General features: G+C 65.3%; 106 protein-coding genes, 1 tRNA gene and 1 pseudogene. 70 read left to right on the forward strand and 38 right to left on the reverse strand.

The window, feature by feature from the left end:
* From KYN89_RS14680 to KYN89_RS14720, 9 genes are all read right to left on the reverse strand, one after another.
* A partial coding sequence (locus tag KYN89_RS14680) for a cation transporter (RefSeq protein ID WP_222825789.1) occupies nt 1-772 on the reverse strand: 772 nt, incomplete at its 3' end.
* Nucleotides 769-1,212 (reverse strand): FixH family protein, encoded by a 444-nt coding sequence (locus KYN89_RS14685; RefSeq protein WP_429699581.1) that lies wholly within the window; start codon nt 1,210-1,212, stop codon nt 769-771. The genes KYN89_RS14680 and KYN89_RS14685, both read right to left, overlap by 4 nt.
* Nucleotides 1,212-2,792: a cytochrome c oxidase accessory protein CcoG gene (gene ccoG, locus KYN89_RS14690; RefSeq protein WP_222825791.1), complete on the reverse strand. Its 1,581-nt coding sequence runs from the start codon at nt 2,790-2,792 to the stop codon at nt 1,212-1,214. The genes KYN89_RS14685 and ccoG overlap by 1 nt, the downstream gene beginning before the upstream one ends.
* Entirely contained in the window at nt 2,779-3,690 is a 912-nt protein-coding gene (gene ccoP / locus KYN89_RS14695) for a cytochrome-c oxidase, cbb3-type subunit III (protein ID WP_222825792.1), read from the reverse strand. The genes ccoG and ccoP overlap by 14 nt, the downstream gene beginning before the upstream one ends.
* Entirely contained in the window at nt 3,680-3,844 is a 165-nt protein-coding gene (locus tag KYN89_RS14700; RefSeq protein WP_197635548.1) for a cbb3-type cytochrome c oxidase subunit 3, read from the reverse strand. Before KYN89_RS14700 ends, ccoP begins: the two co-directional genes overlap by 11 nt.
* Entirely contained in the window at nt 3,841-4,587 is a 747-nt protein-coding gene (gene ccoO / locus KYN89_RS14705; RefSeq protein WP_222825793.1) for a cytochrome-c oxidase, cbb3-type subunit II, read from the reverse strand. The genes KYN89_RS14700 and ccoO overlap by 4 nt, the downstream gene beginning before the upstream one ends.
* A 9-nt stretch (nt 4,588-4,596) precedes the next feature.
* The gene (ccoN, locus tag KYN89_RS14710; protein WP_248285334.1) at nt 4,597-6,285 is read right to left on the reverse strand and encodes a cytochrome-c oxidase, cbb3-type subunit I; all 1,689 of its coding nucleotides are present in this window, start codon (nt 6,283-6,285) and stop codon (nt 4,597-4,599) included.
* Between the two features lie 76 nt (nt 6,286-6,361).
* Nucleotides 6,362-7,060 (reverse strand): Crp/Fnr family transcriptional regulator, encoded by a 699-nt coding sequence (locus tag KYN89_RS14715; RefSeq protein WP_222825794.1) that lies wholly within the window; start codon nt 7,058-7,060, stop codon nt 6,362-6,364.
* Between the two features lie 92 nt (nt 7,061-7,152).
* Nucleotides 7,153-7,773 (reverse strand): TetR/AcrR family transcriptional regulator, encoded by a 621-nt coding sequence (locus KYN89_RS14720; RefSeq protein ID WP_222825795.1) that lies wholly within the window; start codon nt 7,771-7,773, stop codon nt 7,153-7,155.
* A gap of 121 nt (nt 7,774-7,894) precedes the next feature.
* On the opposite strand from KYN89_RS14720, the gene KYN89_RS14725 reads away from it, so the two are divergent.
* From KYN89_RS14725 to KYN89_RS14735, 3 genes are read left to right on the forward strand one after another with little or no spacing between them, the layout of a single operon-like run.
* Nucleotides 7,895-9,091: an efflux RND transporter periplasmic adaptor subunit gene (locus tag KYN89_RS14725; RefSeq protein ID WP_222825796.1), complete on the forward strand. Its 1,197-nt coding sequence runs from the start codon at nt 7,895-7,897 to the stop codon at nt 9,089-9,091.
* A 3-nt stretch (nt 9,092-9,094) separates the two neighbouring features.
* Nucleotides 9,095-12,340, forward strand: coding sequence for an efflux RND transporter permease subunit (locus KYN89_RS14730; protein ID WP_222825797.1), 3,246 nt, complete (start codon nt 9,095-9,097; stop codon nt 12,338-12,340).
* Nucleotides 12,340-13,764: an efflux transporter outer membrane subunit gene (locus KYN89_RS14735; RefSeq protein ID WP_222825798.1), complete on the forward strand. Its 1,425-nt coding sequence runs from the start codon at nt 12,340-12,342 to the stop codon at nt 13,762-13,764. Before KYN89_RS14730 ends, KYN89_RS14735 begins: the two co-directional genes overlap by 1 nt.
* Nucleotides 13,765-13,798: 34 nt before the next feature.
* On the opposite strand, the gene KYN89_RS14740 is transcribed toward KYN89_RS14735, so the two are convergent.
* The 7 genes from KYN89_RS14740 to KYN89_RS14770 are packed head-to-tail and all read right to left on the reverse strand — an operon-like array spanning nt 13,799 to nt 19,061.
* Nucleotides 13,799-14,575: a tetratricopeptide repeat protein gene (locus KYN89_RS14740; RefSeq protein WP_222825799.1), complete on the reverse strand. Its 777-nt coding sequence runs from the start codon at nt 14,573-14,575 to the stop codon at nt 13,799-13,801.
* Between the two features lie 32 nt (nt 14,576-14,607).
* On the reverse strand, nt 14,608-15,447 hold the full coding sequence (locus tag KYN89_RS14745; RefSeq protein WP_248285335.1) for a hypothetical protein: 840 nt from the start codon (nt 15,445-15,447) through the stop codon (nt 14,608-14,610).
* Nucleotides 15,444-16,070, reverse strand: a complete 627-nt coding sequence (locus KYN89_RS14750; protein ID WP_222825800.1) for an SEL1-like repeat protein — start codon at nt 16,068-16,070, stop codon at nt 15,444-15,446. Before KYN89_RS14750 ends, KYN89_RS14745 begins: the two co-directional genes overlap by 4 nt.
* A complete protein-coding gene (locus tag KYN89_RS14755; RefSeq protein WP_222825801.1) occupies nt 16,061-16,681 on the reverse strand; it encodes a hypothetical protein in 621 nt (206 codons plus the stop codon). The genes KYN89_RS14750 and KYN89_RS14755 overlap by 10 nt, the downstream gene beginning before the upstream one ends.
* On the reverse strand, nt 16,681-17,556 hold the full coding sequence (locus KYN89_RS14760) for a tetratricopeptide repeat protein (RefSeq protein ID WP_222825802.1): 876 nt from the start codon (nt 17,554-17,556) through the stop codon (nt 16,681-16,683). Before KYN89_RS14760 ends, KYN89_RS14755 begins: the two co-directional genes overlap by 1 nt.
* A gap of 15 nt (nt 17,557-17,571) precedes the next feature.
* Nucleotides 17,572-18,711, reverse strand: coding sequence for an SEL1-like repeat protein (locus KYN89_RS14765; RefSeq protein ID WP_222825803.1), 1,140 nt, complete (start codon nt 18,709-18,711; stop codon nt 17,572-17,574).
* Entirely contained in the window at nt 18,711-19,061 is a 351-nt protein-coding gene (locus KYN89_RS14770) for a hypothetical protein (protein WP_156313754.1), read from the reverse strand. The genes KYN89_RS14765 and KYN89_RS14770 overlap by 1 nt, the downstream gene beginning before the upstream one ends.
* 290 nt (nt 19,062-19,351) lie before the next feature.
* Here KYN89_RS14770 and KYN89_RS14775 point away from each other — a divergent pair, with 290 nt between their 5' ends.
* The 4 genes from KYN89_RS14775 (at nt 19,352) to KYN89_RS14790 (ending at nt 24,948) form a co-directional block, all read left to right on the forward strand.
* Nucleotides 19,352-20,035: a response regulator transcription factor gene (locus tag KYN89_RS14775; RefSeq protein WP_222825804.1), complete on the forward strand. Its 684-nt coding sequence runs from the start codon at nt 19,352-19,354 to the stop codon at nt 20,033-20,035.
* 29 nt (nt 20,036-20,064) lie between these two features.
* Entirely contained in the window at nt 20,065-21,384 is a 1,320-nt protein-coding gene (locus tag KYN89_RS14780; protein WP_222825805.1) for a sensor histidine kinase, read from the forward strand.
* A gap of 134 nt (nt 21,385-21,518) precedes the next feature.
* Nucleotides 21,519-21,998: a hypothetical protein gene (locus KYN89_RS14785; RefSeq protein WP_222825806.1), complete on the forward strand. Its 480-nt coding sequence runs from the start codon at nt 21,519-21,521 to the stop codon at nt 21,996-21,998.
* 7 nt (nt 21,999-22,005) lie between these two features.
* Nucleotides 22,006-24,948, forward strand: coding sequence for a CHAT domain-containing tetratricopeptide repeat protein (locus KYN89_RS14790; protein ID WP_222825807.1), 2,943 nt, complete (start codon nt 22,006-22,008; stop codon nt 24,946-24,948).
* A 10-nt stretch (nt 24,949-24,958) separates the two neighbouring features.
* Here KYN89_RS14790 and KYN89_RS14795 read toward each other — a convergent pair whose 3' ends face one another.
* Nucleotides 24,959-26,041 (reverse strand): fatty acid desaturase family protein, encoded by a 1,083-nt coding sequence (locus tag KYN89_RS14795; protein ID WP_222825808.1) that lies wholly within the window; start codon nt 26,039-26,041, stop codon nt 24,959-24,961.
* A gap of 2 nt (nt 26,042-26,043) precedes the next feature.
* On the reverse strand, nt 26,044-27,216 hold the full coding sequence (gene ubiM, locus KYN89_RS14800) for a 5-demethoxyubiquinol-8 5-hydroxylase UbiM (protein ID WP_222825809.1): 1,173 nt from the start codon (nt 27,214-27,216) through the stop codon (nt 26,044-26,046).
* A 121-nt stretch (nt 27,217-27,337) separates the two neighbouring features.
* Between ubiM and recQ the strand changes: the two genes are divergently transcribed.
* Together recQ and KYN89_RS14810 are read left to right on the forward strand one after the other, a co-directional pair.
* Nucleotides 27,338-29,170, forward strand: a complete 1,833-nt coding sequence (gene recQ / locus KYN89_RS14805) for a DNA helicase RecQ (RefSeq protein WP_222825810.1) — start codon at nt 27,338-27,340, stop codon at nt 29,168-29,170.
* Nucleotides 29,171-29,241: 71 nt separating this feature from the next.
* A complete protein-coding gene (locus tag KYN89_RS14810) occupies nt 29,242-31,113 on the forward strand; it encodes an ABC-F family ATP-binding cassette domain-containing protein (protein WP_222825811.1) in 1,872 nt (623 codons plus the stop codon).
* A gap of 38 nt (nt 31,114-31,151) precedes the next feature.
* On the opposite strand, the gene KYN89_RS14815 is transcribed toward KYN89_RS14810, so the two are convergent.
* Nucleotides 31,152-31,226 (reverse strand) — tRNA-Gln (locus KYN89_RS14815).
* An 84-nt stretch (nt 31,227-31,310) separates the two neighbouring features.
* On the opposite strand from KYN89_RS14815, the gene argE reads away from it, so the two are divergent.
* A complete protein-coding gene (gene argE, locus KYN89_RS14820; RefSeq protein ID WP_222825812.1) occupies nt 31,311-32,462 on the forward strand; it encodes an acetylornithine deacetylase in 1,152 nt (383 codons plus the stop codon).
* Between the two features lie 102 nt (nt 32,463-32,564).
* Here argE and yghU read toward each other — a convergent pair whose 3' ends face one another.
* Complete coding sequence (gene yghU / locus KYN89_RS14825; protein ID WP_222825813.1) at nt 32,565-33,425, reverse strand: glutathione-dependent disulfide-bond oxidoreductase; 861 nt, start codon at nt 33,423-33,425, stop codon at nt 32,565-32,567.
* A 225-nt stretch (nt 33,426-33,650) separates the two neighbouring features.
* Here yghU and KYN89_RS14830 point away from each other — a divergent pair, with 225 nt between their 5' ends.
* The 6 genes from KYN89_RS14830 (at nt 33,651) to KYN89_RS14855 (ending at nt 40,731) form a co-directional block, all read left to right on the forward strand.
* Nucleotides 33,651-34,655 carry a DNA topoisomerase IB gene (locus KYN89_RS14830; RefSeq protein ID WP_222825814.1) on the forward strand — a complete coding sequence of 335 codons (1,005 nt, stop codon included), beginning with the start codon at nt 33,651-33,653 and terminating at the stop codon, nt 34,653-34,655.
* Nucleotides 34,656-34,770: 115 nt separating this feature from the next.
* On the forward strand, nt 34,771-35,793 hold the full coding sequence (locus KYN89_RS14835) for a sensor histidine kinase (RefSeq protein WP_222825815.1): 1,023 nt from the start codon (nt 34,771-34,773) through the stop codon (nt 35,791-35,793).
* 96 nt (nt 35,794-35,889) lie between these two features.
* Nucleotides 35,890-37,962: an NAD(+) synthase gene (locus KYN89_RS14840; RefSeq protein WP_222825816.1), complete on the forward strand. Its 2,073-nt coding sequence runs from the start codon at nt 35,890-35,892 to the stop codon at nt 37,960-37,962.
* A gap of 58 nt (nt 37,963-38,020) precedes the next feature.
* The gene (locus tag KYN89_RS14845; RefSeq protein WP_222825817.1) at nt 38,021-38,416 is read left to right on the forward strand and encodes a hypothetical protein; all 396 of its coding nucleotides are present in this window, start codon (nt 38,021-38,023) and stop codon (nt 38,414-38,416) included.
* Nucleotides 38,417-38,509: 93 nt separating this feature from the next.
* Nucleotides 38,510-39,397, forward strand: a complete 888-nt coding sequence (locus KYN89_RS14850) for a DMT family transporter (protein ID WP_222825818.1) — start codon at nt 38,510-38,512, stop codon at nt 39,395-39,397.
* A gap of 59 nt (nt 39,398-39,456) precedes the next feature.
* The gene (locus tag KYN89_RS14855) at nt 39,457-40,731 is read left to right on the forward strand and encodes a GGDEF domain-containing protein (RefSeq protein ID WP_346727247.1); all 1,275 of its coding nucleotides are present in this window, start codon (nt 39,457-39,459) and stop codon (nt 40,729-40,731) included.
* A 69-nt stretch (nt 40,732-40,800) separates the two neighbouring features.
* Here the strand turns inward: KYN89_RS14855 and KYN89_RS14860 are convergent, their stop codons facing one another.
* The 3 genes from KYN89_RS14860 to KYN89_RS14870 all read right to left on the reverse strand — a co-directional run bounded on the left by KYN89_RS14860 (nt 40,801) and on the right by KYN89_RS14870 (nt 43,580).
* Nucleotides 40,801-41,916: a branched-chain amino acid aminotransferase gene (locus KYN89_RS14860; protein WP_222825819.1), complete on the reverse strand. Its 1,116-nt coding sequence runs from the start codon at nt 41,914-41,916 to the stop codon at nt 40,801-40,803.
* A gap of 162 nt (nt 41,917-42,078) precedes the next feature.
* The gene (locus KYN89_RS14865; protein ID WP_222825820.1) at nt 42,079-42,555 is read right to left on the reverse strand and encodes a hypothetical protein; all 477 of its coding nucleotides are present in this window, start codon (nt 42,553-42,555) and stop codon (nt 42,079-42,081) included.
* 470 nt (nt 42,556-43,025) lie between these two features.
* Nucleotides 43,026-43,580, reverse strand: coding sequence for a hypothetical protein (locus KYN89_RS14870; protein WP_222825821.1), 555 nt, complete (start codon nt 43,578-43,580; stop codon nt 43,026-43,028).
* A 35-nt stretch (nt 43,581-43,615) separates the two neighbouring features.
* On the opposite strand from KYN89_RS14870, the gene KYN89_RS14875 reads away from it, so the two are divergent.
* The 3 genes from KYN89_RS14875 (at nt 43,616) to KYN89_RS14885 (ending at nt 45,336) form a co-directional block, all read left to right on the forward strand.
* Complete coding sequence (locus tag KYN89_RS14875) at nt 43,616-44,371, forward strand: TlyA family RNA methyltransferase (protein ID WP_248285336.1); 756 nt, start codon at nt 43,616-43,618, stop codon at nt 44,369-44,371.
* 108 nt (nt 44,372-44,479) lie between these two features.
* On the forward strand, nt 44,480-45,034 hold the full coding sequence (locus KYN89_RS14880; protein WP_222825822.1) for a TspO/MBR family protein: 555 nt from the start codon (nt 44,480-44,482) through the stop codon (nt 45,032-45,034).
* Between the two features lie 56 nt (nt 45,035-45,090).
* Complete coding sequence (locus tag KYN89_RS14885; RefSeq protein WP_010234617.1) at nt 45,091-45,336, forward strand: accessory factor UbiK family protein; 246 nt, start codon at nt 45,091-45,093, stop codon at nt 45,334-45,336.
* A gap of 131 nt (nt 45,337-45,467) precedes the next feature.
* Here KYN89_RS14885 and KYN89_RS14890 read toward each other — a convergent pair whose 3' ends face one another.
* The 7 genes from KYN89_RS14890 to KYN89_RS14920 all read right to left on the reverse strand — a co-directional run bounded on the left by KYN89_RS14890 (nt 45,468) and on the right by KYN89_RS14920 (nt 52,216).
* On the reverse strand, nt 45,468-46,703 hold the full coding sequence (locus KYN89_RS14890; RefSeq protein WP_222825823.1) for an MFS transporter: 1,236 nt from the start codon (nt 46,701-46,703) through the stop codon (nt 45,468-45,470).
* On the reverse strand, nt 46,696-47,751 hold the full coding sequence (locus tag KYN89_RS14895) for a CapA family protein (protein WP_222825824.1): 1,056 nt from the start codon (nt 47,749-47,751) through the stop codon (nt 46,696-46,698). The genes KYN89_RS14890 and KYN89_RS14895 overlap by 8 nt, the downstream gene beginning before the upstream one ends.
* 125 nt (nt 47,752-47,876) lie before the next feature.
* Entirely contained in the window at nt 47,877-49,052 is a 1,176-nt protein-coding gene (locus tag KYN89_RS14900) for a phytanoyl-CoA dioxygenase family protein (protein ID WP_222825825.1), read from the reverse strand.
* Nucleotides 49,049-50,053, reverse strand: a complete 1,005-nt coding sequence (locus KYN89_RS14905) for a fatty acid desaturase family protein (protein WP_222825826.1) — start codon at nt 50,051-50,053, stop codon at nt 49,049-49,051. Before KYN89_RS14905 ends, KYN89_RS14900 begins: the two co-directional genes overlap by 4 nt.
* Nucleotides 50,054-50,101: 48 nt before the next feature.
* Entirely contained in the window at nt 50,102-50,788 is a 687-nt protein-coding gene (locus KYN89_RS14910) for a hypothetical protein (protein WP_222825827.1), read from the reverse strand.
* A 40-nt stretch (nt 50,789-50,828) separates the two neighbouring features.
* Nucleotides 50,829-51,488, reverse strand: a complete 660-nt coding sequence (locus KYN89_RS14915) for a GNAT family N-acetyltransferase (RefSeq protein ID WP_222825828.1) — start codon at nt 51,486-51,488, stop codon at nt 50,829-50,831.
* A gap of 11 nt (nt 51,489-51,499) precedes the next feature.
* Nucleotides 51,500-52,216: an iron-containing redox enzyme family protein gene (locus KYN89_RS14920; protein WP_222825829.1), complete on the reverse strand. Its 717-nt coding sequence runs from the start codon at nt 52,214-52,216 to the stop codon at nt 51,500-51,502.
* Between the two features lie 122 nt (nt 52,217-52,338).
* On the opposite strand from KYN89_RS14920, the gene KYN89_RS14925 reads away from it, so the two are divergent.
* From KYN89_RS14925 to KYN89_RS14945, 5 genes are all read left to right on the forward strand, one after another.
* Nucleotides 52,339-53,193, forward strand: a complete 855-nt coding sequence (locus tag KYN89_RS14925) for a sterol desaturase family protein (protein ID WP_222825830.1) — start codon at nt 52,339-52,341, stop codon at nt 53,191-53,193.
* Nucleotides 53,160-53,582 carry a GFA family protein gene (locus KYN89_RS14930; RefSeq protein ID WP_222825831.1) on the forward strand — a complete coding sequence of 141 codons (423 nt, stop codon included), beginning with the start codon at nt 53,160-53,162 and terminating at the stop codon, nt 53,580-53,582. The genes KYN89_RS14925 and KYN89_RS14930 overlap by 34 nt, the downstream gene beginning before the upstream one ends.
* A 152-nt stretch (nt 53,583-53,734) precedes the next feature.
* Entirely contained in the window at nt 53,735-53,971 is a 237-nt protein-coding gene (locus KYN89_RS14935; protein WP_222825832.1) for a hypothetical protein, read from the forward strand.
* A 161-nt stretch (nt 53,972-54,132) separates the two neighbouring features.
* Nucleotides 54,133-54,729, forward strand: a complete 597-nt coding sequence (recO, locus tag KYN89_RS14940; protein WP_222825833.1) for a DNA repair protein RecO — start codon at nt 54,133-54,135, stop codon at nt 54,727-54,729.
* A 29-nt stretch (nt 54,730-54,758) separates the two neighbouring features.
* On the forward strand, nt 54,759-55,847 hold the full coding sequence (locus tag KYN89_RS14945) for a glycosyltransferase (RefSeq protein ID WP_222825834.1): 1,089 nt from the start codon (nt 54,759-54,761) through the stop codon (nt 55,845-55,847).
* A gap of 182 nt (nt 55,848-56,029) precedes the next feature.
* Here KYN89_RS14945 and KYN89_RS14950 read toward each other — a convergent pair whose 3' ends face one another.
* Complete coding sequence (locus KYN89_RS14950) at nt 56,030-57,325, reverse strand: phospholipid carrier-dependent glycosyltransferase (RefSeq protein ID WP_222825835.1); 1,296 nt, start codon at nt 57,323-57,325, stop codon at nt 56,030-56,032.
* 155 nt (nt 57,326-57,480) lie between these two features.
* Between KYN89_RS14950 and KYN89_RS14955 the strand changes: the two genes are divergently transcribed.
* Complete coding sequence (locus KYN89_RS14955) at nt 57,481-58,686, forward strand: trans-sulfuration enzyme family protein (protein WP_222825836.1); 1,206 nt, start codon at nt 57,481-57,483, stop codon at nt 58,684-58,686.
* Between the two features lie 40 nt (nt 58,687-58,726).
* Here KYN89_RS14955 and KYN89_RS14960 read toward each other — a convergent pair whose 3' ends face one another.
* Complete coding sequence (locus KYN89_RS14960) at nt 58,727-59,035, reverse strand: excalibur calcium-binding domain-containing protein (protein ID WP_222825837.1); 309 nt, start codon at nt 59,033-59,035, stop codon at nt 58,727-58,729.
* A 216-nt stretch (nt 59,036-59,251) separates the two neighbouring features.
* Here KYN89_RS14960 and KYN89_RS14965 point away from each other — a divergent pair, with 216 nt between their 5' ends.
* The 3 genes from KYN89_RS14965 (at nt 59,252) to KYN89_RS14975 (ending at nt 61,866) form a co-directional block, all read left to right on the forward strand.
* Nucleotides 59,252-60,523, forward strand: coding sequence for a Glu/Leu/Phe/Val family dehydrogenase (locus KYN89_RS14965; RefSeq protein ID WP_222825838.1), 1,272 nt, complete (start codon nt 59,252-59,254; stop codon nt 60,521-60,523).
* A gap of 95 nt (nt 60,524-60,618) precedes the next feature.
* Nucleotides 60,619-61,017: a Co2+/Mg2+ efflux protein ApaG gene (gene apaG, locus KYN89_RS14970; RefSeq protein ID WP_010234635.1), complete on the forward strand. Its 399-nt coding sequence runs from the start codon at nt 60,619-60,621 to the stop codon at nt 61,015-61,017.
* A 45-nt stretch (nt 61,018-61,062) separates the two neighbouring features.
* Nucleotides 61,063-61,866: a LysR family transcriptional regulator gene (locus KYN89_RS14975; RefSeq protein ID WP_222825839.1), complete on the forward strand. Its 804-nt coding sequence runs from the start codon at nt 61,063-61,065 to the stop codon at nt 61,864-61,866.
* Here KYN89_RS14975 and KYN89_RS14980 read toward each other — a convergent pair whose 3' ends face one another.
* Nucleotides 61,867-63,525, reverse strand: a complete 1,659-nt coding sequence (locus tag KYN89_RS14980; protein WP_222825840.1) for a hypothetical protein — start codon at nt 63,523-63,525, stop codon at nt 61,867-61,869.
* 522 nt (nt 63,526-64,047) lie between these two features.
* Between KYN89_RS14980 and KYN89_RS14985 the strand changes: the two genes are divergently transcribed.
* From KYN89_RS14985 to KYN89_RS14995, 3 genes are all read left to right on the forward strand, one after another.
* On the forward strand, nt 64,048-64,797 hold the full coding sequence (locus tag KYN89_RS14985) for a PilZ domain-containing protein (protein WP_222825841.1): 750 nt from the start codon (nt 64,048-64,050) through the stop codon (nt 64,795-64,797).
* Nucleotides 64,798-65,018: 221 nt separating this feature from the next.
* Nucleotides 65,019-67,352, forward strand: a complete 2,334-nt coding sequence (locus KYN89_RS14990; RefSeq protein ID WP_222825842.1) for a TonB-dependent receptor — start codon at nt 65,019-65,021, stop codon at nt 67,350-67,352.
* Between the two features lie 23 nt (nt 67,353-67,375).
* A complete protein-coding gene (locus tag KYN89_RS14995; protein WP_222825864.1) occupies nt 67,376-68,059 on the forward strand; it encodes a Fe2+-dependent dioxygenase in 684 nt (227 codons plus the stop codon).
* A 43-nt stretch (nt 68,060-68,102) separates the two neighbouring features.
* Here KYN89_RS14995 and KYN89_RS15000 read toward each other — a convergent pair whose 3' ends face one another.
* Nucleotides 68,103-68,264, reverse strand: coding sequence for a hypothetical protein (locus tag KYN89_RS15000; RefSeq protein ID WP_222825843.1), 162 nt, complete (start codon nt 68,262-68,264; stop codon nt 68,103-68,105).
* 145 nt (nt 68,265-68,409) lie between these two features.
* Nucleotides 68,410-68,814, reverse strand: coding sequence for a hypothetical protein (locus KYN89_RS15005; RefSeq protein ID WP_248285337.1), 405 nt, complete (start codon nt 68,812-68,814; stop codon nt 68,410-68,412).
* Between the two features lie 407 nt (nt 68,815-69,221).
* On the opposite strand from KYN89_RS15005, the gene KYN89_RS15010 reads away from it, so the two are divergent.
* From KYN89_RS15010 to KYN89_RS15200, 39 genes are all read left to right on the forward strand, one after another.
* Nucleotides 69,222-70,847, forward strand: a complete 1,626-nt coding sequence (locus KYN89_RS15010) for an RNA-directed DNA polymerase (RefSeq protein ID WP_222825844.1) — start codon at nt 69,222-69,224, stop codon at nt 70,845-70,847.
* A 527-nt stretch (nt 70,848-71,374) separates the two neighbouring features.
* Nucleotides 71,375-71,746 carry a 30S ribosomal protein S12 gene (gene rpsL / locus KYN89_RS15015; RefSeq protein ID WP_010234651.1) on the forward strand — a complete coding sequence of 124 codons (372 nt, stop codon included), beginning with the start codon at nt 71,375-71,377 and terminating at the stop codon, nt 71,744-71,746.
* 142 nt (nt 71,747-71,888) lie between these two features.
* Complete coding sequence (rpsG, locus tag KYN89_RS15020; RefSeq protein WP_222825845.1) at nt 71,889-72,359, forward strand: 30S ribosomal protein S7; 471 nt, start codon at nt 71,889-71,891, stop codon at nt 72,357-72,359.
* Nucleotides 72,360-72,479: 120 nt separating this feature from the next.
* A complete protein-coding gene (gene fusA / locus KYN89_RS15025; RefSeq protein ID WP_054526095.1) occupies nt 72,480-74,612 on the forward strand; it encodes an elongation factor G in 2,133 nt (710 codons plus the stop codon).
* 95 nt (nt 74,613-74,707) lie between these two features.
* Nucleotides 74,708-75,898, forward strand: a complete 1,191-nt coding sequence (gene tuf / locus KYN89_RS15030) for an elongation factor Tu (RefSeq protein ID WP_222825846.1) — start codon at nt 74,708-74,710, stop codon at nt 75,896-75,898.
* 163 nt (nt 75,899-76,061) lie between these two features.
* Entirely contained in the window at nt 76,062-76,373 is a 312-nt protein-coding gene (gene rpsJ / locus KYN89_RS15035) for a 30S ribosomal protein S10 (protein WP_010234663.1), read from the forward strand.
* Between the two features lie 322 nt (nt 76,374-76,695).
* Nucleotides 76,696-77,535, forward strand: coding sequence for a 50S ribosomal protein L3 (rplC, locus tag KYN89_RS15040; protein ID WP_222825847.1), 840 nt, complete (start codon nt 76,696-76,698; stop codon nt 77,533-77,535).
* Nucleotides 77,536-77,537: 2 nt separating this feature from the next.
* Nucleotides 77,538-78,161: a 50S ribosomal protein L4 gene (gene rplD / locus KYN89_RS15045; protein WP_197635651.1), complete on the forward strand. Its 624-nt coding sequence runs from the start codon at nt 77,538-77,540 to the stop codon at nt 78,159-78,161.
* A complete protein-coding gene (locus tag KYN89_RS15050; RefSeq protein ID WP_197635652.1) occupies nt 78,154-78,462 on the forward strand; it encodes a 50S ribosomal protein L23 in 309 nt (102 codons plus the stop codon). Before rplD ends, KYN89_RS15050 begins: the two co-directional genes overlap by 8 nt.
* 17 nt (nt 78,463-78,479) lie before the next feature.
* On the forward strand, nt 78,480-79,316 hold the full coding sequence (rplB, locus tag KYN89_RS15055) for a 50S ribosomal protein L2 (protein ID WP_010234673.1): 837 nt from the start codon (nt 78,480-78,482) through the stop codon (nt 79,314-79,316).
* A gap of 8 nt (nt 79,317-79,324) precedes the next feature.
* Nucleotides 79,325-79,600: a 30S ribosomal protein S19 gene (gene rpsS / locus KYN89_RS15060; protein ID WP_010234676.1), complete on the forward strand. Its 276-nt coding sequence runs from the start codon at nt 79,325-79,327 to the stop codon at nt 79,598-79,600.
* Nucleotides 79,600-79,977, forward strand: coding sequence for a 50S ribosomal protein L22 (gene rplV / locus KYN89_RS15065; protein ID WP_010234680.1), 378 nt, complete (start codon nt 79,600-79,602; stop codon nt 79,975-79,977). Before rpsS ends, rplV begins: the two co-directional genes overlap by 1 nt.
* A gap of 1 nt (nt 79,978) precedes the next feature.
* Entirely contained in the window at nt 79,979-80,674 is a 696-nt protein-coding gene (rpsC, locus tag KYN89_RS15070; protein WP_010234682.1) for a 30S ribosomal protein S3, read from the forward strand.
* Between the two features lie 21 nt (nt 80,675-80,695).
* Complete coding sequence (gene rplP / locus KYN89_RS15075; protein ID WP_010234684.1) at nt 80,696-81,130, forward strand: 50S ribosomal protein L16; 435 nt, start codon at nt 80,696-80,698, stop codon at nt 81,128-81,130.
* On the forward strand, nt 81,130-81,345 hold the full coding sequence (gene rpmC, locus KYN89_RS15080) for a 50S ribosomal protein L29 (protein WP_010234686.1): 216 nt from the start codon (nt 81,130-81,132) through the stop codon (nt 81,343-81,345). Before rplP ends, rpmC begins: the two co-directional genes overlap by 1 nt.
* Before the next feature lie 10 nt (nt 81,346-81,355).
* Entirely contained in the window at nt 81,356-81,649 is a 294-nt protein-coding gene (gene rpsQ / locus KYN89_RS15085) for a 30S ribosomal protein S17 (RefSeq protein WP_010234688.1), read from the forward strand.
* Between the two features lie 61 nt (nt 81,650-81,710).
* Entirely contained in the window at nt 81,711-82,079 is a 369-nt protein-coding gene (rplN, locus tag KYN89_RS15090) for a 50S ribosomal protein L14 (RefSeq protein ID WP_010234690.1), read from the forward strand.
* Nucleotides 82,079-82,399, forward strand: a complete 321-nt coding sequence (gene rplX / locus KYN89_RS15095; RefSeq protein ID WP_029140268.1) for a 50S ribosomal protein L24 — start codon at nt 82,079-82,081, stop codon at nt 82,397-82,399. Before rplN ends, rplX begins: the two co-directional genes overlap by 1 nt.
* On the forward strand, nt 82,392-82,976 hold the full coding sequence (gene rplE / locus KYN89_RS15100; RefSeq protein ID WP_029140269.1) for a 50S ribosomal protein L5: 585 nt from the start codon (nt 82,392-82,394) through the stop codon (nt 82,974-82,976). The genes rplX and rplE overlap by 8 nt, the downstream gene beginning before the upstream one ends.
* 43 nt (nt 82,977-83,019) lie before the next feature.
* Nucleotides 83,020-83,325 (forward strand): 30S ribosomal protein S14, encoded by a 306-nt coding sequence (rpsN, locus tag KYN89_RS15105; RefSeq protein WP_010234696.1) that lies wholly within the window; start codon nt 83,020-83,022, stop codon nt 83,323-83,325.
* An 11-nt stretch (nt 83,326-83,336) separates the two neighbouring features.
* On the forward strand, nt 83,337-83,732 hold the full coding sequence (rpsH, locus tag KYN89_RS15110) for a 30S ribosomal protein S8 (RefSeq protein WP_029140270.1): 396 nt from the start codon (nt 83,337-83,339) through the stop codon (nt 83,730-83,732).
* Nucleotides 83,732-84,265, forward strand: coding sequence for a 50S ribosomal protein L6 (rplF, locus tag KYN89_RS15115; RefSeq protein ID WP_222825848.1), 534 nt, complete (start codon nt 83,732-83,734; stop codon nt 84,263-84,265). The genes rpsH and rplF overlap by 1 nt, the downstream gene beginning before the upstream one ends.
* Nucleotide 84,266: 1 nt before the next feature.
* Nucleotides 84,267-84,611: a 50S ribosomal protein L18 gene (rplR, locus tag KYN89_RS15120; protein ID WP_010234703.1), complete on the forward strand. Its 345-nt coding sequence runs from the start codon at nt 84,267-84,269 to the stop codon at nt 84,609-84,611.
* On the forward strand, nt 84,611-85,465 hold the full coding sequence (rpsE, locus tag KYN89_RS15415) for a 30S ribosomal protein S5 (RefSeq protein ID WP_248285338.1): 855 nt from the start codon (nt 84,611-84,613) through the stop codon (nt 85,463-85,465). Before rplR ends, rpsE begins: the two co-directional genes overlap by 1 nt.
* Nucleotides 85,466-85,471: 6 nt before the next feature.
* Nucleotides 85,472-85,651 carry a 50S ribosomal protein L30 gene (gene rpmD, locus KYN89_RS15130; RefSeq protein ID WP_010234707.1) on the forward strand — a complete coding sequence of 60 codons (180 nt, stop codon included), beginning with the start codon at nt 85,472-85,474 and terminating at the stop codon, nt 85,649-85,651.
* Nucleotides 85,652-85,747: 96 nt separating this feature from the next.
* The gene (gene rplO / locus KYN89_RS15135) at nt 85,748-86,281 is read left to right on the forward strand and encodes a 50S ribosomal protein L15 (RefSeq protein ID WP_010234709.1); all 534 of its coding nucleotides are present in this window, start codon (nt 85,748-85,750) and stop codon (nt 86,279-86,281) included.
* 106 nt (nt 86,282-86,387) lie between these two features.
* Nucleotides 86,388-87,752, forward strand: a complete 1,365-nt coding sequence (gene secY, locus KYN89_RS15140) for a preprotein translocase subunit SecY (RefSeq protein ID WP_222825849.1) — start codon at nt 86,388-86,390, stop codon at nt 87,750-87,752.
* A gap of 60 nt (nt 87,753-87,812) precedes the next feature.
* Nucleotides 87,813-88,460, forward strand: coding sequence for an adenylate kinase (locus tag KYN89_RS15145; protein ID WP_222825850.1), 648 nt, complete (start codon nt 87,813-87,815; stop codon nt 88,458-88,460).
* Between the two features lie 69 nt (nt 88,461-88,529).
* Nucleotides 88,530-89,213 carry an SRPBCC family protein gene (locus KYN89_RS15150; RefSeq protein ID WP_222825851.1) on the forward strand — a complete coding sequence of 228 codons (684 nt, stop codon included), beginning with the start codon at nt 88,530-88,532 and terminating at the stop codon, nt 89,211-89,213.
* A gap of 372 nt (nt 89,214-89,585) precedes the next feature.
* Complete coding sequence (gene rpsM / locus KYN89_RS15155; protein ID WP_029140271.1) at nt 89,586-89,954, forward strand: 30S ribosomal protein S13; 369 nt, start codon at nt 89,586-89,588, stop codon at nt 89,952-89,954.
* Nucleotides 89,955-90,012: 58 nt separating this feature from the next.
* Nucleotides 90,013-90,402: a 30S ribosomal protein S11 gene (rpsK, locus tag KYN89_RS15160; protein WP_010234721.1), complete on the forward strand. Its 390-nt coding sequence runs from the start codon at nt 90,013-90,015 to the stop codon at nt 90,400-90,402.
* 121 nt (nt 90,403-90,523) lie between these two features.
* Nucleotides 90,524-91,582, forward strand: a complete 1,059-nt coding sequence (locus KYN89_RS15165; protein ID WP_222825852.1) for a DNA-directed RNA polymerase subunit alpha — start codon at nt 90,524-90,526, stop codon at nt 91,580-91,582.
* 87 nt (nt 91,583-91,669) lie between these two features.
* On the forward strand, nt 91,670-92,092 hold the full coding sequence (gene rplQ / locus KYN89_RS15170; protein WP_197635661.1) for a 50S ribosomal protein L17: 423 nt from the start codon (nt 91,670-91,672) through the stop codon (nt 92,090-92,092).
* A 127-nt stretch (nt 92,093-92,219) separates the two neighbouring features.
* The gene (locus KYN89_RS15175; RefSeq protein WP_222825853.1) at nt 92,220-93,209 is read left to right on the forward strand and encodes a hypothetical protein; all 990 of its coding nucleotides are present in this window, start codon (nt 92,220-92,222) and stop codon (nt 93,207-93,209) included.
* Between the two features lie 5 nt (nt 93,210-93,214).
* Nucleotides 93,215-93,772, forward strand: a complete 558-nt coding sequence (locus tag KYN89_RS15180; protein ID WP_222825854.1) for a fasciclin domain-containing protein — start codon at nt 93,215-93,217, stop codon at nt 93,770-93,772.
* 100 nt (nt 93,773-93,872) lie between these two features.
* Nucleotides 93,873-95,309: a serine hydrolase domain-containing protein gene (locus KYN89_RS15185; RefSeq protein ID WP_222825855.1), complete on the forward strand. Its 1,437-nt coding sequence runs from the start codon at nt 93,873-93,875 to the stop codon at nt 95,307-95,309.
* 83 nt (nt 95,310-95,392) lie between these two features.
* A complete protein-coding gene (locus tag KYN89_RS15190) occupies nt 95,393-97,537 on the forward strand; it encodes a prolyl oligopeptidase family serine peptidase (protein ID WP_222825856.1) in 2,145 nt (714 codons plus the stop codon).
* Between the two features lie 324 nt (nt 97,538-97,861).
* Nucleotides 97,862-98,395, forward strand: a complete 534-nt coding sequence (locus KYN89_RS15195; RefSeq protein ID WP_222825857.1) for a hypothetical protein — start codon at nt 97,862-97,864, stop codon at nt 98,393-98,395.
* Between the two features lie 57 nt (nt 98,396-98,452).
* Nucleotides 98,453-99,253 carry a hypothetical protein gene (locus KYN89_RS15200; RefSeq protein WP_248285339.1) on the forward strand — a complete coding sequence of 267 codons (801 nt, stop codon included), beginning with the start codon at nt 98,453-98,455 and terminating at the stop codon, nt 99,251-99,253.
* 53 nt (nt 99,254-99,306) lie between these two features.
* Here the strand turns inward: KYN89_RS15200 and KYN89_RS15205 are convergent, their stop codons facing one another.
* The 3 genes and pseudogenes from KYN89_RS15205 to KYN89_RS15215 all read right to left on the reverse strand — a co-directional run.
* Nucleotides 99,307-100,074 (reverse strand): trimeric intracellular cation channel family protein, encoded by a 768-nt coding sequence (locus KYN89_RS15205; RefSeq protein WP_222825858.1) that lies wholly within the window; start codon nt 100,072-100,074, stop codon nt 99,307-99,309.
* 47 nt (nt 100,075-100,121) lie between these two features.
* The gene (locus KYN89_RS15210) at nt 100,122-100,556 is read right to left on the reverse strand and encodes a VOC family protein (protein WP_222825859.1); all 435 of its coding nucleotides are present in this window, start codon (nt 100,554-100,556) and stop codon (nt 100,122-100,124) included.
* A pseudogene (locus KYN89_RS15215) lies at nt 100,553-100,814 on the reverse strand (hypothetical protein); the annotation flags it as partial. The pseudogene KYN89_RS15215 and the gene KYN89_RS15210, both read right to left, overlap by 4 nt.

The raw sequence follows: 100,814 nt of genomic DNA on the forward strand, positions 1-100,814 counted from the left end.
GGGGGTCCGGGCACGGCGCCGGGCGGGTGGGGCCGTCGGGCAGCGGCGCCGTGGCGTGGGGGCCCCGCCGGCTCGGCAGCGGGGGGGTGCGGGGGCGCGGGCGGCTGCGCAGCGCGGCAGCCAGCGCGCGCCGTGCGAGCAGGAAGAACAGCAGCATGGTCGCGCCGTCGAAAAAGGCGTTCTCGCCCCCGGTCGCGGTCTCGTAGAGGCTGAGTCCGGTGGCCAGCAGCACGCCGATCGAGATGGGCACGTCCATATTGGTCCGCCCGTGGCGCAGCGCGGTGAGCGCGGAGCCGAAGAAGGGCCGCCCGGCATAGGCGATTACCGGCAGCGCGATCAGTGCGGAGAGCCAGTGGAACAGCTCGCGCGTGGCGCCGTCGGCGCCCGACCACACGCTGACCGACAGCAGCATGATATTCATCATGCCGAAGCCTGCCACCGCTAGCGCCTTGGTCAGTTCGCGATCGGGCGGGGCGGGCGGGGCGGTGGGGCTTTCGATCGCCTGCGCTTCGAACCCGATCCGCTCGAGCGCCTCGACCAGCGCCAGATCGTCGAGCGCTTCCGCATGATCGACCGTCACCCGCTTGGCCGAGAGGTTGACCCGCGCTGCGGATACACCGTCGAGCGCCAGCAGCCCGCGCTCCACCTTGGAGATGCACCCTGCGCAGCGCATCCCCGGCACGGTCAGCCGCGTCGTCTGGAGGCTTGCCGGGGCATTCGCCGCGCTGGGCGCGGTCGGTGCGATTGGCGGCGCATCGACGGAGGTGTTCACGGCAGCGGTGCCTCGACCACCCGTTTGCGATCCCCGTCGGAGAGAGTCATCCGCAGTGTCCAGCGACCTGCGTCGAGCGGCTGGTCCGCGACGAAGCGGCCATCATCCTGCCGGGTGAAGGCGAGCGTGCGGGTGGTCTTGTGCCCCAGCGGGTGACGCGCGATGGCGGTAAGGGTCGCGGTTTCGGGCGCGTTCTGCGTCTCTACCACCACCAACCCGTCCGCCGTGCGGCTCGCGTCGAGCTGCCACCCGGTCGCTTCCTGCCGTTCGGCCTCCGCCAGCCAGCCGTTATATTTCTGGCTGGCGACGTAGGAATTTTCGACCACCACGCCGCCGAAGCCGTTGGTGGCGAGCGAGGCCATGTAGAAATTGACCGCGACCACGATGCCGAAGCCGGCGACCATCACGCCCGCCATGTGCTTGCCGGTAAATTCGCGCATCATGATCCTCCTGCCGGTGCGTCGAAGCGGGTTTCGACGGTGTCGGTTTCGCGCTGTTCGTCCTGCGAGGTCAGCCGGAAGGTGAACTCGCGTGAGGTCGCGTCCCTGGGTGCGACGACATAGGCCCGCACGGTGCGGATCTGGTCGGCGGGTACGTTGAAGCTCTGCGTGGCGGCGGCTTCATCGGCGCCGATGGTGTCGGTCCACATCTTCCCGCCCGGCAGGCCTTCGATCGCGACCACCATTTCGCGCGGGCGGCTTTCCATGTTGCGCAGCTTGAGCGTGTAGGAATTGCGGATCGATCCGTCGCTCATCAGCATGTACGGCGGATTGCGATCCGGCGAGACGGTCAGGTCGGTGTGGGTGCGCGTGCCCAGCGCGAACAGCAGGGCGGCACCGATTGCGCCCCACACACCGAAGTAGATCAGGGTGCGCGGACGCAGCAGCGTCTTCCAGACGGGCTTTGCGGGGTGGCCCAGCGCTTCCTCGCGGCAGTCCTCCAGCGTGGCGTAGTCGATCAGCCCGCGCGGTCGACCAATATCCTTCATAACCCGGTCGCACGCATCGATGCACAGCGCGCAGGTGATGCAGCCGATCTGCGGCCCCTCGCGGATGTCGATCCCCGTGGGGCACACCGCGACGCACTGGTTGCAGTCGATGCAGTCGCCGAAATGCTCGGGGTCTTTCTTCGCTTTCTTCAGGCTGCCACGCGGTTCACCGCGCCAGTCCTTATAGGTGACGATCAGCGATTTCTCGTCGAGCATCGCGCTCTGGATGCGCGGCCAGGGGCACATGTAGATGCACACCTGTTCGCGCATGAAGCCGCCCAGCGTGAAGGTGGTCAGCGTCAGAATGCCCACGGTCGCGTAAGCGACCATCGGGGCCTGGAGCGTGAAGAAGTCGTGAAACAGCGTCGGCGCATCGGCAAAGTAGAGAATCCACGCGCCGCCCGTCGCCAAGCTGATGAGGAGGTAGATCGACCATTTGAACCCACGCCGCGCGATCTTCTTGGGCCCCCAGGGAGCCTTGTCGAGCCGGGCACGCGCGTTGCGGTCGCCATCGACGAAGCGGTCGATATGCTGGAACAGGTCGGTCCAGACGGTCTGCGGGCAGGCATAGCCGCACCACGCGCGGCCGACCGCGCTGGTGACCAGGAACAACCCGATCCCGGCCATGATCAGCAGGCCCGCGACGAAGTAGAATTCGTGCGGCCAGATCTCGATCCCGAACATGTAGAAGCGGCGATGGGCCAGATCGACCAGCACCGCCTGATCGGGCGCGAAGGGCCCGCGGTCCCATCGGATCCACGGAGTGACGTAATAGATCGCCAGGGTGACGAACATCACGAACCATTTGAAGCGGCGGAAAGGCCCGTCGATCCGCTTGTTATGAACCGCCTTGCGCTTCTCGTAGAGCTTTTCGGGCATCTGCGTGCGCGGCGGCTCGTGCGGCTCGTGCCGCTGGGTGGGCGCTCCGGTAGAGGCGGTGGCGCTGGAGACGGGCTCGTTGGTCTTGGCGACCCCGTCTTCCAGCACGACCGACCAGTCGCGATCCTTGTTGGGGTTGTCAGGGTTGCTCATCGACCTTCACCTCGGGATCTTCCGCGACCTCAACGAAGTCTTCGCCTCCCCCGAGCGAATGGACATAGGCGGCAAGCATCTTGATCGTCACCGGATCGAGCCGCTCACCCCAGGAGGGCATCACACCCATGCGCGGACCCAGGATCTGACGGCGCAGCGCGTCGCGCTCGCTGCCGCGCAACCAGATCGCATCGCTCAGGTTGGGCGCGCCCACATCGCGTCCGCCCTTGCCCTGCGGGCCGTGGCAGGCGGCGCAGTTATCGCCGAAGATCTGCGCCCCGGCGGCGTTGGGCTGGGCCTTGCCGCTGAGCGAGAGGACGTGGTCGATCACTGCATTGATCTGGGCATCGTCCAGCGCGCCTTCGAACGGCGGCATCTGGCTGAAGCGGGTCTCGTCGTCGTCGGGCCAGCGCACGCCATGGGTGATCGTGTATTCGATCGCCTTCAGGTCGCCGCCCCACAGCCAGGCATCGTCGTTGAGGTTGGGATAGCCCAGCTTCTGGTCGCCCGCGCCGCCCGATCCGTGGCACTGGGTGCAGTGGACCTTGAAGGCCGCCTGTCCGCCGGCGACGGCCCGCGCCATCAGCGCGCTGTCGTCCGGCAGGCGTTCGATGGGGATATTCGCCAGCTGATCGCGGAAGCCCTGCTGGGCCTGCTCGGCAGCGCTCATCTTCTCGGCCAGCTGGCCGCGGCTCGACCAGCCGAGCACGCCCTCGGTCGCCTTGTCGACCATCGGCCATGCCGGATAGAGGATGACGTAGACGATCGCGAAGATGATCGTGAGATAGAAGGTCCACAGCCACCAGCGGGGCAGGGGCGTGTTCAGCTCCTCGATACCGTCCCACTCATGGCCGACGGTTTCGGTGCCAGTCGGCTCGTCGATGCGCTTATTTGCCATCGGTCTGATCCTCGAAAATCGAATGGGCTGCCTTGTTGATGCGCCGCTTGGCGCCGGGCCGGAACGGCCACAGGCACAGGAGAAAATAGAACAGCAGCATGGCCGCCAGGCCGAAGCTGTCCGCGAAGTGACGCAGCTCTTCGTAGAAGGTCATCGGCCTTTCTCCTGCGCGAGTTCCTCAAGCGGCGCTGCCTTCTCGAAATCGACCAGCGTGCCGAGCATCTGGAGATAGGCGATCAGCGCATCCATCTCGGTCACCCGGTCGGGGTTGCCGTCGAAGTCGCGGATCTGCGCCTTGGGATAGCGGGCGGCGAGATCGCCTGCGTCCTTGTCCGGATCGGCCTGCGCGTAGAGATCGGCCTCGGCCTGCTCCAGATCGCGGTCGCTATAGGGCACGCCCACGGTCTTGAGCGCCTTGAGCATCGCCTTCGCATCGGCGATCTTCAGGTCACGCTCTTTCAGGAAGCCGTATTTGGGCATGATGCTCTCGGGCACCACGCTCTGCGGGTTCTCCAGGTGCTGGATGTGCCATTCGTCCGAATAGCGGCCGCCCACGCGGGCGAGATCCGGCCCGGTCCGCTTCGACCCCCACTGGAAGGGGTGGTCGTACATGCTTTCCGCCGCGAGGCTGTAGTGGCCGTAGCGCTCCACCTCGTCGCGGAAGGGGCGGATCATCTGGCTGTGGCACGAATAGCACCCTTCGCGGATGTAGATGTCGCGCCCCGCCTGTTCGAGCGGGCTGTAGGGACGCACGCCGTCCACTTCCTCGATCGTGTTGTCAATCCAGAAGAGCGGTGCGATCTCCACCACCCCGCCGATCGCCACCGTCACGAAGGTGGCCACGGCGAGCAGCGTGATGTTGCGTTCCAGCTTCTTGTGTTTTTCGGTCAGGCTCATCGCAGGTTCCTATTCGGCCGGCACGCTGTCGGGATGGGCGGCGGGCCGCGATCCGACGATCGGCTTGTCTTTGGCGGGGTCGTAGCTGGGGCTGGTCATCGGCGCTTCGTCGCGCAGCTTGCCTGCCAGCGTCATCCAGACGTTGAAGGTCATCACCAGTGCGCCCGAGAGGTACAGCAGCCCGCCGGTCATCCGCATGATGAACATCGGATGGAGCGCGGCGACCGTATCGGCGAAGCTGTTCACCAGGTAGCCGTCGGGCCCGTACTCGCGCCACATCAGGCCCTGGGTGATGCCCGCCACCCACATGCTGGCGGCGTAGAAGACGATCCCCAGCGTCGCGAGCCAGAAGTGCCAGTTGATCATCCGCAGGCTGTACATCCGCTCACGACCCCAGAGCCGCGGGAACAGGTAGTACAGGCAGGCGAAGGTGATCATCCCGTTCCACCCGAGCGCGCCTGAGTGGACATGGCCGATGGTCCAGTCGGTGTAGTGCGACAGGCTGTTGACGCTCTTGATCGACAGCATCGGGCCTTCGAAGGTGCTCATCCCGTAGAAGGCGAGCGCCATCACCATCATCCGGATGATCGGATCGGTGCGGACCTTGTCCCATGCCCCGTTAAGGGTCATCAGGCCGTTGATCATGCCGCCCCAGCTGGGCATCCACAGCATCACCGAGAACACCATGCCCAGCGTCTGCGCCCAGTCGGGCAGTGCGGTGTAGTGCAGGTGGTGCGGACCCGCCCAGATGTAGAGGAAGATCAGCGACCAGAAGTGGATGATCGACAGACGATAGCTGTAGATCGGACGTTCGGCCTGCTTGGGCACGAAGTAGTACATCATCGCGAGGAAGCCCGCGGTGAGGAAGAAGCCGACCGCGTTATGGCCGTACCACCACTGGGTCAGCGCATCCTGCACGCCCGAGAAGGCGCTGTAGCTGCGCGAACCCAGGAAGCTGATCGGCACCGCCAGGTTGTTGACCACGTGCAGCATCGCGATCGTCACGATGAAGGCGAGGTAGAACCAGTTGGCGACGTAAATGTGCGGTTCGTTGCGCTTGAGCAGCGTGGCGACGAACACCGCGAGATAGGCGACCCACACGATCGTCAGCCACAGGTCGACGTACCATTCCGGCTCGGCATATTCCTTCGACTGGGTGACACCCAGCAGGTAGCCGGTCGCGGCGAGCACGATGAACAGCTGGTAGCCCCAGAATACGAAGCGGGCGAGGCTGGGCAGGGCCAGCTGCGTGCGGCAGGTGCGCTGGACGACGTAGAAGCTGGTCGCCAGCAGCGCGTTGCCGCCGAAGGCGAAGATCACCGCCGAGGTATGCAGCGGCCGCAGCCGTCCGAAATTGAGGTAGGGTTCGACGTTGAGCCAGGGGAACGCCATCTGCGAGGCGATGAATACGCCCGCAAGCAGGCCGACAACGCCCCAGAACATCGTCGCGATCGCACCCCAGCGCACGATCTCGTCGTCATATTGCGACGGCGAGTCGGGCATCTTGAAGAACGTGCGACCGCCGCCGACCGGATCGAACCGGCCCGCAGTTATCCAGATCATCGCGAAGGAGACGATCCCGATGATCACCGCGTGCGCGGCAAAGCCGGCGTCCTTGGCGGTGACGGCCACGGCCAATGACAGGAGAAGAAGGACGAACCACAGTCCGGCCCTCGCGAGTGCTGCCTCAATTTGCATTAATTGCCCCTTCCGTTTGCGGGCCGGTTAGGACCGCCCGGATTTGAACGCATTGATCGAGATCAATTTCGTGAAATTATGCCGCCACCGGCAGTTGCCCGGCGCAGCGTGACAGGCCGGGCAGGTCGATAACCCGCAGGGCGGATCGCCCTTCGGTCTCGATCAGGCCGAGATCGCGCAGCTCGCTGAACTGGCGACTGACGGTTTCGATGGTCAGGCCCAGGCTGTCCGCGATCTCGCCGCGCGACATCGGCAGATCGATCCACCCGTCGTCTTGCGAGCCCGCACCCAGCCGGTCCCAGATGGCGAGGATGAAGGACGCCACCCGCTCCTGTGCGGAGCGTCGGCCGAGAATGATCGAGGTTTCCCGGCTGCGCGCCAGCGCATTCTCCGTCTCGCGTGAGGCGAGCCGCAGCATGCCGCAGCTATCCGGGCCGGAGCGGCTCAGGCTGTCCGCAGGGATCACCAGCAGCTGCGCGTCGGTCAGCGCGCTCAGCGTGTAGCCGTAGCGCCCCTGCGCGGGCACGTGGACGACGTCGCCGGCAAAATGGAAGCTGACGATCTGCTCGCGTGCGCTGGATACGAAGGCTGCCAGCTTGCACGCACCTACGCCGAGAAAGGCGAAGAATGCCCGCCCGGGATCGAGATCGAGCTGCTCGCCTGCCGCCAGCTCCCTTGCGACAGTATCATGGCGCAGCCGCAGCACCGCCGCGTCGGGCAGCCCGGGGGGCAGCACGGCGGCGTCGAATGCGTCGAACAGGTCGGGGAAGTTCATCGGTAGTCCTTTCCTCTTGGGAATCGGACTAGCCGCAGGCCCACCGCGCTGCCTTGATCTGGATCAATGCCCTGGTGCGGGCCGGGGAGAGGTCAGTGATCCGCCAGCTTCGTTCCGGCGAGGAAGAACTCGGTTCGCGCACGGACCCGCTCGGGCGAATGGGTCCGCCCGCCGGAATGCAGGATCGCCTCGACGTGGAGGTCGCTCACGATCATGTCGAGGAAGATTTCGGCGAGCATTTCCGGGTCGCCGACCATTTCCACCCCGTCGCTCTGCCACTGGGCGAACATTTTGGCGAGCGCGCGGTCGGTGCGCGTGGCGGTGCGTTCGTAGAACATCTGCGCAAAGTCCCGGTCATTGATGCTCCGGGCGATGACGATGCGGACCAGCGCGACCATTTCGGGGTTGAGGAAGTGCTCGCGCAGGTCCTCTGCCAGCCGATGCAGGATATCTGCAGGCGAGCCTCCCTGCGACATGGCGGAGTTGATGATCGCCTCGCCCGAGCCGGCCTGTTCGAACACCACCGCTTCCAGCAGCCCGTCCTTGCTGCCGAAGACCTTGTAGACGGTCGAGAGCGAGCCACCCGCCTTCTCGACGATGTCGCCCACGGTCGTCCGCTCGTAACCTTGCTCGATGAAAAGCGTGCGCGCGGCCTCGACGATCGCCCGTTTGCGACGGTCGAGACGGCAGAAATCGCTAACACAGGTCGTCATTTCAAGCTTTTGGCCTCCGCGCTCAAAACTCTAGCAAGGCGGGTTGCGTTGCAAGGGTGTAATCACTATTACACCTTCGCACCTGCACAAAAGCTGACTAAATCAAGAAGGCGTTCCCCCCATGAAGCCGATCCTCGCGGGCCTCGCGGCCTGCCTCATGCTCACCGCATGCTCCTCGAACGAAGAAGCGCCCGCACCCCAGGCGGTCCCGGTCCAGACGATTACGGTGAAGCGCCAGAGCATCCCCAACGTCATCGAACTGCCCGGCCGGGTCGAACCGGTCCGCACGGCGGAGGTGCGCGCGCGGGTGACGGGGATCGTGCAGCAGCGCTTGTATGAGGAAGGCACGGACGTGCGCGCCGGCCAGCCGCTGTTCCGCATCGATCCGCGCGAACTGCGCGCGAACTATGCGCAAACCCAGGCTGCGCTCACCCGTGCACGGGCGACCGCAGCCAATGCGCGCGCGGTGGTCGAACGCTATCGTCCGCTGGTGGAAGAGAACGCGATCAGCGGGCAGGAATACGACGCCGCGCTGGCCGCCGCGCGCGAAGCCGATGCCAATGTCGCGCAGATCCGTGCCCAGCTCGAAGCATCCTCGCTCCAGCTCGGCTACACCACCGTGCGCGCGCCGATTTCCGGCCGGGCGGGCCGGGCGGAGGTCACCGAAGGCGCGCTGGTCAGCCAGGGCGAGGGCACGCTGATGACGCGGATCGAGCAGAGCTCGCCGGTCTATGTCAGCTTCGCCCAGGCCGCGAGCCAGGTGCTCAAGCTGCGCCGGGCGATCTCCGCGGGGCAGGTCAATCTCGGCGATGACGACCGGATCGAGGTGCGGCTGACCTATTCCGACGGGACCGAATACCCGATTCCCGGCTATATCGACTTCCTCGCCTTCTCGGTCGACCAGGAGACCGGCACGGTCGAGCTGCGCGCCGAATTCCCCAACCCGGACCGGCTGCTGCTGCCCGGCGAGTTCGTGCGCGCGCAGATCTATGCCGGCCAGGTGCCCGACGGGCTGGTGGTGCCGCAGCGCGCGGTGTCGCTGACCGAGGATGGCGGGACCGTGTTCGTGGTCAGTGGCGAGGGTCAGGCGACCGTGCGCCCGGTGCAGCTGGGTGCGATGGTCGACGGCAACTGGATCATCGAAAGCGGGCTCAAGCCCGGCGACAAGGTGATCGTCAGCAACCTGCAGAAGATCCGCCCCGGCGCGCCGGTGAAGATCGCCAACAAGGCCGCAGGCGGCAAGCCCGCATCGAACAAGCCGGCAGCCAAGAAGCCGGCGGCCAAGCAGCAGCCTGCCCGTACCAGCGGAGCCGAGTAACCAATGTCACGCTTCTTCATCGACCGGCCCATCTTCGCATGGGTCGTCTCGCTCGGCATCCTGCTGGCAGGCTTCCTCGCGCTGCGCGCGCTCCCGATCGAGCAGTATCCCGAGGTCGCGCCGCCTTCGCTGACCATCAGCGTGGTCTATCCCGGCGCCGATGCCGAGACTCTGGAAGAAAACGTCACCCAGGTGATCGAGCAGCAGCTCAACGGGGTCGAGGGCTTCCTCTACATGTCCTCGTCGAGCATCTCGAACGGCACCGCGACCATCACCGTGACCTTCGAGGCCGGGACCGACATCGATATCGCGCAGACCGAGGTGCAGAACCGGCTGAGTACGGTCGAGGCGCGGCTGCCCGAAGAGGTTCGCCGACAGGGCATCACCGTGCGGCAGGCCAATTCCGGCTTCCTGATGATCGTCGCGCTCACCTCCAAGGGGGGGCAGTACGACACCAATGATCTGGGCAACATAGCCTCCACCCAAGTGGTGGACGAACTGCGCCGCGTGAACGGCGTGGGCGATGTGCAGCTGTTCGGTTCGGAATATGCAATGCGCATCTGGCTCGATCCGGACGCGCTCGCTTCCTACAAGCTTTCGCCCTCTGCCGTTCTCGCCGCGATCCGCGAGCAGAACGCTCAGACTGCAGGCGGCTCAATCGGCGCGCAGCCGCTGGCCGACGGGCAGCAGATCACCGCCACCATCTCTACCGATGGCCGCTTCACCACGGCGGAGGAGTTCGAGAACATCATCCTGCGCGCCAGCAACGGCGCAGCGGTGGTGCGGCTGGGAGAGGTCGCGCGGGTCGAGATCGGCGCGCAAAGCTACGCCAGCTCGACCACGCTCAACGGCAAGCCGATGGCGGGTATGGCGGTCCAGCTGGCGACCGGCGCCAACGCGCTCGCCGCGGCGGAAGGCGTGAAGGAGCGACTGGAAGAGATTGCGCCGGGCCTGCCGGGCGATGTCACCTGGTCGGTCCCCTACGACACCACGCCCTTCGTCGAAGCTTCGGTCGAGGAAGTGGTCAAGACGCTGGTCGAGGCAATGTTCCTCGTCTTCCTCGTCATGTTCCTGTTCCTGCAGAACTGGCGCGCGACGCTGATCCCGACGCTGGTCGTGCCGATCGCGCTGGCAGGTGCGTGTCTGGGCCTGTGGATCTTCGGATTTTCGATCAATGTGCTCTCGCTGTTCGGCATGGTGCTGGCGATCGGCATCCTCGTCGACGATGCGATCGTGGTGATCGAGAATGTCGAGCGGATCATGCGCGAGGAAGGTCTGCCGCCGGCGCAGGCGACGCGCAAGGCGATGGGCCAGATCAGCGGCGCGATCATCGGGATCACGCTGGTGCTGGTCGCGGTGTTCCTGCCGATGGCGTTCTTCCCCGGATCGACGGGCGGAATCTATCGCCAGTTCTCCGTCACGCTGGCGATCGCGATCTTCTTCTCCGCCTTCCTCGCCCTGTCGCTGACCCCGGCGCTGTGCGCGACCTTCCTCAAGCCGATCGAGAAGGGACACGATCACGCGACCGAAATCGAGGTCGATGAAGAGGCCGAGGCGCAGCCCGGCTGGCGTGGCCGGCTGGCGCGTGCGCGGGGGAAGTCCGTCCGCTTCTTTGCCGGTTTCAACCGCTGGTTCGCGCGGATGCAGGAGAAGTACGGCCGGGCCAACGACAGCATCCTGTCGCGCCCATTCCGCGCGCTCGCGGTATTCATCGCGCTGGCGCTGGTCACCGTGCTGCTGTTCATGCGCCTGCCGACCGCGTTCCTGCCGACCGAAGACCAGGGCTACCTGATCACTGCGGTCCAAGCCCCGACGGGGGCGACGCAGGCGCGGACCGACGAAGCGCTCAAGCCGATCACCGATTACTGGATGCAGCGCGAAGAGGTGGACAACCTCGTCGTGGTGCGCGGCTTCAGCTTCTTCGGTCAGGGCCAGAACAATGCGATCATGTTCGCATCCTTCAAGCCGTGGAGCGAACGCACCGGCAAGGGCAGCAGCGCATCGGAGATGCTGGAGGATGCGACCGGCGTGTTCAGCCAGGTCGAAGGCGCGCTGGCCTTCGTGATCCAGCCGCCTGCGATCCAGTCGCTGGGCGAGGCGAGCGGTTTCACGCTCAAGCTGCAGGACCGTGGCGGGGTCGGGCGCGAAGCGCTGACAGCGGCGCGCGACCAGTTGCTGGGGATGGCTTCGCAAAGCGATGTGATCGCCAACCTGCGGCCCGAGGATCAGGGGCCCAGCCCCGAGGTCGAGATCGACATCGACCGGGTCCAGGCCCGCGCGCTCGGCCTGTCGCTGACCGATGTGAACGCCGCGCTCTCGATCACCTTCGGGTCCGCCTATGCGAACGACTTCAACCGGCAGGGCCGCGTGCTTCAGGTGCTGGTGCAGGCGGATGCGCGCTATCGCATGACGCCCGAAGACGTGCTCGCGCTGCGCATTCCGAACGATCAGGGCGAACTGGTGCCGTTCAGCGCCTTCGCCAGTGCCAAGTGGTCCGCCTCGCCGCAGAGCCTGTCGCGCTATAACGGCTATCCGGCGATGACCCTGTCGGGGATGGCCGCTCCGGGCAAATCCTCGGGCGCCGCGCTGACCGCGATGGAGCAGATGGCCGAACAGCTGCCGCAGGGCATCGGTTACGAATGGACCGGCATTTCCTACGAGGAAAAGCAGGCGGGCGGCCAGATCGGCCTGCTGCTGGGCCTGTCGGTGGTGATCGTGTTCCTGGTGCTTGCCGCGCTGTACGAAAGCTGGGCGGTGCCGCTGGCGGTGCTGCTGATCGTGCCGATGGGTGTGCTGGGCGCGGTGCTGTTCTCGATGCTTCGAGGGCTGTCGGCAGACGTCTATTTCAACGTCGGGCTGATCACCATCATCGGCCTTGCCGCGAAGAACGCGATCCTGATCGTCGAATTCGCGATCGAGGAGGAACAGCGCGGCCTGAGGCGGATCGACGCGGTCAAGGCCGCTGCCAAACTGCGTCTGCGGCCGATCATCATGACCTCGCTCGCCTTCACCATGGGCATGGTCCCGCTGGTGCTTGCCAGCGGGGCGGGCGCGGCCAGCCGTATCGCGGTCGGCACCGGGGTGATGGGCGGCATGATCGCGGCGACGGTGCTGGGCATCTTCCTGATCCCGATGCTCTACCTGCTGGTCCGGCGCAAAATCAGCCGCAAGCAGCCGCACGCCGCCGGACATCTGGACGATCCCGAAGACAGCAAACCCGGCCCTGAGGCCCAAGGGGAGAAAGCCTGATGAAACGCTTTATGGCTCTCGCACTGGTATCCACCGCGCTGGCCGGGTGTGCCAGCATGGCGCCCGAGCATGTCCGGCCCGAAGCCGCGACCGCGCCTGCCTTCGATCCGGACTACCGGCCCGATGGCAGCGTGGTCGCATCGCAGCTGAGCTACCGCGAGTGGTTCAACGACCCGCGGCTGGTCCAGCTGATCGGTACCGCGCTGGAGAACAACCGCGACCTGCTGGCCGCGACCGCGCGCATCGAGCAGGCGCGGGCGCGCTACCGCATCCAGGACAGCCGCCAGCTGCCCACCGTGGTTGCCAATGCCAGCGGTACGCGCACCCGGCAGCAGCTGGGCGTGAATCCTTCGCTCGATACGGGCGACGTCGAAGGCGCACCGGACTCGGTCACCTTCAACCGCTTCGACGTAGGCGTCGGCGTCAGCAGCTTCGAGCTCGATTTCTGGGGCCGCGTTGCCAGCCTGAGCGATGCGGCGCGCGCCGAGTACCTGTCTTCGGTCGCATCCCAGCGGGCTTTCTACCTCTCGCTGATCGCCGACACCGCGACGACCTATTACGAGATCGTCGAAACGCAGGAGCAGATCGCGCTGGCCGAAGCGACCGCGGAGAGCCGCCGCGAAGGGCTGCGGATCGCCAAGCTGCGGCTCGATAACGGGGTCACCTCCGCGCTGCCCTATCGTCAGGCGGAAACCCTGCTGACACAGGCCGAACAGCAGCTTGCGAGCGAGCGGCTGGCGCTGGCGCAGCTGCGCAACCAGCTGGCCGTGTTGGTCGGCGGGACGGTGCCCGACGCTCTGCCGGACGGCCTGCCGCTGGAGAGCCAGGCCGACGATCGCCGCCTTGCCGCCGGGCTGCCGTCGGACCTGCTGCTGGTCCGCCCGGATATCATCGCGGCGGAGGAACATCTGCGCGCGGCGCGGGCCAATATCGGTGCGGCGCGGGCAGCGTTCTTCCCGACCATTTCGCTGACCGGCAATGCCGGGTTCGCCTCCAACAGCCTCGATGATCTGTTTTCCGGCAGCGGCTTCGGCTGGAGCTTCGGGCCGACCATTTCGCTGCCGATCTTCGACTGGGGCGCGCGCGAGGCCGATCTCGACCTCGCCAAGGCGCTCGAAGTGGAACAGGTCGCGAATTACGACAAGACGGTGCAGACCGCGTTCCGTGAAGTGTCCGACGCGCTGGCCGGACGACGCTGGCTGGCCGAACAGGTCGCAACGCTCGAACGTGCGGTCGAGGCGCAGGAGCGGATCGCCCGGCTTGCCCGCCTGCGCTATCGCGAGGGCGTGGCGGACTATCTCGAAGTGCTCGATGCCGAACGCAACCTGTTCAGCGCGCGTCAGCAGCTGCTGGCGACCGAGCGGGCCTGGTTGCAAAACCGCGCCACGCTGTTCGTGGCGCTGGGCGGCGGCAGCGAGAGGTAGCGGCGGGGCCGGGGCTGTGCTCCGGCTCCCCGGCTTACTTCGCTCCGGAATCGGGCGAAGCCGCGAGGTCGCACGCGAGGTCGACCCCGGATTTGCAGGCCGACGAAAGCAGCGGCGCAGCGCGTTCCCGGTCCGCCGGGCCACCTTCGCCGAGCAGCAGCATGGCACCCAGATTGCCGCAGGCATTGGCCTCGTGCGCCGCGCATGCCCGTTCGAACAGCGCGCGTGCCGCGGGCAGGTCTGCCGGGCCGCCTTCGCCGAATTTCAGCATCACCGCGCTGTTGTTGCACGACTGCGCAAACCCCGCCGCGCACCCTCTGGCGAACATCACCCGCGCTTCGACGAGGTGGGCGGGATTCCCTGCGTAATTGTTGTAGCGTAGCTGGCCGAGGTTGAAGCAGGCTCCGTCGTAGCCCTGATCGCACGCGCGTCGGTAATTGCGCGCGGCGCCTTCCGGATCGTTTGGCCCGCCCGCGCCGTCTTCGAGCAGCGCGGCGAGCATGTTGCATCCCAGCACCTGGCCCAGCGCGCATGCCTTGGCCGAGAAGCGGCGCGAGAGCCGGTGATCCATCGCCACTCCGCGCCCCTCGTAGGTCCTCATCGCCATCGCCATGCACGAATCCGCATTGCGCCGGGTGTCGCAGTCGGCGGTGAGGGCTTCGGGTGAAAGGCGATCGTCCACGAGATCACCGGCGGTGAGCTCGCCAGCCGCGAGATTCCCGGTCGGGGCGGTCTGGGCAGGGGCGGCGGTGGCAAGGCTAGCCGCGATACCGATCGCGAGCAGAGGCAGGGCACTGCGCACCGTTCGCATTGCCGGCCCCCGCGCTCCCCGGCCTCGTGCGATCATCCCGCGTCGTCCTCCACCATTCCCGAGGGGGCTTCGGGAAAGGCTTCGTGCACCTCGCCGACCGGCTGGGTCTGCGTGAAGCTCACCCGGCTGACATTCAGGCTGTGGTCGGTCTGCTCGAAGTCGACATTCACCACGCCGCCGGTGGCGCAGCAGCCCGCATCGCTGTCGCGGCGGACTAGTGCGAATGCACTGCCTTCGCGGAAGTTGAAGCCGACCGGGGAGGCGATCCAGAACCCTTGCGGAAGCAGCCGGTCGACCTGGCGCATGATCTCTTCGGCGCTGGTCCAGTTCCAGCCATCACCGCTGGTGAACAGCACCAGGTCCGCATTGCCGAGCCCGCGATTGCGCGCGGGCACGTGCAGGATGAACCGGCCGTCGCCGTCCCGCGCGGCGACCGGCGGGTCGAAATAGCCATCGACCTGCTGGCTGATCAGCGTGGCGGGAAGGGGGCCGCCGATCTCGCCGAGGACCAGCATTTCGGCATATGGCCCGTCGGAGGGTTGGAGGCCGAGGATCTGCCAGTGCAGCGCCGGATCCTCCGTCGCGCGGTTGATCTGACCGCTCGAGATAACGCTGCATTCGGCCTGAGTGAGATAGAGGCACCGCTGGGCGAAGTCCGCCGCCTGCACCCCTTCCAGATCGACCGCGCGCTCGATGTCGCTGGCATCGCAGCCGCTCTGGTATCCGCCGTCCGGGCATACGAATTCGTACACCGGATACTCCTCCGGGATCTCTCGCTCGGCAACCTGCGCGCTGGCGGGGGCGGCGGTGGCCGTGGCGGCAAGCATCGCGCCCGCCAGCGGTGCCGCGATGCGAAATCTGGATGCGGTCATTGTCCCTCCGTTTCGATCTTCGCGCCATCGCGCTCGATTTCCCGACGCAGTTCGGCCTCGCGCCTGCACGATGGGCGGAACCGCTTCGCGCATCCGGCGGCGTAGCCCTTCAGGGCCTTGGCCCTGTCCGGCTGCGTCATCCCGCGCCCGTCTTCCACCATCATCGCCGCGCGGTGGCAGTTGCGCCCGCCGTAGCCGCGCTGGCAAAGCCCGAGATAGAGCGCGAGCGCGCGGACATCCTCGACCGGGCCGCCTTCGCCCGCGACCAGCGCATCGGCCAGGTTCTGGCACGCGGCGAGCAGGTTCAGATCGCACCCGCGGGCAAAGGCCGCGCGACCGTCTGCCTGGTCGGGCGCGCCGCCTTCGCCGGTCATCGCCATGACGCCGTAGTTCTGGCACGAAACATCGTCCGCATCGTCGAAGCACAGCGAGCGTAGCAGCGCTCGGGCGGTTGGCGCGGCACCGGCTGCGATCAGCCGGTCGGCGTTGTCGCGGTCCTGCCGGATCTGCTGTTCGCTGCGCGTTTGCGGCGCGGGGTCGTCGGGTGCCGCATGGGCGCCCGATACGAGGGCCAGCCACAGGCCTGCCGCGAACGCAGCGGTACGGGTTCGTGCTATCGACATATCGCCAGCCACTCCATCAGCCGTTCCGCGCCGCGTTCCTCGCCATTGACGTAGGCGGCGTAGAGATCGTCGGCCTTCTCCTCCGCCTCGGCCCGGTCATCCCCGCGCTTCGACGCCTTGCCTGCCCGTTTGCGCCAGAACGCCTCGCGGTCGGCGGCGTTGGTGGTGGAGAGTTCGGGGCGCAGGGTCTCGCGAAATTCCTCCCCCGGTGCGCTTTCGACGGCATAGTTCCAGCGGTTCCACACGGCCGCGCAGATCAGCCGCTCGCCGGTGGTTTGCGGGGAGAGGCCCAGCCGCGTGTGCGCCTCGAACGCTGCGTTGAGCGCGGTCGCTTCGCGGAAGGCGGCGGCGGTATCCTCGGGCAGGGCGCAGGGCTCCCCGCGTGCCTTGCGCTCCGCCTGCTGCTGCGCCCAGGCAAGCTCTTCCTCGCCGACCTTGCGCGAGGCGGGGCCGGACAAGGCGTTGAGCGTGATCTCGGTATAGCGCAACTCGCACACCTGCTCGTCCGAGGGGCTGCCCCCGGTCTGGGCGGCGGGCTGAGCGATGGCCGCCGCCGCGACGCCGCCCGTTGTCGCCAGCATCGTCGCAAGCCGCACGCTGGAGAGCATCATCAGCCGCCGATCTGCGCGGCCATGGTGCAGCCGTCCTGAATGCCCAGCTTGCAGCCCAAACCGAACAGCCGTTTGGCCGCCGCCGGATCGGCCGCGCCGCCCTGGCCGTCGCGCGCCATCATCCCTGCATTCATGCACGCACCCGCATTGCCGGTGTTGCATGCCTGGGCGAAGCTGCTTCGGGCACCGGCATAATCCTGCGCCACACCCGCGCCGCTATACTGCGCGACGCCGTATTCGAGGCATCCGTCCGACAGGCCCGCATCGCACGAGAGTTTGAAGGACCTGGCCGCACCCGCCGCATCCACCGCGCCGCCCTGGCCATCGCGCTGGAGCACGCCGAGTGCGTAGCATCCGTCGGCGGCGTAATCGGGGCACGCCCTGCTGAAGAACTGGCGCGCCTTGGCGAGATCCGGCCCGCTGCCGACCTCGCCGAAGAAGTAGCTGGTCCCCAGTTCGTAGCAGGAGGTGGCGAACTTCGCGTTGCAGGCGGTGGTAAGCGGGGCAATCGCCCCCGCCGCATCCTTCGCGCCGCCCCGTCCGGCCTTGAGCATCGATCCATAGTTCTCGCAGGCCTCTGCCTGACTCTTGGTGCAGCCGACCTTGTAGGCGCGGCGCGCGGTGGTCAGATCGGCGGCCCCGCCTTCGCCCTTGGTCGCCATCGCACCCAGATTGGTGCACGCGGCGCTGTTGTTTTCGGTGAAGCAGCCGACTTCGTATTTCGCGCGGGCAGTGGCGAAGTCGCCCGCGTTATAGGCGGCCTGCCCGGCGAGCGCGGCGGTGTCGCCGCCTGCCTCGACCTGCGCCGTCGCTGGAGCAAGAGCGAACGCGGCAAGGCCGGCGAACAGCGTGGCGGTAAGTGCAAGAACCTTCATCGGTAACTCCCTGATCTACTGGCAGGCCGGATGGCTGCTGGAGAGCCTCCGGGAGCCGGTGCAATTGTACGAACGGTATTTGTCGCGGGTCTGCTTCGCGATCGAGGCGCTGCTAGGCATCGGTGACGGGGTGTAGGAGGATCCGCTCCCCGAATAGGAGCTGCTCGCTCGGGCGCCGCCCGCCGCGCGCCACCGCGCTTCGCTGGCGCCGGGCATGTTGGTGCAGTTCCAGATGCCGCAATCATTGGCCTGCCTGATCTGCGCGATCTGCGAGGCGGCGATCTGCGCCACCGGGCCCGAGGGGAACCAGTATTCGAGGACGTAGAAATGGTCCCTGAAGATGGTCGAGAGTGCGCCCGCGCGCGCAGCCGCCATGATCGCCGTTTCCGCGTGGCTCTTCGAGCGCAGGTGATAGAGCGAATAGTACAGCGCACCGTCATAATCGCGGCGGCCCATATACTGGTCGAACACCGCCTGTTCGCGCGCCTGCGCGTTGCGTGCGGCCTGGATCGCGGCCTCGCGCTCGGCCTCCGCCTTGCGGCGCAGCGACTGCAGCCGCTGGCCGAAGGCGCACACCTGCGCGCTCGCCGGATCGCCGGGCACGCAGGCGGTCAGCGCGATCTGTTCGGCAGGCAACGCATCGTCCATCGCATAGAGGATACGGGCCAGGTCGATGCACGAGCGGCGATCGCCGAAGGTGCAGTTGGCGCGGCGATAGCGCAGCGCCTTCTCGGCATCGAACTGCGGCGATCCGGGCTCGGCAAACACGGCTTCGGCAACCTCGCACCCGTCCCGGTCGTTTCCGGCGCAGGCGCGGATGGCGAAATTGCCCGCGCTGGGCAGATCGCGCTCGACGTCGCCTTCGCCCGCGAAGAAGATCAGCGCCAGCCGCCCGCAGGCCGCCGTCTGGTTGGCGGCGCAGGCCTGCTGGAGGAAGCGCAGGGCAAGGAAGGGATCGTAGGCGCGGCTCTCCACGTCGGACAGCGCGAGCCCGGCGGCGAGGCACGCTGCCCGGTCGCCGCGATCGCAGCTTGCGATGCTCTGCTGCAGGGTGCCAGTCGCCTGCGCGAGCGTCGGCGTTGGCGTCGATGCCGCAAGAGCAATGCTCACCGCGGCGCCCAGCGCCAGGCAGGCGGTCCTGATCCGGGCCAGCATCACAGGCCCGCCAGCCGCTTGTCGCACGAGCGCGCCCTGCGCAGCATGTCCTTATGCGCCTCGTCGCCGCCCAGAACCCGCGCGCGCTTGCGATATCTGGCCTGGACCAGATCGATCTGCCGGGTGGCGGAGACGCCGTGCGCGCGGGAATAGTCGACCAGCCACTTCTTCCAGTCGCCGGACGAATGGGCGAACGCCGCACCGCTGGACTCGGCAACCTCCACGACATGCGCGCAGTCGGCCATGATTCTGGCGATTTCTTCAGGCGTATGGTCCCGCGCGGCGGCAGGGGCCGGGATCGTGGCCGACATTGCGGCCAGCGTGGCGACACAGCCAATCCTCGAATGCATCGGGCCTCTCCCACAAACAATGGCAGGCAGCCTACGCCGCTGGCGGTCCGGCCAGTATGCACGATTGCTGATAGTTCGATGACGATCGCTGTTAGGTGGTGGCTGCGCGAGGGGCGGAGGGTCGGCTGGGGGAGAGCCTAACAGCGATCGTCACGGGAATATGGCCGCGCGGCTTGCTAGTCGCGAGAGAGTGCCGGGCGCTATTCGTCTTGAAGCCCGGCGAAAAACCGGGACAAATGGCGGCTTCGGCGCGGCTATGTGGGTCGAGGGGGAGGGAAGGAAGCGGCGATATGAAGATACTCTACGTCGAAGACGATCCGCGCGCGGCCCGCGAGATGGAAGACATCGTCCGCCGCGAAGGCGACACGATCGCGGTCGAGACCAATGGCGCGGACGGCCTCAAGCGGGCGGGGCTCGAATCCTTCGACGTGATCGTCATGGACCGGATGCTGGGCGATGCCGACGGGCTGGACATCGTCCGCCGGCTGCGCGGCAGCGCGATCAGCACGCCGATCCTGATGTTGAGCGCGCTCGGCCGGACGAGCGAGCGGGCCGAGGGGCTCGAGGCTGGGGCCGACGATTACCTCGCCAAGCCGTTCGAGGCGATCGAGCTGGTCGCGCGGGTGCGCGCGCTGCACCGGCGCGCGTCGGGGCGCGAACACAGCGCGGTGATCCTGTTCGGCGCCTTCGAATGCCACGTGAAGGCGCGCACCGCGTTTCGCGACAACCGGCACATTCCGCTCAGCCCCCGCGAATTCGAGCTGTTCCGCTACTTCATGGAAAACGCGGGCGAGGTTGTGACCCGCGAGATGCTGCTGCGCGATGTGTGGAACATGTCGTTCGATCCGCAGACCAATGTGGTCGACGTTAATATCGGTCGCCTGCGGCGCAAGCTTGAGGAGGGGTTCGACAGTCCTGCACTCGAAACCGTGTGGGGCACCGGATACCGCCTGTTGCAGGGGCGCGGCCAATAGTCGCCCCGCGCTCCATCTTTACCCGCATAGTGCTGCTCTCGGCAGTGCTGTCGGCGGTGCTGCTGGCGGGGCTGTGGTGGATCACCGACCAGACCATCCGCGACAGCTTCGGCGCCTCGGCGCGCGAAGGGGTCGATGTCGATCTGACCGGGCTGGTCGATATCTATGCGAGCGGTGGGCAGGCTGAGCTGGAACAGCGCATTGCCGACCGGCTGGCGATGGTGCCGATCGACGCCGGGCGCGCGCACTATCTGCTCGCCGACCGGTCCGGAAACCCGATCGCGGGCGATCTGGCGCGCTGGCCCGATCTCGATCCGCAGATCTCCGAAAGCGGAATGATCGCGATCGGCAGCCGCACGCACGCCTATGCCCGCGCGACGCTGATCTCCGAAGACCTTGCGCTGCTGGTCGCGCACGAGCCGCCCGATCGCGCCTTCCTGTTGACTCGGGTGGGGCTGGTCTTCCTGCTTGGCGGGGCGGTGTTCGTCGGCTGCATCGCGCTGTTTGCGCAAGTCGCAAACGTGCGGGTGCGGGCAAAGGTCGCGCGGGTGGGTGAGGCCTTTCGCCGGAGCGACGAGCCCGCGCTCGACCGGCTGGCCGCTCCCGAGCGGCCCGACGAGATCGACCAGATCGCCAGCCAGGCTTCGCAGGCGGTCAAACGCGCGCGCCAGCTGATGCTGGCCTATCGGGAGACCTCGGAACAGATCGCCCACGAAATCCGCACGCCGCTGATGCATCTCGACAGCCGCATCCAGAAGGCCATCGCGCAGGATCCCGCGCTGGCTGCGCGCGCCAACCTCGTCGAGGCGCGCGGCGACATCAAACGGCTGGTCGCGATGCTGGAGGCGCTGCTCGATATCGCCTCCAGCAAGGCGCAGACCGGCGACACGCGCGGGATGAAGCCGGTCGATTTCAGCGCGAGCGTGCGCCAGATCTGCGAATTGTACCAAGACAGTGCCGACGAAGCGGGCTATCGTTTCGAATGGGACGTCGCGGGAGGGGTGATTGTGCCGGGGGATGAAGCGCAGCTTGGCCGGATTGTGACCAACCTGCTCGACAATGCATTCAAGTATAATCGCCCCGGCGGCGCGATCCGGGTGACGCTGGAACCCGGCCCGCGGCTTGTCGTGACGGACGAGGGCCCCGGCATCGCGCAGGCCGAGCGGGAGAAGGTGTTTGAACGCTTCTATCGCGGCAGGGATACGGATCCGGACATTCAGGGCAGCGGGATGGGACTGGCGCTGGCGCGCGCGATTGCGGAGCGCCATCAGCTTTCCCTGCGCGTCGCGCCGACACATCCCGGCGCGACCTTCATCCTCGCCCCCGCGGCGGACATGCGAGACGCGTGATGGCGGTGGGTGGCGGATATGTGCGGGCGTGGCCCGCTCCGGCAGCGGCCATAGTGATGGCGGCGGGTCTGGCCAGCTGCGCCGTTCCTGTCGACCCTGTGCCCTCTGATGTTGCCCCTGCGCCGAGCGGCGGCATGACCAGCACGGAACGGCTCGCCAACGACCTGATCGAGGCCGATACGGCCTTCGCGGCGAACCGGACGGAGCGGCTGGCAGAGCATGTCCGCGCGATCGAGCTGGCCGGGGCGCGCCCATCCGATCCGCTCGGCGAAGCGGCGCTGCAGGCGTGGCGCAGCGCGCTCCCGCCCGAACAGCGGCCGATGCGCGGGCGGGTGCTCGGTCCCGCCTATATCAGCGGCAGGCTTGCCCCCGGAGGCAAGCTGCGCACCGAGCAGGTCATGCTGGGCGGCAAGCCGGTCAGCGTGGCAGCGGGAACCGCACCGCGAGCCGGGCTGCGCCTGCGGATCGCGCGAGCGGATGGCAATATGGTGTGCGAACAATCGCCCGCCCACGCGCGCGAGTGTCGCTTCATCCCGGCCTATACGCAGCGCTACCGGATAGAACTGGTCAACTCGGGGGCACGCGATGCGCGCTATCACATCGTATTCGACTAGAGCCGCGATGCTCGCATCGGCCGGTCTGCTGCTGCTGGCCCCGGCAGCACCGCTGCTGGCGCAGGACGGGGGCAAACCCTACTCGACCGACCTGCCGCAATATGCGCAGCTGCAAGCGCTCGAAGACCGCGCAACCGATCTCCAGACGAACGGCGCGCAGGATGCTGAGGGCAGGGCGCAGATCATCGCTGCGTGGCAGGCGCTGCAGGAGGCCGCGCAGCGCACGCTGCTGGCCGACGGATCGCCACACCCGCTGGCCCACATCGCGAAGATCAGCATCGCCTCGCAGCTCTATCGGCAGGGCGAGATCGACGAAGCGCTCGCAATGGCCGAAGCCGGGGTCGGGGGTGCAGAGCCCTACCTTGGAGAATACCCGGCCAAGATGGCGGAGGGGGCCGCGCTGATCGGGCTGCTGCTGACCCAGAAGGGGGAGCCGGAACGTGGCCTGGCCATGGTGGAGGAGACCTATGCCGGGTTCCTGCGGCTGGACCCGGATGGGCAGAGCGCGGGGTTCTTCACGGCGAAATCCAATCTCGAATTCTCGCTCTCGCAGGCGGCGATGCGGCTCGGACGCACGCAGGAGGCGGTCGGTTACCAGAAGGCCAGCCTCGACACGCGCGAGGCCGCACTTGGGGTCGATCACCCCGACACCATCGCCAGCTATTACAGCTATGCCCAGACGCTGCGCCGCGCGGGCCGGATGGACGAGGCGGAGAGTTTCGCGCGGACCGCCGTCGACCGGGCGATCGCCCATGTCGACCCGTCCGACCCGACCTACGCCCGAGCGTTCGAGATGCTGGGGATCGTCCTCGCCAATTCGGGCAGGCCGGTCGAGGCGACGCAGTTCCTGACCCGGGCGCTGGAGCTCAAGCGAGAGCATGAAGGCGCGGACACGCTGATCTTCGGCTACGGCATCCACAATCTGGGCACGATCCTGCTCGAACGGCAGCGTTACGAGGAAGTGCAGCCGCTGTTTACCGAGGCTGAGGCGCTGATGGCGCGCTATCAGGGGCCCGCCAGTGCCTTCCCGATCATGGCGCTTGCCTACAATGGGCAGGCATCGCTCGCGCTGGGCAAACCGGCTGAGGCGTCCGGGTTGCTTGAGGAAGGGCGCACGCGGCTGGGCGAGGATAGCAGCGATGTTGAGGCGCTGGGCCGGGTCATCCCCGATCTGGTCCGCGCGCGGATGCTGACGGGCGATCGGGACGCAGCGCTGGCCGCTGCGCGGCAGTTCGACGATGCGGTTCGCGCGAGCGAGTCGGCCGACGCCTTCGAAGTCGCGCTCGCCACGCTATTGCGCAGTTATGCGCAGGGTAACGATCCGAAGGCGCTGTTGGCCGCTGCGGGGCACGTGATCGAGGCGACCCGCCGCTTCGGCAAGCTGGAGGACGGCGCGGCGCTGCCGGTACGCCATCTGGCGGCGATCGATCTGGTGATGGAAATCGCCGCGCAGCAGGACGATGCGGCCCTGATGCTGTCCGCCATGGCGCTCGTCAGCGATGCCAACCTCGCCCGCGCGACGGGCCGCAGGGCAGCGCAATTGCGCGACGAAAATCCCGATCTCGCCGCCGGACTGCGCGAGCTGGACGAGGCGCGCCAGACGCTCGACCGGGCGGACAGGGCGCTGTTGCTGGCGATCGCACAGGGACAGCCGACGGACGCTCTGCGGCAGGATTTCGCGCAGGCGCAATCCGCCAGCGATCAGATCGAACAAAGCCTGCAGCAGCGCTTCGAGCAATGGGCGGCCGCGCGGGTGCTGCCCGAACCCTCTGTGGCAGACATGCAGACGCGGCTGGGCGATGGCGAGGCCGTACTGGCGGTCACCCCGATCTATTACGGCACTTACGCGCTGCTGGTCACACCCTCGGGCACGCGGGCGATTCAGCTATCCGCGACGCGCAAGGATGTGGTCGATCTGGCCAATGTGCTGGGCAGCAGTGTGCGGGTGGGATCGTTCGACGAGGCAGCCTCGCGCAAGCTCGGGCAGGCGCTGTTTATGGCGGAGGTGATGGAGCAGCTGGGCGAGACTCGCTCGCTCAAGATCTACGCCAACGGGCCGCTCGCTTCGCTCCCATTCTCGCTGTTGCAGGGGTGGGGTGGGGATGCCGACAATGGCTGGCTGCTTGATCGCTTTTCGCTCAGCTACCTGTCCGGCCTGTCTGCTTGGGAGCCGGATGAGCGAAAGCCCGATCAGGGGCCGCTGAGCCTGGTCGCCTTTGCCGCGCCGTCCCCGTTTACCCGGACGGTCCCGGCCACGCTCACCGCCACCCTCGCGCCCGATGGCGCGCCCGCGCGGATCGCCGACTATTTCTCGCGCACCGCGATCGACGTGAATGCCCTTGCCGGGCTTCCAGCTCTGCCGGGCACCGCGCAGGAGATCCGCTCGATCGCGGCATCGGCCCCGTGGCGCAGCCAGCGCCTTTACATCGGTCCGGATGCGAGCGAGGCGGCGATCCGGCAGGAGGCGACCGCGCGCGCGGATATCGTGGTGATCGCGACCCACGGCATTGTCGCGGGCGAGATCGAGGGGATTGCAGAGCCTGCACTGGTGCTTTCGCCCGGCGATGCGCAGGGCGAGACCGGGGACGACGCCGGGGAAGACGATGGCGTGCTGACCGCAAGCGAGATTGCCCAGCTCGACATGCGGGCGGAGTGGATCATCCTGTCGTCGTGCGACAGCGCGGCGGGGATGGGCGGCGGGCTTCCGGCGTTTTCCGGCCTCGCTCAGGCCTTCCGGCAGGCGGGCGCGCGCGATCTGCTGGTCTCTCACTGGAAGGTGCGCGACGATATTGCCGCCTTCGTCAGTTCGCAGGCGGTGCTCAATTACCGCAAGGGCATGTCCAAGACCGACGCGCTGCGCGAAGCGATCCGGACCCTGCGCAAGGACAGCAAGATAGAAGGCGCGGACAGCCCGTTTGCCTGGGCGCCTTTCGTCCTGATCGAGGGGTAGCGGCGTGCGCCTAGTGGCGGCGCAGCGATGCCATGCCGAGCCGCTTGAGCAGCGTGCCGAGCGAGCCGTAATTGGCCTGCGGATAGGCCGACGTCTCGGGCAGCGCGGCGCTCAGCCGGCGGTGCGCCTCGGGCAGCGAGTGGTAGGGCAGCCGGGGCAGCAGGTGGTGCAGCGCGTGGAAGCGCAGGCCGACCGGGGCCCACAGCACGCCGGGGAAGGCGGCGGGCACGTTGGTGCTGTCGCGATACTGATCGGTCAGCGACAATTGCTCGCCATCATTCTCCCACAGATGCGCGACCAGCGTGCGCGTCTGGTTGAGCAGCGCGACGCCCGCCACGACCCCGCAATACAGTGCAAAGGCACGCAGCGACAGAATGCCGAGCGCGGTGGTCGCAAGGATCGTGACCGCGACGACGCTCGCCGCAGCCTCCTGCACCTTCCAGCGGCGCGCGAAGTCTCCTTCGGGTGCGGGGCGGTGGTAGGCTGCGTTCACTTCGAGCGCGGAGAACCGCTCGACGATCACGCGCCGCAGCGGCGGGATCACCCACGACAGCGGGCCGAGAATACCGAAGCGCAGGAACATCAGCGCGGGCATCGCGACCGCGCCGATCGTGAACAGCGGCAGCGTCCACGGGCGCATGTGCGCGAGCGGGAGATATTCGGGATCGCGCTCCGTCCCGTAATGCGCGCGCGAGTGGTGCACCGCGTGGATCCCTTCGTAGAGGAACGAGGGCAGCATCAGCGGCGCGCCGATCCCGATGTTCCACGCGAGGCGGAAGCCGGGCAGCTTGCGGTGGTCGAGATGAGTGATCTCGTGAATGAACAGCGCCGCGCGATACAGCGTCAGGATCGAGACCAGCACGAGCGCGGCGGTCAGCCAGGCATTGCCGCTCGCAATCGCGCCGAGCAGCGCGGCATAGCCGATCGCCGCCGATCCGAAGCAATCGCCCCAGTACATCACCGGGTTGGGCGTATGCAGGTCGCGCGTCAGCATTGCTGCCTGACGCAGCATTTCCTTGTCTTCCGATCCGGGGGCAGGGGCTAACAGCATTGTCTTGTCGATCTTCCGTGGGGCGATGGTGGCACTTGCCATGGTCAGTGTCGCAACAGCATCCGCGAAATCGCGGTGTTGAGAGGGGCGAAATGCGCCGCCGCCTCCAGTGCGGCCCGCCGTGCGACATGCGCGCGGGGGCTCTCTGCGGTATATAGGTGCACCAGCAGGTTGGTGCCACTATAAAGCGGCCTGGTGGCCAGCCGATGGCGCGTTTCGTAGCGTCGCAGCAACAGTGGCGACGCGATGGGCCGGTCCTTTTGCGCCGCACCGCGCACCAGCCTGGAAAGCGTGGCCGCCGATTGCAGGCCGAGGTTGAAGCCGTGGGCAGTGACCGGATGCATTCCAACCGCCGCATCGCCGATCAAGGCTGAACTGTCGCTGACGAAGTGGCGCGCATAGGTGGTTGCCAGCGGATAGACGCGCGGGCCGGAGACGAACTGCATGGTCCCCAAGCGACGGTCGAACCTGTCCTCGATCTCCGCAGCGAGGATTTCGGGCTGGTAGGCCGCGATCCGCTCTATCGTGGCGCTCTTCAGGGTCAGCACGGCGGACGAGATGTGCTCGCCCAGCGGCAGCATCGCGATCGTCTGGCGATGATCGAACCATTCGGTCGCAATGCCGTGATTGGGCATCTCGTGCGAGAGCCGCACGACCAGCATCGACTTGCCCAGCCGATTGATCTCCGCAGAAATGCCCAGCTGTTCGCGAACGGCGGAAAAGCGCGAATCGGCGGCGACCAGGAGCCGCGCGGTGAGGGTGCGTCCGTCGGCCAGCGTCACCCGCGCACCTGCGCGATCGGCATGGACATGTTCGACCCCGGTGTCCGCCATCAGGGTGACGCCATCCTGCCCCTCCATCGCGTCGAACAGGCTCTGGCGGATCAGGTGGTTGGAGACGAGACACCCCAGCCGGTCTTCCGGCCCGCCGTCGGTGTCGAAGCCAAGCGCGAGGGAGGAGCGGCCATTATAGACCCGTGCGGCGCGCAGCGCGAAGATCTGGTCGGGCGCGATCCTGTTCCACGCACCGAGCTTTTCCAGCGTGGCGACCGATCGGTGGGTGAGCGCGATTTCCCGCCCATCGACCGGCGGCTCCGCCAGCACCTCTGCCGGCTGCCGTTCGACCAGCGCGACGGTCAGCCCGCTGCCCTCCAGTCCCCGGGCAAAGGCAAGCCCGGCAGGCCCGGCCCCGACCACGATGATATCGAAATCGCGCATTGTCTGTCCTTGCAGCTGGCGTTTCAGGCGGCGCTAGCGCGGCTGCGGCGCGCGGGCATTGCGCAAGATCAATTCGGGGGTGGCAAAGGGCAGGTGCTTCTCTGGCCCCGGTCGATCTGGCATGGCCGCCATCATGACCGCCGAACCGCGAACCTCCGGCCCGAGCTCAGCCGACGCCCCGCACTTGCTGGACAAGCTGCACGAAGTGTTCGGCTTCCGCTCGTTCCGCGGTGTGCAAGCCCAAGTGGTGGACCGGGTGATGGCGGGCCAGTCCACGCTCGCGGTGATGCCCACCGGCGCAGGCAAGTCGCTGACCTACCAGCTGCCCGCCACGCTGCTGGAGGGCACGTGCGTGGTGATCAGCCCGCTGATCGCGCTGATGCACGATCAGTTGCGCAGCGCGAGCGCCAACGGGATTCGCGCCGCCACGCTGACCAGCGCGGACGAAAACCGCGCCGAAACCGTCCAGCGCCTGCGCGCGGGCGAGCTCGACCTGCTGTACGTCGCGCCCGAACGCGCGAGCCAGGGCCATTTCCGCGACCTGCTCGCGCAGTGCCGCATATCTCTGTTCGCGATCGACGAGGCGCATTGCGTGTCCGAATGGGGGCACGATTTCCGGCCCGACTACCGCCTGCTGCGCCCGCTGATGGACCAATTCGCGGACGTGCCGCGCCTCGCGCTGACCGCGACCGCCGATGGGCACACCCGATCCGACATCCTGACCCAGCTGGGGATCGCGCCCGAGGGGCTGATCGTCGCCGGGTTCGACCGGCCCAACATCCGCTACACCATTCGTCCGCGCAATTCGCTGACCCAGCAACTGCGCGCCCTACTCACCGAGAATCCCGGCCCCGGCATCGTCTATGCGCAAACCCGCGCCGTGACCGAGCGGCTGGCTGCGTCGCTCTCCGACGCAGGGCGCGAGGTGCGCTGCTATCACGCAGGCCTGCCGCCCGAGGTGCGCGCCGCCAACCAGGCGGCGTTCGTGGCGAGCGAGAACATGGTGATCTGCGCCACGGTCGCGTTCGGGATGGGGATCGACAAGCCCGATGTGCGCTTCGTCGCGCATGCCGGGCTGCCCAAGTCGATCGAGTCCTATTACCAGGAAACCGGCCGCGCCGGGCGCGATGGCGACCCCGCAACCGCAGAGCTGTTCTGGGGCGCGGAGGATTTCGCCAAGGCGCGCATGCGCATCGGCGAGGTGGGCGAAGCGCGCCAGCAGGGCGAGCGCGCGCGGCTGGCGGCGCTTGGCGCGCTGGTCGAGACTGCGGGATGCCGCCGCGCGATCCTGCTGCGCCATTTCGGCGAGAACCCGCCCGAGACCTGCGGCAATTGCGACAACTGCCTGAACCCTCCCAAGGCGGTCGACGCGACGGTGGTGGCGCAGAAATACCTCTCCGCCGTCGCGCGCACGCGGCAGATGTACGGCGCGGGCTATGTCGAAAGCATCCTCACCGGCCAGTCGAGCGAACGCAGCCGGTCGCAGGGGCACGACAAGCTGTCGGTCTTCGGCATCGTCGAGGGGGAGGAAGCCGCGCTGCTCAAGCCCGTCCACCGCGCGCTGCTGGTGCGCGGGGCCTTGCTGCCGACCGAGCACGGCGGACTGATGCTGGGGCCGGAGGCGCGCGGTTTTCTCAAAGGAGAGGAACCGCTCGATCTGGTCATCCCGCCCAAGCGTACAGGCGGTAAGGGACGCAAGGGGGCAGGCTCGGGTCAGGCGCTCAATCCGGTGGGCGATCCGCTGTTCGATGCGCTGCGTGAATTGCGACGCGATCTGGCGAAGGAGAACCAGGTCCCGCCCTACGTCATCTTCCACGATTCGGTCCTGCGCGACATGGCCGGATTGCGCCCGCAGACCCGCGCGCTGCTGGGCGAGTTGCCCGGCATCGGGGCGAAGAAGCTGGACGCCTATGGCGACGCGTTCCTGGAGGTGATCCGCCAGCACGAGCGGTAGGCGCGGCGCATCCTGCGGCTTTCGCGATTCCGGTCATTGGGGCCGGGCGACAGTGCTGCTATGGGCCCGCGATGCTTACGATCGACGGTATCACTGTCCGGCTTGGCGGCCGGCCCATTCTCGAACGCGCCAGCGCGACGATTCCGCACGGCGCGCGGGTCGGGCTGATCGGCCGCAACGGGGCGGGCAAGTCTACCCTGATGAAGACCCTGATCGGCGAGATCGAGCCCGACGACGGATCGATCGGCAAGCCCTCGAAGGCGCGCATCGGCTATATCGCGCAGGAAGCGCCCGATGGCGCGATCACGCCCGAACAGGCCGTGCTCGCCGCCGATGTCGAGCGCGCCAGCCTGCTCGAAGAGGCGGACACCTGCACCAATGTCGACCGGCTGGGCGAAGTGCACGAGCGGCTGCTGGCGATCGACGCCTACACCGCGCCTGCGCGTGCGGCGAAGATCCTCAGCGGGCTGGGCTTCGACGAAGAGATGCAGCATCGCCCGCTCTCCAGCTTCTCGGGCGGGTGGAAGATGCGCGTTGCGCTGGGTGCGCTGCTGTTCTCCGAACCCGACATTCTGCTGCTCGACGAGCCGTCCAACCACCTCGATCTCGAAGCGACGCTGTGGCTGGAGAACTTCCTCAAGTCCTATCCCGCCACCCTGCTCGTCATCAGCCACGAACGCGACCTGCTGAACAATGTGGTCGACCACATCCTGCACCTGCAGGGCGGGCAGCTGACGATCTACAGCGGCGGCTACGACGCGTTCGAGAAGCAGCGGGCCGAGCGCGCGGCGCAGCTGGAGTCGGCCAAGGCCGCGCAGGATGCGCAGCGTGCGCGCCTGCAGGACTATGTCGCGCGCAACAGCGCCCGCGCCTCCACCGCCAAACAGGCGCAGGCGCGCGCGAAGATGCTCGCCAAGATGCAGCCGATCGCCGCGCTGATGGAAGACCCCTCGCTCAGCTTCGAGTTTCCTTCACCCGGCGAATTGCGCTCTCCGATGATCACGCTCGACGGGGCGGCGGTCGCCTATGGGGAGGCCCCGCCGATCCTCAAGCGGCTGAACATGCGGATCGACGCGGACGACCGGATCGCGCTGTTGGGCCGCAACGGCAACGGCAAGACCACGCTCGCGCGCCTGCTGTCCTCCCAACTCGACCCGGTCGAAGGCGCGATGAACGCGCCCGGCAAGCTCAAGGTCGGCTATTTCACCCAGTATCAGGTGGAAGAGCTCGCCAGCGACGAAACGCCGTTGGAGCTGATGTCGCACGCGATGGAGGGCAAGACGCCCGCCGCGGTGCGCGCACAGCTGGGCCGCTTCGGCTTCTCCGGCCCGCGCGCGACGCAGAAGGTGGAGAAGCTCTCGGGCGGGGAGCGCGCGCGGCTGGCGCTAGCGCTGATTACCCGCGATGCGCCGCACCTGCTGATCCTCGACGAGCCGACCAACCACCTCGACGTCGATGCGCGCGAGGCGCTGGTTCAGGCGCTCAACGACTATTCGGGCGCGGTCATCCTGATCAGCCACGATCGCCACATGGTCGAGCTGACGGCGGACCGGCTGATGCTGGTCGATGGCGGCACCGCCAAAGAATATTCGGGCAGCATGGACGATTACATCGACTTCGTGATGGGCCGTAACCAGCCCAAGAAGTCGTCCGGCTCCACCCCCGCAAAGCCAGCTTCCGCGAGTCCCGGCAAGACTCGCGCGAAGGCGCGCTTCCTCAAGTCCGAACTGGCTACCGCGGAGAAGGCGATGGCCAAGCTGGAGGCGAGCCTGTCGCAAATCGACGAGGCGATGTGCGACCCCGCCAGCGCGCCCGCGCATCTCGCCGGGATCGCGATGGACGACCTGCTGATCCGGCGCGCAGAGGCGAGCGATGCGCTGGCCAAGGCCGAAGCCGAATGGCTGGCTCTGGGCGAACAGCTGGAAACGCTCGAAGACGCTTAGCGCCCACACGATAGGGGCGCTTTCGCGTCGCAAAAGCCTGGCTGGGGTGGCAGGATTCGAACCTGCGCATGCCGGTACCAAAAACCGGTGCCTTACCGCTTGGCTACACCCCATCAGCAGGCGAGTGCGCCCCTATAGCGCCGCGAACGGCGATGTGAAGGGGTGCCATGGTGGTTCGGGTGCGGTAAGCCGTCGCGATGACCGATCTCGCCACTGCCCGCCAAATCCTCGACACGCTGATCGGGTTCGACACGACCTCGCACAACAGCAATCTCGCGCTGATCGAATGGGTCGAGGCGTATCTCGCCCGGCACGGCGTCGAATCGCAGCGGGTGCCCAACGAAGACGGGCGCAAGGCGAACCTGTTCGCGACCTGCGGGCCGAAGGTCGAAGGCGGGGTGATCCTGTCGGGCCACACCGATGTGGTCCCGATTGACGGGCAGGACTGGTCGAGCGATCCGTGGACCGTGCGCGAGGCGGACGGGAAACTCTTCGGGCGCGGCGTGGCGGACATGAAGGGGTTCATCGCCCTCGCGCTTGCCTTCGTGCCGCGCTTCGTCGCGGGGAAACTGCCGGTGCATCTGGCGCTGAGCTACGACGAGGAGGTCGGCTGCCAGGGCGCGCCTGCGATGATCGCGCGGATGGCGCAGGATATCCCGCCGCCGCGCCTCACCATCGTGGGCGAGCCGAGCCTGATAGGCATCATCACCGGGCACAAGGGAATCGCGGTGCACGAGGTCAGCGTGCACGGGCATGCCGCGCATTCCTCGCTGGTCGATCACGGGATTTCAGCCAACGCCGTCGCGGTCGGTCTGATGCACGAGCTGCTGGCGCTGGCGGAGGAATTGCGTGCGCGGGCGGATCCGGACAACGGCTTCGACCCGCCGCAGGCGACGCTGACCATCGGGGTGATGGAGGGCGGCACCGCGTCGAACATTCTTGCCGGGCACGCTCGCTTCCAGTTCGACCTGCGCTGCCCGCCGGGGGAGGACGCCGGGGCGATCCTCGCTCCGTTCAGGGCGCGATGCGAGGCGCTGGATGCGGAGTTGAAGGCACGCTTCCCCGACGCTGGCGTGCAGGTGGAGCAGCACGCGGGCACCCCGCCGATGACGCCGCAGGGCAGCGAAGACGCGGTCGCCTTCGTCCGCGCGCTGACAGGCGAGAACAGCGTGCCCGGTCAGGTCGCCTTCGCGGCGGAGGGCGGCCAGTTCCAGGCGGCGGGCTTCCCGACGGTGATCTGCGGCCCCGGTTCGATCGAGCAGGCGCACCAGCCGGACGAATGGATCGCGCTGGAACAGCTCGAGAAGGGCGGGGCGTTCATGGCGCGGCTGGCGGAGAGATTGGGGTAGGGGGCACCCTATCCCCACACGTCACCCCGGACTTGATCCGGGGTGGTGCTTCCTTGAAGTCCGACAGAAGAAGCACCGACCCCGGGGTGACGCCAAATCCGCCTACTCAGGCTTGCTGGGCTTCAGCACCTTGCCCTCGAAGTCCGCTGCCGCGTGCCGCTCGCGCAGCTGCGAATCCTCATCGCCCCACACCTTGGTCACGATTCGTCCGCGCTGCACCGCCGGGCGCGCGGCGATTTCCTCGACCCAGCGCGCGACGTTGGCGTATTCGTCGATCGAGAGGAAGGTCTTCGCGTCGTTGTAGATATTGCCTTCCACGAAGGGCGCAAGCCACGCGAAGGTGGCGATATCGGCGATCGTGTAGTCTTCGCCCGCAAGGAAGCGGCTCTCGCCCAGCCGCTGGTCGGCGACGCTGAAGAGGCGCTTGGTCTCCATCGCGTAGCGGTTGATCGGATATTCGAACTTCTCGGGCGCGTAGGCGTAGAAGTGGCCGAAGCCGCCGCCGATGAAGGGCGCGCTGCCGATCTGCCAGAACAGCCAGCTGAGCATTTCCGCACGCGCCTGTCCGGTGGGCTGGAAAGCGCGGAATTTCTCCGCGAGGTGGAGCAAGATCGCGCCGCTCTCGAACACCCGGATCGCTTCAACCCCGGTCCGGTCGACCAGCGCGGGAATCTTGGAATTGGGATTGATCGCGACGAAGCCGGAGCCGAACTGGTCGCCATCGCCGATATTGATCGTGTAGGCGTCGTATTCCGCCGGATGGCCCGCCTCCAGCAGCTCTTCCAGCATGATCGAGGCCTTGACCCCGTTGGGCGTGGCGAGCGAGTAGAGCTGGAACGGGTTGTCCCCCTTGGGCAGCTCGCGCTGTTCGCGCGCGCCGGCGGTCGGGCGATTGATATTAGCGAACCTCCCGCCGTTCTCTGCATCATGGGTCCAGACCTTGGGGGGCGTATAGTCGCTCATCGGGCAATTCCTTATCGCAAATGGGGCAGGCATTGATGGCGACAAGGTGGGCCCTGCGCAGGCGAGCGCAAGCGCGACGCAGCTCTTGGGCCGGCAAGATGATCTGCGCAGCGCGCAAAGTTTCCTATCGCTTCCGCCGCAGCGCTGGCCGCGAACGGCGATCGCCGGGAACCGTCGCGCGGTGAGCGAGTCGTTCCAGCAGCAGCCTGTTGCGGATGTAACCATATGGAAAAGCTCATTTTCGTCGACGACAGCCTGCCCGGCATCACCCGCAAGGGTGCCGGGCGCGGTTGGGCCTATTACGACCCCGATGGCGAGTTGATCCGCGATGCGGCGGAGCGCGAGCGGCTGAACGCGATCGCGCTGCCGCCCGCCTATAGCGATTGCTGGTTCTGCCCCGCGCCCAACGGGCACATCCTCGCCACCGGATACGACGCAAAGGGGAGGAAGCAATATCGCTACCACCCCGAATTTCGCGCCAGCCGGGAGAGCGAGAAGTTCGACCGCTGCCTCGCCTTCGGTGCACGCTTGCCGCTGTTGAGGAAGCGGGTGGTCGACGATCTGGGCGCGCGCGATCTGCGGCTGGCGCGCGCGCTGGCCGGGGTGGTCCGGCTGCTCGACCTGGGCGCGATCCGGATCGGGAACGAAACCTATGCGCGCGACAATGGCAGTTTCGGCGCGACCACGATCAAGAGCCACCATGTCACCGTGCGAGGGAAGACGCTGCGGTTCCGGTTCCGCGCCAAATCGGGCAAACACCGCGATCTGGAATTGACCGACACGCATCTGGCAAAGATCGTCCGCCAGATGCAGGATCTGGACGGGCAGGACCTGTTCTCCTTTGTCGATCCTGCCGCCGATGCGGTGCGCGATGTCACCTCCAGCCACGTCAACGCCTATCTGCGCGAGACCATGGGCGAGGATTTCAGCGCCAAGAACTTCCGCACCTGGCACGCCAGCGCGATGGCATTCGGACTGCTGGCGGGGGCGAGGGAGGATCTGACCATCAAGACCGTGACGGAAACGGTTGCCCAGCGGCTGGGCAACACACCTGCGATCACCCGCAAGAGCTATATCCATCCGGCGATCTTCGATCTGATGGACCGGCAGGGCGAATGGCGCGAGGGGCTGCAACTGCCCCGGCGGACCAAGTGGCTCGCGCGTGAGGAGCGCGGGCTGATCGAATTTCTGGAAGATGCGCCGTCTCCGCGCGACATCCTCGCCGCCTGACGTTTTTTTCTCAAAACTAACATGGCGCAATCGCGCCCGCGTAAACTCGATGCTAGAGGTCGAGTAGCATTGTCAGCGCCGAATCTGGTGGGATAGGCGCGGAAGAGGGACGCATTTGCCCAACCATAAGCTGACCGCTGTCGACGCGGCCAATTTCCTGCCACGGAAATTTCCACCGCTTGTCGCGCAAGTGCTCTTCGGGCTTGCGTTGGCGCTGGCGATGATCGGCCTGCGCACCCTCATCGACATCGTCGCGCCCAATGCAGGCCCCTTCGCGCTGGTCTACCCCATGGTGCTGATCGCCACGCTGTTCGGGCGGCTGCTGGCCGGGATCATCTGCCTGATCGTCTCCTTCGTGTGGGCGTGGTACTTCGTGCTGCCGTTCCACGGGTCGTTCGCGTTCGAGGTGGCGAGCGATCAGTCGCGCGTGTTGATCAACTTCCTGTCGACCTGCGTGGTGCTAGTCCTCGCTGAGATCTTCCGCGCGGCGGTCCGCGTGCGCGAGGCCGAGCTGCACGAATCGCTCGAACGGCGGCGCTGGCTGATGGCGGAGCTGCAGCATCGTACGAAGAACAACTTCGCGCTGGTCGCCAGCATGATCGAATTGCAGAAACGCCGGCAAGACAATCCCGCCGCCGCCGCCGCGCTGGAAGATGCCGCCAACCGCGTGTTCTCGTTCAGCCGCGCCTATGCGCAGCTGGCGGTGGACGGGGCCGACCGCAAGGAAGGCGCGATCGACATGGCCAGCTATCTGGAAGACGTGGTCGACCATCTGGTCCACGCGTCCTTCGACGATAACGTGAAGGTCGAGTGCCGTATCGCCCCGATCCCGCTGCCGCGAGACCAGGCGGTGGCGATCGGCCTGTTCCTCAACGAAGCGCTGACCAACGCCGCCAAATACGCCTTCGGCGACGGGCGTGATGGGGAGCTCACCATCGCGCTCTCCGGGTCGACCAATGACTGGCGGCTGGAAGTGCGCGATAATGGCGCGGGCACCGCCGCCAACAGCGATGCCGATGGCGGGCTGGGCAAGAGCCTGATGCGAACTTTCGCGCAGCAGGCCGGGGCCGAACAGGATATCGAAGTCGACGAGCATGGCTGCCGCGTGACGCTGGCGCGCCTGCCGCTGACCGCATAGCGCGCCTGACCGGGCCGTTCGCGGATCGTTTCCTGAGCTGCCCTCTGTGTGGGCCCTTGTGCCGCGCGCGCCATCCGGGCACACGCTGAGCTACCAATGGGCCAGAGCGCACACCCCTTCTTCGACCTGCACACGCACGGCTTCGTGCGCGTTGCGACCTGCACGCCCTGCGTGCGCCCGGCGGATGTCTCCGGCAATGCCAAGAGCATCGTCGAGATCGCGCGCGACGCGCACGAGGCAGGGGTCGACTTCGCGGTCTATCCCGAACTGTGCGTCACCGGCTACGCGATCGACGATCTGCATCTGCAGAGCGCGGTGATCGATGCCGCCGAAGCGGCGGTCGCGCGGATTATCGACGAGAGCGAGGGGCTGACCCCGGTGCTGGTGATCGGCGCGCCCGTGCGGCGCGGATCGCGCCTGTATAACTGCGCGCTCGCGATCTCCAACGGGCGCCTGCTGGGCGTGGTGCCCAAGAGCTACCTGCCCAACTACCGCGAATTCTACGAGAAGCGGCAGTTCACGCGCGGGCATAATTGCCAGGGGCTCGACGTGACGATCGCAGGGCACGAAGCGCCCTTCGGCACCGATGTGATCTTCGCCGCCGACAACCTGCCGGGCTTCGTCTTCGGGATCGAGATCTGTGAGGATTTCTGGGCTCCGCAACCGCCCGGCATGATGGCCGCGATGGCGGGGGCGACGATCCTTGCCAACCTGTCTGCCTCTCCCGTCACCATCGGGCGCGCGAGCGACCGCCACCTCCACTGCGCCTCCAGCTCCAGCCGGGGCATGTGCGCCTATGCCTATTCAGCGAGCGGGCATGGCGAGAGCACGACCGACCTCGCGTGGGACGGGCAGGGCGTGATCTACGAGCTGGGCGAGCTGATGCAGGAAAGCGTCCGGTTCGATCGCGGCGCGGAGCTGTGCGTGGTCGACATCGACACGCGGCGGATCGTCAACAACCGCACCCAGAACGGCACCTTCCACGATGCGAGCGAGGCGGCGGGCCGCCCCGAAGATTGGTATCGCCGGGTCGGCTTCACCCACAATATGCGTGCTGCTGAGACAGTCGGCGGATGGGGCCTGAAGCGCCCGGTACGCCGCTTCCCCTTCGTGCCCGACGATCCCGATACCCTGCACGAGGATTGCTACGAGGCGGTCAACATCCAGGTCGATGCGCTGATGCGGCGGATCGAGGCGACCAGGCCCAAGAGCCTCGTCCTCGGCATTTCGGGCGGGCTCGATTCGACCCACGCGCTGCTGGTCGCGTGCGTCGCGTGCGACCGGCTGGGCCTGCCGCGCGAGACCATCCGCGGCTACACCATGCCCGGCTTCGGCACCTCCGACCGGACGAAGGACAATGCGCTCAAGCTGATGCACGCGGCGGGGATCACTGCCGAGACGATCGACATCGTGCCCGCAGCGCAGCTGATGCTGAAAGACATCGGGCACCCCTATGCCGACGGGAAGGAGGTGTACGACACCACCTTTGAGAACGTGCAGGCCGGGCTGCGGACCGATTACCTGTTCCGCCTCGCTGGCCACCACGGCGGTTTCGTGATCGGCACCGGCGACCTGTCCGAACTGGCGCTGGGCTGGTGCACCTACGGCGTGGGCGACCAGATGAGCCATTACGGCGTCAATTCGGGTGTGCCCAAGACGCTGATCCAGTACCTGATGCGCTGGATGATCGAGACTGACCAGTTCAGCCACGACCTGAACGAGGTGCTGGAGGATGTACTGGGGACCGAGATCAGCCCCGAACTGGTCCCCGCAGGGGCCGACGGCGCGATCCAGAGCACCGAGGACCATATCGGCCCCTACGCGCTGCACGACTTCTTCCTCCATCACATCGCCCGCCACGGCCAGTCGCCCAGCCATGTCGCGTTTCTTGCGTGGCATGCGTGGAAGGACGCTGAGAGCGGCAAGTGGCCGCTGGGCTTCCCCGACGAGGCGAAGCAGGCCTACGACCTCGCGACCATCCGCAAGTGGCTGGCCGTGTTCTGCCGCCGCTTCTTCGGCTTCAGCCAGTTCAAGCGCAGCGCGATGCCCAACGGGCCCAAGGTCTCGCTGGGTGGAGCGCTCAGCCCGCGCGGCGACTGGCGCGCACCCAGCGATGCGGTCGCCGACCTGTGGCTGGCAGAGATCGAAGCGAACATTCCGGAAAGCTAGCGGTTAATCTACAATTCATGCGCCCGGGCGGAGTTTTGCGGCCAGCAGGGAGACCGTCATGAACACGCCACATCGCCTTCTGGTTGCCGCCACTCCGGTGCTCGCTCTTGCGCTTGGCGCGTGCGCCGACACCGGTATGGGCCGCGTCGCGCTCCCTAATACAGGCTCCTATCAGGAACTGCGCACCGCGCCTGGTCCGGACGAGAACGCCGTCGCGGTGCTGAGCGATCTGCGCAAGACCGACAGCGAGTTCGACAAGCTGCGCGAGAGCGGGCAGCTGACCAAGCGCGAGAAGCGCAAGCTCGACCGGGCACAGGCGCAGGTCGGCCTGCTGGCGGCGAGCTACTGCGAGGATGGCGTGGTGACGGACGCCGAGCGCCGCGAGATGGATATCTACTCGCGCGCGATGCAGGACCTGGCAGCGATCGAGGCACCGAAGTCTCCGAAGAAGTAACGCGCCCACGCCCTGCCGGGTGGCCCGCTAGGCGTGCGCCTGCCGCGACAGACCGATTTGCCCCGCACTCTGCCTGCCGCTAACGCGCGGACCATGCCCGCCCGCACGATTCTTCTGCTGATCCTCGTGAATTTGCTGTGGGCGCTCAACGTGGTGGTCAGCAAGGTCGCGGTGGACGATCTGGGCATGCCGCCGCTGTTCTACGCCGCGCTGCGCGCGCTGCTGACCCTGCTGGTGCTGTTCCAGCTGCTGCGCCCGCTCCCGCGCAACTGGCCGCTGGTCGCTGCCGTCGGGCTTGCCATCGGCGGTGGATCCTTCGCGCTGTTCGCGATCGGCCTGTCCTATGCCGATCCCTCGACCGCAGGGATCGTCAGCCTGTCGGGCGCGCCGATGACCGTGCTGCTGGCGATCGTGCTGCTGGGCGAGGATGTCGGCTGGCGGCGCGGGGTCGGCATCGCGCTGGCGATAGGCGGGGTGGTGATCGCGATCTCCTCCCCCTCGGGCCTCCAGAGTTCCGCCGGTCTCGGCTGGATCGGGCTGTCCTGCCTCGTCGGGGCACTGGGCTCGGTATACGTCAAGAAGATCGACGTCGGGGGCAAGCCGCTCCAGGCGTGGTCCGCGCTTGCCTCCTTCGTGGTCCTGTTGCCGTTCTCGCTCGCGACCGAGCGCGATCTGGTCGCGCCGCTGGCAGAACATCCGTGGCAGGTTCTGGGCTGCCTGATCTTCGCCGGGCTGGTGGTGTCGGTTTACGCGCATACGATCTATTTCAACGCGCTGAAGGATCACGATGCCAACCTCGTCGTGCCCTTCACCCTGCTGCATCCGCTGATGACCGTGGCGCTGGGCGCGTGGCTGACGGGCGATCCTGTCGGCTTTCCGTTGCTGGTGGGCGGCGCGATCGCGGTGGCGGGCGTTTCGATCCTCGTCCTGCGCCCAAGCGAGACCTTCACGAAACGGTTTCTCGTCCGGTCGCGCCTTTGAAGAACAAAGGGTTGCGATAGGGGAAAGCATGTTAACCACCTCGCGCTAAAGCGGGGGACGTGAAGCAAGAGACGCAATTTCTGCCCGCTGCGCGTGTTCCGGATGTCGAAAACATGGTGGAACAGGCGGCGGAAGGTGGCCTGCCGATGCGAAAATGGCCCGCGCCGCTGCGCGCGCTGTGGCACGCCGAGCTGCCGGCGCGTGGGCGGCAGGATCTCGCCTTCATCAATGCCCTCGGCCTCGTCGCCGTGCTGCTGTGCGTCCCGCTCGACTATTCGACCGGGCCGCAGACCTTTGCGACCGGGCTGGTCCTGCGGCTGGGCATCGTAGTGCCCGCCTACCTGCTCGCGATCTACGCCGCACTGCGCTGGAGCTGGCCGATCCGCCGTCTCGTCTCGATCGTGCCGCCCGCCTGCTTCGCCACCGTCGCGACCTTCCTCGGGACCTTCCAGAGCGGGGCGGAGATGTCCTCCTACCTGATGGGGGCGGCGCTGATCGTCCTCATGGCGACCGCGGTGCTGCCGCTGCGCGCAGGGATGCTGAGTATGATGGTCGGCCTGTCGCTGATCGGGATGTGGACGGTGTGGGCAGCGCTGCCCCTGTCTCCGCCCGTGAGCGGCGAAAGCGGTGCGCTGCTGGCCTACCTGACGGCGACGATGCTGGTCGCGCTCGCGCTGCCTATCCGGACCGACCGGATGAAGGACCGCGCCTTCCTGTCCGACCTGCGCAGCCGCTTCGTGTCCGAACGGCTGGTGGCCGCAAACGCCCAGCTGCGCGAGCTTTCGCATCGGGACGACCTGACCGGCCTGCCCAATCGCCGCTATTTCCAGCGTATCTTCGGATCAGCGCTGGAGGATTCGATAAAGCGCGGCGACGGCCTCGCGGTGATGATGATCGACGTCGACCGGTTCAAGCACTTCAATGACAGCCACGGCCATCTCGCCGGCGATCGGGCGTTGCGGCAGGTGGCGGGGCAGCTGGAGCGGCAATTCGCGGCGCCGGGCTGCACCGTGGCGCGCTATGGCGGGGAAGAGTTCATCGCACTGGTCGAACGGTGCGATGCCGCGCACGCCCTCGCCCTGGCGGAGACGATCCGGCAGGCGGTGGAGGAACGTCCCGTGCTCACCGGACAGGGCGCGAAGGTTCCGATCACGCTGAGTATCGGTGTTGCCATGCGCGAGAGCGCGAACACGGCCGCCGGGGACCTTGTCGCGCGCGCCGACAGTGCGCTGTACGACGCGAAGGAGGCCGGCCGAAACCGGGTGCAGCTGGCGGGCGAGGCCCCGGATGGCACCACGGGTCAAGGCCGGTGTCGCCCGGCGTCGCAAGCATAGGCGACACAGCGCCGGGCGCGGTGCCTCAGCCCCTATTTTGCAGTGCCAGTCGCCGGGTCCGTGTGCGCGTCAGTCCAGCTTCATCACCCAGCCGTGCGGATCGGGCGCGGTGCCCATCTGGATGCCGACCAGCTTGTCGCGCATCTTCTGGGTCAGCTGGCCGGTGCCGCCGGTGCCGATGGTGAAGGTGCCATCCGGCCCGTTGACGCTGCCCACCGGGGTGACGACCGCCGCGGTGCCGCAGGCGAAGGTCTCGATCAGGTCGCCCTTGGCCGCATCGGCGTGCCACTGGTCGATCGAATAGGGCTCTTCGCGCACCTGCAGCCCTTCGTCGCGCAGCATCTGGATCAGGCTGTCGCGGGTGATGCCGGGCAGGATCGTGCCGGTCAGCGGCGGGGTGATCGCGCTGCCGTCCTTGAACACGAAGAACAGGTTCATGCCGCCCAGTTCCTCGACCCACTTCTTCTCGACTGCATCGAGGAAGACGGTCTGCTGGCAGCCCTGCTTCGTGCCCTCGGCCAGCGGCACGAGGCTGGCGGCGTAGTTGCCACCGGTCTTCGCCGCGCCGGTGCCACCGGGGGCCGCGCGGGTGTGATCGCGGCTGACCCACACGTCGACCGGCTTCACGCCCGACTTGAAATAGCTGCCGACCGGGCTGGCGATGAGGCAATACAGATATTCGCGCGCCGGGCGCACGCCGAGGAAGGCTTCGGTCGCGAACACGAAAGGCCGCAGGTAGAGCGAACCGCCCTCGACCGTGGGCATCCAGTCGCGGTCCTTGGTGACCAGCTGGCGGATCGATTCGAGGAACAGTTCCTCGGGCAGTTCCGGCATCGCCATCCGGCGCGCGCTGGCGTTGAGGCGGCGCGCGTTCTGTTCTGGCCGGAACAGCGCGACGGAATCATCCTCCCACCGGTAGGCCTTCATCCCTTCGAAGATTTCCTGCGCGTAGTGCAGCACGGCCGCCGCCGGATCGAGCGGGATCGGTTCGCGCGGGCACAGCTTCGCATCGTGCCAGCCATCCTCGCCGCGCTCTACCCGGGCGGCGTCGAAGGCAATCGTCACCATGTGATCGGTGAAGATCGACCCGAATCCGGGGTCCGCCAGCGCCTGGTCGCGGGTTTCGGACGGCACGGGGGCGGGGTGGGGCAGGTGGGCGAAATCGATCATCGGCGCGTCGGCCATAGGGCAGTAGTCTCCTTGGCCGAGGCGGTTATGCGCGCACGCCACGCGGGGCAAGGGGTTTCGAAAAAAATTTCACAATTACGGCAAGAAACTTTTCACAAATTGCGCGCCTGAGGGCTTGGGAAAGCGTGTTGCGGCCCGTGCCGCAGGCCCTCGCGCGGGTCAGCAGCTCTCGATCAGCATTGAATGCAGCGCGGTGCCCGACTTATCGACCCAGCGATAGAAGAACGACCCTCCCATGCTGATGGTATCGGCCATGTCGCTAGACTGGCAGACCGACAGCCGGGTGCTCTCGGCAAGCGTGGCGACCTGCTGCGGGCCGAAGTCGCGCGCGTTCACATCGACCAGGTAGGTGTAGTTCAACCGCGGCCCGGTGGAGGAGATTGCGACCAGCGTAGTGCTCGCGTCCATCTTCATCGGCAACTGGGAACTGATCTGGTCGGACGTGGCGCGGAAGATGCAGCCGATCATCGTCGCCAGGTCTGCTTTGGACAGCTGGTCTGCCGGGACGTTCTGCCGATCCTCAGCAACGCATTCATCCACTGCTGCATCGCTGTCCGTCTGCGGCTCCGCATAGGTCCCGTGGGCCTGCATGGTCAGCGCGAGCACGGCTGCGCCCGATGCGATCAGAAACGACATGTGCGGCCCTTCCCCGTCCGATGGTTACCTGGCCGTTTTATCGCCGAATGTGCGATGCGGAAGAGGAAATGAAAAGGGCAGCTCCAGCCCGTCGGTGGAACTGCCCTTTCATGGTCAGCGGCCAGGAAGTGCCGCTCACGAAGCCTCTAAAGGTATGCGACTTTACCGATAGTGCTCCGCGCGGAAACTTGCCGACCTCTCTGCTGAACCATGAGACATCGGATCACCTCCTTTCGCGCTTGTAAGCCAAGACCCGCACCGTATCACCGGGGGCCGAGAAGCGACGTGGGCCGTCGCCCTCAGGCACCTTTTTGAGTCATGCGATTCGCCAGCACAAGCCTTGTAAATATGTTTTTCCCCGTCATACTTGTGCGCTCACGAAATGAACGGCGTTGCAGCGTAAACCGCGCCCCCCGGCACGGCTCGCGCGTTCCTGAAACAACGGTACTTCGCCAGCAGCGCAGTGCGCTTTAGCGGCAATCCTCGATCACCCGCGTCACCTCGGCCCAAGCGGGCACATAGACGCCGGGTTCGCCTTCCACTTCCACTGCGAAACGCCCGCGCGTGATCGCCATCGCGTCGAGCAGCGGGTCGCGCGCGTCCAGCGTCGTCAGCACCCGTGCAGGCGAGCCCGAGGCGGGCTTTGCCATCATCGGGCGCGAGGTGGTCTCGGTGCTGATCCGCATCGCGACATCGCCCTGCTTGGCAGCCGACGTCGCGCGCACGATGCCGACCTTGCGGGTGGCGATCTCGCACACGATGGCCAGCTTGGTCGCGCCCGGCGTGCCGAAGATTGCCAGCGTTTCGCCAGGCTCGACCAGATAGCTCCAGTCGCCCGGTGTCTGCGGCCGGTCGATCCAGTTTTCCGCCGGCGGTGGCACGGGCTGCGGCGTGGGTGCCGGGGGTGGCGGCGGAGCGGGCGCAGGGGCAGGTGGCGGAGGCTCCGGCGTCTGGCAGCAGGTCACCGCCAGCAGCGAGAGGGCGAGGGCGATACGGGCGGGGGAAAAGACGCGGGGTTTGCTCATGCCTCTGATAATGCGCTTGGACGCCGCACGGGTCCATGATTATCACGCCCGCCATGGCGAAGAAGATGCGTGTCGATCAGCTGCTGGTAGCCCGGGGCCTTGCGGAGAGCCGCGCGCGCGCGCAGGCGCTGGTGATGGCGGGCGTGGTGTTTGCAGGCGAGACCAAGATCGCCAAGCCGGGCCAGCCCATCGCCGAAGATGCCGAGCTGGAGGTGCGCGGGCGCGATCATCCCTGGGTCAGCCGCGGCGGGATGAAGCTGGCCCATGCGCTCGATGCGTTCGATCTCGACCCGACCGGCGCGGTCGCGATGGATATCGGTAGCTCGACCGGTGGCTTTACCGATGTGCTGCTGCAACGCGGCGCGGCGCGCGTGTTCGCGGTCGACAGCGGGACCAACCAGCTCGCGTGGAAGCTGCGGCAGGACGAGCGGGTGACCGTGCTGGAGCAGACCAGCGCGCGCATCCTCACGCCCCAGCAGATCGACGCGCCGTGTAACTGGGTGGTGTGCGATGCAAGCTTCATCGGCATGGCCAAGGTGCTCGAACGCCCGCTGGAACTGGCCGCGCCGCAATGCCGCCTCGTCTCCCTCATCAAACCGCAGTTCGAGGTCGGGCGCGAAGAGGTCGGCAAGGGCGGGGTGGTGCGCGACCCCGGGCTGCATGTGCGGGTGTGCGAAGAGGCGCGGGCGTGGCTCGAATCGAGCGGCTGGCAGGTGCAGGGAATCGTCGAAAGCCCGATCACCGGGCCCAAGGGCAATGTCGAGTTCCTGATCAGCGCATCGCGCGGTTAATGGTAAACGCGGCGCGCGTGCCAATTCGGTATAATGTCTGCAACTTGCTTGTTGTTAAGGTATACGCCCGCCAAGGCGAATCGCAGATATTCCCCGTTTGGAGGTTTGATGACCACGCTGGCCTCACGCGCGCAGCTGCGCGCTAGCTTTATCCGCTGGGCGCTGTTCTGCGTCCCTGCCATTGTTTTGCTTGGCTTCCTTTCGGGCCAGCTGGCTGGAACGGGGGAGGGCGATCCTTGGTTCGCCGCGTTGGCCAAGCCCGATTTCTATCCCGATGCATCGCTGTTCCCGATCGTGTGGGGCATCCTTTACGTGATGATGGGCCTTGCTTTCGCGCTGGTCTGCTCCGCCTGGGGCGCCAAGGGCCGGGGCATCGCGATCGCCGCCTTCGTCGTGCAATTCGCGCTCAACCTCGCATGGACCCCGCTGTTCTTCGGCCAGCACGAGATCACCTATGCGCTGATCGTGATCGTCGCGATGGCGGTGATGATCCTGATCACGATGATCCTGTTCCTGCGCGTACGGAAGATCGCGGCGCTGCTGCTGGTGCCCTATCTCGCTTGGGTCTGCTTCGCCGCGTATCTCAATTACGAGATACGTGAGCTCAATCCGCAGGCCGACGGAGCCGACACGACCGGCGCGATCCAGCGGATCGATCTTTGAGGGGAGAGCGCGCGGGGCTCTGGACAAACCGGAGCCCACGCGCCATCTCTCGCCCCATGCAGAGCCAGAACCCCATGATCGCCGATTTCGTGAAGCTGGTGAACGGTGCCGCGGGCACCTTTGCCGGGATGACCCGCGAGGCGCAGCAGAGCGCGCGCGAGCGGATCAAGGAAACGGTCGGCGGGCTCGACTTCGTCAGCCGCGAGGAGTTCGAGGCGGTCAAGGCGATGGCCGCCAAGGCGCGCGAAGAGAACGAGGCGCTGGCAAAGCGGCTCGATGCGCTGGAAGGCAAGGGCAAGTAACTCCGCCCCGCTCGCGGGCGCGTAGCGCCGTTGTCGTCAAACCCATCGATCGTGGCTCGGACACGCGCCGCCTATGCGCGCGCTGCTTCGCCGCGATAGGATCCGGGGCGGATTGAACTTCGGACCAAAGCCTAGTCGATCGCAGAGGCGGATTGCGAGGGCGTGCCGAAGCGAGCAAGCAGCAGGCCGGTGGCCAATCCGCCGCAACCCAGGACCATTAGGGCAAAGCGCGCGTCCGATGCGCTGGCCAGGATGCCGCACAGTGCGGCACCGATCGCCGGAACTCCGGTCAATTTCAAGGTCAGCGCGGCCATCGTTCGGGCGCGCATGGTGTTATCGACCCGATCTTGAAGAATCACGGGCACGATCGCGTGTGGCACCCCCAGGCCTATCCCGCAGATGAAGATCAGCACGACCACGCCGACCTGCGACAGGAACGAGGTCGCCGCCACGAGCGCCGCGCAGGCTAGCAGGCTCGCATAAATCGTCAGGAATCGCCGCGAGGGCGATCGCGCGAACCGGGTGCTGACGATCCCGCCGACCAGCGTGCCGAGCCCGAGTGCGACGAACACCAAACCGCGGAAAATTTCTTTGTCCGGAAATGCGGTCGCGAGCATCTGCGGCATGACCGATTGCACCGGGCCCAGAACGAACAGCGTGGGAACGATGCCGAGTAGCAGTGCCTGCCAAAGCGACCGGTTGTTGAATATATGCGCCACGCCGTCCAGGATACCGCGCAGTGCGCCGGACCGGTCGCCGCCGCTCGCTTCGTGCTGCCCATCGGGTTGCGGAAGGCTGAGCGCGGATAGCAGCAGTATGGCGGCGACGATCATCATCGCCGCGAAATCCCCGAACTGGACCCGCGCGACGGCATATAGCAGGGGGCCGAAGGTGAAGCCGAAAACCGTCATCATCGACAAGATGATCGTCGGCGTGGCCGTTCGCGACGTGACCAACGCGACCATCGCGATCCTGTTGCCCGCGACGCCCCCCGCGGCATAGCCATAGAGAGCACTGGACAACAGCGCCGCAACAAACAGGACGGTCGGGGCCGGGGAAAGGAGAACTGCCAGTGCAAATGCTAGCGCCGCCAGTGCCATACCGAACCCGCAGTTACGGATCAGGCGAGCGATTGGCACCACATCCCCCAGAAAGCCACGCACCGGAGTCATCAGTCCCATCACCAGGAAGGCTACCGCGAAAACAATCGATGCCTGCAGCGCGCCGTCGCCGACGTCGGTGACGATCACCACGATACCGTAGACGAACATGGCGTGACCAATCGTCCCGGCCAGGGCCGAGAGGAAAAAGGCGAGCAAGGGCGGTGGCAGGCGCATGGAGTCCCGGGCTGCAGCCGGCTCACCCATGGTTTGCATCGGATGGTGGGAAAAGGTTGGCAACCATCGCATCATAGCTGCTCTTTAGCGGACCGTCATACTCATCGAGGCGGACGAGATGACAGTCTTCGCCATCGAATGTTTCGACGATTGGGATCAGCCGATACCCGGAAATCGCGCACGTGGTTCGGTTCACGCTGACTTCGAGTAACCCGCTCAGGCAGCTACGCCACGATCGTCCGGGCTTCGCGATGTTCGACAAGGTGTAGGTGAAGTTGCCCAGACTATAAGCGCACAGCGTACCGCGCTGATAATCTAGCGGTTGCAGCATATGCGGGTGGCTACCGACAATCAGACCGAAGCCTGCGCGGCGCAGGTCGGTCGCCAGCTGACGATTGGCCGACAAGGGTTCTGTCCGCATCTCGTAACCCCAATGCGGCAGCGCGATCGCCAATCCGGCACGCCGATCCGTCAGCTCCGCAGCGAGATCGCTCGCATCCACATGGAATTGGCGATTGACCCCCGGTCGTTCCCACTCGAAGGGATCGTCATTCATCCAGCGCGTCCACGCCAGAACGGCGAGCCGCAGCTCGCCGATCTGCACGATATCGGCCAGGCGACGATCCGCCGTGTGCTCACCGACGATCCCAAAACCCCTGCTTTTCAGCAGCGCGCAGCCATGATGGAATGCCTCGACACCCAGATCACCGGCATGATTGGCTGCGACGGACAGGCAGACGCGCTCTGGTGCCAGTCCGGCCAGCGCGCATTGTCGTTCGAGGAACTCCAGCGGCATCGCGAAAGGGGGCATCGTCAGCCCGCGGGGATAGCGTACTGCTTCATCCCGATCACGCGCAACGACAGGAGCCTCCAGGGCTCCGAAGAACATGTCGGCGGAGCGCAGGGTTTCCTGCAGAGAGGGGGCGAATACGACCGGCCGATCGCCGGTTTTGACCATCACGTCACCGCCGAAAACCAGCGTGATATCGTCGGCCGCACGCTGGCCTGCAGCTATGGGCGCGCGCGGAAAGGACGCGGGCAGCCGCCATTTGGGGAAGAAGAAGCGAATCTCCCACAAAGCGCGCACCCACCACCGATAGCGACCGTACCGCGCCAGCGACGCTTGGGTTCCGGGCTGCTTAAGCGCTTTTGGCGATGACTCTGGCGTGGCACGAGCTACACGTGACCGAGTCGGCTGCGGCCTCATGCGCTCAGCTTTGCGATAAATCCCTCATCAGTCGGCGATACCGGCACTCCGCCGCCCTTGATGGGAAGGATGAAGTTGTTCTCGCCGACGTCGACGCTGTGGTCGTCGACGTAGCGGCCCACCAAGGTCGAGCGGCGCAGGCCCGGCGCGGTGGGGCGCGAGCCGTGCAGGTTGAAAGACGTGAACGCGTAATACTCGCCTGGCTTTGCGATGAAGGGAATTTCGGTGAACTCGCCCCGGAACAAATCCTCGTAGAAGAATTGGGCGAGGATCATCAGCACCTTCGACTTTCCCCGATGGCCGCCTCGGGAAAAGAGAAATATTTTCAGCATCTCCCGGATCCGGGTGGGGGGGAAGAAGGAAACCGCATTCAACATGTGATCGATGTTGTTCAGGAAGTATTTCTGGAGATCGTAGGCGCGGGTGTCGACGAAACTTCCCGCCAGGATCGACATAGTCCCCGACTCGATCGTCGAGTCGCTCAGCGAAATCCAGATCGAGAGCGCTGAGTTCGGTTCGAACCGTTTCCCGGACCGGTGCGAGAAGGATGGGTGGCGGCTCATATCCGCGAAATCGACATTCTGATGATAGAAGGTGCGCGACCCGTCCGGCATCTGTCGGAAGATCTGTGAACGCCAGCAGGTGACGCGGTCCGTCGCGATGAGATCCTTGACCGTTCCAAGCAAATCCGGATCGCTGAAGATCGCGCGAACCCGCGTATCGAACATGAACATGTTCACGCCCAGAATGACGTCTCGTTCTTCGAGCAGCAGGTCCGCTTCCGCGCGATCCCTGCCGGCGATAAGACTATACACCGGGTTGTCCCGTGAGAAGGCCAGGTCTTCGATGTGGCGTTCCAGATCGCGCGCCTCGGCGTCGTCGATCAACCTGAAAGGGCCGGCAACGCCGTGCATGGAAAACAGATCGAGATCGGCTTGGGCGAGCCTTGTGGGGACGTGACCGTCAAGGTCTATGGCCTGCTTGCTGTTGTACTCGGCTCCCGCAATGTAGAAGCCGCGATCCTTAATCAGCGCCAGATTTTTCGCCTTCAGCGCCATGCAATACGCGAAAAGCGCATTGAGCTTGGCCGACTGGACCGGCGAGAGTCGCCCAATTGCCGCCAGCTCTGCGGTGATCTGGGTATCGTTGAGTTCTTCGAGGATCGCTTTCATCCCTGCCGCCCTCCGACGATGGTGGACTTTGCCACTGGCGCGGTTTGGGCGGACCACCACGTTCCGTGTCTGCGATTGCCCAAGTACCAGGATCGCAGCAGGCGCCACCAACCACGCGTGCGGCGAACATCGCGATTATCGAAAAAGTCGTGCAGCGCGGCGCGTGCAGCACGCATCCGGTAAAACGGCACATTGGGCAGAAAATGATGGATCAGATGATATTCGCCCGAATCGAACAGGAATAGGATCTCTTCGAACACACCGCAGCGAAATCTGGACGCGATCGAAAACGGATTATCGGGCTGGATCTCGGCATGTTCGATGAGGATGCGGATCGCATTGAGTGCGGGCAGGACCAGCAACAAAGGCAGCAGATATCCGAACAGGATCGCCTTGGGTGCGAAGAACGCCGCGACAACCGCACCGACTAGGATCAGGGCCGACAAGGTCGCCTCCACACGCGCGCGTGAAATCGCCTTCGCGGTGGGCCGACGCAGCGCGAAATAGGGCGCGCGTCCTGCGCCCATCTTGCCGGATGCGGCCCATCTGGTGCCGATTGCGGTCAGGAACAGATACCGCTTGAGCCGGGTGTCGAGGTCGCTCTTGTACGCTTCGGAATCCTCGGGCGTGACCACGTTCTCGTGGTGTGCCCAGTGGGCATCGGCGTAGCGTGTCGCACTGAGCTGGATCGGGGCTGTGAAGAGCATGGACAGGCCATGACCAAACTGCCCGCCGACCTTGCGGTGGACGAAGAATTCGTGATTCAGCAGCCCGAACAGCTGGAAGATGGTACCCTGCGCGAGTGTCAGAAGTACCAGCGCGACCGGCGACTGGACGAGGAAGCATGCCGCCAGAACGGCGATCGAAAGCGCCGGAAGCGCAATGATCATGCCGTAGTCCAGCACCCGGATCGGGCGCTGGAGCGCGCGCACGCGGTCCGGCCCCAGGTAGTCGCGAACTTCGCGCTGGCGGGCGGGAAGACTGGTGTTTGCGTGGTTCATCAATCTATCCGGATGAAGGGGCCAACCCGTCGGCGTGTCGTCGATGCGTCAGTGGACCAGGCGCACATCGATATTGATGCGGTCCATGATCTCTTCGTAGAGTTCGATCGCCTGCTGCCGGTAATCCTCGTCCAGCGCGCTGATCGACACCCCGAAATCGATCATGTCGGACACCGTTGTGGCCAGATACGAGCCCAGATGTTCCCGGTAGCCGCGCGCGATCTCGGTCGCGCGTTGACGCTGTTCTGGCTCATCCTCGAGAATCCGGCCGAGCACCTTCGCTCCGAAAGCCAGATGGGTTTTCTCGTCCTGGGCGATCTGCAGGAAATCCGGAAACAGTTCGGGGGCGTTCTTTCCGAGCTGGCGCAACTCCATCATCGCGAGGACGCCTTCGGCGTACATGTTGAGGCCGATCAGCACTTCGATCTCGTCATCGGACCGGAACAGGCGGTCAAAACGATCCTCCATGTCCCTGACCTGGTATTTTTCGATTGCCGCTTCGTCGATCGTGCCCCCGAGGTTTTCGAACGCCTTCCTGAAGAGCTCGGCGTGACGAACCTCGTCGTTGGCATGATGTACGAGATAATATTTCTCGCGGGTGATATGCCGCCTTGGTATCCACCTCGCGCACAGATCTATGATGCGCAGTTCGGAGAGGTAGAAATTGACGTATATCGTGGCGACCGCGTCGTAGAGCGGATCACCCGGCTGGCCGATCGAAAGCGCGTTTGGCATTGAAACCTCCTAAGTCGGAGCCACGGGGCTCGGTTCATTCTCACCGGCTGAGTTCGCCGCGAAGAAAGCGCAGCATGGTCGTATCGGCACCGCCGACCAGCGAGCGCAGAAACATGCCCCGGCTGATCGCCATCGCGACGCTGGCCACTGGCGATCCCAGTTCGGTGTCGACAAAAGGCACACCGATCCGCTCGAAGCCGATCTGCCTTAGAGGGCCGATCGGGCTGACTTGAGGGTCGTCGAAGACATCGGCGATGATCATCGATGCATTGTTCGTCACCGCGAACTGCATCGAGCGCTGCATGATCAGCGACATCAGCCCAAGCGGGGCGGAGGGGAACCGCCGCGAACGGAAGCTGGGCCGAACCATGAGTTTCTGCACTTCGATGAGGTGCCGGTCTTCCTTGAGCGGTCCGAGTGGCAGGAAGCGCTCGATCGGAAGGCCTTGCTGCGAATCCTCCACGATCCGTGCCGTGGCAACCGGCATGATCGGCTCTCCGTCGCGGACCAGATCGATCAGCACATAGGTCGAGTATTCGTGGTATTCGTCGTTGTGACGGATCGCCTCTCCGGTGACCCAGCCGAGCTCGGCGACATAGATGTCCTGCCACAGCTCGCGCACGGCAGCGGCGAATTCGCCTGCGCACGCGCCCTCGCGAATGCGCACGTCGATCGTTTCCACCTGCTGATGCAAATCCATCGCCGCCCCCGCTAGTCAATCGTGCTGTCGTACATCGACTTGTAGTAGAATCCGGCGGTTCGGCATGCGTGCAGGAACCACTCGAACCCTTCGTCGTCGATCTCGATTTCGGCGATCACGTCCCACAGATCCTGGATGTGCTGCTTGTCGGTGGTGGCGTGAGAGAGGAAGAAGGAGAAATTCGCAGGCGTCAGGCCCTCCTTCTCCAGGAAGGGCAGAAGGTCTTCGGCCTTGAGCGCTGCACCCAGCCCTTCAAGGACCAGCGAGCTGGCGATGCGGGACGGCGGAAAGTGATGCGCGTTGTAGAAGTTGAAGGCGATATAGGCCTGCACATGCGGGCCGGGCAGAAGCGTGCGCGGATCTGGGCCACAATAGCCTATCGAGCGCAGGTCGTCGGCGATCCACTGGTAGTGCAGCATTTCCTCTTCAGCGTGGTGGACGAGAAACTCGCGCACGGCGGAATGCCGGGTCGCGCAGTTCCCCGCGGCCAGCGCAAAGGACATGGTGCCCTGATGGACCTGCGGGAATATCGTCAAAAGTAACGACTGGTAATCCGCACGCGTCCATTCGCCCGCCTTGATGGCCTTTATGACCTTGTTGTCGGCGAAGTCTTCGATCGCCCGATCCGCGGTCGCGCGAAGCGACCGCACCTGTTCAGCTTGCATTGAATGCTCCCCCCGATCGAATGACCACAGGCTGGCGTTCGGGTTCGGTGGTGGCAACAGCAAGAAAGTCGATAATGAATGTTACTTGGCAACCGTTCCGGAGGTAATTTTATTATATTTATTGCGCGCGCTTGATTAGGTGAAGTGAGAGGTTGTGATCTGAAAAATACATCGGAGGTGCCGGTTTGTCTGATTTCTGGCTCGTTTTCGAAGGTCGTTTGGCGCTTTATTTCGCGTTTGCGACCGCTGCCTGGCTGCTCGCCATCGCCGTGGGCCGCACTCGGTTCCGCGGAAGGGTAATCCGTCGGCAACGGATCGGGTGGCACGATTATCGCCGCGAGATCGGGCAGTCGCTGGTGTGTCTGGTCGTTTTCTCGCTCAGCGCGTATATTGTTCTGATCGGCTCATCGCAGGGCTGGATGCATCTCGACACCAGTGGCCGGGCGACGATTTTGGAATGCGTTGGCGTATTCGTGCTGATGCTGGTGGTGCATGACGCCTACTTTTATTGGAGTCACAGGCTGTTTCATCACCCCAAAGTGTTCAGGCGTTTCCATCTCACGCATCACAAGTCCGTCACCCCCACGCCATTTGCGTCCTATTCGTTCGATGTCCCGGAAGCGGTCGTACATGCGGCGTTCTTCCCCCTGTGGTTCGGGATCGTCAGCACGCCTGTCGCTGTCGTGCAGGTCTTCGTGGTCTTCGCATTGACCCGAAACGTGCTCGGTCACACCGGCGTTGAAGTCCTCCCCAGGTTTACCGTCGACAACGTCGTTCTCGACCAGTTCACCACGACCACGCATCACGACCTGCACCACACCGGTCATTTCCGGCACAACTTCGGCCTCTATTTTACCTGGTGGGACCGGTTGATGGGCACCGAGCATCCGCGTTACAAAGAGGTCTTCCGCGAAGTAACCTCGCGAGACGGCGGTGATGCGCGGAACTCCATTGCGCAAGAGCGGAATGTACAGGACACGAGTGTGCGAGACAGGGGAGTCGGGATGTGGCGGGAACACGGGACGCAAAACCCGCGCTGAGGGGAAGCTGCCTTTGCGGGGCTATCGGGTTCGAGCTCGATAGGCTCGACGGGCCGATCGGCCATTGTCATTGCCGAACATGCCGCAAAGCGCATTCGGCACCCTTCGCAACTGTTGCCCGGGTTCGCCGTGACCAGTTTCGATGGACCCGGGGGGAGAACCGGCTCTCGCAGTTCGAATCCTCCGCAGGCAAGCATCGCATGTTCTGTTCGGTGTGCGGCAGTCAGCTGGCCGCCATGCTCGATGGTTCCGACCAGCTGGTATTGCGCGTCGCCACCCTGGACGACGATCCGGGAGAGCGACCGATCGCGCATATCTGGATGGAACATGACGAGCCCTGGCTCGGCTGGCAGGCGCTGGACGAATATCAGCAGTTTGCGACGCGCTGAAGCGCCGCGGCTCGATGCGTTGGAAGGCAAGGGCAAGTAATTCGGCCCGCTGGCGGTAAATCACCGCTTTTGCATCGAAATTTATGAAATGATGGATCGGGTGCGCCCGGCCCTCGCGCGCGTTCTCTCGCTGCTAGAGAGGTTGACGCGCCATGTTCACACAACTCGATCCTCCGATCCCGCTCCATGTCCTGGGCAAGGGAGACGGTTATGCGCTGGGCGTCATCGACTATGGGCAGGAACACAACCTGCTGTGGGTGACCGCGATCGATGCTACCGGAGAAATCTGGTGCGCGCCCAATCCGGAGGTGCGGATGCAGGCCAACTGGTCGATGGCCCGCCCGCGTTCGACGGCGGTAAAGGCGTCGAAGGAAACGATGGCGGGGTAGGCTTCGCGAAACAGATCGTTGCCCCTGCGCAGGCAGGCGCCCAACCGACCTTCAGGCCAGCACAATCTCGCCAAACCGGCAGCGACCCGCTAGTCCGCACCGATGCCCGGCGCTCGCTCCATCCAACCACGAAACCGCCGCAGCGGTGACGCCAGCGACCGATGCAACTGAAGGCCCCCGCCATCGTTCTCGCCGCGCGCCCGCATGGGGAGAATGCGGTGATCCTGCGCGCATTGACGCGCGAGGCGGGGATGGTCGCGGCCTATGTCGCGGGCGGGCAGGGGCGGCGGCTGCGGCCCGTGGTGATCCCGGGCAACTCGGTGGAGGCGGATATCCGCGCGCGCTCGGCCAGCCAGCTGCCGTTCGGCAAGGTCGAGCTGATGAACAGCCGCGCGCCGTGGCTGAACGAGCCGCTGCCCGCCGCCGCGATCCTGTGGGTCACCGCGCTGACCGCTTCGACCCTGCCCGAGCGCAATCCCTATCCCAGCCTCTACGATGCGCTGGGCGGATTGCTCGATGCGATCTGCCATGCGCCCTCGGCGCGCGGCTGGGCGCCCGCGCTGCTCTCCTACGAGGTGCTGCTGCTGCGCGAGCTCGGCTATGGCGGGATGAAGCCCGAGGCGGGCGATCTGCCGGAAACACTTGCAGCGCTGAACGCGTTGGGCCCCGCGCTGGAGCGCTACCTGCTTGCCGAGCGGCATGGCGATGCTATGGCCGCGCGCGGTCGGCTGCTGGAGCGGCTGGCGCGGATCGCCTGACTTTTCGGCCATTGGGGGCTCACACCTGAGTGCTTGAGATCGCGGTCATCCTGCCCACGCTCAACGAGCGCGAGAATATCGTCCCACTGCTCGAAGCGCTCGACGCGGAACTGGCGGGCTTCGCTTGGGAAGCGATCTTCGTCGACGACGACAGCACCGACGGCACCGCCGATGCGCTGCGCGAGATCGGGCTGCACAACCGCAAAATCAGGGTCATCCAGAGGATCGGGCGGCGCGGGCTTGCCTCGGCGGTGATCGAGGGCGCGTGCGCCACCGCTGCGCCCGTGGTCGCGGTGATGGATGCCGATCTGCAGCACGACCCCGCGCTGATCCGCGACATGCTCGAACACCTACGCAGCGGCGCGGCGGACCTGGTGGTCGCCTCCCGCTTTGCCGAAGGGGCGAGCGCGGATGGCCTGCCCAGCGCGCGGCGCGAACGCGGATCGCGGCTGGCCAACCGGCTCGCGCGGATGCTCACCGGGGTCGAGCTGAGCGACCCGATGAGCGGGTTCTTCGCGATGGAGACCGCCCGCCTGCGCGCACTCGCCCCGCGCCTGTCGGGGATCGGGTTCAAGGTGCTGCTCGATATCCTGTCCGCCTCGCCCGAGCGGCTGCGGGTGGTCGAGGTGCCGATGCATTTCGCCGCGCGGCGAGCAGGCGAGAGCAAGCTCGACCGGGCGGTGGCGTTCGAATTCCTGGTCGGCCTGTACGAGCGGCATCTGGGCCGGATCGTGCCCACGCGTTTCGCGCTGTTCGGCACGGTCGGCGGGGCGGGGGTGCTGGTCCACCTGAGCGTGCTGACGCTCGCCTACCGGATGCTGGGCAGCGGGTTCACCGCCGCGCAGGCGCTGGCGACCTTCGCCGCGATGAGCTTCAATTTCTGGCTCAACAACTGGCTCACCTATCGCGACCAGCGCCTGCGCAGCGTGCCCGCCGTGCTGCGCGGCTGGGCGGTGTTCTGCGTGGCCTGTTCGGTCGGCGCTCTCGCCAACGTCGCGCTGGCGAGCCTGCTGCAGGCGCGCGGCACCTATTGGCTGCTCGCCGCGCTGGCGGGGATCGTGGTCGGCGCGGTGTGGAATTACGCGCTGTCGAACCGGTTTGTGTGGGGGAGAGTATGAGACGATCCTCCCCGCTTTGCCGAAGGCCAAGTGGGGAGGGGGACCGCGAGACGCAGCTGCGGCTCGGGGTGGAGGGGTGATGCCCGGCCGTGCCCCTCCGTCAGCCGCCTGGCGGCGTCTGCCACCTCCCCATTTGCACCCCTCGTCTTACTCGGGCCGAAAACGGGGAGGAGAGTGAGGCCTCAACGCCACCCCGCCAGCCACATCCACTGGTTGAACGCCTGTTCGCCCGACAACTCGGCAGCGCTCAGGATCGGGTAGAAATAGACGAACACGCCCACGCTACCCGCCAGCACCGCCCAGTAGACCCAGCCGAAGACCGTAGCGCGCAGCCGTGCGAGCAGCAGGGCGAGGCAGGCGAGGAGGAAGCAGCTGGGCAGGAAATAGTGGTAATAGAACTGGATCGGCTTGGCTGCGACGACCCAGAAGCCGACGCTCGCCGCGTAAAACGTCACCGCAAAGCCCGCGTCGGCCCGGCGCCGGAACAGCGCGGCGAAGGCGCACCATGCGACCCCGATCAGCCCGAGCAACATGGTCAGCGGATTGCCGATCAGCATCACCCCGCGCTGCGCGCCGTCGGTGACCTCGTACAGGTACCAGATCGCGCGGGTGTTCAGCACCCACTGATCCCAGGTCGACTGGTAGGGATGCGCTTCCTTCACGCTCTCCTGTAATTCCAGCATGTGCAGATGCGCGCCGAGCAGGTCCATCCCGGCGAAGGGCCCGTTCTCCACCTGGAAGGCGGGCCAGAAGGTCGCCGAGTACACCGCCAGCGGCAGCACGCCGAGCCACAGCGGCGCCTCGACCAGCGAAACCCCGCGCACCGGGCTCGCGTCCAGATCGGCGAAACGTTCGCGCGAGGTGCCCGCGTGGATCCGCATCGCGAGGAAGAACAGGCCGAGCAGCGGGGCCAGCGGCACGGCGTTCCATTTGGCTGCCATCGACAGGCCCAGCGCGATCCCGCTCGCGATCAGGTCCAGCCGCGCGCGCGTTTCGCGGCGCTGGCGGCACGCGCTCGCGAACAGCCACAGCGCGGTGAGGAAGAACGCCGCCATGAACACGTCGAGCATCGCGATCTGTGCGTGGACGAACAGCAGGAAGCCGGTCGCCAGCAGCACGCCATAGGCCAGAGTAGCATCGCGGCCGTGGCTCGCGTGCCACAGCGCGCGCATCCCTGCGAACAGAGCGAGCGTGCCCGCCAGCGCGGAGAAGATCCGCCAGCCCCACGGGTTGTCGCCCAGCAGCCAGATCCCGGCGGCGATGATCTCCTTGCCCAGCGGCGGATGCTCGGGGTTGCGATAGTCGAACCCGGTCAGCAGCTCGCGCGCGGCGGGAAGGTAATGGATTTCATCGAAGTAGGGCCCGCTGGGCAGCCACAGCCGCCACAGGCACAGCAGGAAAAAGCCCAGCGTCAGGCCGAGGCAGGCCAGCAAGGGATCGTCGCTTGCAGGAACGCGGGTCGCGTGCGCTCGGGTCATTGCGGGCCATGCGATACGGGCGACGAGGCACGGCGACAAGCGGGCCGATCATGATCGCAGTGCCCGCATTGCCGATTGGCCACGCAGTGTGGCTTGGCTGCCGACAAGCAATTTCCTTTTGCCCGCACGCGCGCACGGGCCTAGCCGGTGGCCCCATGAAGAAGACCACCGGAATGGATCGCTCCGTCACCTCCAAGTGGCGTCCCGCAACGCAGGCCGTGCGCGGGGGCACCTGGCGCAGCGAGCATGGCGAGACGAGTGAGGCGCTGTTCCTCACCTCGGGCTATACCTACGACAATGCGGCCGAAGTGGCCGCGCGTTTCGCGGGTGAGGCCGAGGGGATGACCTATTCGCGCCTCCAGAACCCGACCGTGGCGATGCTCGAAGAACGCATTGCGCTGATGGAGGGGGCCGAGGCCTGCCGCGTGCAGGCGAGCGGGATGGCCGCGATGACCGCCGCGCTGCTGTGCCAGCTTTCGGCAGGCGATCACTGCGTCGCGGCGCGCGCCGCCTTCGGTTCGTGCCGCTGGCTGGTCGACCACCTGCTGCCGCGCTTCGGGATCGAGACCACCGTGATCGACAGCGCGGATAACGATGCGTGGGAAGCGGCTATTCAGCCCAACACCAAGGTGTTCTTCTTCGAAACACCCGCCAACCCGACGCTCGACGTGGTCGATCTGGAGCATGTCTGCGGCATCGCCAAGGCGCACGGGATCACCACCGTGGTCGACAATGCCTTCGCCTCGCCCGCGCTCCAGCGGCCGATGGAGTTCGGCGCGGATGTGGTGGCGTATTCCGCGACTAAGCTGATGGACGGGCAGGGCCGCGTGCTCGCGGGCGCGGTTTGCGGGACGAAGCAATGGATCGACGAGGTGCTGCTGCCCTTCCAGCGCAATACCGGGCCCAACCTTTCGCCCTTCAACGCATGGGTGGTGATGAAGGGGCTCGAAACGCTCGACCTGCGCGCGCACCGGCAGAGCCAGAATGCGGTTGCGCTGGGCAAGTTCATGGAACCGCGCGTGCCGCGCATCCTGCATCCCGGGCTGGAAAGCCACCCGCGCCATGCGCTCGCGCTGAAGCAGATGCGCGCGACCGGACCGATCTTCGCCTTCGACCTCGGCAGCCGCGCGAAGGCGCACGCGCTGCTCGACGCGCTGGAGTTGGTCGACCTGTCGAACAATATCGGCGATTCGCGCAGCCTCGCGTGCCATCCCGCCAGCACCACGCATGCCGGGCTGAGCGAGGAAGCCCGCGCCGAGATGGGCGTGACCGAGGGGCTGGTGCGGATCAACGTCGGCCTCGAGGACATCGAGGACCTGCGCGAGGATATCGACCGGGCGCTGGGCGCGGCGGGGTTCTGACCGGGGCTGAAGCCTCCACTTCTACGGCCCCCTCGCCGGGCTAATTCGACTCGCAGGCAATCCCGTCATCGTCGCGGTCCAGCTCTGGGCGATAGCCGGCTTGCCCGCGACGGATATTGCTGAAACCCGCTGCCCGGGCGGCGGTGCAGTTCGGGAAGTAGACGCTGCCATCGACCGAGTTTCCGCTCGCGGGCCGGGTTGCACGCCGCTGCCGGTGGCAGTGATAATCGCCGGTCTTGCGGTTGTGATGGCACCCCTTGGCATCGAGCCCGCCGGGGTGGGCGGATACCTCTACGGTGGCAACCGGGGTCGATAGAAGCGCGAGCGAGGCGAGAACAGTCAGCCGCATGGCACGAGCTAAGCATGTTGTTGCGATCTTGAGAAATGAATTCCGGGCGCCGCCGGCAGTGGCACCGCCCATGCGTGCAGGAAAAGCATCGGCCCCTGTCGGGCCCATGGCTGGCGTTTCCCTTACCTCTTGCGCCATCGCCCCGCGCAGCCGCCGGAACACCCTTACTCCCACACGTTCTCTTCCGTGACACCGGAAAAACAGGAGACGACACACATGGGCGAACTACTCGAAGCGGCACAGGAGCGGATGACGCGCGCGGCGGAGATGGTGGGGCTCGACAAGGAGGTCGTCTCGCATCTGCTCAACCCGATCGAGACGCTATCCGCCTCGGTCAACATCCGGCGCGACGATGGCTCGGCGCTGGCGCTCAAAGGCTGGCGGTGCCGCTATAATTCCGCGCTCGGCCCGACCAAGGGGGGCATCCGCTTCCACCCGTCCGTCCACCTCGACGAGGTCGAGACGCTCGCCTTCCTGATGACCATGAAATGCGCGCTGATGGGCCTGCCCTTCGGCGGCGGAAAGGGCGGGGTCGAGGTCGACGCGCACGACCTCTCGACCATGGAGAAGGAGCGCGTGGCGCGCGGCTATGTCCGCGCGATGGCTAAGATCCTCGGCCCCGATCGCGACGTTCCCGCGCCCGACGTCGCCACCGGAGAGCGCGAGATGGCGTGGATGGTGAGTGAATATTCCGAGATAGCAGGGTCGATCCAGCCGCACGCGTTCACGGGTAAGCCCGTGTCGCTCGGCGGGATGCCGGGGCGTACGCCCGCGACCGGGCGCGGCGCGCATATCGCGCTGGAGGAAATGCGTGACCTTGCCGGGCTGGGCGAGGATGGCGGCCTGACCATCGCGCTGCAGGGCTTCGGCAATGCCGGGCTGTGGTTCGCCAGGGCCGCCGCCGATGCGGGGCACACAATCGTCGCGGTCACCGATTCCTCGGGCACGGTCAGCGATCCCGACGGGCTCGATATCGAGGCGCTGGTGCAGGTGAAGGAGGAGAAGGGCAAGGTCACCGCATACGACGGGGGCGATGCGCAGTCCTCCGACGATCCCGAGGAGGTGCTGGCGACCGAATGCGACGTGCTGGTGTTCGCCGCGCTGGGCGGGGTGATCGCCGATGCGGAGGATGCCAAGGCGCTCCAATGCAAGGCGATCGTCGAACTCGCCAACCGCCCGGTCCTGCCCGCCGCCGACAAGGCGCTGCAGGATGTGGGGGTCGAGGTGGTGCCCGATATCCTCGCCAATGGGGGCGGGGTGACGATCAGCCATGCCGAGTGGGTGCAGGGCCGCCAGGGGATCGACTGGAACTCCGATGACGTCGACGACTATCTGGAGGACACGATCGCGCAAGCGTCCGAAAATGTGCGCGAAGTGATGCAGGAGTGCGACACCGACATGCGCACGGCGGCCTATGCGGTGGCGCTGCGCCGCCTATGTGCTGCGATTTCCGCGCATGGGACGCGCGCCGACTTCGGCAAGAGCTGAGCTGTCGGGCGGGGCAAGCGGCGCGTCGGCCTGTGGGCAAGAAACGACGCACCGCCTTGCCCTCGGCCCAAATCGCATTACGCTCGCGAATCGTGATGAAGAACCTGTTCGACCACGCCGCCACGACCGAGGACATAACCGTCAGGGTCACGGTCAATTTCCTGCCCGAGCAGAGCGATCCTGCAGCGGGCAAGTGGTTCTGGATCTACCATATCCGGATCGAGAACGCCTCGCGCGAGCGGGTCCAGCTGATGACCCGCCACTGGCGGATCACCGATGCGCAAGGCCTCGTCCGCCATGTCGATGGCGAAGGCGTGGTCGGCGAACAGCCGGTGCTCACCCCGGGGCGCAGCCACGATTACGTCTCCGGCTGCCCGCTGACGACGCCGTTCGGATCGATGGAGGGCTTCTACACATTCCACCGCGAAGACGGCTCGCCGATCGAAGTGCGCATCCCCTTCTTCCCGCTCGCCGCACCCGCCACCGCGCACTGAGCCGACTTGTGAGCTGGCCCCGCGCGGGCTAGCGATGCGCGCGATATGAAGCGCACGCTCCTGCCCCTCAACGCCCTGCGCGTATACGATGCCGCCGCGCGGCACCTCTCCTTCACCAAGGCGGCGGACGAGCTGGCGGTGACGCCCGCCGCGGTCGGCCAGCAGATCCGCGCGCTGGAGGATCACCTCGGCACCGTCCTGTTCCGCCGCACCAGCAAGGGGCTGGAGCTGACCGAGGAGGGCGAGGCCGGGCTCGACAATCTGCGCGAAGGTTTCCTCCGGTTCGAGGAAAGCGTCTCCGCGATGCAGGCGGGGCAGGCGGTCGACCGCTACGCCATCGGTGCGCCGCGCGGAATCCTCGAAAGCTGGCTCGCCCCGCGCCTCGCCGCGTTCCAGGCCGAGCGGCCTGGCGTGCGCTTCCAGCTGCGCGAGCGCGAGCGGGCGGATTTCTCCGAAGCCAATCTCGACCTTGCGATCTGGCTGGCCGAGGGGCCGGAGGAGTTTCCCGGCGAGCAGATTTCCAAGCCGCTGTGGGTCACCGTGGGCCCGGTAGACAGCCCGCATGCCAAGGGGCGCAGCGTCGGCTGGCCCGGCGATGGCCGCGATACCGACGCGGAGCCGTGCATCGCGGTCGGCAGTGCGGGCCAGGCGCTCGCCAGCGTGATCGCGGGGATGGGCTCTGCCCGGCTGCCCTTCGCTCTCGCGAGCGAGGCGATCGATGCGGGGCGGGTACGCGTGGAGGACGGGCCGGTCGAAGGCCGCCGGTCCTACTGGCTGGTCGCGCCGCCGCCGCAATGGCGGCAGAAGAAGGTCCGCGCGCTGGTCGAGTACCTCAAGGCGTCTATCTGATCAGCGTAAGCTGCGCACGATCGCGGCGCGCGCCTGCGGGTTCCACACGAAGCGGGCCAGATCCGCCTCGATCTCGGTAGCTTTGGAGCGCGCATAGGCGCGGCTCTCGACCGCGCGAGTCAGTTCGTCGAGCATGCCTTCCACATCGGCAGAGGATTCCTCGATCGGCCGGGCGCTGGCGAGCCGTTCGGCCGCGGCGCGATCCTTTAGCGCCAGAACCGCGAGCATGACGTAGAGCTGGCTGAGCGGATCGAGCGTCCGGTTGCCCTGCGACATCGCGCCGATCCGGGCGCGCCAGTCGCCGGCGGCCTGCGCGAACTCGTGGCCGCAGGGCGCCGCCTCGGTCGCGATCATCCCTGCGAGCACCGGATAATAGCCACCACGCTCGATCATGTTGAGAAAATAGCTTTCGGCAGCGGCGCACTCCCCATCGGCGAGCACAATCCGCGCGGCAAGCGCATTGGCGTAGCTGTTGAAGGGATCGGCCTCCAGCGCCCGAGTGGTCAGATCCCACGCCTCGCCCTCGCGGCGGATCGGCAGACCCTGCCGCAGATCCGCTTGGTATAGGACGAAGGCTTTGCGCGCGAGCCAGAAGGGGACGTAATCGCTGCGCGGATAGCGCGCGAGGCAGCGGTCGAGCAGCGCGGGCAATCGCTGCGCCGTTGTGGCGCTCGGCCGGGCGACGGTCTCCGAGCGCAAAAAGCACAGATAGTCGCTTTTCGCCTTGCCATGCGCCTTAAGTTCGAGCTGCGCTACCAGTCCGTCCGGGGTCAGCAACTGGGCCAGCTCCCCGCCGAGCACTGCGTCGAGCGTCTCGCTGTTGGCGGGCAGGGCAAGAGTGGAAACATAGACGCGCGCACCCTCGCGATCGAACAGTTCGAGCCGCAGGCGATCCTGCGCATCGAGCGCGGGTGCGCTGTGCAGCGTGAGCCGGTAATCGGCTGCAGCCCGGTCTTGTGCAAGGGTGGCGATAAACGATCCGGCGACCTGGCTTTCCATGTCGAAGCGGACATGCTCGGTCAGTTGCGGGTCGCCCAGCTTGCCAAGCGCGGGCGGGGCGATGTCCACCTCGACCGCGATCCGCGGCGGTGCTGCGGCCGCGGAGCCTGTGCCGCCCCAGCTCCCGGAGAAGAGGTTGAACAGGCCGAAGGCGAGGATCACTAGCGCGGCGAGTGCGCCGCCCGCGCGCAGCAGCAGATCATGCGATCGACGTGCCGGGCGTGCAGCATCGGCGGGCACGGTGCCGGGGGCGTCGGCATCGTCCTGCGGCTCGGCATGGCTGTTGCCCAGTCTTTCCGGATAGGCCTTCTCGGGCGGGGCAAGGTGGAGCCGGTAGTCCCCCTTGTCCAGATGGACCGCAAGCCCGTGGCCCGGCGCGATACGGGTATAGTAGTCGGTCAGGTTGCGGCGCAGGCGCGATATCTGAACCCGGGGGTAGCTGTCGCTGGTCAGGTCGTAGCTCTCTTCGCGGCCCAGCCCGTCGACCGCGATGGCATATTGGCTCAGCGGACCTTCCCCAGCCAGGGTCTGTTCGCAAAGATAGCTGAGCAGTCGCGATTGCACGGGGGCCTTGACGAATGCCGGGTCGGCAAGGACCCGCGCGACTTCGGCGGAAAGTTCATCCGCGAAATCAAATGCTCGAACGGGCTCTGCGGTCACATCGCAGCCTGCCTTTCCGGCCAGCCGACACGCTGTAACAGTTAAAATTCGCGTTAGTATTTGGCTCGCCTGCTATCTGCATATCACATTATTGGTTACGAAAATCCTTTTTTATCCGCCATGTAACGTGACGTTCGCCGTGAAACACTGCCCCGCAATTCTTGAACGATGCATAAGACGAACCATGGCAGGCGTTCCCGAACCCTTCCCCAAGGCCAACCCGGCGAGCCACCATCACCCCGTGGCTCCGGGGCGTCTGCCATCGTCGCTCCACCTGCTGCGATCTCGAGCGGGGCGGAGTTTGGCTGCCCTGCAGTGCGTCCGGCCCCTTTTCGGCGTTCTGCAGGGCAGCCTCTTTGTCTCTCACCGGTCCGCTCTCGCAGCGAATTCGTGGCGGCATAGCCCGCCACACAAATACCCATTCGGCCGGTTACCCGATCCTAACCATGGTCCGCTAGCACCGCAGCCGGGGGGCCTTCGTGCCTGCCTGTCGTGCCAACCGAGACACCATGGGTTTCAGGAATGTCGAACTTGACGAACATAGCCGACTATCAGCGCGGCCAGGCGGCTGGCGCAGACCATGGAGAGGTCGCCGAGGGGGCTGATCGCCGCAAGAACGAGCGGCAGATCGCCACCTTCAAGCTCGCCTGCCTGATGGTGAGAGGAGAGGCACATCCCGCGATCCTGCGCAATGTCAGCGATGGCGGCGCGATGCTGGAGGCGCTGGTCTGCGTGCAGCAGGGCGACTCGGTCGTCTACTGGTGGGACGGGATCGCGCAGATCGAGGCACGGGTCGCCTGGGTCAAAGGCAACCGGCTGGGTCTCGCCAATATTTCCGGCCCACCGCAGCCGCTTGCGGTGCCCCGTCAGCGCGCCACGCGCATCCCGGTGCGGGTGCCGGTGCGGGTGTGGGCCGCCTGCCGCGGCCATTGGGGCGAACTGACCGATATTTCGTTGACGGGCCTCGCAGCGAAGGGGCTTCAGGGCATTGCGCCGGGCACCTTGTGCACCATCGAATTGGGCGGGCAGGCGCTGCACAACGCGACGCTGGTGCGGATCGATGGAGAGATTGCGGGTATCCGCTTCGAGCGCCCGTTGCCGCCTGCCAAGCTTATGCAACTGGTCGAAGGCGAGGGGCCGAGCGCGCGCGTGATGACCCGGCCGACCCCGGCCGACCCGGGCGCGCCTGCCCCGCAGCGCGAGCCGGAGATGGACGACGAGGGGCCGCAGCCTCCGTCCGGCCCTAAAGTCCCGCTGCGTCGGTTCCTCTAGAACGCCGCCAGCAGGAGGCTGGCAGCCGCAAACCCCAAACCACGCGGGCCGATGGCCCTGCGTGGCAGTTCGCGTGGGAGTGCGCCCGCCGCTAGCCCGTTTGCATGCGGTATTGTGGCACGAGCGATGCAACAGGGGAGAAAAGACCGGGCCGGACCGAATTAGACTTGCACTAATGCTACGCACTCGCAATAGCGCCTCCCAGCTCCAGGGAGGTTCTTTTGTCCGATTCCAATATTTTCCGTGGCTCACGCCCGTCCACCCGCCGCTCCGCCGGTCGCCCCTCTGTCAGCGGACAGGGCACTGCGCTGCTCGCCGGCGCGTTCGGCGCGGCGTTCATCGCGGTTCCGGCACACGCCGACGAACAGCGCAATCCCGATATCGTTGTCACCGGCCAGCGCCCCGACGTGAACGTCAATGCGGAGCCCGAAGCGCCCTACAAGGCGGAATCGAGCGACGGTAAGTTCACCGATTCGGTGCTCGACACGCCCAAGTCGCAGACGGTCATCACCAAGGAAGTGATCGAGGATATCGGCGCGACCAGCTTCCGCGAGATCGTCCGCAGCACGCCGGGCGTGACGCTGGGTACGGGCGAGGGTGGCAATGCTTTCGGCGACCGTATCTTCATCCGCGGGTTCGAAGCACGCAACGACGTCTATATCGATGGCCTGCGCGATCCCGGCGTGACCAGCCGCGAGATCTTCGCGGTCGAGCAGATCGAGGTGATCAAAGGCCCCAGCGCGGTGTTCGGCGGGCGCGGGACCACCGGCGGGCTGGTCAGTCTGCAGTCCAAGCGCGCGCAGTTCGGCAACGACTTCGTCGTCGCCGAGGGCGGCGTGGGGACCGAGAATTATTATCGCGGCACGATCGATGCGAACTACGAACTGAGCGATGCGGCTGCGATCCGGGTCAACGGCCTGTATCACGATGCCGATACGCCGGGCCGCGACTATGTCGGTGCGCGCCGCTACGGCGGGGCGATCGCGGGCACGCTCGCGATCACCGATACGCTCAGCATCAATGCCGACTACTATCTCTACCGGCTCGACGGGGTGCCCGATTACGGCCACCCGTTCGATTTGACCACGCAGCAGCCCTATCTGGTCGATCGCGACAATTTCTACGGCGTGGTGGGCCGCGACTTCATCTCCAATGGCGCGGATATCGGCACTGTCGAGATCGAGTGGAGCCCGATTGCGGACCTCTCGTTCCACTCGATCACCCGCTATGGCGAGACCTGGAACCGCTATGCGGTGAGCGAGCCCAAGCTGTGCACCGTGCAACGCGATGCAAACGGGGACTGCCCGCGCAGCGGCGGTGTGCCGGTGCCAGAGAGCGAATTTACCGTCAGCCCGGCGATGAAGAGCAGCTGGCGCAACAATTCCTACTGGGCGAACAGCACTTACGCGACTGCGACCGCGCGCACCGGCGGGATCACGCACGAAATCGTTCTCGGCGGCGATTTCAGCGACGAGCGGATCGACGCCTACCGGCTCGACGTCCCGTCTGCGGTCGAGGATGCGCAGGGTAACGTCATCGCGGTGCCGGGCGGGTTCGTCTACGACCTGTTCGATCCGGACCCCGTGCTGGGCTACGACATCCCGATCGGGCCGGACACGCAGACCGGGCCGACGGTGACCAAGGCGCGCAATTTCGGGGCCTATCTGGTCGACACGATCAAGTTTACCGACGCGTTCCGCGTGGTCCTGGGCGGGCGGCTCGATACCTTTGATGTCGATTATTACAGCCCCCCGTCGGACGGGTTCTTCGGCCCGCAGCCTGCGCAATCGCTCAGCTACAGCGCGGATTTCTTCAACTGGCAGGCTTCGGCGGTGTACAAGCCCTCCGCCTCCTCGACCCTCTACGTCTCCTACGCGACCAGTTCGAACCCCAGCGGCGAGCAGCTCGACGGGGCGGGGGCGAGCTATGACGGGATCAGCACCGACACGATCGACTTCCAGCCCGAACAGAACACCTCGTGGGAAGCGGGTGCCAAAGCCGAACTGTTCGGCGGCAACCTGCTGCTGACCGCGGCGGCGTTCCGGATCGAGAAGGAGAACGCGCGCGAAAGCGGCGGGCGCGGGCAGCCCTATACCAATGTGGGCACGCTGCGCTCGCAGGGCGTGGAGCTGACCTTCGCCGGCTCAATCGCCGACACGCTCCAGCTGTTCGGCGGCTATACCTACACCGATGCGACGATCACCGAATCGGCCAACCCGGACAATGTCGGCCGCCGCTTCGCCAACATCCCGCAGCACACCGCGCAGCTGCTCGCCACCGTGATGGTCACCAGCCGGTTCGAGATCGGCGGCCAGGTGTACTACCAGGACGAGATGTACGGCGGCAGCCAACTCGCAGGCACGGCGATGGTGCCGGGATACGCCCGGTTCGACGCGGTCGCGCGCTATCGCATCAGCGACAATCTGGAGGCGCGGGTCAACGTGCTCAACCTGACGGACAAGCGCTATTACGATGCGATCTATCGCTCCGGCTCGCCGTTCAGCTATATCGCGCCGGGCCGGTCGGCCTTCGTCACGCTGACCGCCAACTTCTGACAGGCGCAAGCGAGGCTGCGATGATGATGCTGCACATCCCCGATGTGCTCACGAGCGAGGAGGCGGCGGACCTGCGTGCCCGCCTCCTCGCCGCGCCGTGGGTCGATGGCAACGCGACCAGCGGGGCGGGCGCGGCCCAGGCCAAGCGCAACCGGCAATTGCCCGAGGATGGGGAGGCCGCCCGCGCCGCCCAGCAGGTGGTCAGCAGCGCGCTGATGGAGAGCGCCACCTTCCTTTCCGCCGCCCTGCCGCACACCATCTTCCCCCCGCTGTTCAACCGCTACGGCCCGGGCGAGACCTTCGGCCTGCATGTCGACAATGCCGTACGCTACCACGCGGCCACCGGCGCGCGCATCCGCACGGACCTGTCCGCGACCCTGTTCCTCACCCCGCCGGAGGAGTATGACGGCGGCGAGCTGATCGTGGAGGACAACAGTGGCACGCAGAGCCACAAGTACCCCGCCGGTTCGCTGCTGCTCTACCCCTCCACCACGCTGCACCGCGTGGCCGAGGTGACGCGGGGCGAGCGGGTGAGCTGCTTCCTGTGGCTGCAATCGCTGGTGGCGGACAACGCGGCGCGCGAGATGCTGTTCGACCTCGACACCAGCGTCCAGGCATTGAGTGCGGATCGCGGCGCGACCGACGCACAGGTGCTCAAGCTCACCCAGCTCTACCACAACCTCGTGCGCCGCTGGGCGCAGAGCTGAGGCCGGCCCGAACGCACCGAACGGGTGCACGGGCGCGATCGCGCTAGCTTTCGTCTCCTTTCCTGGCCTCGCCCAGCTCGCGGATCAGCGCAAGCTTCCGGTCGATCGAGGCGAATACGGCCGGCTCGTTCGCCGCGCGCTTGCGGCGCTGTTCCTCCAGCACTTGCCTGCGGATGCTCTCGTACACCGGATGCCCCGATCGCATGGTGTGGCCGGGATTGTGGATGCCGTAGCGCTGGGGCAGGCGACGCTGGAGGAGGAAGCGCAGCAGCGCGTTGTCCGGCTGTACGTCTGAGTTGCCCTACCGCTTTGCTGCTTGAGGGCGGGTGCCTGACACACTTGACACAGTGTCATGGAGCGAAAAGTCTGAGCGCTTGCGAGCGATCTTGTGCGCGCGCGATTGGCCTCAAGTAGCGAAGCGGCAGGCCACACAAGAAACGCGCACAATCCTCCAGCCGCTGCACCCCCCCCTCCAGCGCCGCACCCCACGCCGCGGCAAAACCCTCCGCCCCCGGTTTCGCGCGCAGTCTGTACAGCGCCTCCATGCTCTTGCCGCGCCGCCTCATGTAGCGGAGTGGTAGGCAGAAAGATGACTCGCGCGCCGCCTGCGTGACGATCCCCGTCGCCGCGAGCGTCGCGATAAACCGCCGCTGCCGCTCGGGCGTGATCGAGTTGGAGCGCGGGTGCGGGTGGATATACGGCGCAAAGGCGAGCAGCGGATCGTCCGCGTCGGGCTTGGCGCTGGTATAGGCCACGGCAGAGGTGGCCTGCCGGGCAATCCTGCGGCTGCAAGCCCCCTCTCCTTCGGGGGAGGGGGTTGGGGAGGGGCCTGCCCCTCACGGTCGCATAAAGACTCCGAAGGAGATTTCGGGGAGGGCGTGTTCGGGCGACGGTCCTCGGCGGACCTTTCCCTCCGCCGGTGGCAATCGGCCTGCCCCGGAGCGGGGTCTAGATCGCGTGGAGCCGGGCAGGGCGTGTACGGGCGACGGTCCTCGGCGGACCGATCAAAAGTCTCATGTGCGGGCATAGCCGCAGGTAGATTGCAGAATACGGGGGAGTAGGACAGCAGAGAGTTAATAGGGGTTGCGCGAATTGCACGTCTGAATACTATTCAGTGATAGGGAGCGTTGAATATCTAACGTCAAATCGGGGTGGTGGGATTATGACAGTAGACAGCCGCCTTCGGCGCTTGTTGGACCGCGGCTTCTACGCCGTTGAATTGCCGCCACCGTTCCGTACTGAGAGATTTTCGGTTGTCCGGAATAGCCTTACTCCAAGGAATGGCTACTCCGGAGCGACAACATTTTTTGATGGCGCCACATTTCGCGGTCATCTCAGGCGGTTCGGTGTCATTAACCCGATAAACTATCTTCTCCTCAGTCGGCATATCTCGCAGAACTGGAAAGATATTGTTGCAACTAACAGGCTTAGCTCATCCTCGGGCGCGCGCCCGAAATTTCCAAAACTCGCCGCAGAGGGGCGCGCTATAGAGACCGTAAGTCTGGCCTCGAAACGCACTGCTCAAAGACATTTGGCAAGCTCCTACCCGGTGATTCTCTCGCTTGATATTAACCGGTTTTATGGATCGATATACACTCACGCAATCCCATGGGCAGTTTTGGGAAAAAAGGAAGCGAAAAGGCAGTTTGCAAATAATACACTAAATACTCACTGGAGCGCGCAGCTCGATAGATTTTGTAGAAATTGCAATCAGCGTCAGACGATAGGTATCCCAATCGGGCCAGACACGTCACGCATAATTTCGGAAATGATTCTTGCGAGGATTGATTCTGAAATATGTGCTAATAAAACCGGTGTTTCATCAAATCAGATGTTTCATAATATCGATGATTACCAATTTGGTGTGATGGATATGGGCGAGGCGGAAAATGCTGAAGCTCAATTTGTTCGAGTTCTGACCCGCTACGAGTTGCAATTGAATGATTTCAAGACTGAGGTGAGTCAGGGAATAGAGTTCTCTCCCTCCTATTTTCAGAGAGAATTCGATATTCTCAGAAAGCAGAGTGAGCGAGCCTTTGTAGAGCATTTCTTTGAGATACTATATAAAGAAATTAACTCTCGGCCTTCTGTTAACGTGGTTGGTTACGCGCTCAAGCGTTTTGCGAAGGCTTTGGCGAAGAATGAAGAGCAGGATTTAGTTCGAGAGCATTTGCAAAGATTGCTCTACGCGCAACCTCATCAGGCTAGGTGGGTGTTCCCTCTTTTGCTTGGAATCTGGCAGCGCCAACCGGTCAATTCAGACGTCAGACGTTTGCTCGCATGGGGGGTCACAACGACGGCACGGCGAAACGACGTCGGGAGCTTGTTGTGGTTTCTCTATGCTGCGATCTTTCTTCGGGTTAGTCTCGGGAAGAAGGTCTGTTCAGCAGCAGTAGGGATTTCGAATGAGTTGGTGGATTTGGTTCTATTGCATGGAAGGGCCGAAGGCTGTTTTTCCTTGAACATGCAGGTAATTCGGGCGCGCTATCGACCGCTGTCACTCACAAGTGCTGCGTGGCTTCCAATTTACGAGGCTGAGCGAAAGGGTTGGGATGGGTCGCCTGCATTCACAAAAATCGGATCTCCCAAAGATCCGGGGGCGCTTTACGCCGACCTGGCAGCGAACGACGTGCAATTTTATGTAACCGACAGAAGATACTTTCAGGTAGAGGCATTCGATGGCTGGGGCCTGCGTGAAACGGATTTTGATCCAGAATTGGCCCGTGGGTTCTTCGCCGACTTCCTCGATGATTTTGATTTCTATGGGGAAGATGAGAATTATGAGTGAGGTTTTGGGGCTGCAGTCCTCCCTTGACCCCCACCCCAAATCCTACTAAGCGCGCCCTCAACCGAGGCAGGGCCTAGCTCTCGCCAAGGCTTATAGAGCTGAACATTGCCGGTTATGTCCCGGGGCTGTCGCATGCGCGATGGCCTTTTCGTTTTTCCCGCTAGCGGGTTGGGCAGGGCAGCCGTCAAAGTAATCCGGGTGGTCCCTTGCGGGCGCGTTCGGGTGGAGCGTTTTAGGCTCGTGCGACAAGGTGGGCGCGCCATGCGGCGTGCGCGTCCTTTGCTCGATGGACCCCGGCTTCCCATTCACTTGGGCCCGGGGTGACGATCGAAAGCGGCACGGCCCCGACACACTTCATTCAATCGCAAGCGCGAAGCCATCCCTGGCCGACACAGTTTCGCCTGTGCTGAGCCTGTCGAAGCACCGTCCTTCTTCTTTGCAGGAAGAGAAGTGCGATCCTTCGACAAGCTCAGGATGAGCGGGGTTGGGAAGGCCCTTTCGAGCAAACAGGCAGAAGAGAGAATTTTATGCCCACCATCAACCAGCTGGTCCGCAAGGGCCGCACTCCGCAGAAGACCAAGAGCAAGGTCCCTGCGATGGAGCAGAACCCGCAGAAGCGCGGCGTCTGCACCCGCGTCTATACGACGACCCCGAAGAAGCCGAACTCGGCTCTGCGCAAAGTGGCCAAGGTTCGCCTGACCAACCAGCGCGAAGTCATCAGCTACATCCCGGGCGAAGGCCACAACCTGCAGGAACACAGCGTCGTGCTGATCCGCGGCGGCCGTGTGCGCGACCTTCCCGGCGTGCGCTACCACGTGCTGCGCGGCGTGCTCGACACGCAGGGCGTCAAGGATCGCAAGCAGAGCCGTTCGAAGTACGGCGCCAAGCGGCCCAAGTAAGCCATTCCCCGTCACCCCGGACGCGATCCGGGGTGGTGCTTCTTCCTTTGCGCCCCATCGCATGAAGGCGATTCGCAGGAAGAAAAGGCACTGGCCCGGATCAGGTCCGGGCCGACGTATCTGAGATTTTGGAGACACTGAAATGAGTCGTCGTCGTCGCCCAGAGAAGCGCGAAATCCTGCCCGATCCCAAGTTCAAGGATCTGGTGCTCTCGAAGTTCATGAACAACCTGATGCTCGATGGTAAGAAGGCCGTCGCGGAAAAGATCGTCTACGGTGCGCTCGACACGGTCGAGACCAAGGCGAAGGCCAACCCGGTCGAACTGTTCCACGCCGCGCTCGACAACATCAAGCCGCAGGTCGAAGTGCGCAGCCGCCGCGTCGGTGGTGCGACCTACCAGGTGCCTGTGGAAGTGCGCCCCGAGCGTGCGCAGGCGCTGGCGATCCGCTGGCTGATTTCCGCCGCGCGCGGTCGTCCGGAAACGACCATGGCGGCGCGTCTTTCGGGCGAGCTGATGGATGCGGCGAACAATCGCGGCAACGCGGTCAAGAAGCGCGAAGACACGCACCGCATGGCGGATGCGAACCGCGCGTTCAGCCACTACCGCTGGTAGGATCCGGGGCAGGGCGCGCCGCGCATACGGCGGGCGCGTCTTCAACCGGTCACAAAAGACCCCATATGGGGGTGGCTTATCCGGCTCCCCCCTCACTCTGACTCTTCCGAGGAATTGACAATGGCCCGCGACTATCCGCTGGAGCGCTATCGCAATATCGGCATCATGGCGCACATCGATGCCGGCAAGACCACCACGACCGAGCGTATCCTCTACTACACCGGCAAGTCCTACAAGATCGGCGAAGTGCACGATGGTGCCGCGACGATGGACTGGATGGAGCAGGAGCAGGAACGCGGGATCACCATCACCTCGGCCGCGACGACCACGTTCTGGACCGCCGAAGATCCCACGATGGACCCGATGTCCGATCCCGAAGCCCTGCGTGCGAACCAGGAAAAGCACCGGATCAACATCATCGACACCCCCGGCCACGTCGACTTCACCATCGAAGTCGAACGTTCGCTGCGCGTGCTCGACGGTGCGGTCGCGGTCTTTGACGGCGTCGCGGGCGTCGAACCCCAGTCCGAAACCGTGTGGCGGCAGGCCGACAAGTACGGCGTTCCGCGCATGTGCTTCATCAACAAGCTCGACCGCACCGGCGCAGACTTCTACTACTGCGTGAACAGCATCATCGAGCGCCTCGGCGCGACCCCGCTGGTGCTCTATCTGCCGATCGGCGCAGAGAGCAATCTGCAGGGCGTGGTCGACCTGGTCGGCAACCGTGCGATCATCTGGGAATCGGAAGGCCTGGGCGCGAGCTACAAGCACGTCGCGATCCCCGAGGACATGGCCGACAAGGCTGCCGAATACCGCGAGAAGCTGATCGAGACCGCCGTCGAACAGGACGACGACGTCATGGAAGCGTACCTCGAAGGTAACGAGCCCGACGTCGCGACGCTCAAGAAGCTGATCCGCAAGGGCACCATGGCCCGCGCCTTCGTGCCCGTGCTGTGCGGCTCCGCGTTCAAGAACAAGGGCGTCCAGCCCCTGCTTGACGCGGTGGTCGACTACATGCCGAGCCCGCTCGACGTGCCCGCGATCAAGGGCGTGCTGCCCGACAGCGACGTGGAAGAAACCCGCCCGTCGTCGGACGACGAGCCGTTCGCCGCGCTCGCCTTCAAGATCATGAACGACCCGTTCGTCGGCTCGCTCACCTTCACCCGCATCTATTCGGGTAAGCTCAGCAAGGGTTCGGTCCTGAACTCGGTGAAGGAGAAGAAGGAAAAGATCGGCCGCATGCTGCTGATGCACTCCAACAACCGTGAGGACATCGAAGAAGCATTCGCGGGCGACATCGTCGCTCTGGCGGGGATGAAGGACACGACCACCGGCGATACGCTGTGCGATCCGGCCAAGCCGATCATTCTCGAGCGGATGGAATTCCCCGAGCCCGTGATCGAGCTGTCGGTGGAGCCCAAGACCAAGGCCGACCAGGAAAAGATGGGCGTTGCGCTCAACCGCCTGGCTGCCGAAGATCCCAGCTTCCGCGTCAGCACCGACCACGAATCGGGCCAGACGATCATCAAGGGCATGGGCGAGCTTCACCTCGACATCCTGGTCGATCGCATGAAGCGCGAGTTCAAGGTCGAAGCCAACGTCGGTGCACCGCAGGTGGCCTACCGCGAATACCTCGGCCGCGAAGTCGAAGTGACCTACACCCACAAGAAGCAGTCGGGTGGTTCGGGTCAGTTCGGTGAGGTCAAGGTCGTCGTCACCCCGGGTGAGCGCGGCGCAGGCATCGAATTCGTCGACGAGATCAAGGGCGGTAACATTCCGCGCGAATACATCCCGGCGATCGAAAAGGGCTTCCGCGAGCAGGCCGAGAGCGGTCACCTGGTCGGCTTCCCGATCATCGACTTCTCGATCCGTCTGATCGACGGTAAGTACCACGACGTCGACTCGAGCGCGATCGCGTTCGAAATCGCCGGTCGCGGTGCGATGCGCGAAGTGGCCCAGAAGGCAGGCATCAAGCTGCTGGAACCGGTCATGAAGGTGGAAGTCGTGACCCCGGAAGACTATCTGGGTGACGTCATCGGTGACCTCAACAGCCGTCGTGGCCAGATCCAGGGCACCGACACGCGCGGCAACGCGCAGGCGGTCGAGGCATTCGTGCCGCTGGCCAACATGTTCGGGTACGTCAACGAGCTGCGTTCGTTCACTCAGGGACGTGCGCAGTACTCGATGCAGTTCTCGCACTATGACGAAGTGCCCGCAAACGTTGCGGCAGAGGTCAAGGAGAAGCTTGCCTAAGGCGAGCGATCGGTTTAGGGGCGGCGCCTGATTTTGAGCGGGCGCCGCCTTCTTTCCCGCACAAATTCCCATTTAAGACAGAGGTATTGAGAGAAATGGCGAAGGAAAAGTTCGAGCGGAACAAGCCGCACTGCAACATCGGCACCATCGGTCACGTCGACCACGGCAAGACCACGCTGACCGCGGCGATCACCAAGGTGATGGCTGAAACCTATGGCGGTGCCGCCGTTGATTTCGCAAACATCGACAAGGCGCCGGAAGAGCGCGAGCGCGGGATCACGATCTCGACCGCGCACGTCGAGTACGAAACCGAAGCGCGCCACTACGCGCACGTCGACTGCCCCGGCCACGCCGACTATGTGAAGAATATGATCACCGGCGCGGCGCAGATGGACGGCGCGATCCTGGTGGTGAACGCTGCCGACGGCCCCATGCCGCAGACCCGTGAGCACATCCTGCTCTCGCGTCAGGTCGGCGTGCCCGCGCTGGTCGTATACCTGAACAAGGTCGACCAGGTCGACGACGAGGAAATCCTGGAGCTCGTCGAACTGGAAGTTCGCGAACTGCTGAGCGCCTACGACTTCGACGGCGATAACATTCCGATCGTCAAGGGTTCGGCGCTGGCCGCTCTCGAAGGTCGCGACGACAACATCGGCAAGGATTCGATCATCGAGCTGATGAAGGCCGTTGACGAGCACATCCCGCAGCCGGAACGTCCGGTCGACCAGGCCTTCCTGATGCCGATCGAAGACGTGTTCTCGATCTCGGGTCGTGGTACGGTTGTGACCGGCCGCGTCGAAACCGGCATCGTGAACGTTGGCGACGAAGTCGAAATCGTCGGCATCAAGGACACGCAGAAGACCACCGTCACCGGCGTCGAAATGTTCCGCAAGCTGCTCGACTCGGGTCAGGCCGGCGACAACATCGGTGCCCTGATTCGCGGCATCGGCCGTGAAGACGTGGAGCGTGGCCAGGTTCTCGCGAAGCCGGGTACGGTTACGCCGCACACCGAATTCAGCGCCGAAGTCTACGTGCTGTCGAAGGACGAAGGTGGCCGTCACACGCCGTTCTTCGCCAACTACCGCCCGCAGTTCTACTTCCGCACCACCGACGTGACCGGCGAAGTGATCCTTCCCGAAGGCACGGAAATGGTGATGCCGGGTGACAACGTGACCATCTCGGTCAAGCTGATCGCGCCGATCGCGATGGATGAAGGTCTTCGCTTCGCAATCCGCGAAGGTGGCCGCACCGTCGGTTCGGGGGTTGTCAGCAAGATCACCGTCTAATATAGGCGCTTTCACCGGCGGGGGATTCGATTCCCCGCCGGTCAGATTTCACGAGGGCCGCCCCTCACCGAAAACTTCGGTTTGGTGGGGCGGTTCTTTATTTTTGAAGGGTGGCCCAGACGGGGTGGCTCTTCGTGGCTCTTTCGCATCGGTAGACTAGGACATGGACGCACAGAATATCCGTATTCGCCTCAAGGCCTTCGACCACCGCGTGCTCGACCAGGCAACGGGCGAGATCGCGGATACTGCACGCCGCACCGGCGCGCTCATCCGTGGACCTATTCCCCTGCCGACGCGCATCGAGAAGTTCACCGTGAACCGCGGCCCGCACATCGACAAGAAGTCGCGCGAGCAGTTCGAGGTGCGCACCTACAAGCGGCTGCTCGACATCGTGCAGCCCAACGCCCAGACGGTCGACGCGCTGATGAAGCTGGACCTCGCCGCGGGCGTCAACGTCGAAATCAAGCTGGCTTGATTTTGGCTGCCCGGCCAGGCCGGGTGCTGGTCCTTCCGGTCGGACTTTAAACGACCGGACGATTTTTCAAGTCCGCCTTGTGCGGCACGGGTTCTCGCTCTTGCGAGGGTCGCGTTCGGAAGGCCTTCGGGCGTTCCTCACTTGAGATACCGCCGGAGCATGCTCCGGGCTGCGTCTCCCGTCTCGCGCTTCATGCCTTCTTGCATGGGCGCAATCAGCCCGGACGGGCGATGCATCAAAACTTCGGGCTGGGGTCGTTGATAACGGCCCGTCACGCACGGCGGGAATGGTCCCTTCGTGCCTCTGGTTTAGGAGTTTAACGATGCGCACTGGCGTAATCGCCAAGAAGGTCGGGATGACCCGCCTGTTTCAGGAAGACGGCCGGCACGTTCCCGTGACCGTGCTCGCTCTGGAAGGGTGCCAGGTCACCGCCAACCGCACCGCCGACCGTGATGGCTACTGGTCCGTCCAGGTCGGTTCGGGTGAAGCGAAGCAGAAGAACGTCAACAAGCCGCAGCGCGAAGCTTTCGCGAAGGCGGAAGTTGGTCTGAAGATGAAGGTCGCGGAATTCCGCGTCGAGGGTGAGGACGCGCTCCTTCCCGTCGGTGCGACGATCACCGCCGATCACTTCATCGCCGGCCAGAAGGTTGACGTGCAGGGCTACACGCAGGGCAAGGGCTTTGCCGGCGCGATGAAGCGCTGGGGCTTCGGCGGTCTGCGCGCGACGCACGGCGTTTCGCTGTCGCACCGTTCGCACGGTTCGACCGGTAACCGCCAGGATCCGGGCCGCGTGTTCAAGAACAAGAAGATGGCCGGCCACATGGGCGACCGTCAGCGCACGCAGCAGAACCTCGAGATCGTCCGCACGGACGCCGAGCGTGGCCTGCTGTTCGTCAAGGGCTCCGTGCCCGGCGCGAAGAACAGCTGGATGCTGGTCGCCGACGCGGTGAAGCTGCCGATGCCGGCCGACGCGCCGTTCCCCGGTGCGATGCGCCGCAACGCCGACGAATTCTCGAGCGACGATGCCGATGCCGGCCTGGTCGAGAGCGGGGCGGAGCACGAGGTGCACACCGAAGTGACGCCCGAGCAGCAGGAAAAGCTGATGCAGCAGCAGGATGCCGGGGCTGACGCCGAAGGCACCGACGAAGGCAAGGAGTCCTGATCGTGAAGATCGCGGTACAGAAAATCGACGGCGGTAAGGCCGGCGAGATCGAGCTCAACGATGCCGTGTTCGGTGTTGAGCCTCGCGCCGACATCCTTCACCGCGTGGTGACGTGGCAGCTGGAAAAGCGCCGCGCGACCGCCCGCCCGACGCGTGAGCGTTCGGACGTGGCCCGCACCGGCAAGAAGTTCGGTCGCCAGAAGGGTTCGGGCGGCGCTCGCCACGGCGATCGCGGCGCTCCAATCTTCATCGGCGGTGGTAAGGCGCACGGCGCTCGCCTGCGCGACTTCAACCCGTCGCTGAACAAGAAGATCCGTTCGCTCGGCCTGCGCATGGCGCTGTCGAGCAAGGCCAAGGATGGCCTGGTCATCGTCGACAGCCTCGAGCTGAAGGACGCCAAGACCAAGGCTCTCAAGGGTCACTTCGAAAAGGCCGGTTTCAACGGCAAGGTGCTGGTGATCGACGGCGAAAGCGTGAACGACGGTTTCAAGATGGCTGCGGGCAACCTGCCCGGCGTCAACGTGATCCCGGCGATCGGCGCCAACGTCTACGACATCCTGAAGCACGATACGCTGGTCCTCACCAAGGATGCGGTCGAAAAGCTGGAGGCGCGCTTCAATGGCTAAGAAGCAGGAAATCGACGCGCGGCACTACGACGTGATCCTCGCGCCGCACATCACCGAAAAGGCGACGCTCGCGAGCGAGAACAACGCAGTGGTCTTCAAGGTGGCGAACGACGCCACGAAGCCGCAGATCCGCGATGCGGTGGAAGCGCTGTTCGACGTCAAGGTGACCGGTGTGAACACCATCGTCACCAAGGGCAAGGTCAAGCGCTGGCGGGGCAAGCCCTACCGTCGCAACGACATGAAGAAGGCGATCGTGACGCTCAAGGACGGCGATTCCATCGACGTCACGAGCGGCATCTGAGGAGCTAGGACGGAACCATGGCACTCAAGAATTACAAGCCGACCAGTCCGGCCCGTCGCGGCCTGATCCTGGTCGACAAGTCCGGCCTCTACAAGGGCAAGCCGGTCAAGGCGCTTACCGAAGGCAAGCGCAAGACGGGCGGTCGCAACAACAAGGGCCACGTCACCAGCCGCGGGATCGCGGGCGGTCACAAGCAGAAGTATCGTTACATCGACTTCAAGCGCCGCAAGTGGGACGTGGAAGGCACCGTGGAGCGGATCGAATATGATCCCAACCGCACCGCCTTCATTGCTCTGATCAAGTATGCCGACGAAGAGCTGGCCTACATCATCGCGCCGCAGCGCCTCGCTGTTGGCGACAAGGTGATCGCGGGCGAGCGGGTCGACACCAAGCCGGGCAACGCGATGCCGCTGGGCAACATGCCGGTCGGCACCATCATCCACAACGTGGAGATGAAGCCGGGCAAGGGCGGGCAGATCGCCCGTTCGGCAGGCGCCTACGTCCAGCTGGTCGGTCGCGACCGTGGCATGGTCATCGTGCGTCTCAACTCGGGCGAGCAGCGTTACCTGCGCGCCGATTGCATGGGTACGGTTGGCGCGGTCTCGAACCCCGACAACCAGAACCAGAACTTCGGCAAGGCCGGTCGCACCCGCTGGAAGGGCCGTCGTCCGCTTACCCGCGGTGTCGCCAAGAACCCGGTCGATCACCCCCATGGTGGTGGTGAAGGCAAGACCAGCGGTGGCCGCCATCCGGTGACCCCGTGGGGCAAGCCGACCAAGGGCGCCCGCACCCGCAAGAACAAGCAGACGGACAAGATGATCATCCGTTCGCGCCACGCGAAGAAGAAGAGGTAATCGCAGCAATGGCACGTTCCGTTTGGAAAGGTCCGTTTGTGGAACTCAGCCTTTTGAAGAAGGCCGAGGACGCACAGGAAAAGGCCAGCACCGCGCCGATCAAGACCTGGTCGCGCCGCTCCACCATCCTGCCGCAGTTCGTTGGGCTGACGTTCAACGTCTACAACGGCCACAAGTTCATTCCCGTGTCCGTCTCGGAAGAGATGGTCGGCCACAAGCTCGGTGAATTTGCGCCCACGCGCACCTTCCCGGGTCACGCCGCAGACAAGAAGGGCAAGCGCTGATGAGCAAGCAGAAAGCTCCCCGTCGCGTCGCCGATAACGAGGCGCTGGCAGTTGGCACCACGATCCGTGGGTCGGCCCAGAAGCTGAACCTCGTTGCCGAGCTGATCCGCGGCAAGAAGGCTGAAGAGGCGTTGAACATCCTCGCCTTTTCGAAGAAGGCGATGGCCAAGGACGCGAGCAAGGTGCTCGCCTCCGCGATCGCCAATGCCGAAAACAACCACGATCTCGACGTCGACGCACTGGTCGTCGCCGAAGCGAGCGTGGGCAAGTCGATCACGATGAAGCGGTTTCACACGCGCGGTCGCGGCAAGTCGACCCGCATCCTGAAGCCCTTCAGCCGCCTGCGCATCGTCGTGCGCGAAGTCGAGGAAGCGTAAGATGGGCCAGAAGAGCAATCCGATCGGTCTGCGCCTGCAGATCAACCGCACCTGGGACAGCCGCTGGTACGCCGAAGGGCGTGACTATGCCAAGCTGCTCAAGGAAGACATCGAGATCCGCAAGCACATCGTGAACTCGCTGCCGCAGGCCGCGATTTCGAAGGTGGTGATCGAGCGTCCGGCCAAGCTGTGCCGCATCTCGATCTACGCTGCGCGCCCCGGTGTCATCATCGGCAAGAAGGGCGCCGACATCGAGAAGCTGCGCACGACGCTTTCGCGCATGACCGAAAGCGAAGTGAAGCTGAACATCGTCGAGATCCGCAAGCCGGAGATCGATGCCAAGCTCGTCGCGCAGGGCATTGCCGATCAGCTGGTTCGCCGTGTGGCCTTCCGCCGTGCGATGAAGCGCGCCGTGCAGTCCGCGCTGCGTCTGGGTGCCGAAGGTATCCGGATCACCTGCGGCGGCCGTCTCGGCGGTGCGGAAATCGCGCGCGTCGAATGGTATCGCGAAGGCCGCGTGCCGCTTCACACCCTGCGTGCGAACGTCGACTATGCCGAAGCCGAGGCGCTGACCGCGTACGGCATCATCGGCATCAAGTGCTGGATCTTCAAGGGTGAGATCCTCGCCCACGATCCGACCGCGCAGGACCGCCTGATGATGGAAGCGCAGACTTCCGGCGTGCGTCCGGCGCGCTGATTGCAGGATTAGGAAAGAACCATGCTGCAACCGAAACGAACCAAGTATCGTAAGGCCTTCAAGGGCCGGATCCATGGCAATGCCAAGGGCGGTACCGAACTGAACTTCGGCTCTTACGGGCTGAAGGCGATGGAACCCGAGCGGATCACCGCTCGCCAGATCGAAGCGGCTCGCCGTGCGATCACGCGTCACATGAAGCGCCAGGGGCGCCTCTGGATCCGCGTGTTCCCCGACGTGCCCGTGTCCAAGAAGCCTGCCGAAGTCCGGCAGGGTAAGGGCAAGGGTTCGGTCGAATACTGGGCCGCACGCGTGAAGCCGGGCCGCATCCTGTTCGAACTCGACGGCGTTTCCGGCCCGCTGGCCGCCGAAGCGTTCGAGCGTGCCGCCATGAAGCTGCCGATCAAGACCAAGGTTGTCGCGCGTCTGGGCGACACCTCGCACCTGGGAGGCGAATAGTGAGCACCACCGAAGATCTGCGCGCCAAGAGCGACGACCAGCTGACCGCGGAGCTTACCGAGCTCAAGCGTGAGGCGTTCAACCTGCGTTTCCAGGCAGCGACCAACCAGCTCGAGCGGCCCGCTCGCGTTCAGGAGGTCCGCCGGACGATCGCGCGCATCAAGACGCTGCAGAGCGAGCGCACCCGCGCCGCTGCGGCGAAGAGCAAGGCGTAAGGAGTAGACCATGCCCAAGCGTATTCTGATTGGTCGGGTCACTTCCACCAAGACCGACAAGACCGTGACCGTGCTTGTCGAACGCAAGGTGAAGCACCCGCTGTACGGGAAGATCATCCGGCGCTCGAAGAAGTATCACGCCCACGACGAGAAGAACGAGTACGAACTCGGCGACATCGTGCGGATCGAAGAGACCAAGCCGATCTCGAAGACCAAGACCTGGGCCGTGAAGGACCGGGTCGTCGCGGGTGGCGTGCAGGCGGTTGATGCCGACCTCGACGTCGAAGCCGCGAGCAACAGCTAAACAGACGTTTTAGGAACTGCCGGGCAGCTGTCCCGGCAAGCCAAGAGAAGGAACCGGATCGATGATCCAGATGCAGTCCAATCTCGACGTCGCGGACAACAGCGGCGCAAAGCGCGTCCAGTGCATCAAGGTGCTGGGTGGCTCTAAGCGTCGGTTCGCGAGCGTCGGCGACGTGATCGTGGTTTCCGTCAAGGAAGCCCAGCCGCGCGCGAAAGTGAAGAAGGGCGACGTTCACCGTGCGGTGATCGTTCGCACGAAGAAGGATGTCCGCCGCCCCGATGGCAGCGTGATCCGCTTCGACTCGAACGCCGCGGTGCTCGTCAACAAGAACGAAGAGCCGATCGGCACCCGTATCTTCGGCCCGGTGGTGCGCGAACTGCGCGGCCGCGGCTTCATGAAGATCATCTCGCTTGCTCCGGAGGTGCTGTAATGGGCATGGCCAAGATCAAGAAGGGCGACAACGTCGTCGTGCTTTCGGGCAAGGACAAGGGCAAGACCGGTACGGTCGCCCAGGTTCTGCCGAAAGACGGCAAGGTCGTGGTGGAAGGCGTCAACATGATCGCCCGTCACCGCAAGCCGAGCCAGACGAACCCGCAGGGCGGGATCGATCGCTACGAAGCGCCGATGCACATCGCCAAGGTGGCCCTCGCCGATCCCAAGGACGGCAAGCCCACCCGCGTGCGCATCGAAGAACGCGACGGCAAGAAAGTGCGCGTCGCCGTGAAATCCGGGGAGACCATCGATGGCTGATTACACGCCCCGCATGAAGGCCAAGTACGAGAACGAAATCGTCAAGGCCATGACCGAGAAGTTCGGCTACACGAACCGTCTTCAGGTCCCCAAGCTCGAGAAGATCACGCTCAACATGGGTGTGGGCGAGGCGAGCCAGGACAAGAAGAAGGTCCAGACCGCAGCCGAGGAAATGGCGCTGATCGCGGGCCAGAAGCCCGTCATCACCAAGGCCAAGAAGTCGATCGCACAGTTCAAGCTGCGCGACGGCATGCCGATCGGTTGCAAGGTCAACCTGCGTCGTGACCGGATGTACGAATTCCTCGATCGTCTGGTGACGATCGCGATGCCGCGCATTCGCGACTTCCGTGGTCTGAACCCGAAGAGCTTCGACGGCCGTGGCAACTACGCCATGGGTCTGAAGGAGCAGATCATCTTCCCCGAGATTTCCTACGACCAGATCGAAAAGGTCCGGGGCATGGATATCATCGTGACCACCACCGCGAAGACCGACGAGGAAGCACGCGAACTGCTGCGCCTGTTCGGTTTCCCGTTCCCGGCCGAAGCAAAGGCCGACGAAGAGAAGGAGGCGGCGTGAGCCGCTCTCCGCTGAAGCAAGAAACGAAGAGAGCTTAAGTCCAATGGCGAAACTGAGTTCCATCAACAAGAACGAGCGTCGCAAGAAGCTCGTCAAGAAGTACGCGGACAAGTACGCAAAGCTTAAGGCGATTGCCGACGATACCTCGCTCGACGAGAGCGAGCGTCTCATCGCGCGCCTGAAGATGGCTGAAATCCCGCGCAACGCGAACCCGACCCGGGTCCGCAACCGCTGCTCCACGACCGGTCGCCCGCGCGGCTACTACCGCAAGTTCGGCATCAACCGCATCGAACTGCGGAACCTGGGCAACAAGGGCATGATCCCTGGCCTGACCAAGTCGAGCTGGTGAGGAATCGATAGATGGCTATGACCGATCCCCTGGGTGACATGCTCACCCGCATCCGCAACGGCCAGCAGGCGAAGAAGGACTCCGTCCTTTCGCCGGCGTCCAAGCTGCGCGCGAACGTGCTCGAAGTGCTTCAGCGCGAAGGCTACATTCGTGGCTACAGCGAAGACGACACCGGCAAGCACAAGGCGCTGCGGATCGAACTGAAGTATTTCGAAGGCGAACCTGCGATCAAGCATGTCGCCCGCGTGTCCAAGCCGGGCCGTCGCATCTATTCGGCCAGCCGCGAGCTGCCGACGGTGCGCAATGGCCTTGGCATCACGATCGTCTCGACGCCGCGCGGCGTGCTTTCCGACGCGGAAGCTCGCAGCCAGAACGTCGGTGGCGAAGTGCTGGCGGAGGTGTTCTGATGAGCCGCATCGGCAAACGTCCGGTTGCGATCCCGAGTGGGGTCGAGGCCAAGATCGATAACGGCACCCTTTCGGTGAAGGGCCCCAAGGGCGCCCTCACCATGGGCCTGTCGGACCTCGTGTCGTACAAGCTGGAAGACGGCTCGATCGCGGTCGACCCGGTAAACGACAGCAAGCCTGCACGCAGCCACTGGGGCATGCAGCGTACTATGGTGTCGAACTTGGTCGAAGGCGTGACGGACGGCTTTTCCAAGACGCTGCAGATCAGCGGTGTCGGTTACCGTGCGAACGCCCAGGGCAAGACCCTGAAGCTGCAGCTCGGTTACAGCCACGACGTCGATCTCACGGTGCCCGAAGGCCTCAAGGTGGAAACGCCCGATCAGACCACGGTCATCATCAGCGGGATCGACAAGCAGGCCGTTGGCCAGTTCGCCGCTGAAATCCGCCGCTGGCGCAAGCCCGAGCCGTACAAGGGCAAGGGCATCAAGTACCAGGGCGAGTATATCTTCCGCAAGGAAGGGAAGAAGAAGTAAGATGGCAAAGCTTTCCCTCTTTGAACGCCGCCGCCAGCGCGTGCGCACCGCGCTTCGCAAGAATGCCGGTGGCAAGCCGCGCCTGTCGGTCCACCGCACTGGCAAGCACATTTACGCGCAGATCATCGATGATTCCGCCGGCAAGACCCTTGCCAGCGCATCGACGCTGGGCGTGAAAGGCTCGACTGCGAATATCGACGCCGCCAAGACGGTCGGCTCGAACATCGCGGACGCCGCCAAGAAGGCGGGCGTGACCACGGTCGTGTTCGATCGCGGCGGGTTCCTGTTCCATGGCCGCGTCAAGGCGCTGGCCGATGCCGCCCGTGAAGGCGGGCTGGAGTTCTGATGATGGCTGACGAAAACAACACCGAAAGCACGCCCGAGCAGGCGCCCGGCGTTCCCGAAACCCCCGAAGTTGCGAAGGCCAAGGCCGACGCAAGCGTCGCGGAAGCGGAAACTGAGCATGCGGTGACGAAGGAAGAGCCGGCGATCGCCGACACGCCTTCCGAAGCAGCCGACAACCAGAGCCCCGCACAGGGTGCCGAGGGTCAGCCCCGTCAGGGCCGTGGTGGCCGTGGTGGCGACAATCGCGGCGGTGGCCGTGATGGTGGCCGTGGTCGCGGTCGCGGTCGTGACGATCGTCGCGGCAAGCGCGAGGAAGAAGACGACGGCATCATCGAGAAGCTGGTTCACATCAACCGCGTCTCGAAGACGGTGAAGGGCGGTAAGCGCTTCGGGTTCGCTGCGCTTGTGGTGGTCGGCGACGGCCAGGGCCGCGTCGGCTTCGGCCACGGCAAGGCCCGCGAAGTGCCCGAGGCGATCAGCAAGGCTTCGGCCGCTGCGCGCAAGCACATGATCCGCGTCGCTCTCAAGGAAGGCCGCACGCTGCACCACGACGGCAAGGGCCGTTTCGGTGCCGGCAAGGTGACCGTCCGCACCGCGCCTCCGGGTACCGGCATCATCGCCGGCGGTCCGATGCGCGCCGTGTTCGAAAGCCTGGGTGTGGCCGACGTGGTGACCAAGTCGGTCGGTACGTCCAACCCCTACAACATGATCCGCGCAACCTTCGATGCGCTGCAGGATCAGAGCTCGCCCAAGTCGGTGGCGCAGCGTCGCGGCAAGAAGGTCGCCGACCTGCTCTCGCGCGGTGGCGCCAGCGAAGCGGAAGCCGAGGCGGATGCCGCGGCTCTCACGGAGTAATCACTGATGGCTAAGATCAAGCTCAAGCAGATCGGCTCGCCCATCCGGCGTCCCGAAAGCCAGAAGAAGATCCTTATCGGCCTGGGCCTGGGCAAGATGCACCGGGTGGTCGAACTGGAAGATACCCCCGAAGTGCGCGGCGCAATTGCAAAGCTGCCGCACATGGTGGAGGTGGTCGAGGGCTAAACGGCCCGTCGACTGGAATTGACGGCGGCGGCCCGCTCGGTGTAGCGGGCCGTTTCCATTTTTATCAGCGCGAAGAAAAGCGAAAGCGAGTGCATCATGGCATTTAAACTCAACGAGATCAGCGACAACGAAGGCGCCCGCAAGGGCCGCATGCGCATCGGCCGGGGCATCGGCTCGGGCAAGGGCAAGACCGGCGGGCGCGGCCAGAAGGGCCAGAAGGCTCGTGAAGGCGTCGCGATCAAGGGCTTCGAAGGCGGCCAGATGCCGCTTCACATGCGTCTGCCGAAGCGCGGGTTCAATAACCCCTTCGGCAAGGACTACGCGGAAGTGAACCTGGGCATGGTCCAGAAGTTCATCGATGCCAAGAAGCTCGACGCCAAGAAGGATATCGACCACGCAGCGCTCAAGGCCGCAGGCCTGGCCCGCGGTGGCAAGGACGGCGTGCGTCTGCTGGCCAAGGGCGAGCTGACCACCAAGGCGACCTTCACGGTGGCCGGTGCCAGCAAGGGCGCGATCGAAGCGGTCGAGAAGGCCGGCGGCAAGGTGGAAGTCATCGCCGCCAAGCAGCCTGAGCACGAGAAGAAGGCTGCTCGCACCAAGGCGAACAAGGAAGCAGGCTCCAAGGCCTGATTTCGGGTAATCGGGCGCGGGGGTTCGACAACCGCGCCCGCCACACCTATCTCTCTCTGCGGCAGCCGGCTCAGCCCGGTCGAATTTGCAGGATCACGGTTTTCTCATGGCATCACGCGCCGATAATCTCGCGTCCAACCTCAGTTTGGCGAATTTCTCCAAGGCGACGGAACTGCGCCAGCGGATCTGGTTCACGGTCGTTGCCCTGATCGCGTTCCGCTTCCTCAGCTTCGTCCCGCTGCCGGGTGTGAACCCGCAGATCCTGGGCGACCTGTACGACCAGACGCGCGGCGGCGTGCTCGACCTGTTCAACACCTTCTCGGGCGGCAGCCTTGAGCGCATGAGTCTCATCGCGCTCGGCGTGATGCCCTATATTACCGCCTCGATCGTGGTGCAGATGGCCTCGGCCCTGCATCCCGCGCTGATGGCGCTGAAGAAGGAAGGCGCGACCGGGCGCCAGAAGCTCAACCAGTACACCCGCTACGGCGCGGTGTTCCTGTGTGTCATCCAGGGTTACTTCCTCGCCACCGGGCTCGAAAGCTATGGTGCGCAGAGCGGGCTGCAGGCAGTCGTCGACCCGGGCATCATGTTCCGCATCGGCGCGGTCATCAGCCTGGTGGGTGGGACCATGCTGCTGCTGTGGATCGGTGAACAGATCACCGCGCGCGGTATCGGCAACGGCGTCTCGCTGATCATCATGGCCGGCATCGTCGCGCAGTTCCCCAGCTTTGCGAGCAACATGTTCGAAGGCGGGCGGACCGGTGCGATCAGCGCGGGCGTGATCATCGGCTTCATCGTCATGATCATCGGCCTGATCCTGTTCATCAGCTTCATGGAGCGTGCGCAACGCCGCCTGCTGATCCAGTATCCCAAGCGTGCGACCCAGCGCGGCATGATGCAGGCGGATCGCAGCCACCTGCCGCTCAAGATCAACACTTCGGGTGTGATCCCGCCGATCTTCGCGAGCTCGCTGCTGCTGCTGCCGCTGACGATCAGCCAGTTCGCTGGCAGCTCGGTGGACCCCAACAGCGGGGTGGGGCGTACGATCAACCAGCTGAACTTCTATCTCCAGCATGGTCAGCCGATCTACATGGCCCTGTACGCGATCCTGATCGTGTTCTTCTGCTTCTTCTACACGGCGGTGGTTTTCAATCCGGAGGAAACTGCGGATAACCTGAAGAAAAATGGCGGGTTCATCCCCGGCATTCGCCCCGGCAAGCGGACTGCTGAGTATCTGGACTATGTCCTGACCCGCATCACCGTGGTCGGCGCTGCGTATCTGACGCTGGTCTGCGTTCTGCCCGAATACATGATCGCGCAGACCGGGATTCCGCTGTTCCTCGGCGGCACCAGCCTGCTGATCGTGGTCAACGTGACCGTGGATACGATCAGCCAGATCCAGTCACACCTGCTGGCACACCAGTATGGCGACCTTATCAAGAAGGCGAAGCTGAAGGGGCGGTTGCGCTAACGCGCCCGCTGCCTCTAAGCCGCCTGCGCTGATCGAGCGTCGCGAGGGGACACAGGCATCATGAACATCATTCTTCTGGGGCCTCCGGGCGCAGGCAAGGGAACGCAGGCGCACCGGCTCGTGGATCATCACGGCATGCGCCAGCTGTCGACCGGCGACATGCTGCGTGCGGCGGTCAAGGCGGGCACGCCCGTGGGCAAGCAGGCCAAGGCGATCATGGACGCGGGCGAACTCGTCTCCGACGATATCGTCTCGGCGCTGATCGACGACGAGCTGGCTTCCATGTCGGCCGATACCGGCGCGATCTTCGACGGCTATCCGCGCACCCGTGCGCAGGCGGAGCAGCTCGACACGCTGCTCGCCAAGCATGGCCGCAAGCTCGACCGGGTGATCGAACTCCAGGTCGACGAGGAAGCGCTGGTCGACCGCATCACCGGTCGGTTCACCTGCGCCGCGTGCGGCGAGGGCTATCACGACCGGCACAAGCCGCCGCAGACCGAAGGCGTGTGCGACAAGTGCGGCAGCACCGAGTTCAAGCGCCGGCCCGACGACAACGAAGAGACCGTGCGTCACCGGATGGAAGTCTATCGCTCGGAAACCGCGCCGATCCTGCCCTACTACGAAGAGCAGGGCCTTGTTGCGCGGGTCGACGGGATGGGCTCGATCGAAGAGGTCAGCTCCAGCATCGACGCGCTGCTGGAAGGCTGATCTGCGTCCTAGGCGGTTTCCTTTGCCGCGCGCCCGTGGAATAGCGGGGGCGTGAAAGGGAGCCTCTCGATGATCCGTACTGCCGCCAAAGCCCTGGCCCTGCTGGCCGCACCGCTGATTGCCACCGTGCCTGCCGGTGCCGAGGTGACCGAAAGCTCGCCGACCCATTTCGTGGTCCGTCACGCGGTCGATGTCGATGCCACTCCCGAGGACGCGTGGCTCGCGCTGATCGCGCCGGGCGACTGGTGGAACGATGCCCACACCTGGTCTGCCGACGCATCGAACATGACCCTGACGCCGCAGGCGGGCGGCTGCTTCTGCGAAAAGATCCCCGCCGAGGACGGGCCCGACAGCTTCGGGTTGGAGGGCAGCGTTCAGCACATGATGGTGGTGCAGGCAGTGCCGCACAAAGTGCTGCGCATGCGGGGCGGGCTGGGGCCGTTGCAGAGTGAGCCGGTCGACGGGGTGATGACGATCACGCTCCAGCCGATCGAGGGTGAGGAAGGTGAACCTGCCGGCACGCGAATCACGTGGGAATACGTCGTCGGCGGAACGATGCGGTTCAAGATCGACGAGATATCCAAGGCGGTTGATGGGGTGATCGGTGAACAGGTCCTCGGCCTCGCCAAGGCGCTGGGTGGCCCGATCGACGCAGCGGACGAGGAGGACGGCGATTCGTTCGATTCGGCGTTCGGCGCGGGCACCGGGGAGGGCGAAGAGACGCCGACCACCGGCATTCCCGAAGGGCGCTGATCGTCCTCGCTCAGGGCTCGGTTGCGACCGAGCGCCAGCTGTGCCGCGCTGTTGTGGGGGACATCTGCCGCACGCCGGTTTTGACAGGGCCCGGCACACGGGCTAGATTCGGTGTCACGAACAAGGTCGCGTGTGGTCGCTTTCGCGGCCGGCGCGATTATTCGCGCGTAGCTGTTGACGCTATGCGCTCTCGCGCCTATGTGCGCCGTTCGTCCGATTCATTGCATCATTGCAACACCGGCCCGGTCTTCGCGCCTGCCGGTTTTTGTCCGTCCGGATGGCGGTGATGCAGAGAACCGATGAAACTCGCGATGAGATAGGGGTGCACCGCTGTTGCGGATCGCCAAGCCCCTGTGGAGCATGGAGAAGTAAGTGGCTCGTATTGCCGGGGTCAATATCCCCACCAACAAGCGCGTGATCATTGCGCTTACCTATATTCACGGAATCGGCCGGACCAAGGCCGTCGAGATCGCCGACAAGCTCGGCATTGATCACAAGACCCGCGTGCAGGACCTCACCGACGAGGAAGTGCTGCGGATCCGTGAAACGATCGACGAAGAGCACACGGTGGAAGGCGACCTTCGCCGTCAGACCGCGATGAACATCAAGCGTCTGATGGACCTTCGTTCCTACCGCGGCCTGCGCCATCGCGCCGGTCTGCCCGTTCGCGGCCAGCGCACGCACACCAACGCGCGCACCCGCAAGGGCAAGGCCAAGCCGATCGCCGGCAAGAAGAAGTAAGCGCATCCGCGCTTCCTTCGTCTCTCTTCTGTCTTTCTTTCCTTAAGGGGAATATCCAATGGCACGCGAACCAGGCCGCATTCGGCGCCGCGAGCGGAAAAACATTTCCAGCGGCGTGGCGCACGTCAACGCCAGCTTCAACAATACCATGATCACCATCACCGATGCGCAGGGCAATGCGATCAGCTGGTCCAGCGCCGGGATGATGGGTTTCAAGGGCAGCCGCAAGTCGACTCCCTACGCCGCACAGGTCGCGGCGGACGATGCCGGCAAGAAGGCCGCCGAACACGGCGTCCGCACGCTGGAAGTCGAAGTGAAGGGCCCGGGTTCGGGCCGCGAAAGCGCGCTGCGTGCGCTGCAGGCGGTGGGCTTCACCATCACCAGCATCCGCGATGTGACGCCGATCCCGCACAACGGGGTCCGTCCGTCCAAGCGGCGTCGCGTCTGACCTGATCCTGCCCGGCGGTGGGAGCCGTTCCCTCCGCCGACATTTTCCGGGCCGGTCACGCTTCTTCCCCCGATCGAGAAGCGCCCGGCCCCAGCCGATCTTGCATTCCTAGGGGACATCCATGGCCGTCAACACCAAGAACTGGCAGGAACTGAAAAAGCCCACGTCGCTCGAATTGAAGGACACCGGCGCCGACAAGAAGCGCAAGGCCACCTTCGTCGCCGAACCACTCGAGCGCGGCTTCGGCCTGACGCTGGGCAATGCGCTGCGCCGCGTGCTGCTCTCCTCGCTTCAGGGTGCCGCGATCACCTCGATCAAGATCGAGAACGTGCTCCACGAATTCAGCTCGCTCGCGGGCGTTCGTGAAGACGTGACCGACATCGTCCTCAACGTGAAGCAGATCGCGCTCAAGATGGAAGGCGAGGGCCCCAAGCGCCTGCAGCTTTCCGCGACCGGCCCGGGTGCGGTCAAGGCGGGCGACATTGCCGTTTCCGGCGACATCGAGATCATGAACAAGGATCTCGTGATCTGTCAGCTCGACGAAGGCGCGACGCTGAACATGGAACTGACCGCGGATACCGGCAAGGGCTACGTCCCCGCGGTGCAGAACCGCCCGGCCGATGCGCCGATCGGCCTGATCCCGGTTGATTCGCTCTACTCGCCGATCAAGCAGGTGAGCTACAAGGTCGAGAATGCCCGCGTTGGCCAGGAACTGGACTACGACAAGCTCAACCTGACCATCGAAACCGACGGTACCGTCACCCCTGAAGACGCCGTGGCCTACGCCGCGCGCATCCTGCAGGACCAGCTGACCCTGTTCGTCCACTTCGAAGACGGCATTCCGCAGCCTTCCAGCCCGATGATCGGGATGGCTGCAGAGCCGCAGGAATCGGACGCCAACCAGCTCAACCGCTACCTTCTCAAGAAGGTCGACGAACTGGAACTGTCGGTGCGTTCGGCCAACTGCCTCAAGAACGACAACATCATCTACATCGGCGATCTGGTCCAGAAGACCGAAGCCGAGATGCTGCGCACGCCGAATTTCGGCCGCAAGTCGCTCAACGAGATCAAGGAAGTGCTCTCCAGCATGGGCCTGCGCCTCGGGATGGACATCCCGGGCTGGCCGCCGGAGAACATCGAGGAAATGGCCAAGAAGCTCGAACAGGAACTGCTCGGCTAACTCCGCTTACGGGCATGGGCCGGACCCGCAAATCCGGCCCGTACCGGGGTACCTCGTACGGCCCCCTTACAAACGAAGGATTGAATAATGCGTCACGGTATTTCGCAGCGTAAGCTTGGCCGCAAGTCGGGCCACCGCACCGCCATGTTTCGCAACATGTCGGCCGCGCTGATCAAGCACGAGCAGATCGTCACCACGCTGCCCAAGGCGAAGGAATTGCGCCCCTACATCGAAAAGCTGATCACGCTGGCCAAGCGTGGCGGCCTTTCCAACCGTCGCCTGGCGATGGGCCGTCTGCAGGACGAAACCCAGCTGAAGAAGCTGTTCGACGTTCTGGCGGAGCGTTATTCGGACCGTGAAGGCGGCTACACCCGCATCATCAAGGCAGGCTACCGCGCTTCGGACAGCGCGCAGCTCGCGATCATCGAATTCGTCGATCGCGACGAAGATGCCAAGGGCCTCGATTCGGGCCCGGTGATGACCGAGGAAGACGAATACGACGACGCGTAAGCGCTGCGTCCAAGATCAGTTCGAGAAGGGCCGCCGGGGCAACCCGCGTGGCCCTTTTCCTTTGTCTCGCGACACTTGCGGAACCCAAATCAGCGAAGCGCGGTTTCTCACACCAAGGAGAAACGACATGCGTATTGCAATCGCTGCGTCGAGTGCACTCGCGCTCGCGCTGGCTGTGCCCGTGCTTGCCCAGAACAACGGGAATGGAAACGGCAACGGAAATAGCCAGGGTGCGAAGGCCAATCCCGGGAAAGGCCCGGGTGCTGGCAAGGGCAATTCGGGCAACCCGCGCGGCGGCCCGCCGGCGATGCGGGGCAACAGAAACGGGCCGGGCAACGGCAAGGCCGAGCGGGGGCAGGGCGCGGCTTCGGTGGCGCAGCGTGGCAATCCGGCCGACCGCCTGGAGCGCGAGCTGGATCGGCGGGTCGATCGGCGGATCGGGGACGAGGTCCGGCGCGGTGCCAATCGTGCCGCGCGCGAGGTGTCCGATCGCCTCGGCGGCGATGCTCGCGAAGTGCTCACCCGCTTCGACCGCGCGGATCGCCCGTTGCGCGGCTTCTGCCCGCGCGGCCTCGCGAAGAAGAACAATGGCTGCCAGCCGCCCGGCCAGGCCAAGAAGCTGCGGAGCGAGCGCTTCGGCGGCTACTACGGCTCCGCCTATCCGCAGCTTTCGGGCAGCGACTGGCAGTATTACGACGGCTACGCCTACCGTCCCTCGCGCGGGGGCGTGATCGATGCGCTGGTTCCGCTGGTTGGCGGGGCGCTGTTCAGCGGCAACCAGTGGCCCACCGCCTACGACCAGTACCGGGCACCCACCTATTACGCGGACTATTTCGGGCGCAATTCGGACGCCCGCTATTACTACGCCGACCAGACGCTGTTCTCGGTCGATCCGAAGGATCAGGCGATCATGGGTATCGCCGCGCTTCTGACGGGTGACGACATCACTGTCGGCCAGCGCCTGCCTGCGGGGTACGATGCATATAATGTGCCTTACGCCTATCGCGATCGCTATCGCGACGGACCCGATGCCATGTATCGCTACAGCGACGGCTATGTTTACCAGGTCGACCCCACGACCCGCGTGGTCGCTGCGGTCATCGATCTTTTGACGTGAGGACAATGATGAAGAAGACGATCATCCCCGCACTCGGGGCGCTTTCCCTCATGCTGGCCGGGTGCGATGCCGCAGACGAGGCGGCCGATCCCGTCAAATCCACTGCCACGGCAGGCTCGCAAGATCTGGCCGCGACCATCGCCGGGATCGACGACCTGTCGACCGCGGCCGAGGTGATCGGCAATGCAGGTCTGGAAGATCCCTTCGACGGAGCCGGCTCCTATACCGCCTTCCTGCCGAGCAACGCGGCCTTTGCCGCGCTGCCCGAGGGTGATCTGGAGCGGCTTCGCTCCGATGAAGGCCGGCCAGAGGTGATCGCGCTTCTGCGCGGCCATCTGGCGGTCGGTGCGATATCGCGCGAGGATCTGGACAGGGCGCTCGACCAAAACGGCGGCTCTATCGAATTGGCGAGCGTCGCGGACGAGCCGATCCAGGTGCGCAAGATCGACGGGCAGATCCTCGTCGGCGATGGCGATGATGCCCCCCACCTGACCAAGATAGCGGAAGCGGCGTCGAATGGCGTGGTCTACGTGATCGACGGATTCATCCCGCCCGAGAATTGATCCGATCCGCTGTGACGAGAGAAGGGGCCGGGGCATTCCTCCAGCCCCTTTTTCGTGTGCAGGCTTCCCTTTCGGCATCGCTGTGGCACACTCGCGCGCCATGATCCGGACCAGCCTCGCCGCGCTTGCGGCACTCGCCCTGCCTGCCTCGCTCGCGGCGCAATCGACCACGCAGGAACAGCTCGACGCGCGCTACGACCGCGCGCTCGCTGCCGGGTACAAGGCGCTGTTCCTGTGCAGCGCTCTCGCCAACGCCCAGCGCAACGGGGCGGAGCGGACGCCAGAAAGTGTCGAGGCATGGGAACTGAGCGGCATCTACCCGCGGATCGACGCGATCATCGGCGATCTCGACTACACGATCCTGCCCGATGCGGCGGGCCGGGTCGCGCTGGTGCAGGTCGACTGGGCGGACGACATGCCGCCGCGATTCGCCGAAGCCTCGCACGATCAGGGCTGCCGCCTCGCGCCGATCGGGCTGGAGGCGCCGATGCCCGAGATGCGGGTGCCTCCCCTGCCGGGCGAGGAGCAGGCGAGCGCGGATGCAACGCCAGACGGCGCTGGTCTGACAATTCCGATCATGGCGGTCGAGACCGGCGAGCGAACGGCGAAGGCCTCACCAAGCGCGCTCGACAAAGTGATCGGGCGTGCCTTCGCCCCGGACTATGGCGATGGCGCGAGAACCACCGCCGTTGTGCTTCGCCACAGAGATCGCGGCGACGGAAAGATTGAGCAGGGCCGATACGCCCCCGGCTTCGGTCCGGACACGCCCCAGCGCACCTGGTCGGTCGCAAAGAGCATTGCCGCGACGCTGATTGGCGCGGCAGTCCAGCGGGGCGATGCGGAGGTGACCGACGGGCTCGCCTTCGACCAGTGGCGGTGGGACGCGCGCCGGACCATCACGATCGACAATTTCCTGCGCATGGCCTCGGGCCGGTACAGCGATACGCCGGGCAATCGGACCGACCCGCTCTACATGGGCGGCGCGCTGGTGGCGGAGAGCGCGACCGGATGGCCGCTGCTCCACAAGCCGGGGACCGTGTTCCGCTATGCCAACAACGACACGCTGATGGCGGTCAAGGCGATCGAGGATACGTTCGATACCTATGATCCCGCCGACCTGTTCAGCGATATCGGGATGACCGGCGCGGTCGCGGAGACCGACTGGGGGACCGACTATATCCTGTCGAGCCAGGTGTGGGCGACCGCGGACGATCTCGCGAAGCTGGGCCAGCTTTACCTCAACGACGGCGTGACACAGAGCGGCAAGCGCCTGCTGCCGGAGAACTGGCGGGAATATGTCTCCACCCCCAGCGGGCCGCAGCCCGATGGCGAGCTGGGCTATGGCGCGGGCTGGTGGCTGATGAACAAGAGCGAGGGTATCCCGCCGGACACCTTCGCCGCGATGGGCAACCGCGGGCAATATGTCGTCGTGGTACCGAGCCGCGATGTGGTGATCGTCCGGCGCGGGGAAGACCCCGTCGGCTCCCGGTTCGACATCATCGCCTTCACCCGCGACATGCTCGCCGCGATGGAGTGATCCTGCGCAGCGAGTTGCACGCTGCCCGCCATCGACTAGATATCCTGCACCAGTTTCCCCGACCAACGAGAGGACGCCACCCCATGCTTCGCAACAGCCTTCTTACCGGAGCCGCCACCGCACTGGTTGCGGTCGCGATGCCCGCCGCCGCGCAGGATCTGACCGCGCCTGACTATCCCGAAACCCGTACCGGCGATGTCGTGGAAGAGCACTTCGGGCAGCAGGTCGCAGATCCCTATCGCTGGCTCGAGAACGATGTCCGCACCGACAAGGAAGTCGCCGACTGGGTCGCGCGCGAGAATGCCGTCACCGACGCCTTCCTCGCCCGCCTGCCGGGACGCGAGGTGCTGAAGAAGCGGATCACGCAGCTGACCGATTACGAGCGCTTCGGCCTGCCGACCGACAAGGACGGGCACTATTTCTACACCCGCAATAACGGGCTGCAGAACCAGAGCGTACTCTATGTGCGCGACGGGCTGGATGGGGAGGCGCGCGTGCTGATCGACCCCAATGAATGGTCGGAAGACGATGCCACCGCGCTCGCCGATTATGCGATCACCGATGATGGCAGCAAGCTGCTCTACGCGATCCAGGATGGCGGCAGCGACTGGCGCACGGTCAAGGTGATGGATGTCGCCACCGGCACGGTGCTGCCCGACACGGTCGAATGGGTGAAGTTCTCCAATCTCGACTGGGCGAAGGACGGCAGTGGCTTCTACTACAGCCGCTTCCCGGCGACGGGCGAGGGCGAGACGTTTCAGGCGCTCAACACCAACCAGCAGGTCTATTTCCACACGCTCGGCACCGATCAGGATGGCGACACGCTGGTCTACGAGACGCCCGACCAGCCCGAGCTGAACCACACCGCGCAGGTGAGTGATGATGGCCGCTGGCTGGTCGTCACCAGCTCCAGCGGGACCGACGATCGCTACGAAGTGACGCTGATCGATCTGGAGCGCCCCGATGCCGACCAGATGACCTTGGTCCCCGGGTTCGAGAACAACTATTCCTATGTCGGCAACCTCGGCAGCCGGTTCTTCTTCGTCACCAACGACGATGCGCCGCTGAAAAAGGTAGTGACGGTGGATGTCACCGCGCCGCAGCAGGGCTGGAGCACGGTGATCCCCGAAAGCGAGCAGACGCTCGACGGAGTGTCGCTGGTCGGCGGCAAGCTGATCGCCAGCTATCTGGTCGACGCCAAGAGCAAGATCGAGGTGTTCGGCCTGGACGGCACGCCGCAGGGCGAGGTCGCACTGCCCGGCATCGGTAGCGCGGGCGGCTTCGGCGGCGATCCTGAACAGACTGAGACGTTCTACGCCTTCTCCAGCTACAACCGCCCCACGACTATCTACCGCTACGATGTCGCGAGCGGCGAGAGCACGATCTGGGCCCAGCCCGAGGTTTCCTTCGATCCGGACGATTTCGTGGTCGAACAGAAGTTCTACACTTCGAAGGATGGCACGCGGGTGCCGATGTTCCTAGTCCGCAGCAAGGCGGTGGCCGAGAGCGGCAAGGCGGTGCCGACGCTGCTCTATGGCTATGGCGGGTTCAACATTTCGCTCACCCCGGGCTTCAGCCCCTCGCGCCTCGCATGGGTCGAATCGGGTGGCGCCTACGTGGTCGCCAACATCCGGGGCGGCGGCGAATACGGCAAGGCCTGGCACGATGCCGGGCGCCTGAACAACAAGCAGAACGTGTTCGACGATTTCATCGCTGCGGGTGAATACCTGATCGATGAAGGGATCACGCCGGAAGATGGTCTCGCGATCCAGGGGGGATCGAACGGTGGCCTGCTGATCGGCGCGGTGACCAACCAGCGGCCCGATCTGTTCGCGGCGGGCAATGCGGCCGTGGGCGTGATGGACATGCTGCGCTTCGACCAGTTCACCGCCGGTCGCTATTGGGTTGACGATTATGGCTATCCCAGCAAGGAAGCCGACTGGAAGGTGCTGCGCGCCTATTCGCCGTACCACAACATCCGTTCGGGCGTGGATTACCCCGCGCTGCTGGTGACCACCGCCGATACCGACGACCGCGTGGTTCCCGGGCACAGCTTCAAGTACACCGCCGCGCTGCAGGCGGCTGACCTTGGTGACAAGCCGCAGCTGATCCGGATCGAGACCCGCGCGGGCCACGGTTCGGGCAAGCCGACCGACAAGGCAATCGAGGAAGCGGCCGACGTGCTCGCCTTCCTCGCCGCGTTCACCGGGCTCGAAATCGAGAAGTAGGGCATACAATTCGAGCGAAGCGGGGCCTTCGGGCTCCGCTTCGTGTTTCGAGCGCGCATCGCGAGTCGAAATGGCGCCTTGGCTTGCTGAACCAAGCTTAACGAAGCAGCATTGCGAGACGGGCCTCGGCGACGTTTCCGATACAAATCATGTTGTAAAACCAGCGGCAAACCACAGGAAACTGCGGAATTCCGCCCGTTCAGGTTTGAGGCCATTTGTATTAACAATGGCTTTCGCCGTAATTCAGTCACACCTCACCGGGTGGTCTCTAGAACAGTTGGTGTTCGGGCAATGGCGCTCGGCACCACAGTGAGGAGACACACAATGCAAAGCTTCACCAAGGCCGCCCTGTGCACCGCTGCCGCGGGCGCCATGGCCTTCACCACCGCCGCCCCTGCCGATGCCCAGCGCTATCGCGACCGCGACAATGACGGGATCAGCGCGGGCGAAGTCATCGCCGGCGCGCTGATCATCGGCGGGATCGCCGCGATCGCTTCCGCTTCCAACCGCGACCGTTATCGGGACGACCGTTATCGCGACAATTACTACCGTTCCAACGGCAACCCGCGCCGCGCGATCGACAAGTGCGTCCGCGTTGCCGAGAATCAGGCCCGCCGGGCCGGCTATCGCTACGCCAACGTGGTCGACATCAACCGGGTTCGCGACACCCGCCGTGGCTGGAACATCACCGGCCGGATCGAGGTCGATGGGGCGCGCGGCTATCGTGACCAGCGCCGTGGTTACGACCGGCGCGGCTATGACCGTCGCGGCGACAGCGGCCGGTTCAGCTGCGAAATCCGTCGCGGCCGGGTGGTCGACATCGATTATCGCGGGATTCGTGGTCTCAACCGGATCTGACCCGCGCCAGTTCGTCGCGACGTTCGCGTAGCGACAGGGGAAAGGCGGTTCAGCCCCATGACAGGGCTGGCCGCCTATTCCGGTTTCACGGTCGCGCCGGGGTTCTCCCCGGATTGCATGAAAGACAACAGGACAATGCGCCAACTGACCACGTTTTCGCTTGCCGGTGCCACTGCGGCGCTGGCTCTCTCCCCGGTACAGGCAGCCCAGTTACCGCCGATGGCTCAGCCCGCTGCGCAGATCGCGCCGGTCGCGGCTACCGGCTCCGACTTGAGAGTGGACGAGGCGCAGCAATATCGCCGCTATCGCTATCACCGGCGCCATCGTGGCGGCGGGGTGGACGCGGGCGACGTGATCGCGGGCGCGCTGATCCTGGGTGGCATCTTCGCCATCGCCAGCGCGGCCACCAATTCGAACAACGACGACCGCGACTATGTCCGCAACGACGAGTTCGACCGGGCGGTGGATCGCTGTATCTCCCGCGTAGAGCGCCAGTCGCGTGTCGGCTCGGTCGACAATGTCGGGCGGACCGGCAGCGGCTATTCGGTGACCGGCACGACCTATGACGGCAGCGGCTTTACCTGCCGCGTCAACCGTTCGGGGCAGGTCCTCGATGTCCGCTATGGCCGCGGTTACCAGGGCTATGACGGCTACCAGTCGGATCAGGGGTACGGCGACTCGCAGTACTCTGACGAGGCCTATGCCCGCGCGCGCGGCAACACCTATGCGACGCAGAGCTATGGCTACCCCTCGCAGGGCAGCACCGCGCAGCCTGCCTATCCCGGCGGACCGGTGCCGGGCGAGGACTACGACGACTATGATGGCGACCCGGACGATGGCTACGGCGAGCCCTATTGATCGGGCCCGCTAGGCTGTCTCCGTCGCCGGGATGATCGAGAGACCCTCGAACACTATGTTCGGGGGTCTTCTTCCTGGGGCAGGGCGTCCTCTTCGAAGAAAATCCCGTCGCTTTCCGGGGCAATCGCCTCGGCCACCGCTTCCGCGCCGATCTCGGTCTCGCGGTCGCTGGCCATTTCGCGTTCGTGGAACGCGGGCAGGCCGAGGTTGTAGCGGATCGCCGCGCTGCGCAGCACAAGCCCAGCAAATGCCGCCACCGCCCAGACGAGCCAGTCGCTCACCCCGTGCGGGTCGAACAGCCACATTCCGAAGCTGCACAAGGTCGCCGACAGGGCGGCTGCCGTCACGTAAAGCTCAGGCCGCATCAGGATCGACGGGCGGCCCGCAATCACATCGCGAATGGTTCCGCCAACGGTGCCGGTGATGATCCCCATGATCGTGGCCGAGATCGGCGGCAGGCCGTAGCTCATCGCCTTCGCCGCGCCGAGCACCGAATAGGCCGCCAGCCCGACGCCATCGGCGTAGTCGAACAGCTTGCCCTGCCACCAGCGGGTCGGCGTGTTCCACACGATCGCGGCCATCGAGATACACACCGCCGCGTACCAAGGATGGCGCACCCAGAAGACCGGCGCGTCGATCAGCAGATCGCGCACGGTGCCGCCCCCGACGCCGGTCATCAGCGCAAAGAAGCCCATCGTCACGAAAGTCTGCCGCTCGCGCGCGGCGATCAGCGCGCCCGACAGCGCGAACACGGCGACCCCGACCAGATCCAGCCAGTCGAGCACGGGGGTCAGGATTACGGAGGCGTCGGCAACAGGCATGGCAGCCTGCTAGCGGTGCAGGATCGCGGGCACAATCGGCAGCGGGATCAGTCCTTCGCGAACAGCTTGTCCGGGTCGGCCATAGCCTTGATCTCCAGCGCGTTGCCGCTGGGATCGCGGAAGAACATTGTCGCCTGCTCGCCGGGCTGCCCCTTGAAGCGCACGGTCGGCTCGATCACGAACTCCAGGCCTGCGCCGGTCAGCCTGTCGGCGAGCGCCTGCCACTGGTCCATCGGCAGCACCACGCCGAAATGGGGCACCGGCACGGCCTCTCCATCGACCGCATTGCGATCCTCTCCCGCAGCGCGCGCGGCGACTGCGGCGGGCGCCACGTGAGCCACGATCTGGTGGCCGTAGAAATCATAGTCGACCCAGTCACGATCCGAGCGCCCTTCGCGGCAGCCGAGCAGCGCGCCGTAGAAATTGCGCGCCGCGTCGAGATCGTGAACGGGGAAGGCGAGATGGAAGGGGGGAATGCTCATGCCCGTTCTTGTGCCGCATCGGGCAGGGCGAACGCAACCGCGTGGGCGAGCGCGAAGCCGATGATCGCAGCCGCGCCATATCCGGCAAGCGGGGTGGGGTAGTTTGACATCAGCGCGGCGAGCCAGAAGCCGAACAGGCTCATGCCGATGGGATAGCGCGCGCTTCGCGGCAGGCCGGTGCCGAACAGCATGATCAGCACTGCGCCGGCAAGCGAGAGCGCGATGAGAGCGGCACACAGGCGACGAGCCGGGAGCGCC

The sequence above is a fragment of the Alteriqipengyuania abyssalis genome (genome assembly GCF_019857185.1).
GTDB classification, from domain to species: Bacteria; Pseudomonadota; Alphaproteobacteria; order Sphingomonadales; family Sphingomonadaceae; genus Alteriqipengyuania; species Alteriqipengyuania abyssalis.

Excerpts from the sequence above, each read along its gene's own strand:
- rplQ (WP_197635661.1), top strand. The coding sequence starts at position 91,670 with ATGCGTCACGGTATTTCGCAGCGTAAGCTTGGCCGCAAGTCGGGCCAC.
- KYN89_RS15145 (WP_222825850.1), top strand. The coding sequence starts at position 87,813 with ATGAACATCATTCTTCTGGGGCCTCCGGGCGCAGGCAAGGGAACGCAG.
- rplE (WP_029140269.1), top strand. The coding sequence starts at position 82,392 with ATGGCTGATTACACGCCCCGCATGAAGGCCAAGTACGAGAACGAAATC.
- KYN89_RS14955 (WP_222825836.1), top strand. The coding sequence starts at position 57,481 with ATGAAGAAGACCACCGGAATGGATCGCTCCGTCACCTCCAAGTGGCGT.
- KYN89_RS14785 (WP_222825806.1), top strand. The coding sequence starts at position 21,519 with ATGACCAGCACGGAACGGCTCGCCAACGACCTGATCGAGGCCGATACG.
- KYN89_RS14860 (WP_222825819.1), bottom strand. The coding sequence starts at position 41,916 with ATGGCCGACGCGCCGATGATCGATTTCGCCCACCTGCCCCACCCCGCC.
- KYN89_RS14875 (WP_248285336.1), top strand. The coding sequence starts at position 43,616 with ATGATTATCACGCCCGCCATGGCGAAGAAGATGCGTGTCGATCAGCTG.
- recO (WP_222825833.1), top strand. The coding sequence starts at position 54,133 with ATGCAACTGAAGGCCCCCGCCATCGTTCTCGCCGCGCGCCCGCATGGG.
- rplX (WP_029140268.1), top strand. The coding sequence starts at position 82,079 with ATGGGCATGGCCAAGATCAAGAAGGGCGACAACGTCGTCGTGCTTTCG.
- KYN89_RS14715 (WP_222825794.1), bottom strand. The coding sequence starts at position 7,060 with ATGAACTTCCCCGACCTGTTCGACGCATTCGACGCCGCCGTGCTGCCC.
- KYN89_RS15210 (WP_222825859.1), bottom strand. The coding sequence starts at position 100,556 with ATGAGCATTCCCCCCTTCCATCTCGCCTTCCCCGTTCACGATCTCGAC.
- rplR (WP_010234703.1), top strand. The coding sequence starts at position 84,267 with ATGGCAAAGCTTTCCCTCTTTGAACGCCGCCGCCAGCGCGTGCGCACC.
- KYN89_RS14840 (WP_222825816.1), top strand. The coding sequence starts at position 35,890 with ATGGGCCAGAGCGCACACCCCTTCTTCGACCTGCACACGCACGGCTTC.
- KYN89_RS15165 (WP_222825852.1), top strand. The coding sequence starts at position 90,524 with ATGGCCGTCAACACCAAGAACTGGCAGGAACTGAAAAAGCCCACGTCG.
- KYN89_RS14790 (WP_222825807.1), top strand. The coding sequence starts at position 22,006 with ATGCTCGCATCGGCCGGTCTGCTGCTGCTGGCCCCGGCAGCACCGCTG.
- KYN89_RS14995 (WP_222825864.1), top strand. The coding sequence starts at position 67,376 with ATGATGCTGCACATCCCCGATGTGCTCACGAGCGAGGAGGCGGCGGAC.
- KYN89_RS14685 (WP_429699581.1), bottom strand. The coding sequence starts at position 1,212 with ATGCGCGAATTTACCGGCAAGCACATGGCGGGCGTGATGGTCGCCGGC.
- rpsJ (WP_010234663.1), top strand. The coding sequence starts at position 76,062 with ATGGACGCACAGAATATCCGTATTCGCCTCAAGGCCTTCGACCACCGC.
- secY (WP_222825849.1), top strand. The coding sequence starts at position 86,388 with ATGGCATCACGCGCCGATAATCTCGCGTCCAACCTCAGTTTGGCGAAT.
- KYN89_RS15195 (WP_222825857.1), top strand. The coding sequence starts at position 97,862 with ATGCAAAGCTTCACCAAGGCCGCCCTGTGCACCGCTGCCGCGGGCGCC.
- KYN89_RS15050 (WP_197635652.1), top strand. The coding sequence starts at position 78,154 with ATGGCTAAGAAGCAGGAAATCGACGCGCGGCACTACGACGTGATCCTC.
- KYN89_RS14795 (WP_222825808.1), bottom strand. The coding sequence starts at position 26,041 with ATGGCAAGTGCCACCATCGCCCCACGGAAGATCGACAAGACAATGCTG.
- KYN89_RS14740 (WP_222825799.1), bottom strand. The coding sequence starts at position 14,575 with ATGCGAACGGTGCGCAGTGCCCTGCCTCTGCTCGCGATCGGTATCGCG.
- KYN89_RS14810 (WP_222825811.1), top strand. The coding sequence starts at position 29,242 with ATGCTTACGATCGACGGTATCACTGTCCGGCTTGGCGGCCGGCCCATT.
- tuf (WP_222825846.1), top strand. The coding sequence starts at position 74,708 with ATGGCGAAGGAAAAGTTCGAGCGGAACAAGCCGCACTGCAACATCGGC.
- rpsE (WP_248285338.1), top strand. The coding sequence starts at position 84,611 with ATGATGGCTGACGAAAACAACACCGAAAGCACGCCCGAGCAGGCGCCC.
- ccoG (WP_222825791.1), bottom strand. The coding sequence starts at position 2,792 with ATGAGCAACCCTGACAACCCCAACAAGGATCGCGACTGGTCGGTCGTG.
- ccoP (WP_222825792.1), bottom strand. The coding sequence starts at position 3,690 with ATGGCAAATAAGCGCATCGACGAGCCGACTGGCACCGAAACCGTCGGC.
- rpsN (WP_010234696.1), top strand. The coding sequence starts at position 83,020 with ATGGCGAAACTGAGTTCCATCAACAAGAACGAGCGTCGCAAGAAGCTC.
- KYN89_RS15205 (WP_222825858.1), bottom strand. The coding sequence starts at position 100,074 with ATGCCTGTTGCCGACGCCTCCGTAATCCTGACCCCCGTGCTCGACTGG.
- KYN89_RS14830 (WP_222825814.1), top strand. The coding sequence starts at position 33,651 with ATGGAAAAGCTCATTTTCGTCGACGACAGCCTGCCCGGCATCACCCGC.
- rplV (WP_010234680.1), top strand. The coding sequence starts at position 79,600 with ATGAGCAAGCAGAAAGCTCCCCGTCGCGTCGCCGATAACGAGGCGCTG.
- KYN89_RS14770 (WP_156313754.1), bottom strand. The coding sequence starts at position 19,061 with ATGCATTCGAGGATTGGCTGTGTCGCCACGCTGGCCGCAATGTCGGCC.
- KYN89_RS14760 (WP_222825802.1), bottom strand. The coding sequence starts at position 17,556 with ATGAAGGTTCTTGCACTTACCGCCACGCTGTTCGCCGGCCTTGCCGCG.
- ubiM (WP_222825809.1), bottom strand. The coding sequence starts at position 27,216 with ATGCGCGATTTCGATATCATCGTGGTCGGGGCCGGGCCTGCCGGGCTT.
- KYN89_RS14905 (WP_222825826.1), bottom strand. The coding sequence starts at position 50,053 with ATGAACCACGCAAACACCAGTCTTCCCGCCCGCCAGCGCGAAGTTCGC.
- ccoN (WP_248285334.1), bottom strand. The coding sequence starts at position 6,285 with ATGCAAATTGAGGCAGCACTCGCGAGGGCCGGACTGTGGTTCGTCCTT.
- KYN89_RS14915 (WP_222825828.1), bottom strand. The coding sequence starts at position 51,488 with ATGGATTTGCATCAGCAGGTGGAAACGATCGACGTGCGCATTCGCGAG.
- KYN89_RS14965 (WP_222825838.1), top strand. The coding sequence starts at position 59,252 with ATGGGCGAACTACTCGAAGCGGCACAGGAGCGGATGACGCGCGCGGCG.
- KYN89_RS14880 (WP_222825822.1), top strand. The coding sequence starts at position 44,480 with ATGACCACGCTGGCCTCACGCGCGCAGCTGCGCGCTAGCTTTATCCGC.
- KYN89_RS14885 (WP_010234617.1), top strand. The coding sequence starts at position 45,091 with ATGCAGAGCCAGAACCCCATGATCGCCGATTTCGTGAAGCTGGTGAAC.
- KYN89_RS15150 (WP_222825851.1), top strand. The coding sequence starts at position 88,530 with ATGATCCGTACTGCCGCCAAAGCCCTGGCCCTGCTGGCCGCACCGCTG.
- KYN89_RS14890 (WP_222825823.1), bottom strand. The coding sequence starts at position 46,703 with ATGGGTGAGCCGGCTGCAGCCCGGGACTCCATGCGCCTGCCACCGCCC.
- KYN89_RS14755 (WP_222825801.1), bottom strand. The coding sequence starts at position 16,681 with ATGATGCTCTCCAGCGTGCGGCTTGCGACGATGCTGGCGACAACGGGC.
- argE (WP_222825812.1), top strand. The coding sequence starts at position 31,311 with ATGACCGATCTCGCCACTGCCCGCCAAATCCTCGACACGCTGATCGGG.
- KYN89_RS15190 (WP_222825856.1), top strand. The coding sequence starts at position 95,393 with ATGCTTCGCAACAGCCTTCTTACCGGAGCCGCCACCGCACTGGTTGCG.
- KYN89_RS14765 (WP_222825803.1), bottom strand. The coding sequence starts at position 18,711 with ATGCTGGCCCGGATCAGGACCGCCTGCCTGGCGCTGGGCGCCGCGGTG.
- KYN89_RS14960 (WP_222825837.1), bottom strand. The coding sequence starts at position 59,035 with ATGCGGCTGACTGTTCTCGCCTCGCTCGCGCTTCTATCGACCCCGGTT.
- KYN89_RS14775 (WP_222825804.1), top strand. The coding sequence starts at position 19,352 with ATGAAGATACTCTACGTCGAAGACGATCCGCGCGCGGCCCGCGAGATG.
- KYN89_RS14850 (WP_222825818.1), top strand. The coding sequence starts at position 38,510 with ATGCCCGCCCGCACGATTCTTCTGCTGATCCTCGTGAATTTGCTGTGG.
- KYN89_RS14745 (WP_248285335.1), bottom strand. The coding sequence starts at position 15,447 with ATGACCGCATCCAGATTTCGCATCGCGGCACCGCTGGCGGGCGCGATG.
- rpsG (WP_222825845.1), top strand. The coding sequence starts at position 71,889 with ATGAGTCGTCGTCGTCGCCCAGAGAAGCGCGAAATCCTGCCCGATCCC.
- KYN89_RS14975 (WP_222825839.1), top strand. The coding sequence starts at position 61,063 with ATGAAGCGCACGCTCCTGCCCCTCAACGCCCTGCGCGTATACGATGCC.
- KYN89_RS15175 (WP_222825853.1), top strand. The coding sequence starts at position 92,220 with ATGCGTATTGCAATCGCTGCGTCGAGTGCACTCGCGCTCGCGCTGGCT.
- KYN89_RS14720 (WP_222825795.1), bottom strand. The coding sequence starts at position 7,773 with ATGACGACCTGTGTTAGCGATTTCTGCCGTCTCGACCGTCGCAAACGG.
- rplF (WP_222825848.1), top strand. The coding sequence starts at position 83,732 with ATGAGCCGCATCGGCAAACGTCCGGTTGCGATCCCGAGTGGGGTCGAG.
- rpsS (WP_010234676.1), top strand. The coding sequence starts at position 79,325 with ATGGCACGTTCCGTTTGGAAAGGTCCGTTTGTGGAACTCAGCCTTTTG.
- KYN89_RS14865 (WP_222825820.1), bottom strand. The coding sequence starts at position 42,555 with ATGTCGTTTCTGATCGCATCGGGCGCAGCCGTGCTCGCGCTGACCATG.
- KYN89_RS14950 (WP_222825835.1), bottom strand. The coding sequence starts at position 57,325 with ATGACCCGAGCGCACGCGACCCGCGTTCCTGCAAGCGACGATCCCTTG.
- rplC (WP_222825847.1), top strand. The coding sequence starts at position 76,696 with ATGCGCACTGGCGTAATCGCCAAGAAGGTCGGGATGACCCGCCTGTTT.
- rpsL (WP_010234651.1), top strand. The coding sequence starts at position 71,375 with ATGCCCACCATCAACCAGCTGGTCCGCAAGGGCCGCACTCCGCAGAAG.
- fusA (WP_054526095.1), top strand. The coding sequence starts at position 72,480 with ATGGCCCGCGACTATCCGCTGGAGCGCTATCGCAATATCGGCATCATG.
- rpsK (WP_010234721.1), top strand. The coding sequence starts at position 90,013 with ATGGCACGCGAACCAGGCCGCATTCGGCGCCGCGAGCGGAAAAACATT.
- rplB (WP_010234673.1), top strand. The coding sequence starts at position 78,480 with ATGGCACTCAAGAATTACAAGCCGACCAGTCCGGCCCGTCGCGGCCTG.
- KYN89_RS14900 (WP_222825825.1), bottom strand. The coding sequence starts at position 49,052 with ATGAAAGCGATCCTCGAAGAACTCAACGATACCCAGATCACCGCAGAG.
- rpsH (WP_029140270.1), top strand. The coding sequence starts at position 83,337 with ATGGCTATGACCGATCCCCTGGGTGACATGCTCACCCGCATCCGCAAC.
- rplO (WP_010234709.1), top strand. The coding sequence starts at position 85,748 with ATGGCATTTAAACTCAACGAGATCAGCGACAACGAAGGCGCCCGCAAG.
- KYN89_RS14725 (WP_222825796.1), top strand. The coding sequence starts at position 7,895 with ATGAAGCCGATCCTCGCGGGCCTCGCGGCCTGCCTCATGCTCACCGCA.
- KYN89_RS15180 (WP_222825854.1), top strand. The coding sequence starts at position 93,215 with ATGATGAAGAAGACGATCATCCCCGCACTCGGGGCGCTTTCCCTCATG.
- KYN89_RS14700 (WP_197635548.1), bottom strand. The coding sequence starts at position 3,844 with ATGACCTTCTACGAAGAGCTGCGTCACTTCGCGGACAGCTTCGGCCTG.
- KYN89_RS14935 (WP_222825832.1), top strand. The coding sequence starts at position 53,735 with ATGTTCACACAACTCGATCCTCCGATCCCGCTCCATGTCCTGGGCAAG.
- ccoO (WP_222825793.1), bottom strand. The coding sequence starts at position 4,587 with ATGAGCCTGACCGAAAAACACAAGAAGCTGGAACGCAACATCACGCTG.
- KYN89_RS14845 (WP_222825817.1), top strand. The coding sequence starts at position 38,021 with ATGAACACGCCACATCGCCTTCTGGTTGCCGCCACTCCGGTGCTCGCT.
- KYN89_RS15200 (WP_248285339.1), top strand. The coding sequence starts at position 98,453 with ATGACAGGGCTGGCCGCCTATTCCGGTTTCACGGTCGCGCCGGGGTTC.
- rplP (WP_010234684.1), top strand. The coding sequence starts at position 80,696 with ATGCTGCAACCGAAACGAACCAAGTATCGTAAGGCCTTCAAGGGCCGG.
- KYN89_RS15185 (WP_222825855.1), top strand. The coding sequence starts at position 93,873 with ATGATCCGGACCAGCCTCGCCGCGCTTGCGGCACTCGCCCTGCCTGCC.
- KYN89_RS14735 (WP_222825798.1), top strand. The coding sequence starts at position 12,340 with ATGAAACGCTTTATGGCTCTCGCACTGGTATCCACCGCGCTGGCCGGG.
- KYN89_RS14985 (WP_222825841.1), top strand. The coding sequence starts at position 64,048 with ATGTCGAACTTGACGAACATAGCCGACTATCAGCGCGGCCAGGCGGCT.
- KYN89_RS14870 (WP_222825821.1), bottom strand. The coding sequence starts at position 43,580 with ATGAGCAAACCCCGCGTCTTTTCCCCCGCCCGTATCGCCCTCGCCCTC.
- recQ (WP_222825810.1), top strand. The coding sequence starts at position 27,338 with ATGGCCGCCATCATGACCGCCGAACCGCGAACCTCCGGCCCGAGCTCA.
- KYN89_RS14910 (WP_222825827.1), bottom strand. The coding sequence starts at position 50,788 with ATGCCAAACGCGCTTTCGATCGGCCAGCCGGGTGATCCGCTCTACGAC.
- apaG (WP_010234635.1), top strand. The coding sequence starts at position 60,619 with ATGAAGAACCTGTTCGACCACGCCGCCACGACCGAGGACATAACCGTC.
- rpsC (WP_010234682.1), top strand. The coding sequence starts at position 79,979 with ATGGGCCAGAAGAGCAATCCGATCGGTCTGCGCCTGCAGATCAACCGC.
- rpmD (WP_010234707.1), top strand. The coding sequence starts at position 85,472 with ATGGCTAAGATCAAGCTCAAGCAGATCGGCTCGCCCATCCGGCGTCCC.
- rplN (WP_010234690.1), top strand. The coding sequence starts at position 81,711 with ATGATCCAGATGCAGTCCAATCTCGACGTCGCGGACAACAGCGGCGCA.
- yghU (WP_222825813.1), bottom strand. The coding sequence starts at position 33,425 with ATGAGCGACTATACGCCCCCCAAGGTCTGGACCCATGATGCAGAGAAC.
- rpsQ (WP_010234688.1), top strand. The coding sequence starts at position 81,356 with ATGCCCAAGCGTATTCTGATTGGTCGGGTCACTTCCACCAAGACCGAC.
- KYN89_RS14730 (WP_222825797.1), top strand. The coding sequence starts at position 9,095 with ATGTCACGCTTCTTCATCGACCGGCCCATCTTCGCATGGGTCGTCTCG.
- KYN89_RS14750 (WP_222825800.1), bottom strand. The coding sequence starts at position 16,070 with ATGTCGATAGCACGAACCCGTACCGCTGCGTTCGCGGCAGGCCTGTGG.
- KYN89_RS15000 (WP_222825843.1), bottom strand. The coding sequence starts at position 68,264 with ATGCGATCGGGGCATCCGGTGTACGAGAGCATCCGCAGGCAAGTGCTG.
- KYN89_RS15010 (WP_222825844.1), top strand. The coding sequence starts at position 69,222 with ATGACAGTAGACAGCCGCCTTCGGCGCTTGTTGGACCGCGGCTTCTAC.